The organism is Salipaludibacillus sp. CUR1 (assembly GCF_021028955.1).
GTDB lineage: Bacteria > Bacillota > Bacilli > Bacillales > Salisediminibacteriaceae > Salipaludibacillus.
Genome location: NZ_JAIWPE010000094.1, coordinates 55,933 through 171,275, shown reverse-complemented (window position 1 = coordinate 171,275; position 115,343 = coordinate 55,933). Strand labels below are relative to the sequence as shown.

The window sequence follows — 115,343 nt, the reverse complement described above, 5'->3', positions numbered from 1 at the left end:
TTTTTAAAAGACTGAGGAGGATGAATATGGGAATCTTAAGCGGAAATCAGCAGAACGAACCATTACATTACGGTGAAATATTCAGTACATGGACATATTCTCATGCCATGAAGGCGGCCATTGCCACTTATCAGGTTTACGAAAACCATTGCGGTGACGTCGACCTTAAAAAATTTATCCGTGATGTAATCAATACAGCACGTGATGAGGAAACACAAGTTGACCAGGTATTAAAAGCTAACGGCATCGGACTGCCTCCAAGCCCTCCTGAACGCCCGCAGGCGTCTGTAGAGGAAATTCCTCCGGGAGCGCGTTTTAACGATCCTGAAATTGCGATGCACATTTCAACAGACATGGCTGCCGGGCTTGTATCCTGCAGTCAAGCAATGGCTCAATGTACGCGTGAGGATATTGCCATTATGTTTGGCCAGTTTCACCAGCAGCGTTCTCAGCAAGCTCTTAGACTCCTCAAACTCAACAAGGAAAAAGGCTGGTTAGTACCTCCGCCATTAGAAGTGGAAAGACCACATCAAATGCAAACCACCTGATTTTCCTCCTCCCGTTTCATGCGGGAGGACTTTTTTATAAAAAGTGTACATATTGAGAAAATGCCATTATTTACTGGACAGACATTCTCTCCGCCTTCACAATGATCAGTAAAGACACTTTAAAGGAGGAAAATCAGATGACTGACCAGTTTAAAACATTTTTAGCAAATGGGAACGGCGAGGGAGAGATTGTAAACCGCACCTTTGATGATCTGCCTCAAGGAGAAGTGACAATCCGGGTACATTATTCCGGTGTAAATTATAAAGACGGCTTAGCCATGAATGCTAAAACAAAAGTAGCTAAAGGCTATCCGCTTGTCCCTGGTATTGACTTAGCCGGTGAAGTCACGGCGTCTGAAGATCCTGCTTTTACTGCGGGCGATCTAGTGATCGTTACAAGTTATGAGCTTGGCGTTGGTCATGATGGAGGGTACAGTGAATATGCCCGTGTGCCTGCTGAATGGGTCGTCCCTCTGCCTGAAGGGCTGACCACAAGGGAAGCTATGATTATCGGTACAGCCGGATTTACTGCTGCTCTGTCTGTCCACAGGCTTGAAGAAAGAGGGCTGACTCCTGAAGATGAACCTGTATTAGTGACAGGTTCAACAGGCGGAGTGGGCAGTATGGCCGTGGCCATGTTAAGCAAGCGCGGCTACTCGGTAACAGCCAGTACCGGAAAAGAAACAGAACATGACTATTTAAAAAAATTAGGCGCAACAGACATTATCAGCCGGGAAGAAGTAACGCCGGAGAAACAACGGCCACTACAGGTGCAAAGGTGGGCCGCAGCCGTAGACCCGACAGGCGGGAAACCTTTGGCTTCTATTTTAAGTTCCGTTAAACAAGGCGGGGCTGTGGCGGCAAGCGGCCTGACAGCAGGAACAGAACTTCCTCTAACAGTCATGCCGTTTATTTTAAGAGGGGTAGACTTGCTTGGAATTGACTCAGGATTCTGTCCAATGGATGTTCGAAGAAAAGTCTGGGAAAGAGCAGCCACAGACCTGAAGCCTGATCATCTGGATGAAATTGCCTCAGAAATCAGCCTGGAAGAATTATCAGGGGCTTTGAAAGATATCCTTGAGAATAAAGTAAGAGGACGGGTATTAGTTAAACTTTAACGGATGCGCGAAGAGGACGAGACAAAAGAATAGTAATCATAAAGAAAGCCGAACAAATCTTATGATTTTTGTTCGGTTTTTCGCTTTTGTACTTATTAAAAAATTAACTCTGATAAATAGTAATGGCAGTGATTTCAGTCCACCAGGCGGACGCTTGCCCAGGGGCTTGTATTTTTAATCTGTCGGTTCACTTCCGGCGAAGGCTTACCCAAGGGCTTGTCTTCGTTCACCGGAAAAATAATGTATTTAGCGGTGCATTTTTATACAGGATTAGCTAAATTCAACTCAGCCTGGAGCTGCGTTGAATTGGATCTTCAGACTGCGCTTAATCCTGTGGCGTCGCCGCCTTCTGTCCTTCAATCAAAAATCAGAGGCTATTTAATAATTCGTAAAACTAAAAGTAACCCGCCTGTCTGATAAAAATAATTGTTCGTCCTTTACAAACTTGTCTTTAGTTTTGTCTCAGCCTTTTTTTCTCCAAATAAAAGCCATAATACTGTAAAAAAGATCAACGCTGCTGCTTCCATTCCTAACAAGTACCAAGGGTGAGGGCCGAGAAAGTCCAGAAGACTTGCGCCTGATGGTTTTCTCATAATAAACCAGTAGTTCCCTCCTGTCGCCAGGTTAACTGCATAAATAACCGGCAGAAGCACATTTAAAAAAATTAAGGATTTCCATACACTTTTAAACGTTAATGAGTATTGTCTCATCCATAAAAAATAAAACGCTGCCCAGATCACCATCATGTGTGTGTAAAAAAAATGCCAGAAACGGAAATGGGGCCAGCCGTAATCCAACACAGGTGTCACAAGCGCCTGAAGCGCCCCACCGATCCCTGCCATAAACACCAGCTCAAATAAATGCCTGTTTCCCGTCAACAGCAAAATAATAACGAGGAGTACACTGATATTGCTCAGTTCAAGCGGAAGTGCGTGGCTGACATTCCAGTTGCCTGTACTTATAAGCCATCCATGATAGCCTAACTCAAACAGAACGAGAGAAAGACCGAGAATTATTTCTGTTTTCCTGTAAGATGCCGCACCTTTTAAACGGCCTGCTGCGTAAAATCCAGCTGTTATAACGAAAAGAATAACAATCATTATTCCATGCTGCAGTGAAAACATTGTAAACGGCGTCTCAGAAGCATCTCCGCTAAACCACATAGCTAATCCTCCCTGATGCTTAATCTGGCTGTTGGGCGAAAACTACAGCTCCCCGCGCTCCATCATTCCTATGAGCGGAGAATGTTGAGCTGTGAATTGGGAGGCTGCCCTTTCGCTTATACCCTCCGCTGCCTCATTTGCCTCTTTTATCTTCGCCCGTTCATTCAAAGTCAGGATTTGACGGTCTTTCATTATAAACTTTCCATCGACCATCACATGTGCCACTTCACTTCCATTAGCTGAATAGACAAGGTTAGGTACAATATTTCTAACCGGCTTGCTGATAACAGGAGACATGGAAGGTGATTCAAGGTCGATAAAAACTAAATCCGCTTTTTTCCCTTCTTCAAGAGATCCTGTTTCATAGCCAAGTCCAATCGCTTGGGCTGCCTCAATTGTTGCCATCCTGAGTGCTTTAGTGGCTGTAAAAACAGCCGGGTCTTTTCTTTTCACTTTATTTAAAATAGCTGCAAACTTCATTTCGTTAAACATATTGTTACAGTTATTTCCCGGCGCCTGGTCTGAGCCGAGAGCAGCAAGGCCTCCTGCTTCAGTAAATTCCAGCACGGGCGGGACGATCCCGTCGATAATTCCGATGCTTCCAGAACAATTAATCATAGAAGCACCTGAGGCTGCAACCATTTCAGTCTCCTTTTTTGTAGCTTCTGTTAAGTGAACAGCTAATAAGCGGTCATTTAAAAATCCTTCTTCATGCAGGAAAGGTATCGAACGTTTCCCGTACCTTTTTTCCATTTGTAAAATTTCCCGGTCACCCTGACAGACATGCATATGCAGCTTTGTATCGTATTTTTCTGCCAGGCTCTTCGTTTCTTTAAGCAAGTCAAGGCTCATCATATCCGGCCCATGGGGACCGAACAGGCATGTCACTTTTCCATTGGCTGCCCCGTGCCATTTATCCATTAACTTAATATTATTTTGAAGTTTTCTTTCCCCGATCGCAGGGTCAAACGGATAAAGCTCTCCTGCCGGAAGATCACCAATATCTTTGGGAATTTCATTGACCATCTCAGCGATACTCGCCCTGGCGCCAATTTCGGCATAGTTCTCTGCAATCTCATTCATATTTGCATCATAATCACAGAATGTAGTGGTACCTGCTTTTACTCCTTCAATGATATTTAGCATAGACCCTTTAAGATGATCTTCATCGGTTACATGCTTCATAAACGGCCAGAGGCCTTCCTCCATCCACCCGGTGATATCCTGGGCTACTCCCCGAAGTATGGCAAGGCCTGTATGAATGTGGGCGTCTATGAGCCCCGGCATAATGAGCTTCCCTTTAGCATTCACTTCTTCCTCAGCCTGGCAATTCCTCATCACTTCTTCGTATGTGCCTGTTTTTATAATACGGTTACCTTTAACAGCAACCGCCCCGTCTTCTATCATTCCAACTCCCCGGCCTTTCATCGTCATAACGTAAGCATGAGTAAATACGACATCTGCTTTCATTTTATCCTCCTTAAAACTAGTATTATTTTCCTTTAAATTTTCGTTCCACACTACTTTTATTCCTGTTTTTTTGTAAAAATAATGTTCTCACCACTTTAATCAAGTATAATAAAATTACTAAACAATGAAAAACATGTAACAAAGTATTACAGGGGGATAACAATGAGAAAAAGGAGTTTGTCTTTAGCCGGCTTACCGATTGTACTCTTATTGCCAGCGTGTGCCGTTGAAGACACAGACCACATTATTGAAAACGCTGTGGCCGCTCAGGAAAATCTGGAGAGTTATTATGCTGAAGTAGTCAGTACTTACTCATTTGAACAAGAGGAAAACACAATAAATTATCAGGAGTGGCATGTGAGGCCTGAAAAACATCGTATGGAAATGGATGACGGCTATATCTATGTATCTAATGGTGAACAGTCCTGGTCATATAATGAAGAGGAAAACACGGTCTCGGTATTTGAGAACTTAGGGGAAATGACAGAGGATCTGCCTGACGAGTCAGATATGATGCGTGAGATGCTTACAGAGATGATGAACTCCAACAAGGTGAAGGCTGAGGGAAAGGAGACGGTTGCTAACCGTCCCACTATCCACCTTTCTTTAAGCCCTAAAGGAAATGAAGCTGCTGAAAAGATGAACGGCCACTATGAGATCTGGATTGATGAAGAAACGTATATGCCTCTAAAAATGGTCTGGGAAGACGAGAATTTTCATTCTGAAACTGTTTATGAGCATATAGAATTCAATATTGATCTGGAAGAAGACTTATTTACTTTTGAAATTCCTGAAGGAGCCGAAATAGAATCTGTCGATCACACACCAGAATCCCTTACTCTGGAAGAGCTTCAGAACGAAACAGAGGCCGAGATTCCTGAGCTGACTGAAATTCCTGAAGGCTATGAATTTCAGGACGCCATGCACTTTAAAGATTTTGGTGAAAGCATGATAGAGTATATGAACGATTCAGGAGAATACTTAATTTTATCTGTATCTGAAGAAAAACGCGGGATAGAGGAAGAAAAGGAAGATGAACTGCTGGAAATAGGCCGGTACGTAGGGACCTACTCAGATGTGTATGATATGCAGTTTCTTTCCTGGGACACCGGCAGGTTCCATCTTGAACTCATCACATCAAGTGAAGAACTATCTAAAGAGGACCTGGTCGGGATCGCAGAAAAAATTGAGTAGCACAAAAAGGCTTTACCATAATTGCTAAGTGAATCATGTTATCTCCCCTCCTTATTTCCGTCCGGATATTGGAGGGCTTTTATTTTTGCCAAAGGAAAGAAGGGCTGCAGCAGCGCTTAAAAGTGTCTGCAGACCGCAGAAGGTTCGACGCAGCCATTAAAAATCCCCAGCCGTAATGGCTGGAGAGGAATATACTTTCCATTTATTTCAACTGGTTTAAAGACTCTCTGTTAAATGCTTTAAGGTCATCAGGGGTACGGCTCGTTACGAGGTTGCCGCATACGACAACTTCTTCATCAAATACATTAGCCCCTGCATGGCGTAAATCCATTAAAATAGACTTAAATCCTGTCACTTTTCTGCCGCGAAGCACGTCAGCTGTAATCAGCAGTTGAGGTCCATGACAAATAGCGAATACAGGCTTGTCCTTTAAAATAAAATGCTTTGAAAATTCTACGAAACGCTCGTCAGCTCTTAATAGATCAGGTGAAAAGCCCCCTGGAATAAACAGCGCATCGTAATCTGCAGGATCAGCGTCTCCAATTCCTACGTCAACTGTTTCTTTCGCTTCACCGTTTTTGCCTTCTACTTCTTTCCCCTGTTCAGATCCAATCACTGTAACTTCGTGACCTTCACCCTTCAAGGCATCTAATGGGGAAGTATATTCTGAATCCTCAAACATACTTGTCATTACACATGCTACTTTACTCATATCAGACAGTCACCCTTTCTGTAAAATTCATCAATTGATATATACCCTTAGGTTTTTAACATAAAACGTTCCTGAATGATCTTAAAAGTGAGTCAAGGGCGTGTCACTTTAAGTTTAAGCAGTTATTCATTTTTGTGATTGAAGGACAAAAGGTGGCGACGCCACAGGGATTAAGCGCAGTCTGAAGATCCAATTCAACGAAGCTTCAGGCTGAGTTGAATTTAGCTGAAGACAAGCCCCTGGGCAAGCGTCCACCTGGCGGACTGAAATTAATGCTTTTCTATAAAAGAACATCCGAGCAAAATTTTGTTCAGATCTCTTTATGATTACTATTCTTTTGTCGCCTTATAAAATATCTGATAAAATTATTACTTATCTTTAGTTTTATCCTCGCCACCTGTGAAAACCTTACATTCCACTTTCAATTAACTTTTTTTACATATAAAAAGAACTGCTTGCCAGCAGCTCTTTTATAACACAGTTATTGGCACATCATCATCTTAATTGAACAATCAGGATATTTTTGCTTCATATTTTCATAATAATAAATTCGGCTTTTTTCGGATTTAAAATTAATTTCCAATAATTGCTCATCACTTTTTTTCTCATCCAGAGGTTTCTCATTTCCGTCACGGTCTAACACGATCACTTTATATTTTTTCACGAATGACCCTCCCTTTTGTATTCTCTTTGTAATATTCTTTTACCCGCACATAGGAAAATTAATCTCACACTGTGAAGATTTTGTAAAAAATATAACAAAAACTAAGGCTTAATGCCGGTAAATCTGGCGAAAAGCCTTAGTTTCTCCCTGTACTTTAATCCTTTGAACAAGATAAATGTGTAAAGACCAGCCTTAATACCAGGCTGGTCTTCAAGAGTGATTATTGACGGGAGAGGTAACAAATACAAAGTAACCGATATCTTCAGCAAAATTCCAGTCTACAAATGTGTCAATAATCTTCCGGTTTAAAATTTTTTCAAGTTTTTCCTGGTCGATCATTCTTTTTTCCATCGGGCGTTTCGTTAATTTCAGTTCTTCGGTAAAATCATTTTTTATCAGTTCTTTTTCAACAGTCACTAATATTCCCGATCTTTTAGTAACGATTGTTCTGTCGTTTAACCAGTAGACTTCTGTTTTTTCAGGCATCTTCTGGCCTCTTTTACTTGCTTCATTTATCTCGTTATAAAATTTTTCCTCCAGAGAAGAAGGCAAGCCGGAAACATTCGGTTCTTTTTCCCCTTCAGGCAGCCAGCCGAATATCATGCCTGACCGGTTTTCAAGGTTCCAGTCGTAATGAAGATCCTTTACATTAATGTCAGCTATCTCTTTCAGTTTAAATATAATATCGTTTAACAGTTCCTCCAGCAACAAATCCCGCGTTTCTTCTACCCGCTTTCTCTCGCCTTTCTCCAGAAGGACCCTCTCCATTGACGCCAGAAAATCACGTAAATAAATCGTAATAAAGGGAGATTTGATTGTTACGAAAACAGACGTCGGACCTTTTCCAAACTTGTCCCTGATCAGCCTGCCTATGTAACTGGAAATTTCAGAGTATGTCTGAGAGTTGTGTGTTGGCATAATGTCACACCCTTTATTATTCTTATCAATTCCCTCTTATTATATCTTAATTCACAGTTATTAAACAGCCCATCTGTATCTTCAATTAATCCATAAACTCTGGTTTAACGGCCTTCAAATGACAATACCCGCATTCTTTATACCCGTCGTCTGAAATTAAATTTTTAAGGTATCCTGCATAATGAGTGAATTCTCTTTTTTCCAGCGGTGTTTCGTGAAAGCGGCATTTGTCATTGGCAAAAGTTGTTCTGTGAATAAGTTTCTGTTCGTGGTCAATTAAATAATTCATTCCTGCTCCCCTTTCCGAAAAATAAAAAAGCCGAAAAGGATACACGTCACGTGCACATCCTTTTCGGCTTATGTACGGCTCTTTTGTCCGCAGCATTTCCACCTGTCTATTTGTATTTATATATATTTTAACAATTTTTTTAAAATAGAATCTCAGAAACTCTATTGTTTCCCAAGCAAAGACAATTTTACTATAATGGAGAAACAAGTTCAAGCAAATATCAGGCTGATAAATTAAAAGATTTATTTATTATTACACTTTAAGGAGCTGGTATGATGATTAAAGGTCTCGCACACATCGCCTTAACTGTTGAAGACATGGAAAAATCGTTACACTTTTATACGGACATCCTCGGGTTGAAGCACGCATTTCAAGTAAAAGATGATAAGGGCCAGCCATGGATTGAATACGTTCAGACCGGCCCCCGCCAATTTATTGAACTTTTCCACGGTGGAAAAAACAAGCAAGAGTCGCTTGACCGGGAAATTGGCGTTCACCATCTATGCCTCCTGGTTGAGGAGGTTAACCGCGTCGCAGATCACCTGGAGGGGCAAGGTGTCTCTTTAGATATAAAACCTAAACGGGGAAAAGGCGGAAACTATCAATGCTGGGTGAGGGACCCGGACGGAAATAAAATAGAATTTCTTCAGCCTGATGCGGATTCCCCACACATGGCTGACTGATTTTTATAAGATGCTGAGACAAAACTAAAGACAAGTTTGTAAAAGACGAACAATAATTTTATCAGACATTTTATAATATGGGTCACTTTTAGTTTTGCCACATATTTTATAGCCTCTGCTTTTTGATTGAAGGACAGAAGGCGGCGACGCCACAGGGAGTAAGCGCAGGCTGAAGATCCAATTCAACGAAGCTCCAGGCTGAGTTGAATTTAGCTGAAGACAAGCCCCTGGGCAAGCGTCCGCCTGGCGGACTGAAATCAGTCCTTTTCTCAAAAAGAACAGCCGAACAAAAATTATAAGATTTATTCGGCTTTCTTTATGATTACTATTTTTTCTCTCAGCCTTTTGATTAATACGGTTCCCACTTTACCTGGCGTGCCTGCTTAAACCTTGCAGCCACATTATCCCAGTCAATGACTTTCCAGAAATTATCCACGTATTCTTCACGTTTATTTTTATATTGCAAATAATAAGCATGCTCCCAGACATCCAGGCCTAGCAGCGGGATCATATCCTGCTGGCTCAGCAAATGATGGAATTCCGCCTGCAGAATTTCCAGGCGACGTGCTCTCGGTGCCCAGACTAAAAGGGCCCAGCCGACTCCCTGTACTTTATTTGCTGCTTCGCTGAAATGCCTTTTAAAAGCATCAAAACTTCCAAAATCCTGTGTAATTTGCCTGAGGAGCTGACCAGACGGCTTCCCTCCTCCTGCAGGACTCATATTCTTCCAGAACATCGTATGAAGATAATGACCGGCTCCATGGAAGGCCGCCTCTCTTTCCCAATGTCTGATTAAATCAAAATCATCTGTCTCACGGGCTTTTTTCATTTCCATCTCTGCTTTATTTAACCCGTCCACATAACTCTGGTGGTGCTCCTGATGATGCAGTCTCATAATTTCTTCTGCAATTACCGGTTCTAACGCATCGTATCTATAGGGCAGGGGCGGGAGCCTATGTTCTCCAGGCGGAATTCTTCGATTATTTCCGCCAGTCAGTTCAGCCCGGCTGGCGCCGTAAAGTGACCGCCAATGTTCGTAAGATTGGGAGAGACGGCTGACTTGCTGTGTGAAAACTTGCTGGAGCTCCTCGTTTTGCTCATCCTCCAGGAGTTTCCCTCTTAAATTTTTTAAAGTTTCCAGCTCCTCAATAACCCTTTCTTTTTCCTCTGAAAAAGGATCCTCAGAGCGGATACTCACTCCTTTTTCCAGCCTGGTCATCCACTCATCCACTTCACTAACGTATAAATTCCAATCATTACTTACATCCACTTATTTCACTCCTTCATTTCCTGATAAATTGCCCATTCCCTTATTCAGAGATATCCTATGAAGGAGCAAAGTTTCGGGTGCCTGCCCTCACTTGCCTTTAAACGTCCACAAAAAAGACCGAAGCCTCAGCTCCGGTCTTTATCTGTAGATGAACGGTTTTTCGTCTTGTCTTTATTTTTGCCTCTCTGCTCTTCCTCTTCGTATTTTATATCTTCGAGAGGAAGTTCATCAATCGGCATCTGTTTCTGATCCCGTTCCATTTGCTTTTCTTTACTGCTCTTAAAAGCACTTTCTTTTTCATTTTTATCGTGTTTATCCGGCATGCTGACCCTCCTGTCCATTGTTTCTTCTTAAAGAACAAGAAACACACTCATAATCAACCGGTAACTTTCTTAGTTAGAGCAAGCTTAATAAAAGACTCACTACTACAATTGCACCTATAATCATTAGAATAGTCCGTAACATATTTTTCAGCTCCTTCTTAATTGATCATGTTAATTAACCGGTTCCCATTACAGAAAAAAATTAAACAAATCTAATAAATTTCTTTATAATTTAACCTTAATATAGCTTCCCGTGTTTATATAAAAGAAGAAATAATTGCTTTAAAGCCTTTAAATAACACGTATTTCTGATGTCAGGCAGTCTGTCGTTAAAATAATCAGGAAATACTTTGTCACAGGTTTTAGACAACTGGTCGTACATTTCAATCAGCACTTCATCTTCGGTATAAAACCTGGTAATGCGGTCCTGCTTCCATTCAAGGTAAGAGACCAATACACCTCCTGCATTAGCAAGAATATCAGGAATAACAACCTTGCCTGCTTCGTGTAAATAACTGTCGGCTTCAGAAGTAATAGGAGCATTGGCTCCTTCTACGAGAATATCTGCTTTTACTTCCTTCATATTTTTCTCTGTTATTTGATCTTCAATAGCAGCTAGTATAAACACGTCCATATCAAGTGTAAGGATGTCATCCCTGTGAAGAGGGACGGCCTCCACTTCCGCCTCCGATAGTTCCTCTTCTGTTGCAGGCAGCTGATGATGCTGCCGATGATAGGCGAGAAGCCTGTCTATATCCAGCCCGTTTTCATTATATAAAGTGACAAGATGATCGCTGACCGCCACTACATGGTGGGCGGAATGCCGGCAGTGATAAGCCATGTAAGCTGCCACTCCTCCAACATTTCCGAAGCCTTGCACTGCAAGCCGGACCGGCTGTCTGTTTTTATGCTGTTCGTAAATTCGTTTCAGAACATTAAATTGCTTCCTGTGGACTCCGTCTTCAAGATTCAATTCCTCTTCCTGCTGTTTTCCGGCCCATTCATTTACAAGCCATAAATAAGTATGGTAAACCCCTTTCCCAGTTGCTTCCCTTCTCCCAAATGCCCCGCCATTCTCAATACTTTTACCTGTGAACGCACCTAAGTAGTTCTGCCCGGGGTGAATTGTTTTATATTCTCCTATCATCCAGTCCATGACTCTCTCATCCGTCCCCATGTCTGGAGCGGGGATATCGCGTGTCGGTCCTATATCCGGGGCAAACCGCTGAACGTACTTTCTGGATACCATATTTAATTCTCTTGGTGAAAAATCCTTTGGGTTTATATCAACTCCACCTTTTGCTCCTCCATAAGGAAGGCCGTGGAGCGCATTTTTCAAGGTCATTAGAACAGCCAGGTTTTCTACTTCTTCTTCATTTACTCCTTGGCTGAACCGGATCCCGCCTTTATAAAATCCGGCAATGTTATTATGCTGGATTCTGTAGGCAGGAATTCTTACAATTTCCCGGTTATCCTTAGGGACCCTTATATAACTTTTAATTATTTTATCTGTCGTGGTGAGAACTTCTTTTCCTGAATCGAAGACCTTTTGGCGGCTTTCCCCTTTTTCCTCAGTGAGAAATTCTTCCTCTTTATACAGCTGATCCATTATGGCTTCAATTTTATTCTGGGTCTCCTTAATGGACATCGACTCATTCCTTTCTTTATTTTAGTAAGCGCTATCATTTGTTTTTCCGCGTTTCCAGGAAATTTAAACCAGACAATTAAGCATTTTGAACACCAACAAGAGGCTGGGTAAAACTAAATACAAAGACGAACAATAATTTTAAAAACCTTTTATAAAGTGTGTTACTAAAAGGACAAGCCCCTGGGTAATCGTCCGTCTGGCGGACTAAAATCACTTCTTTTCTCAAAAAGAACAGCCGCACAAAATTCGAAAATTTTGTGCGGCTGTCTTTATGAGTACTATTCTTTTGTCCCAGCATCAGGTATGCTTATATCCTTATCTATTTGGAGAAAACCCCTGGTCCCGGGCCATTGCTCCTGCAACTCTCGGTGCAAGCCAGAGCATTGGCAGCAGAATAAGCGAAACAGGAACAGCCGTAAAGACGATAAAGGACTGAAGGGCATCGATACTCCCCTCGCCGATAAATAACAATACAGCAGCCACAGCACCCATAATAACGGCCCAAAAGACACGCAGAACACTTGAAGGGTTTCCCCCTCCGGTTACCGCCATAGAGATAGTGTAAGACATTGAGTCACTCGTCGTGGCAACAAACACCACCGTTACCAGCAGGAAAGCAGCCGCAAGGGCTGTTCCAAACGGAATTTGCTCAACAATAGCAATCATTGCCGCCGGCATTCCGCCTTCATTCAATGGATCCGAAACAGAACCGGCATTTTTAAGTTCATAAAAGATACCGGAGCCTCCTACTACAGAAAACCAGAAGTTGGTTACAATCGGGGCGATGATAGCAACAGCTGTAACAAGCTCGCGGATCGTCCGTCCTCTGGAAATCCTGCTGATAAAGATAGCCATCATCGGCCCGTAGCCTATAAACCAGCCCCAGAAAAAGATTGTCCAGAAAGACAGCCATTCACCGTCTCCCCGGTATAAGCTGTTTACAAAGAAGTCGCGCATATAAACTCCGAATGAGCCAATAAATGAATCGAAAATAAATGCTCCAGGTCCTAATAAGAGTACGAGTACAATGAGTATAAAAGTAAAAATGATATTAAATCTGCTTAAGATTTGAATACCCCTGTGTACCCCGGTCACTGCTGAAATCGATGCAATAGCAATAAGTCCAAATATAATAATCAGCTGAGTCAGAAAAGTATTAGGCACTCCGAAAAGGACATCCATCCCGTATGCAGCCTGCAAACCTAAGAAGCCAATTGGCCCGATCGTTCCTGCAGCAACTGCAATTATTGAGAAAGCATCCACCATCGTACCGAAAACACTTTTCTTCATTATTTTCTCACCGAAGATCGGGTAAAGGAGCGTCCGCGGTTTAAGCGGCATGCCTTTATTAAAGTGTCCGTACATAAGCACAATAGCGCTCAGAGTACCTAAAATTGCCCATGCTAAAAATCCCCAGTCTAAAAACGATTGTGTAAGGGCTGGAACGACCGCCTCGGAAGTCCCCGCACTTACATCGTCATACATAGGAGGTGTGGTTAAAAAGTGGTACATAGGTTCAGCCGCGGCCCAAAACACACCACCTCCCGCAAGCAGCGTACACATAATAATTGAAATCCATTTAAATGTACTCATTTCCGGCTTGTCCAGGTCACCCAGTTTAACTTTTCCATTTTTAGAAAATGCAATAAATAAAGCAATTAGAAACGTAAGCAGCATTAACACTTGCCAAAAAGCCCCGAAATAATCTGTAGAGAACTGAAATGACGCGTTTACTACGTCTCCTACTAACGTGGCATTTATTACAGAGGTAATGACAAAGACTAGAAGCAGCCCTCCGCTAATGGCCATTACCGGCCAGTCAATTTTATGTTGTGTATCCAAAATTAGCCTCCTAAATAATATATTAATAGTTTGGTTTTAATAGTGTTTTAAGCACACAAGTCGCAATTATAACAGAGTGAATACAAAAAGCAATGGAAGTAACTTGAAGAAAGAGGAGGCTGTGACAGTGCACACTTTGAGGTTATTAGGCATAGTGTGGGATAAAAAGGGGGCGACGTGCGATGTATTGGCGTAACACTTACTGTGGACAGAACTGGCGCAGGCAGTACCCGCCGGTAGATCCGTCCTTATTCCAACAGTCCTTACAAACGTATGCTTCTCTTACTGCTCGAGGAAACCTGTTAATTGAACGATTACTTGCTTCACCGGAGACAATGCAGCAATTAATGGAAGCCGCACAGGCAGGCCAGAACGAGACAGTCAACCGGATCGTTCATGCCGCGGCAGGCACAACAGACATAACCACTTCATACACACCGATGTCTGTTACTTTCAATTTAACTGCGGATACTCCACAACTCTCTCCCTGCTGCCGCATGACCATGAACCTCAGGTGGGGATAAACAAAGGCCGCAAAAAGAAAGCCGCCCCTTTAAGGAACGGCTTTCCAGAATCAGGTTTATCCTTCCTGTTCTTCAATGCCCATAAAGACATCAGTCGAAAACTCGACCATCCATTCATCCGGTTCAGAGAGGGCGACCTCTGTCCCTTCATATTCTCCCAGAAGGTCCCAGGATCCAGTCACGAAAATTTCGGCCACAGTCCCTGCTCCAGCTGTGTCTACTTCTACGTTATCTGTATTCCATCGCATGATCCCCTCTTCTTCCATTGCCGGCTCTACATCAGAGACATCTCCGAAAGTCGGATATCTTTCTTCATCTTCCAGATCACCTTCTAATTCGTATTGAAAGCTGACCTGAACAGCACTAATCTCATCTGTTTCAACACCCGGTGCCTGATAGTTCCCCGTTGCCGAACCGGATTCTTCCATTTCTCCTTGTTCAGGCGATTCTATAAACTCCAATCGTTCTGTATCCTGAGCCGTGGAAATGACTTCAAATGCTTCTTCTAATTCATCAAGAGAGACATCTTCCGCTTCTTTGCCCTGCTCGTCTGACATCTCTTCAGCTTCATCAGTCGATACAGTGAGGCCATAGTCGCCAGCAAGTTCGTCAACTTCTTCCGAAGCGGTGCTCTCATCATTGTTTTCATTATTCAGCAGGTTATTATTCTCGCCGTTTTCTCCGCCTTCTCCGTTATTGTCTGTTTCGCACGCCATTAAAACGAGCGGAACAGTCAACGCTAATCCCGCAGTTTTCATATAAGTTTTCATGTGCAACACCCTTTGTAAGTAATAGTTCTTCATCTATGTCTTTAACCCAATAAGCAATCAATTAATCATGTTTTTAATTTCTTATGTTAAAAGATAAAAAGCCCAGCAATTATTAAATCATAACTAAAAACGGCGGTCAATCCGCCGTTTTTCTTCTGCCTTTAAAAGCTTCGCACTTAACCTTGGAATGTATATGACGGGGCACCTTTTACTCCAGGTTTTATTCTGAATATTCCGCCAGCATGAGGCTGCCTGTCCAATTCCTCTTCAGTTAATCCTTCCCTTGCTGTGGTAATATAAAGTTCATCAAGATTTTCTCCTCCAAATGCGCACGAGGTGACATTGCTGGCAGGCATTAGAACTTCAGAAAGACGATCTCCGTTATCCGGATTAAAGCGTACAACCTTTCCTCCATGGAAAAAGGCGATCCATAACATGCCTTCTTCATCGATTGTCATTCCGTCAGGACTGCCCATATCTTCCGGTATAGTAATAATCGTGCGTTCTTCATCAATGCTGCCTGTTTCCCCATCGAATTCATAAGATCTGATTTTTTTAGTTTTCGTATCAATATAGTACATTTTACTTTTTTCAGGATTCCAGGCTAAACCATTGGAAACAGTAACGTCCGAAATCATAAGATTGACTTTAAAATCATGATCCAGCCGGTAAAGGTTTGCTTCTCCATGTTCACCCTCCAATACCATTGTTCCTGCCCAGAACCTTCCTTGGGGATCGCACTTCCCGTCATTAAACCGGTTACCCTGAAGGTGGGCCTCGGGGTTCTCTACAGGTGTTAGTTCTTTAGTCTCCTTACTATACGTATAAAAACCGCTTTCCATAGCCAAAACCAGTCCGCCATTTTCTCTCGGCACCACTGCTCCGACCTTTTCTCCAACATCCAGACTCTCATTTTCCCCTGTTTCCGGGTCGAACGCATTAACCGTATGGCCGTTAATATCTACCCAGAGAAGCTTTTGGGATTTTGCATTCCAGCTTGGGCCTTCCGCCAAGGCAGCTTTAGCATCCAAGACTAATTCCGGTTCAAACAATTTAATTCACCTCACAATTAATAAATTTGCTTGTTGTCTTTTGTGCTTTCTTGTTTTACACAAAAAATAATAGGGTAGCAGAAAGCTGTAGAAAGGAATGGTAATATGTTTTCCACTCTGTTAATTGTTTTCACTCTCATATTTCTGACAGCAAATGTCTACTATTTTTTTACTAATAAATCCTATAAAAAGAGTTACATGGATTCTGCTCTATTATTTAAACTTTTTCTAATACTTACTGCTCTCACCTTCGGCTTTGCCTGCCTTTACTATTTACTGTCTTTAGAACAGCCGATTCTCCGGATAAATGACCCGACAGACGAACTGGTCGATATGACGTTTGGAGACGCCCTGTATTTCAGTGGAGTCACAATGCTTTCTGTCGGTTACGGGGATCTTGTACCAATAGGAAGTGCCCGCTTTTTCTCTCTCATTCAGGCCGCTCTTGGATTACTGCTTCCTGCTTCTTACTTTTTAAAAGCAATGAACAGTTCGAATTCGGAAGAGGAGGAAGGATAATTCCTCCTTATCTTACCCGGCCTCTTCAATATGAAACTCCTGCTTAATATACTCGATAAAATCAGTCACTTGACTGAAGTTTTTATCGGGACTGTCAGAAAATGTTTCTGACTGAAAGTAAGGCAGCCACTGAACCCCAATTGTGAACACTCCGGCTTCCATCCCTGCTTGTATATCTGCGTCGCTGTCTCCCGCAAAAAGTGCCTCCTCAGATTTTACGCCTAATTCTTTTAAAGCTGCGTACACCCCTTCAGGATCCGGTTTTACTGCTTCTACGTCCTCACCTGTGATGAAAACATCGAAAAAATCACTTATATGAAGAAGTTCCATAGAAAGATGCAGGCTTTTGGCGGCCTTTCCTGTCACAATTCCTAATTTTATATTATTTTGTTTTAACAATTTTAATAAACCATCAATGTCTGAGTTCCTCTCTACGTATTCGTCATGCTTTTCTTTATAGACCGAATAATACAGTTCAATGGCTTCCTCTTTATCCGGATGGCTAAGATTGTCTCTGATAATGTCTGTTTCTGGCGGTCCAAACATATCTTTAATTTCTTCTTCTGAAAGCTCTTTTCCATCAAACTCCTTAAACACGCTGTAGAAAGAGTGAATACATAATGGAAGAGTATTAGCTAAAGTTCCGTCAAAATCAAATATAAATGCTTTCATAACCATCACCTTCCGATAAATTAATCCGGAGTCAGAAAGCACCTCTTAGCCCTCTCTCACCCATGACCTGGCCATCTCTTCTTCGTCTTTCGCAAACTGGCGCACATTAATACTTGTCAGTTTATCAGCAAATTTTCCGATATATTCTGCGGCATCATAGTCGGTCACCAGTGCGTATTTTTCTATTTGCGACATATGCTCTTTCGCGAATTTAAGCCTGTCATCGATCGCCGACAATTCTGTATGCGGCATATCCTTAAGACGCACAAGGAATCTTACTTTTCCATACTTCCTGATATATTGCCTGACTTCGTCCAGTACCTGTTCATTCTCTTCCTCTGTCAATTTATCGATCACTTCGTATTCAAGAATATTTTCATGCGATGTCTCAAGTTTCCTAATCACCTTAACACCTCCATTTATAAGGTCTCTATAAAGACTCTATTACCAAAACAGTCCGTTGGAAAACTTTCGAATATAAACCGAGAAGGGAAGCCGCCTTTTTACAAGTATAAAGACCTGGGTGAATTGGCTTATTTTTTCTTATTTTCCTTTAACCGGTTTTAGGTAATCCCTGGCAGGGAAGCGCTTTTAGTGGGTGCACCGAATCTATTATAGGAGGTTTTCACTTTGTTTAAACGGATTGATAAACTGCAAATCAGCCTGCCCCAGCCAAGCAAGCCCGATCCTGAAGCAGCGGGTGTTGTTCAGGAGTTATTAGGGGGACGGTTCGGTGAAATGTCTACATTAAATAACTATATGTTCCAGTCTTTTAACTTCCGGAGCAAAAAGAAGCTGCGGCCTTTTTATGAATTAATCGCAAGTATTACCGCAGAAGAATTAGGACACGTAGAGCTAGTCTCTAATACGATTAACCTTAACTTAAACGGATCCATTGGAAACGGAAAAACAAATCCGGATGAGACTCCTCTTAGAGAGGCGTTAGGCATCCCAAATATGTTCCAGTTTATCCTCGGCGGCCAAAATTCAGTGCCTGCTGATTCGGCGGGGAAACCATGGACAGGCGATAATGTGTTTTCGAGCGGAAATTTAGTCAATGATTTACTCCATAACTTTTACCTAGAATGCGGAGCACGTACACATAAAATGCGCGTCTATCAAATGACAGATAATGAAACAGCCCGTGAGCTCTGCGGCTACCTGCTCGTGCGGGGAAGCGTCCATGCAGTGGCATATGCCAAAGCTCTTGAAAAAGTAACAGGAGTGGACGTACAAAAAATGCTTCCTGTGCCTGATTTGGATAACTCTAAATTTGACCACGCCAGAAAATTTGAAGAAGAAGGTTCCCACCTTAAACTGTACAGATTTAGTGACCAGGACTACGGATTGCTTAACAGAATCTGGACAGGCCCTACTCCGATCGGACCTCCAGGTGAACTCGAAGTTGTTGATGGCACACCTGAAGGCGGGGAGATTCCTGACTTGGAGCATATCCCTGAAGAATTTGCGCCAGGGTTTGATGAAGAACAGTTTAGAGAATTGTCCAAGCGTCTGCAATATGAAGCCGGCATGTAAAATGACCGGAAATTAATAAAGGGCTGCTTCTTTTACAGAAGCAGTCCTTCCTGGCTTTTAAAACAATTTTTTAAACAAGAAAGGGGTTTCTAATATGAAACGCTACACACTTAAAATGCTTACACCTCTTTTAGGCGCTGTCTTACTGGCAGGCTGCGGAGAAAATGGCGAAAACCAGGAAACTGCAAACGATGCTGCGAATAATAGTCCTGATAATAATAGCACCGGAACAATTCAATCACAGAATGATAATGAAGAAAATAACAACGATGAAAACGATAATGAAGTTAATGGCAACAATGAAGTTGATGAGGAAGCAGAGGTCGCGGCTCAAGCTGAAATGAATAATACTGATGGGGAATTTTTGGGAACCATTCTTTTTTACGAGGAAGGAGACCGCGTACGTGTTGAAGCAGACGTAGAAAACCTTGAAGCAGGCTACCATGGTTTTCATATTCACGAAGAAGCGGTTTGCGAACCTGACGAGGATGAACCTTTCTCTTCAGCAGGCGGGCATTATAACCCGGATGGTGAGGATCACGCCGAGCATGCTGGAGATATGCCGTCCCTTTATGTGAACGAAGACGGCACCGCAAAGATGTCTTTCGAAACAGATAAATTCACTGTGGATCAGATTATTGAAGATGAAACTGCCGTTATTATCCACGAAGACCCTGATAATTTTGGCCACATTCCTGAGCGTTACCAGTCAGAGGAAAGTGACGAACCAGGTCCGGATGAAGAAACTCTCAATACAGGCGATTCCGGTGACCGGTCTGCGTGCGGAGTAGTTGAAGAGGGATAAGAGTATCAACCAGCTTTTCACAGGGAAAGCTGGCTCTTTTATTATTCCCTGTATTAATTTCGAAAGGATTAGACATTTCCCGGGAAATTACTTCCCGCCTCAACATCTCCCGACTTTTCATAAAAGCTGCAAATGATTTTTTTGGATTGGGCATCTATTTGCTTACCGAGCATACAAGGCTCCTCATGAATATGTCTGGCGGCGAGCAGAATGTACTCAGAGTATGGGTATAAATTCCAAAAGCAGCGCGGGTGAAGAATTAACAGGAGGAAAATCCTGTGATATACCGCCGTCTCGTATGCTTTAAACAAACGTTCATTTAAATATGTTTTTCTAATTTATGTTATGATAATTTCATCTCTGGCTGTCTATTTCCCGGCTGGAAAGGACGGATATTAAATGAAAAATTACCACTGCTGCGCCACCTGTATTCATTTTGCAGTGTCGAAAACGTCACAAGGCACTAAATATTATTGTGCCAGATTAGGATTTGAAACAAAGTCTCATTACCAATTTAACTGCTGGGAACCAAAAGATCATATTAAAAAATTGATAGAAAAGGAGCGTCCTTCTAAGTAAAAAGTACGCTCCTTTTTCAACCTGTTTCCTTCTTTCAGTAAAGCATCCTTCCAAAATCCACCGCCTACGGTTTTATCCATGGATATCCCGTTTTAAATACCCTAAGAAACCGGCAGCGCCAATAGTAATGGCCACAACCGTCATGATAGCAGCAGACATAATATTGAAATCATCTACCGGCATCCCCGGAACATGGTCAAAAGGAGTTAACCCTGTGAGCCAGCCTGGCATCTGAAAAAGGTCTCCAAAATATACTGTCATAAAGGAAAAACCTAAATACAGCCAGATTAATCCGGTGTATTTCGGCAAAATACCAATCAATAAAACGGTGACTCCCAGCATCACCCACACTGCAGGCAGGTAGACCAGGCTGGAGGTTATGAACGGAGCTAATTCGCCCTCTTCAATGACTGCCACTCCAATACTTCCCATAGCCAAACCGGATACAAGGAGTAAAAACACACTGCTAAGCACCGCTAATAATAAATAGCTTCCCATCATTCTTATTCGGGAGACTGGCAAACTGAAAAGAGGCTCGAGCCGCTGATTTTTTTCTTCTCCTTTCAGTTTCAGCATCATCAGCAAGGCTGGAATAGTAATAATGATAGCCATTACAGCCATTAACACAGCCAGAAACTGGTCTGTCAAACTGACGCCTTCCATAACGGGAAGAAATTCTTCCATAAACTCAATATCTTCAAAGTAGATTTCAGTTTCACCTAATACCGATCCATAGGTGACAGCTAACACCACTATACCTAATGTCCAAAAAATGAGGGAACTGCGCTGAAGCCTCAAAGCCAGGCCAAACGGGCTGCGAAGAAATACAGAAGCCGTCATTCTGCCAGGCTTTGATGGAAAAAAGCCCGCCCCCACATCTCTAATTGTATTTAAGTAAAAGGCTAAAACAGCTGTACATATGGCGGCAGCGAGTGTTAACACGATCGGCCACCAGTAGTTATTTACGTAAGTTTCAGTTCCAAGCACCCAGCCGATTGGGGAGAACCAGGACAGAGTCTCATTACTTACATCGCCGGCTGCCCGAATGAGATAAGCACCGCCGAGTACAGCAATTGAGAGTCCTATCGTCCCCCGGGAGCTTTCTGTAAACTGTGCACACAAGCCAGTCACCGCTGCAAAAAACAGTCCTATCGCTCCGATTACAGCCCCGTATAAAAGTGATCCTTCCAAATCAAGGCTCTCTATTCCGGTAGAGAATAATCCTAATCCAACGGCGAAAGCCATTATACTATTCAAAACGGCCATAACTGTCATGGAAGCCCCCATAGTTGAAAGCCTGCCTGAAGGCAAAGAGAGAATCATCTCTGTCAGTCCTGCTTCTTCGTCGGCCCGTGTATGTTTTGCGACGAGAAGGATATTCATCAGACCAGCAATTATGGTCGTCATACCAAGCATTTGATGGGCCATCATAGCCCCATACGTATAATTATCCAACCCGTACCCTCGTCCGACGAGGGCTGTAACAGCGGGGTTAACCATCGTTGCCGCCAGCTGCTGACGCTCGGCAGCTGTGCGGTATAAATCCGGGAAAGCCACCGCTACAGCCAGTGTAAACCCACCTATTCCCACAATCCACAATGCCATTTTAAACTTGTCTTTTTTAAAAATAAATCTGGAAAGTGTCGCTGTGTTTTTAAAAAGCCGGCTTTTCATCAGGTTCAACCTCCCTCTCCAGAAGGACCGCTGTTCTCCCCTTTATAGTGGCGCATAAACAGGTCTTCAAGTTTTGGCGGCGCGCTCTCCAGCTTTAACACACCGTATGAACTGAGATAGCTGATGACATCCTCAAGTTTTTCTGAATCAACCTGGAAAGTAGCAGCCCGGCCGTTTTTCTGCAAGTTATGAACGCCTGGAATCTTAACCAAATCAGGCGAAGGTTCTCTCGTTTCAACGTGAAGCTGCGTTCTTGTTAAATGACGCAGTTCTTCCAGGGTACCTGATTCAATCATTTTTCCTTCGCGGATAATACCTACTTTGTCACAGAGCCTTTCTACTTCTGAAAGGATATGGCTGGATAGTAAAATACTTTTACCTTCATTTTTTGCTTCCTTGACACATTCCTGAAACACCCGCTCCATAAGAGGGTCCAGTCCTGAGGTAGGCTCATCCAGAATAAAAAGACCGGCTTCTGAAGAAAAGGCGGCTATAAGCGCTACCTTCTGCCTGTTTCCTTTAGAATACGTCCGGCATTTTTTAGAAGGATCCAGTTTAAACCGGTCAATAAGCTCTTCTCTCTTTGTCCTTTGGCTGCCCCCTCGTAATTTAACGAACAGGTCAATGACTTCCCCCCCTGTTAAATTCGGCCAGAGATTGACATCCCCGGGTACATAAGCGATCCGCTTATGGATTTCCACAGCCTCTGTCCAGGCATCCATTCCGAAAATTTCCGCATTCCCTTCAGTTGCTTTTAATACCCCCAGCAGAACGCGGATCGTCGTTGACTTGCCAGCCCCATTAGGCCCAATAAAGCCGTAGACTTCTCCTTTCTCCACCTCAAGGTTAACGCCATTTAATGCTTTGAATTTCCCGAAGTTTTTAGTAAGGCCTTGAGCGCGTATGACACTCATTTTTCCCCCTCCTTCTTATAAAAAGCACTTTTCAACATCTCCAGATACTTATAAAACTCCTTAAAATACGGTTCCATATTAAGTTCAGAGAAAGACTGCCCTTTCAGAGAAGATTTCAATTCTTTTTCATAGCCTTCAATCACCCAGTTGATCATTTTAAAAGCTTTTTCCACATCTATATTTTCCCTGAACAATGAATAATCGATGTTACTGTAAATCTTTTCGTAACCTTCTTTTTGAAGCTGGTCATATTTCGCCTGGATATCTCCGGGTAGTTCTTTAATATCCGCTAAAAAAAACGTACCAAGAAAGTTCAGTACATTCGGATGTTCAGCAAAGAGTTCCATCTTCAGTTCTCCTGCTTTTTTAAAGCGTTCAATAAAATCCCTTTCAGTGATGTCTATCTGCTTAAGGTAGTCATTGAGCGTTCTGTCTAAACAGTAATGAAGTAAATAATAATAAAGGTCTTTTTTAGTATTAAAATAATGGAACAGCATGCCTTTGCCTATTTTGGCATGTTTGACAATTCTGTTCGTTGAGGCCTGCTCAAAACCGTGGTCAGCAAACTCATTTAAAGCTGCATTTAATATCCGCTGCTTTTTCTCTTCCTCAAGGCTTTCAAAGAGGTGTGTCACTCTTAAATCAGCCCCTCTCTTTTAATGATTGGCATTTAGACCAATGTGGTCGATTTAAGTATACCTCTTGCCGACCAAGGTGGTCAATATCAATTTTTGTAAATAATTGTACATTTTTAAAAGCACCAGGGGGAAGGGGAGGCTCTGGTGCCTTTTAGTCTGTTACCTTTTTTCTATACCATGTTGAAACAGCTTAATTGTCTGCTCGACTATATGATCATACTCTTCATCTTTTAATTTACTCAAATCGTCATACTGATTTTGGAAATATTCGCCGAATGAAAGTGAAACTGATGTTAAGATGTGTGCCATAAACCGGACATCTAGGTCAGAGGATAATTCGTTTGCAGCCTTCCGTTCATGGAGAATCTTTTCCAAAAATACGTTACTGGCATTGATATCTTCTCCCATGACACCTTTTTTGACTGCCTCATCTGCGCTTGCCATGAACCGGTCGTAGATCACCGCCTGCTTAGGGTGGTCTCTCAGAAAAGCCAGTCCCCCTTTGAGTAATTTCCTGAGAAGAGTAAAAAAATTATTTTTATATTCTTCCGCACTTATTGTTTCCAAATAGGTCAGTTTTTCCTGTCTCATGACATCTATCATATATTTAAACATATCCTGCTTATCATTAAAGTACTGATAAAAGCTTCCTTTAGCAATTCCGGCACTCGCGACGATTCTGCTGATACTTGCATTCTCATACCCATGCTCGTAAAATTCATCAATCATCACGTTCAGGATCCTTTCTTTTTTGTCCTCAGAAAGGTTCATAAACGTTTTTTTAGGCATCTTTTTTCCTCCTATATATTTTGATCTAAACTTAGCTTATCTTAATAAACCCTTAACCCCAGCCATAGAAACAGGAAACCAATCACTGCTACAAACAGATCAACAAACCATAGTTTTTTGCCGGATTTGTCTATAAAGGCTGCAAACTTGCGCGATGTGTGCTTCCAATTAAATAAAAGAGTTACTGTTTTTAAAGAAGCCAGTGTGATAAAAACAGTTAAAATCCATCCGTATGCGATATATCCAGTTAAAGTGGCGTACCATACTAATAAAAACAGAGCTACAGCATAAATGAGAAGCCCTTTTACAGGTGTGGACCATTTTTCCTGTGAGTAATGTTTTTTGGCCCAATCATACAATTGCTCATGATAAAAAACGCCAAAGAATACTTTTATAAAGGCTGAAAAAGCTAATATGATGCTGACGAACGCAAACACATTTAAATCCATTATTCTCCCTCCTCCATAAGAAAACTATTAATAGACCCAAACACCTAACACGATTAAAAGCACTCCAAGAACGGTAGTAAAGATATTAATTTTAATAATGATGGTTCTGTCTTCTGTTAAAGCTTTTATGGCGAATGCCCTGAATTGATTGTAATTAAAAATGACTTGCCCAACTTTCACCAGTGTCAGACTAATGATAAGAGTAAAGACAATAGAAAAGCTGACATCTGTGGTGACCTGCTTGTACCAGGTAACACCTGTAATGATCATCGAAATAATTCCTGCCAGCCAGACCCACTGAGGCATTTTTTCGGTATAAACCCGGTTTAGTTCAAACTGATTCCATTTTTCAGGGATTACGTGCATAGTCAGCCTGACTGCAATTAAGAGCACCCCAAAAAAGATACTGCCTGCCTGGAAGTAATTCATATCTTCACCCGCCTTTCGAGTGTGACCACAGAGTCATGTGACTGTATAGTCATATTATAAGCCATTGCCCTCCACTGCTCAATAGATGGTAACCGAAGTTTGTTACAAACTTCAAAACTTTATTAAATAACTTGGCTGACTAAGTTTATTGATAAATATTCCATTATAAAAAAGCCACTCACCTGCCGGGCCGTCTGCCGAGTGGGTCTTATCCTTATCCGCTCGCTCACTTAATAAAAGGAAAAGGAGCTGTCCTCAAAAGTTTTCCTTTTGGGACAGCCCCTTCAATTTTTTATAAGGTTGATAGCATTTTTTCGAGATGTTTGACTGTTGGAGTAAGGTTTAGAAAGAAGTAGGTTTCACGGAGTCTGCGTGCGTCAGGACTGGTTTTTAAATAAGCGGCTCCACCAGTATGAAGCATCGCTGTATTTACAGCCTCGAGGGTCAAATAAGCTGTATCTTTTCTGATTTTCAGCATATCCTCCCACCGCAGCTCACCTTTTGAATGAGAAAAAATAACTTCCAGTTTGTCTTCCTGTGCTTTGAGCCTTTTTGACACATCTTCTGCCTGAACAGGTAAATAACTGTTGCAGCCGCTTTGTTTAGACTCGCATCTCTCAATTGATGATACGGCTGCCTGAGTGACGCCCAGGCCTAAAGGAATCTGGTAAGCTACGAAATAAGGGCGAATTTGCTTCACGAATGAATCTGCGTCCTCTGACAGGATTTGGGTTTCCGGAATAAACACCTCTTTGAAAGAGCATGAGTAAGTCGCACTGCCGTTTATGCCAAGATAAGATACTTTTTCTTTCAGCGTCAACCCCGCCTGGCTGCCGGACACAAATAACATGACGCGGCGGTCCTCATCTGTATCGACAATCACTCCAAACCAGTGATCGGGCCCAAGGTTGGAAACGGCAGGCAGCACACCGGAAAGAAGATAGCCCCCGTCTGTCGGTTCAGCTCTTAAATGAAGCTTTTCAAGTCCGGCATAATACTTCATAGGATTTGACAGTCCTGTACCGCCCAGTACCTCTCCATTTTCCAAATCCGGCAGCATCCTTTGTCTAAGCTCATGGTTCGGAGTATGGCGGAGGTAAGTGAGTGCGGCTAAATGGCACCATAAATTAAAGCCTGTCGTCATACAATACTCTGATATTCTCTTTACTACCTTCATTTCCTCGAAAGCCTGCTCTTTAAGCTTACCTTCTGAAGAGCGCAAAAATCCTTTTTTACCAATCGCCTGCAAGACGCCTTTCGGATAAAGGGCCTGCTCATCTATTTTTCTTACGAGCGGTTTTAACTCATTATTAAGCAGAGTATCCAGTTCGTTCTTGTTGCCGGTAATCACCACTTCTTTCCCTCCTCGCCAACAGCCTTCAATTTATTTTTTCTTGAGTTGTGTGATTTGGTCAATTGGTGCTTTAACCGCATCGCGGGCACGAACAACCGCCTCATCGTCCGGCGCATCATAAAAGCAAAGGCATTTTGACATATCTTCACACACATACGTGCGGGAGAAAGAGACTTCAGGAACTTCTGCATAATGAACGGAATTCTTTTTCTTTCTCTCCAGGTACTGGTCCATTGTTAAGTTCTCTGGGAGGTTCCATTCAACGAGATAATTAATCTTCTCTTTTTGCTGTTTTGCTTCCTCCAGATCCTGCCCTACAATTCTTACTTCTTTAGTTAAGGCTACAGGCAGGCCGAGCAATTCCAGCGACGCTTTTAAAGACGCTTCTTTTTCCGCTTCAAAAATAAAGAATGCCCTCGAAAAATCACTTGCTACTTGAACTTCAATCATTTCACTCGTTTGAAGCTGGCTCTGCAGCTGCTCCACTTTCTTTTCAAATGATGCCTCATCCTTAATTGATTCATTTAAAGTTGATTCCACTAAATACAGTCCCAACTGAATCCCTCCTGAAAAATTATATTTTCAAACTTTTAAGTCATTTTATTATACTAAGTTAAAAAAATCAACTTAGTTGTTTAAATTAGTCATGTTACGTTATAATATCCACAGACTTTCCTTAAGGAGCTATGATCGCTATGAAAGAACGTTACAAACTGCCATGTAATATTGCACAAACTCTCAATATTGTCGGGGACCGCTGGACGCTGCTGATCCTTCATGACATTCTTATCGGCCACCAGACGTTTAATGAACTGAAAAAAAATCTGGAAGGCATATCAGCCAACTTATTATCGGACAGACTGAAACACCTGGAAAAAGCCGGGTTGGTCGAGACCGAAGTTTATACAAAACACCCTCCCCGCTACCAATATAAATTGACGGAAAGCGGCAGAGACCTTGAACCTGTATTTGATGCTTTGCTCTTGTGGGGCCGTGACCATTTGGATCACTGCTACAAGAAAATGGTTCATTCAGACTGCCAGCATGAAGTCGAACTTAGCTATTACTGCCCTTCTTGTAAAAAAACAGTTGATAAATCGGAAATCGACACGGTCTCCGCAGTAACCTCTGATCTTTACACCCGGTGACAATGCCGGGTGTTTTATATATATTAGTTGCTTTGCACGCCCCACTGTTTACCGACCCATTTTTCAAACAGCCCTACGGCCTTATCAAGAAGAAGCCCAAGGACACCGATAAAGATAATACCGGCCAGTACAAGGTCAAGGTCCAGAGCATTTCTCGAATCAACAATCAAGTATCCGAGCCCTGACTGGGCCCCGATCATTTCCCCGGCCACAAGGAATATCCACGCCGTGCCTACCGCTATATGGAGACCATTTGCAATGAAAGGAAAGGCAGCCGGAAAAATAATTTTATAAAGCAGAGACATTTCTTTTATTTCGAGGTTTTGAGCAAGCTTCAGATATGTCTTATCAATTTTTTTAACCGCCGAAACGGTCGAAAGCAAAACAGGAAAAAAAGCAGCAATAAATATGATAACGATAGCCGGCATATTGCCGATCCCGAACCAAAGCACAATAAACGGTGACCAGGCTACAGGGGCCACAGGCCTGAGCACTTGTACAATCGGTTCAAAAACTCTCCAGAGTTTAGTCATCCTGCCCAGCACCAGCCCCAAAGCAATAGCTACCACAACGGCACTCAAGTAACCTGTGAAAAAACGAAACAGGCTGACCCTGACGTGTTCAAATAAGGTACCGTCCTGTATAAGCGTAATGATTCCGTAAAAAACCATTAAGGGGGACGGCAGCAGCGCCTCGGGATAATCCCCGATAAAAATAACGAGCTGCCAGACGGTAATAACTAAAACAAAAGCTGCTGTAACATAGAATGCTGTCGATAAATATTTCATCTGCATCACGTCTCTTCTTCAAAGTAAGATAAGTCCACAAAGTCCTCGTATGACGGCGGGTCATCAGCCAGCCCCATTTCTATGAGGCGTTCACGTAAGAATTCATATTCTGTTTCGTAAATTTTTAAGTTATCGTATGAAATCCAGTCTAATGAAAGTTCGAGGGCTTCATCTGTGACATTTAAATAATTTTTATGCGCAGCGAATGATTCTTCTGTCTGCTCTCCCGCTCTTTCCCCGGCATCAAGGTAACCTTTCACAAACTGCTCTGCCAGTTCAGGGGAATCTTCCATAAAATCATCACGGAGCACAAGCGCGCAACATAAGCAGTTATTCGGACAAAATTCGTGTGACTGGTGAAGGACATGCCCTGTATCCAGCGTGACGCCAAGCGCTCCGAAAGGCTCCGCTACAATATAACTGGAAATTCTTCCTTCCGACAGCGCCGAAGGCATTTCAGGAGGCGGCATTTCAACAACATTGACATCGTCGTAGTCCATCCCTTCGCGCTTTAGCATTTCATCAAGGAGCAGGTTATGGGCTGATAGGGTGTGGGGGATGGCGACAGTCTCTCCGGCCAGATCAGCAGGACTTTCTACATCATGCGCCGCCATAATGGCATTGCCTTCCCGGTGTCCCAAAGCCACTGCACTGATTCCGATTCCCCTTTCTTTCGCTTTCATTGCAAGTTCGAACAGGACTGAGGCCCCGTCAATTCTGCCTGCATTCAGCGCATCCATTAATTCAATCCAGCTTCCAAACCTTATAAGTTCAATTTCAGCTCCGTCTAAATACTCCTCTTCAAATTCCTTTGTAAAATAGAGAGGCGCTGCATGAGTAATCGGCAGATGCCCGAGTCTGATAACCTCGTTTTCATTGTCATCCGGCCCAGATACAGGCGTGGCGCAAGCTGATAAAAACAGAGAACTTATCAGCATATAACTGCTGAGTTTATGAGATTTTTTCATGCTTCCCCTCCTTTAGGAATTGTTTAAATATTAAAATCAAGCTGATCCTGGGTGTAACTGAAATTAAATTCATCCAGTATCCATTTCCGGTAATATTGAAAATCGCTATGTGCCCTGTCCCTTGGTTTAGGGAGTTTTACTGTGATTTTTTTCCTTACTGTGCCGGGGTTGGCGTCCATAATGAAAACCCGGTCTGAAAGATACACAGCTTCATCGATATCGTGAGTCACAAGAATAATATTAGTTCCTTCCTGCTGCTGGATCCGAAGCAGTTCATCCTGCAGATAATATCTGTTAAATGTATCTAATGCCGCAAAAGGCTCATCCATTAATATAAGTTCCGGACGAATTGACAGAGCACGCGCGATGGCGACTCTCTGCTGCATTCCACCTGACAGTTCAGAAGGAAACTGATCCATGCTTTTCTCAAGGCCGACGAGTTTAATATATCTGATGGCTCTTTCTCTGCTCTCTTCTTTAGAAAGGCCTTCCGGTTCAAGGGCAAGTTCTACATTTTTCAAAACCGTCCGCCAAGGGAGCAACGCATAATATTGAAACAGCATGATCGCTCGCCTGGACGGTTTCGTCACCTGCTTGCCATCAAAGAACAATTCGCCTCCAGTAGGACGGTCAAACCCTCCGATCAAGTTCAGCAGCGTGCTTTTACCGCATCCGCTTTGGCCTAATATAGACACGACCTCTCCCTGCCTGATGTCAAAATCAATGCCGCTCAGCACTTTCTTAGAATCTCCCTGTTTTGAAAATTCTTTTTCCACGCCTTTTAACTCAACTAAAGGTTTATTCTCAGCAGTTACACTCACTTTTTCGCCCACCTTCGTAAGAATATTAAATTCATAATTCTTACCTGTTTACTATGTTTTAATCATTTTATGATACTTAGTTAAAAAAAACAACCTGAAATGATAATTATTTTTTAGAAATTCTGTCTTTTTCGACGAATGGGATATATGAAAGTCCTATCACATGGGATTTCCTGCACACAAAAACCCCGTAAATTTAATTTACGAGGTTTTGACCAAACTAAAGATTCAGCTAAACAATTTTACTTTTTACTCCATAAGAGTAATTGTTTGGAACCGGAAGCGTCTTCCCTATTAAATAAGGGCTTAAGGCTGCGGAAGAGGTAAGCTTCACGACCAGCACCGACGCTGCAATACTAAAGACCACTGCCATAACAAAATACAAGGCAGGATGAACATTTGCCACTGGAGGCAAATAGTAAAGGAATACAGTATGGAGCAAATAAATATTGAATGAGTATTTACTTACCCTCAAAATTAATTGGGGTGTTTTCTGAAGTTTATAAGTCAGCAATAAAATAACCGCAATTAAAGCGGGTGTATACAGCAGATAGTCTATTCTTTTGGAAGAAACGACTGTAAGAACGTCATACCTCACCAGGAAAAAGATAAGACCTATACTTAAGAAAGGCAGCCCGTAAATCATTTTTTTGTACTGAAGGAGCTTCTCCATTACTGCATGATAATGCCTTCCGCAATAGTAGCCCAATGTAAAATAAAAGAGCCATCCAAATACCGGGAGCCAGTGGCCCCGCTCCCAAATATATTCTCCCAGAAACATCGCCGGTGGAGAAGTCATATGGAAAAAACCAAGATATATGACGTTAATGAGTAATGAAAAACCGATGATTTTAATCGGAGATGACCTTTCTAAAAAGCGTTGGGCAACCACATGTATCAGATAAAACTGGAAAATAATTAATACGAAATAGCCTGTATATCCGCCTAAAAAGAGGTTTAGCGACAGTTGTTGGATAAAAGCCTGCAAAGTATCTGCCGTTATAAAGGCAAATACAAAAGCCATAAAAGCAAACGGGGCTAACAGGAATTTCACCCGTTTGATCAAAAACCCTTTAGGCACCCCATTTGGATACGAGTGAGCTAATAGAAATTCCGAAATAAATATAAATACCGGCGTACCGAAAAAAGCGATAAACCTTAACGCAATCAGTAAATATTCTTCATATTGCCCAATCGTATATTCATAGTTGGAAAGCGTCGTATTCACAACATGGGTCACAACCACTGCCAGACAAGCGAGCGCCCTCAACCAGTATATTTCTTTTATAACATGAGATTCTTTCACATAAATACTTCCCTTCTTACATAAGCATGCCTATAATCATTCGTTCTATAAGTGGTATTTCAGGGGCAAACACAATAAAACTCTCCAGTCAGGCTGAAGAGTCTGTTCTGATTTGAATCTTTTTTCTTTGTGCACATGCGCTCATCCTGGATGCATAGTTCTTAAGATGCCCCTGCCAGATTTGAAGCGAGTCGATTTTCACCTCTAGTCCTGATTTGGGAAAGATACAGAAATGGTTGTCCCTAATCCCGGCTCACTTTTAACGTTTAATTTTCCCCGGTGAGCTTCAACTAACGCCTTAACAATGGAGAGGCCGATGCCAAGCCCGCCTCTTTCACGGTTTCTGGATTTTTCGCCGCGGTAGAAACGCTCAAATGCATTTTGCAGTTCTTCTTCCGACATCCCTTTTCCCTCATCCATAATACTAAAGGTAGTAAAGCTCTCATCCTGGTCAATTGTTATCTCTACTTTTTTTCCCGTATCAGTAAATTTCCATGCATTATTTAAAAGATTTGTCATTATCTGCGTAAACCGGTCAGGATCCGCAGCAAACACGAACGACTTCTCACTATCCACTTTTAGCTCAATCCCTTTTTCCTCAAAGGAAGGGTTAAATCTTTCATAAAATGAATTGAGAATTTGGGCGGAATTAAGCTTTTTAATATTTAGCTTTAACCTCGGGTTTTCGGCAGCATGCAATTCTTCCATTTCATTTACAAGCCTGACGAGACGCATTAATTCCAGATAACTTTGCTCAAGCCGTTCAGGCGTGGCTTCCAAAACCCCGTCACGAAACGCCTCAAGCTGGCTTCGCAGTGTAGACAGCGGGGTACGCAATTCATGAGCAAGGTCACTTGTGAACTGCTTCCGCAGCTTCTCGCTTTTCTCAAGAGACCTTGCCAGTTCATTCACTCCTTCAGACAAGTCTCTTATTTCCTGTATACTGTGGTCGGTTGAAAGGGTCATATCATGACGGTGATTTTTCAGCAGTGTCATGGCACCGCCAATTTGTTTAATTCCTTTGGATAACTGCTTTGAAAAAATAAAGCTGAACAGAACAGCTAAGCCGGTCATAACGGCTAGGGCAAGAAGTAAATAACGGCTGAAATCAGCAAGAAACTGATTATCAATACCCGCAAATGTCAGAGGGTAATAAACGATCATTGTGCCGATCGGCTCATCCTCAGCAAACAGCTCAAAGCTTTCTGAATCCATATGATGGTCACCCATCATCGCTCCATTACTCTCTAGTTGCATTTGCCCCCTCTGATGCTGATTCATGTGGCTGCTGTCTATTATCAGCTCCTCTTCAGGTGAATAGACCTGAAAGTGAATATCTTCATGCATCGTCAAACGATGAAGAGTCATTTGAGACTGCCTCGTAAATGCCCCATTTTGGATATAATCATTTTCCACTTGCTCCACTGCCTGGATAATTTGTTCTTCCCGGCGGGTTTCCACATAATCGCTGAATGTCTCCTGAAAGCCGAAAAACACAGCGATCCCGACTAATAAAATTCCTCCGAGCGACAATAATAATGAAAAAACCAGCAAGCGGCTATACAGGGTTTGAAACATCGCGTTTCCCTCCGAATTTATATCCCATGCCGAATACTGTGACTATATATTCTGGTTTTCTTGTGTCCTTTTCAATTTTTTTCCGTAAATTTTTTATATGGACGTCAATGCTCCGCTCATAACCTTCATAAAAACGATCCTCCTGAATTTTTTCCAGCAGGTCTGATCGGCTGAATACTCTTCCCGGTTCTTTAGCCATTGCTGTTATTACGTGAAATTCCAAAGGTGTCAATGTCACTTCTTTATCATTTATAGTAACTAGTTTTTTCTTATCATCAATGACTAACATGCCGCCATTATATGACTGGACACTTTTCTTACTCGACAACCCGGCGCGCCGAAGAATAGCTTCCATTCTCACTATTACTTCTTTCGGGCTGAATGGTTTAGTCACATAATCATCCGCTCCGAGTAACATCCCCTGAATCCTTTCATCTTCAGCAGACTTGGCACTGAGCATAAGGATTGGCGTATCAGTGTGCTGGCGGATACGGGTACATATTTCTTCACCTGATAAATCAGGAAGCATTAAATCCAGGATGAGAAAGTCAGGCTGAATTTTCCAAAACAAGTCCAGGCCTGCTTTTCCATTTGGTGATGAAACAACGTCATATCCCTCTTTTTCCAGATAAGCCGTTAATACATCGACCATCATTGGTTCATCTTCAATTATCATTACTTGAACAGCCATAGTGCCACTCCTCTTGTTATATTGAAAAAATTATAGCACAGGTTCTGGTTCCTTTTAATATTCCTTGGAAAAACTCATAACTTCTTCATAACTTCTTTATTAGCTCCTCATAAGTGCGGCTTATACTGTAATTAGAAAGACAAAAGGAGGAGATTCAAATGAAAAAATGGTTAATGGCTGCTTTGGCAGCACTTGTCCTTACCGCAGTAGGCGGAACGGTTATGGCCTCTGGGGATAATAATTGGAATTTCGAAGACCACCTTCCATTTATGCAGGAAAGACATCCTGATTTAACAGATGATGAGCTGGAAGAGAGGTTTAACCAATGCCAGCAACGGCATGAAGAAAGCGGCTTCGGCCATCGTATGATGCGTGGGATGATGCATGGCGGAATGATGGGTCAAGGAAATGGTCCCGGCCCGGGCAACGGTCCTGGTAACGGTCCTGGCAACGGAAACGGCCAAGGCCCGGGCAGTGGATTCAATAACGGAAATAATGAATAATACAGCGGCTTTTAAGAGTGCTTTCAATGAGAGAGCACTCTTTATTATGTCGGACCCTTCTATTTGCTGATGATTTTAAAAACTACCCCATTAAAGTCCTTAAAGATGAATATACGGAGGATATCCCCTGCTGTTAAGTCTGCAATCCTCTGAATTTCACTGGGAACACGAACCCCTCCGCTTTTATTTATAATCATCCTATTTTCCATTGTCTCTTTAGTAAATCGTGAAACGACAATCTCCCCCCGCGCTTCCCTAAATCCAACAGACACTTCCTCCCCCGGAAATAAAGCCGTCTGTTTACGAACAATCGAAGGAATTAACACCGTCTGATTCTTTTTAAAGGTACATATCAGATGGGAATCAATTAATTCAGTTTCATTTTTAGCAATCATTTAACACACTCCAATGACCACACTTTTCCATTATTTTAAAGGTAACAATTGAAGAAAGTTTGAAGTTCCATTAAATGGGGGGGTCAGACCCGCAAAATATTGGAAATTAAATTTGCCATGATAAAAGGGGATGGCTGGTCAGCCATCCCCCATAGCTTTTTCATTAAGACGCCAGTTTACGGCACTCGTCTGCACATTTGAAACAGGCTTCTGCACATTTTTGACAGTGGTCATGGTCATGTTTTTTACATTCATTTCCGCAAGCTTCACAAATCTTGGCACAAACCTCTGCAAGTTCAGAAGCAAACGGGGTTCCCCGGCTAAGGGCTTGTTCAAGAAAACTGCAGATATCAGCACATTCACGGTCAAGACGGATACATTCAGTCATCATCTTCACATCATCTTCTCTAAGACAGGCATCGTAACAACGGTTACATGCTTCCGCACATTCATGTAACGTTTTAATTAAATCAGTATGTTGTTCATGGGACATAAATGGAACCTCCTTTAAAATGTGTTCATTACCCCATTACCTATATACATGGCTATTAAACGGTTCAGGAGTAAATTAGGAGGTTCGTCGGTAAGAGCTTGTATAGGGGGAGACCGAAAGTCAGGGGAGCCTCCCGAGCGTGCAAATTTTGTCGAAAATTGTTATATGGTAGAGTTGGGGTTTTATACGGTAGAGTCCCAACTTTATACGGTAGAGTTCGCTCCTTATACGGTAGAGTCCCTCCTTTATACGGTAGAGTCCCAACTTTATACGGTAGAGTCCGCTCCTTATACGGTAGAGCTCCCCATTATTATGGTAGAGTTCGATCCTTCTACGGTAGAATCCCCCATCTAATCGGTCGCCCCCTCCTTTATATCCCCGCTCCCAGCTATTATGAAGTCGCACAATACCTATCTATCCCCTCAGTTTGCAAAAGGAATATACAGATAGAACGTGGTACCGCGGCCTTTCTTGCTTTCTACTTTAACCGAACCGTTATGAGCCTCCACAATTTCTTTTACAATGGCCAGACCGAGACCGGTGCCGCTGTCGTCCCGGGAACGAGAAGGATCTGCTTTATAAAACCTCTCCCAGATGCGGTCGAGTTCCTGTTCGTCCATTCCTTCTCCAGTATCAGCTATCTCAAAAACAACTTTCTCATTTTCTTTGTAACATGACAGCCTGATCGATCCATTCACGTCTGTAAACCTGATGGCATTTTCAAGGATATTAATAAGTGCCTGTTCCATTCTGAACGCGTCCAGAGAGAGTGCGCGTTTTTCCAATGAAGGGTCAATGTCGAGCGTTCCTTCGATTTGTTTCTGGTCAAACATTATGGCACGGCTTTTAAACAGGGAACTGAGCCACTCACTAACATTTACCTCTTCATAATGAATTTGTATCTTTCCTTCTTGAAGTTTAGTCAGTAAAAATAAGTCGCTCACAAGGCTTTCCATACGTATTGCTTCATCGTAAATGACACCAAGGTGCCTCTTCCACCCTTCCTTGTCCACGTTTTCTGCGTCCTTCATTAAGGCTGAGTATCCTTTTATATACGTAATCGGAGTTCTCAAATCATGAGAAACATGAGAAATAAATTCTCTTCTTGAATCCCTGTATTCTTTAAGCTGCTTTGTCATCTGCTGAATATTTTTGCCGAGTGTGCCAACTTCATCCTCACCTTTAACATTCAGTTTAATGTCAAAATCTCCATCTGCAATATCATGTGTTCTCTGGCTCATTTCATTTAAAGGGTTAGAGATTCTCCTCGTCAAATATCTGATAAACAAATAGCCTACTAAAAGAGTAAGTGCCCCCATTAACGCTAATAATTTAAGCAAGTTGATCCGGGCCACATTCAGCTCCCCGGTATCCTGGTCAATAAATACATACCCAGCTGTTTCCCCATTCTGATTATAAATAGCTGCTGTTCCCCATACATGCGGAATGTGAAAAGCCATTGTGTCAACTTCATCTGTATAGGTGATCTGGTGATGTGTCAAAAGCTCCGATCTGTTTTCCTCAATAAATTGGATATAGTCGTTAATCTTCTCACCGGAAATATTATCACTTGTAAAAACCGGTTCACCTTCTTCATTTACAATGAGCAGAACACTGTGTTTTCCTGTTTCGAGGATATTTATATAGTCCAAAATCTCACTGCTTTGCTCTGTCTCAAGTAAAGCCGCGTGAGCGGCAAGTCTTCCTTCTACCTCATGTGTCAGGTGCTCCTGATAAAAGTTTGCTGTAATCCAGTGGGCACCCGAAATAATAAATACAATTAATACTATTAATGAGATCATCACCCAGGTCGTAATCTTTTTGGCTAGACTTCTTTTAATTTGACTGGTCAGCTGCCGAAACATCTTCATCCACCTTATAACCAACGCCCCAAACCGTATCAATCGCCGTCCCCTTATAACCTTCTGATTTCAGTTTCTCCCTGATGTTTTTAATATGCGTATCCACCGTCCTTAAATCTCCTTCATAAGCCATTTCCCACTCTAAATTTAACAGCTGCTCCCGGCTGTAGACTCTTCCCGGGTTTGTCGCGAGCCTGTGAAAAATTGAAAACTCTTTTTTTGTTAACGGCAAGGCTTTGTTGTTGTAAAAAATTTGATATTTATTTGGATAAAATTGAAGGCCTTTCATCTCAAACGACAAGTCAGCATTTTTTTGAAAGAACGACCTTCTCAATACCGATTCTACCCTGGCAGTCAATTCTCTTGGCTCAAAAGGTTTAACAATATAATCATCCGCCCCAAGCTGCAGGCCTTTCACTACCCGTTCCGTATCTCCTAAAGCGGATAAAAGAATGACGGGTGTTTTCCTGTTTAATTCCTCACGCAGCATTTTCAATAATTCGAATCCGTCAATTTCCGGCATCATAATATCCAGCAGCACTAAATCAACCTCTTCACCCCTCACCACTTCCATCGCTTCCATTCCGTTTACTGCTTCAGACACTATGTAGTTTTTATCAGCCAAACAAAGCTTTAACAATGTTCTCATTTCCTGTTCATCGTCTACAATTAAAATTCGTTCTTCTGCCATTTTGTCCCCTCCTGCGGCTTAATTGTATAAAAAAAACTTGGCTTACCGGTCACATTCCATCGGAAGCCTTAAAATCTTCTTTTTTCACTTTTAACAAGTTGTATTTTCTTAAAGTATAATAAAAAAAGGGACTCAAAGCTTTGCTTGAGCCCCTTTCGATACAAATTAGTGACCTCCATGGCCCCCGTGATCACCGTGTTCTCCGGCGATTTCCAGTTTTTCATCTAAAATTCCCTGAATTTCAAATGTGACAGTATCTGTATCTGCCAGCAAATAGGTGTGATTGTAAGGACCGTCCATTGGGTCATCCTCAAATGTAGGGCGGGTGTCAGCCAAATAGTCATACAAACCGTCACTTATTTCCCCGTCTTCAAGCCAGACTAGCGGCGCGTGTTTTCCCAAGTGTCCTAAAGCAGAACCTGTTATTGCCATTTCCGGAGTTTCAGTTGAGATAAAGCTCAATCCGTGGCCTGGTTCTTCCTGCCCCCAGCCTACTGTAGTCTCTTCGTCTCTGTACTTGGCAAACTCAATGGACATTTCTTCAGGAGAATCTCCATCGATACGCTCTGCTTCTCCATACTCCTGCAAGGCGTCAATCGTATCTTCCCCAATGACTTCGTCAGAGCCAAGAAGAAACATTTTTGCATCGCCGTCACGCTTTTCCAAAGCTTCAGCCGTTTCTTCCGGAACCCCGTTATCATCTACGAACAATAACGATTCATTCATATGTGCGATCCAGTTGCTTGCAATCAGAGAGTAAAGCTTCGCCTCTTCTTCTGAGGAGGCAATCAATACTGCTTCCGGCACCTCATCTACTAATTCTGAAAAATACTCATCAACCTCTGCAGCAAAGGCAGCGGCATTATCAGCATCAAATTCTTCAATATTGTATTCATCCAGCTCAGACAAGGCGTCATCCTGCACTTCACCGATAACCATTACTTCAGTTCCGTTATCATTCCCTTTAGGATTTAGCCTTTCCAGTTCCGTTAAAACTTCTTCAGAAAAGTCGCCATCTTCCATAAACAATACCGGTCCGTCATTTGGATGGTGGATCAGCGTTGTACTTACTAAAGATTTCTGCCAGTCATCAACGGGAGCAAGAATGACTGTTCCCGGCTGATTCTCTTCATGTGTAGCAGGCCATACAAGCTGAGAAGTATAAATGGACATATCTACAGGCGAATCAGCATCAAGTCGCGTCACATTTTTTGTTTGAAAATGCATAAGGTTATCGGACGCATTCTCATTCATATTTTCCGGGGCAGAGGCAAACTCTTCGTGCTGCTCCTCGCTGTGCCCGTGATCATTCATCTCATCATTGTTTCCTTCTTCATTTTGATTATTCATATGATCATTGTTATTATGCTCTTCGTTGTCCTCGTTCATATTGTGATTGTCGTCAGCGTTGTTTTCTTCCATGTTATGGTTATTGTTATTATCGATTTCGTTACCTGCAGTGTTGTTATCTTCACCCTCTGCACAGGCTGTTATTAAAAAAGCGGCTGACAGAATAGTGATAAAATTATACTTTTTCTTCATAGTAGACCTCCTAATATGTAATAAACATTTTTTCTGTATGGCTTTGCGTAATAAGCAGATGTTTGTGATGTCCCGCTTTCCCCATACCCGTCCGCCTTTTCCCAGTAACAAAAAATTACCACTGTTTTTTGAAGAATGTATGAAGTTTTTTACAAACAAGAAATTCTCAAGTATAGACTTGTGAATTTTGGAAATTTATATAAAACAACAGGGGTTTGTTATTTGTCGAAATTTGTTATACGGTAGAGTTCAGCTTTTATACGGTAGAGTTGGGAGTTTATACGGTAGAGTGCCTGATTTATACGGTAGAGTTTGATCCTTATAAGGTAGAGTTCCACAGTTATACGGTAGAGTGGATACTTTCATATACCCTCATCCCCCTTTTCGCCGCAAACGAAAAAACTTACAAGCCATAGACTCGTAAGTTTTAAATAGTGAAAGCCCCTATTTTAGCTGCCTGGGACGATTTTATCCAGTGAAGCCACTACATCAGCCTCAGTTTTTCCGCCAATAGTTCTTTCTATTACCATACCGTCTTCATCAATCAGAAGCGTGTGAGGCAAGGAAGTTACACCGTAGGCATTTCCTACAAGCATATCTCTGTCAATCGGATTGGGGTAAGGCACGTTGTGCCGGTCAATAAACCGCTGGACCTGAACGGAAGACTCGTTCACATTGACCCCAATAATTTCGACGCCCTTTTCTTTATATTCGTCATAATGGTCCTTTAAATATTCCATTTTATTTCGGCAATACGTGCAATAAGTCGCCCAGAAAGTTAAATAGACGCCTTGTCCTTCATAATCTTCCAAATGGACTTCTTCGCCATTAACATCTTTCAGGACAAAGTCGGGTGCTTCGTCTCCGGCGTTCACCAGTCCTCTGTCTTCTGAAAAATGTGAGTAAAACGTATATCCGATCGCTGCCACCATCACTAGCAAAATAGTGGAACGGATAATTAATCTGCGCTGTTTCATTTACATCCTCTCCTAAGGAAAAATGGGTCCGATTTAATAATAGTCTATTTTGATGTAATTTTTCAATATGAAGACCTTGTAAACCACTTCATTCTGAACAAAGAATATGAAGATTGTATGAAGAACTGAAGGTTTAATAAATCAGTCGAGGCGCCTGAAGGATGAGCTGAAGTAAACGAGGGCACCGCTGAATAACAGTCCCGTACTTCCGGCGATCATAAGGATTGTCTGAATCGGAAGCTCAGCTGCTACAAGAAAAGAAATAAGCCCGAATGCCAGCGGCTCAAATCCGCTCGCCGCCAGCGTAATAATACTCATGACCCGTCCAAGTTTGTTTTTATCAGTCCGTTCCTGAACAAGTGTCACTGTCGGCAAGTAAACAAACATAGCCATAAAGCCTGTCAACCCTGCAAGCAAAACAAGGGGCGGCAAAGCAGTCACTTGGCTGAACACTATGAAAAAGGCGAAACTTAAAAGGAGGGAGCCAAAAACAAGCCGGCCTCTCTTCCTTTTAGAATTCCATACAACAAGTAAAACACTGGCAAGAAAGGTGCCTGCTGATAAGCCGGCTTCCAAAAGGCTCAATTCAAACGGCGAACCGCCAAGTGAATCGACCAGAATCGGAAAGCTTATTATCAACGGACCGATCATAAACAGGTTAATTATAACGATGGCGATAGTGCCCGTTCTGTGAACATGGGACTGCCTGACATATCCCAGACCTTCCTTTAAATCCTCCAGCGCTGACGGACTGCCCTCCCGTTTCTCCGGTTTAGGGTCCTGTATAAATGCCGGAAACACCAGGATGGTAGAAATAAATATTAAAATAGCCGCTGCAGAAAAAGTCAGTGTGAAATCGCCAATGGTTAAAAGTACGCCGGCTACTAAGGGGCCTATAATAAACATCATTTCCGTGGATCCCTGGAAAAGTGAGTTCGCCCGTTGCAGCTGTTCATCCCTGACTATAATCGGGATCATTGAAGACACAGCCGGAAAAAAGAAGGCATCAAGAAACCCGAAGACCAGCGCGATAACAATAAGCGAGCCGACATGGAGCCAGTCATTAAGAAATAATATAATCATCGTGACCATTACTAGGCCCTGGAGAAAATTCGTTACAAACATGATCAGGGACTTGCGGATTTTATCTGCTAGAATGCCTCCGTAGATCATCATGATTACTCTGGGGATGGAGACGGACATCAGCACGGCTCCGAGAACGGCAGGCCGGTTAAGAACATCTACAATAAACCATGAGACAGACAAAAAGAACATGGAGAAGCCAAGCATGATCGCGAGCCCTGACATCCATACGAGCATAAATGAACGGTTCCGCAGCAAAGAAGCCGGCGGAGTATTAGTTGGGCTGGTTTCAGTCTCAGTCATATTCCGGCCCTCCTTTCAGCACACGAAAAGCCAGACTTCAACTGTATGAAGCCTGACTTTAAAGAATCTACAGCCATTATCTTAGAAAAACACTGGAAAGGCAACTATAAGAGACTTACTGACATATCCGGACTACCGGCCTCCCTGTCATTTTCAAAAAAAGCCCGGCCACGCTGACCGCGGCCGGGATGAACTGTTATGCTTTTTTGAACCAGAATTTAAGAATCCCGTCTTCTTCAGCGTCCTGAAGCAGTTCATTTCCCGAAGATTTAGCCCATGCAGGAAGATCGGCTTTGGCCCCTTTATCCGTTACATGCACTTCGAGTATCTCTCCTTCGTTCAGCTGGTCCATTTCTTTTTTCACCTTAACCACAGGCATTGGACAAGCTAATCCTTTAGCGTCTAAAATTTTAGTACTTTCCATATTAGAAATTCTCCTCTCTCTTTTCAAATAATATATTCACCGGTACAGGCGGTTATCAGCCACTCACTGCACAGCGGTTAGGTCCGATTTCCATTTCTGTTTGTTCTTCCGCATCCGGGTTTATTTTACCCATATTTGTCTGGCGGATCTCCTGATAAGCGTTTGGCTGTGGCGGAAGGTCTTCTGTGACCGTTTTACGGAACTCTTCTTCATCATTGATATTTAACCCATGATTTTTTTCAAACAACACGCTCAGCTTTTCCATGACGCGGCCTTGGGCATCTAATTCTTCGTGTTTACCAAAGTGGGCCGGCAGGACGTATAACTCGCCGCTCAAGCCTGCATAAATGCTGTAAAGGCTGTTGCGAAGGTCACTCACCCAGTCTTCTGCTTTACCTGCCAGGTCAGGGCGTCCGATAGAGTCAACAAACAGAATGTCACCGGAGATCAGATACTGGTCATCAATCACCATAGAGGTGCTTCCGATCGTATGGCCCGGGGAATAAATCGGATGAATCGCCACTTTCGTTTGCCCGACTTTAATATCGTTCCCGTCTTCGAGAGGTTTAAAATCAAAGGTCACTTCTTCTGCATCTTTAGGCGGGAGCCAGTAGGAGGCCCCGTGTTTTTCACGAAGCTTGCGCCCTCCTGAAATGTGATCAGCATGCAGGTGCGTATCGATGACGTGCTTTAATGTCAGATTGTGCTCCGCAAGGAACTCATTATAAGGTTCAATTGTACGGGCGGAATCAATAATTGCCGCTTCACCGTCAGATGCCACAAGATATGAGAGGCACCCTTTACCAAGACGGACAAACTGATAAAGTTCCCCGCCGTCTTTTAAATCGCCTAGTTTAACTGGTTCAAGGTGCTCACTCCATGTTTTCATACCGCCAACAAGGTAGTGAGTGTCGCGGCCTGTCGCTTCTACAATCTGCTCGGCTACGAACTGGGAAGAGCCTTCTTTTGCACAAACCACGAGCAACGGCTTATCTTCCGGCAGCTGGCCGACAATGTCATCCACACCGTCAATCAGGTCGAAGTAAGGCTTGTTAATAATTTCTACGCCTTCGCCTTCCACTTTCCAGTCATCAAAAGCGTCTGTGTTCCGCACATCCAAAATAAAGATTTCCTCGCGGTTAATTACCATTTTACCTAATTCTTTGGCTGTCATTGGTTTTAAACTCATTTATTGATCCCTCCATCTGAATGTTTTGGCGTTGTTAAACTTTAATGTTAATATTCCCTGCATCACCTCGCTTTTCCTCGGGCGTTTCGCGAGCCTCCTCGGGAAAGTCACCCTCCGGGGTCTCGCCTGAACCGTATTTCCCGAAGGAGTCTCGGTGATTCCGGGAATATTATTTTAGCAACAACGGAGCCATGTTAATTAAAAGGTCAATGTGGTGTTCGCATCATTAGCAAAATCAAGGAATGATGCGGCGCCCCCTACTTCGACACCATCAACAAAGTCTTCTTTTTCTAATCCCATCACATCCATCGTCATTTGACAGCCGATAAATTTAACACCAAGTTCCTGAGCTGTCGTGACAAGTTCGTCAATTCCCGGCACATTCGCCTTTTGGAATCCTTCCTGCATTTGTTCTGCCCCCTCAGGCATTGGCAACTGTTTATGCCCATCTTTGTGAATCAGCTGCAGCCCTTCGAAAGTAAAGAATATGGCTACTTCTGATCCTCCGGCTGCCGCTGCTGTTGCAAGATTGTACACTTTGTAAGCGTCAAATAAACCGCCGTTTGCTGCAATAATCGCTACTTTGTTACTCATTTAGACACCCTCCTGGTTAATTTTTTCAATCTATTAAAGTAATATTTTTTATTCATCAGATTCTGTTTCATATTCCCATTCGGACATTCCGGGCTTTACATTCGTGACATTTTTATATCCTTTTTCGTCAAGAACTTGTGCTGCCATGTTGCTCCTGTTTCCAGTTCTGCAGACAACATAGATCTCGTCGTCTTTGTCTAACTCATTTAGCCGCTCTTCCAGCTCTCCCATTGGAATGGATTTAGCTCCTGGAATACGGGCGAAGGTATACTCAGCAGGCTCTCTTACATCGACCAGCTTTATTTTTTTTCCTTCACCCAGTTTTTCTTTCAATTCGTCGTTATTTACCACATGCGGATAGTCCGTTTCTTCTTGTGTTTCGTCGGGATGTGCTTTACGAATATAATGGTAAAAGACCTCTCCATCTTCTCTCGAGCCAAGATAATGATGACCTGTGTTTTTAGCCCATCCTTTCATATCTGCTAAGGAGCCTCTGTCAGTCGCTTGAACCTCTAATACGTAACCCGGTTCAAGGTCATCTATCTTTTTCTTCGTTTTAACCACCGGCATAGGGCACGCTAACCCTTTTGCATCTAAAATTTCATTAACTTTAATGCTCATTCTTCCATTCCTCCATTCGTTCAACTTAAATAATTTGAATTCAATATTCTCTGCTTAGTGTGTGTACAAGTAAACTCTTTATCCTCACATCAATATACCTTGAAGGGTATTATTTTGATTAAAAAAATAATTTGTTGCTTTTTAAATTACCCCTAAGGGTATATTACAAAACATTTTATCCTTTGTCAACACTTTGCCTTATATTTTTCAAATACCCCAATAGGTATATATTAAACATTATTCTTTATTTTCATCAAACTTTCATAAATGAAACGTATGGTGTTGGAGGAAAGGGTGATTGTTATGTATGACGTTTGGATGCTGGGGCCTCTTATGATCCCGGTTATAACAGTCGTTGTCCTGTTATCTGTTATTGGCGGCCTTTTATATTTGCGGTATCTCTCCCCTTATAAGTATAAGAGTGATTATCAGGTAAGAGATTTGACTGCAAATACACTCATTTTAACTGCTGTCATTTATTTTTTTGGTTCTGTGCCGTTAAACTTTTCTGCTTTTGTGAATGACCCTGTGTCAATTCTCAGTTATCCCAGCGGCCAGAATGAATTTTTTCTCGCAATAACAGCAGCAATAATCTATCTTGTTTTTAAGCTTAGCCGGCAAAAAGTGAAAGTGACTGACACCCTCGCCGGGGTTTTTTACGTCGTTCTCGTTGCTGATTTACTCTTCGCTTTCGCAGTAACGGAAACCGGAAAACCATTGGAGGGCGGCCTCTCAGGATTATTGCCTTTCACAGAGCACCCTGTATCCCTTTATACCATGGGGCTGTCGCTGATTTTCCTTATATGGCTCCACTATGCAGGGCGTTTATCAGATGTGTCGGTTAAACTGATGGCTATGGTTCCGTTATGGGCTGCGGGTAAATGGGTGATTAGTTTGACTAATCAGTCGGCTGCCTTTTTAACTATTTACTTAGAGGAACACACTTATTTGGTTTTTGCTGCCGGGACAGTGGCCGCAGCTTGTATTTATTATATTTTACGAAAGAAACAGGTGATCTTATGGAAGAATTAAGTCAAATTACAATTTGGGCGGCATTTGCTGCAGGGTTTATCTCTTTTATTTCGCCCTGTACTCTCCCGTTATTCCCTGCCTATTTATCATACATAACAGGCATGAGCGTTAAGGACCTTGAGTCCAACAAAGATCAGAAAGTCAGGCGGTCGTTAATGATCCATACTTTTTTCTTTTTGGCAGGTGTCTCTTCAATTTTCCTGGCGCTGGGGGTGGGAGCTACATATATGGGACAGTGGCTGCAGGAACTTCTGATTGGTTCTTCAGGAGATCTTGTCCAGCGGTTAGCCGGTATTTTTATCGTTTTTATGGGATTATTTGTAGCCGGCATTATTCAGCTGAATGGCTTAATGAAAAATAAACGGCTGACCTTCAGCAAAAAACCTGCAGGCTTTGCAGGCACCACTTTTGTCGGGATGGGGTTTGCTGCAGGATGGACCCCATGTATCGGACCGATATTTGCTTCTATTTTAGTGCTGGCAGCCAGTGATCCATCGCAAGGATTCTTTTATACGCTCCTGTATATTATTGGCTTCTCACTTCCATTTTTTATATTAACATTCTTTATCGGTTCTACCCGGTGGATTGTTAAATACAGTGGAAGGATTATGAAAATAGGCGGCGGTGTGATGGTATTTATGGGAGTATTGCTGTTCACTGGCCAGTTGAATGATATTTCTATTTATATTCTGCGTTTAATTGAAGGAACCTGGTTTGAAAATCTAGGGTAATGAAGGAAAGGTGATGTGAGATGAAAAAGTGGCTTCTTATTATAATTTTTGCAGGGATGGTCGCCTGGACGCTCTATGAAACACTAGAGTGGCAAAGCACTTCTGAGCCTGCAAGTGAGACAGAGGAAGAATCAGCCAGCGATGCGGAAGACGAAAACCAGGAACAGTCGTCAATTAGTGAAGATGATATCGGGCTAAATGAGGGAGATTATGCCCCTGATTTCACACTTGAAACATTAGCAGGGGAAGAAGTTTCTCTTTGGGATTTCCGCGGCCAAAAAGTGATGGTCAACTTTTGGGCAACCTGGTGTCCCCCTTGCCGTGCGGAAATGCCGGATATGCAGGAAATGTATGAAGAATATGATGATATTAAAATTTTAGCCGTCAACTTAACTGAAACCGAACCTGGTGTGGATCAGGTTGAGGAGTTTACCGAGGATTTCGGGCTGACTTTCCCTATCCTTCTTGATCATGAGGTTGAAGTCGCCGGTATCTACGATATCCAGCCTATCCCTACGTCGTACATGATTGATTCAGAGGGCAAGGTCCAAAGTATTGCTTTCGGCGCCTTAAATAAAGACATGATGGTTCAACGATTTGAAAATATGGACTAAAATAAAAATACCATGTCTTTAAAGGGTGATGTTAAATGAAACAATTAGTTCTCGTTGTAGAAGATGATGATATGATCAGAGAGTTAATTGAAATATATCTTAATAAAAATGGCTACGAAGTCATTACAGCGGCTGACGGAGAGGAAGCAATGGAGAAATTTACACTTTACTCTCCGTGTCTCGTCCTCCTTGACTTAATGCTGCCTAAAGTAAGCGGAGAAGACATTTGCCAGTGGATCAGGGAACAGGAACGAAATGAAGTATCACTTATTATGATTACCGCAAAAACAAGCAGTGACCAGAAAATTAAAGGATTAAAGATGGGTGCTGATGATTATGTAACTAAACCTTTCAGCCCTAATGAATTAATGGCCAGAATAGAAGCTGTCTTGAGACGGGGCGGCCAGTTTTGCCAGAAGATTAATCACCGGGGGCTCGTTATAAAACCTCGAAAAGGTGAGGTTCTTTTAAACGGCCGGAAAATTCAGCTGACTAAATATGAATTCAACCTGCTCTTTTATTTCATGGAGAATCCAAATTTAGTCTTAACGCGTGAACAGCTTGTTCAGCAGATTCATCCGTACGCTGAGAGTGACATTCTGGACAGAACCATTGATGCCCATATTAAAAAGCTCAGGGAAAAAATTGAAAGCGTCCCTTCGAAGCCCGAACGTATTGTCACTGTCAGAGGAATGGGGTATCAGTTTGTTCCTTAATTTAAGTACTAAGAAAACGTCACCTGGTATGCTGTTTCAGTTGATGGCTGTTAATATCGGAGTTGTCACATTGCTTGTAGCAGTGAGCAGCTATTTAATATACACAACAGCCTGCTTTCTTGTGGATCAGATGCCGACGGTTCAAGATGAAAGGCAAGTTGTATTTGAAAACCAGTTAGCCGTTTTTCTATGGTGGACGACTCCGGCAGTCATCCTTTTGGGGATATTTTTCCTTTATTTTTTCACGAAAAAGTTAATGAGGCCGCTGCATGAATTAGTTGACACCACGGCTTCTTTAAAAAGCGGTGAATATCCAGCACAGATTACTGCCACATCCTTCCGCGAAGTGGATCAGCTGACGCACCATATGAATGAACTGAATAGCAGGCTGAAAAAGAATGAGGAAGCCAGAACAAAAATGCTCACAGATATGGCTCACGAATTAAGGACTCCACTTTCAAATATTAACGGCTATATGGAAGCTATGAAAGACGGAGTAATTGAAGGAAATCAGCCTCTGTTTCACTCACTTCATAAAGAATCAGCACGCTTAATTAACATGATTGACCAGCTTCAGGAAATGAGTAAATGGAACGAACAAACATCACAGACTTTACTGGAGAAAAAGTGGACAGATGTTAAACCATTGCTGACTGAATGTCTAACCATGTTCCAATTAAAAATAACGCATGAAGACATCCCGTTAAATGTCAAGGTTGAGCCCGCAATTCTTTATATCAATGATGAGGGGATCCGGCAGGCTGTCTCCAACCTGTTTCAAAATGCTGTCCAGTATTATGAAGGATCGCAAGCCATTGAATTAAGGGGAAGGCTTCACGGGGATGTCTACGAAATTTGTGTCCAAAACCCGGGTCCACCCTTGCCTGAAGAAGAGCGGGAATGGCTTTTCGAGCGTTTTTACCGGGCAGACTCTTCCCGAAGCCGAAAAACCGGCGGAAGCGGATTAGGGCTTGCCATTGTTAAAGAAATAATTGTGAATCACCATGAGGGAAAAGTCACTGTCTCCTCAGAGGATAATATTCACTCATTTAAATTAATCATTCCTGTGAAACCTTAACATTTTTTAAATGAAAAAATGATTTAGCTTTTACACCGGATTAAATGAAAAAATTGTTACCTTATCTTACTCATAAAATTCCTTTAACCTCCTCATAATATGCTTTGTGGCCCCGCGCTGATCTCAAGCGTCAAGCTGCAAATTGGGGGTGTGAGCATGACCGCCACGCAATTTATCATTATGCTGTTGTTGGTTGCTGTATTGGTATGGGCAGCGTTCAGGTTAACGGTTAACTTAAGACGCTCTCCTGCACCTCAAACGATTGACAGCAGTCATAAGCAGGAAAACACACCTGAAAATTATAAGGAGGAATTTGCAATGGAACGAGAAAGAGAAGAAAAAATTGAACAAGCTGTAGACAAGGAAGTTGCACAGGAATTGAGCCCATTACGAGACCAGTTAAAAAACATCCAGCAAAAAATGGACCAGTTACACTCTGCTCAGCAGCAAGGAACCAATTCAAGCCAGACTCAACAGCAGGCTAATGATCTTGCACAGCAGCTTCAGCAATTCAGTAACCAGGCTCAGCAACAGCAGCAGCAGACTATCCAGCAGCTTCAGCAGTCCATTAAACAAGCCTCTCAAACATTACAAGGTGTCGACCAGTCTTTGCAATCGTTTAATGTGTTAAGCCAAATTACCAATCAAATGAACCAGTCTCAGGAACAGCTTAACCAGCAAATGAACCAGGTTCAAAACCAGCAGCAACAACAGCAACAGCAGCAGTAACAGGAAACTGGATATTACTGGGGGGTCTGACCCCCCAGTAATTCCCACTAAAAAAAACGGGAATGTCATTTCCCGTTTTTTTAGTGCCTGCTATTTTATTTACCGGCTTTTCACCAGCATTTTTACAGCTTCTTCGATCGTTTCTTCCGGGTCTTCTTCAGTGCCTTTTTGTTCTCTTAAACAGACCTCAAGATTTTTAGCTACCACATAGGCCGTGGCGCGGTCAACGGCTGAACGGACTGCTGACAGCTGAGTAATAATAGACTGGCATTCTTTCTCGTCTTCCATCATTTTAAGAACTCCGCGCACCTGTCCTTCAATTCTCTTCAGTCTGTTTTTCATATCTGATGAATAATCCATGTTTTCCACCACCTTATAAATTTTGTCTGGCTTATTTTAAGACCCTCGTTTAACTTGTCCACTCCAAGCTGACATACCGCCTCTGACATTAGTAACTTCCCCGAAACCGGCCTTCTTTAATTTATTTGATGCTGCCACACTGCGGTTTCCGCTTTGGCAGATCACGACGATTTCTTTATCCTTTGGAAGACCTGATGCCGCTGACTTAAACCGGCTGAGCGGCACATTCTCCATTCCTTTAATATGCCCTGCAGAAAATTCATTTGGTTCTCTCACATCTATAAAATGTGCGCGTTTATCTTTTTTCATTTTTCCCTGCAATTCATCAGCGGTAATATGTCCAACACCTTTCATTGGCATCATCCGTTTTACCATGGTTAAAATAATCAACACAATTACAGCAAATATTATCCAGTTCATTTATATCCATCCTTTATATTTTTATACCCTTTGGCGTATATAGTTTCTTTTATATTATACCCCTAAAGGTATTTTGTCAATACGTTTGCCAGCCTGTAGAATTATTTAATTTTTGTAAATAATCCGCGGAAGTGATTGTTTAATTCATTCCGGTTTGCTAGGCTCATACGTGACAACATCTTCAACTTACTTTCAAAAATATTTATTAAGAGGTGTAGTATGAACGGCAAACCCCAAACTGATTTTAAGACTTTATTTGAAATTCTAATTATATCCACACGCTTGGGCCTGACGTCTTTTGGCGGTCCCATCGCCCACTTGGGCTATTTCCATGAGGAATATGTCCGCAGAAGAAAATGGATGGATGAGAAGAGTTACGCTGATCTGGTGGCGCTGTGTCAGTTCCTTCCCGGACCTGCGAGCAGTCAGGTCGGAATAGGTATAGGAGTTACAAGAGGCGGTGTTTTAGGCGGGATTATCTCGTTTGTTGGTTTTACGCTCCCTTCTGTTGTACTGTTAATCGTTTTTGCGGTATTTTTACAGACGGCTGGTATGCTGGATGCCGGATGGATTAATGGTCTGAAGATCGTAGCAGTCGCAGTGGTGGCCCATGCTGTTCTTGGTATGGCTCAAAAACTGACGCCGGATGTAACCCGGAAAACGATCGCCTTAGCTGCTGTTATAGGCATTCTGCTTTGGCAGACTGCATGGACCCAGGTAGGAGTCATTCTTCTAGCCGGCGTCGCAGGCTACCTTCTCTACAAAAATCAAGCAGATGAAAATTTATCTTCCCAATTTACTTTTCCTTTATCAAGGCGTTTCGCGGCAGGCTGCTTAACACTGTTCTTCGGCTTGCTTATACTTCTCCCTATTGCCAGAGAAGTAACGACGTTGAACTGGGTGGCCATGTTTGACAGCTTTTACCGGTCAGGCTCACTTGTTTTCGGCGGCGGCCATGTCGTTCTGCCTTTACTTGAACGGGAATTTGTCCCAACAGGATGGCTGACAGAAGAAGAGTTTCTTGCAGGATACGGCGCCGCACAAGCTGTACCAGGCCCTTTATTTACCTTTGCGGCTTACATAGGGACAGTCATTAACGGCTGGCAAGGAGGACTTCTTGCTGCCGCTGCGATCTTTTTACCAGCATTTCTGCTGATTTTAGGAACCCTTCCTTTTTGGACCAGCCTTAGAAAAAACCAGTCTATGCGAGCCGCTCTCATGGGGGTGAACGCAGCAGTTGTTGGAATTCTTTTTGCAGCGTTATATCATCCAATTTTCACCAGTTCTGTGACAAGTCCTGTGGAATTTGCATTCGCTGCCTTGCTGTTCGTTATGCTGGCTCACTGGAAACTCCCGCCATGGGCAGTCGTACTCACCGGTGCCGCAGGAGGGCTAATTATTCTCTAACGAAAAACAGGACTGCCTGATAAAATGGACAGTCCTGTTTTTTATAAGTAACCACTATATCTAAGCTGCGGCTCACTCATGCTTTTTTCCAACAATAATCTCTACGTCCACCGTCATGTTAATCTCCTTATGTTTTAAAAAAGCCTCAATTCGGTCTTCACACGCTTCCCATGCCAAAGGGGTCATCTTCACAAGCCAGGATGCAGATCTATTTGCAAGGTTAACTGTATAAGAAACCGGCCAGCGCTCCACTACAGTAAAGTGTTCTGCAAAGCGGTTGACTGTGTCAGTGTTGGAATAAGAGTGCTTATGTTTTTCCTCAAATAAAGCATATCTTAATTCCTTCAAATAATTTCCCCCTGGCACTACTTTTATAACAAGACCATCGTTTTTCATCAGCCTCTTAAACTCCTCATAATTTGAGGGTGACAGAATATTTAACAGCACATCAAATTTACCGTCCTTAAAAGGCGTATTAACAAGATCCGCCACCGCCCAAAGCAGATCATCTTCTTGTTTAGCCGCTTCAAGAATCCCTTCTTTTGCAAGGTCAACTCCAGCTCCCATAATTTCAGCGCCGGACGCCTCTTTTACAGCCTTCCTTACAGCAGTCAGATGAGAGCCTTCCCCGCATCCCATATCAAGAAGATTTACTTTCTCACCAAAACCATATTTTCCAATTATACCTGCAATTTTATCGGTTACCGGTTTAAAAAAGCTTTCTTCTGTCATAAGACTTTTACGCGCTTCGAATAAATCTTTCGTGTATTTGGTTTTCACATGTTTAGGTAAAAGGTTTACATAGCCCTGTTTTGCAAAATCGAATGAATGATTCCGGTTGCAGACAAGCTGGCAGGAATCAGTGACTTTCATATCTTCGCCGCATACCGGGCACTTAAATACGTCCTCAAAGTATCTTGCGTAATCCGTCCGCCGCCGGCGTTTTGTAACTTTATTCATTTGAACCTCCCGTCTCAGCCTCTTTTAAAACTCAGGCATCCATTATTTTCTCTTTTAAAAATAAGATTACCACAGTTATTTCTTGTGTACTTTTTACTTTAAAATTTTCACACTAAAACTTACATTATTACGCCCGTTTTGTGCCAGCCTAAAGAATACCTTTAAAGCGTTTGTTTTTCAGTATTTAAAGTGAAAGGAGGAATTACCGTGGATTATGATGTGATTGTCATCGGCGGCGGGCTGGCCGGTTTGACAGCCGCTCTTGAATTGTCCGAAAAAGGAAAACGCACGTTAATCATTGAAAAAAACGCCCATCCAGGCGGCCGGTGTTCCTCTTGGGACGACAATGGCATGATAGTGGAATCAGGTTTACACAAGCATTTAAGTTTTTTTAAAAATATGAAAGAGATATTAAAGCGGGTCGGCGTTAATATAGAAGACCATTTTATCTGGCAAAAGGATATGGAGATCCTCCTCCCTGACATAAACGGCACAGCAGTATTAGGCACAGCTCCCTTTCAGGCTCCTAAGATTTTTATTAAAGGTGTCGCAGGCAATAAGAACCAGTTAACCAGGAAAGATAAATATTCGATTACTTCCTTTATTTTTTCCGGATTAAAAGATTACTTCTTTAACAGGCAGGTACTCGACCGGGTAAGCGTTCATGAGTACGCCCGAAAACTAAAGGTTACCGACCGGGCATATTCTTATTTGATTGTCCCATCAACCACCGGTATATTTTACATGCCCCCGGAAGAATACTCTGCGAAAGTGTACTTCGATATAATAATCCCTGCGATAACAAAAAGAGTTGGATTTTATACTGCTCCAATGGGGGATATTATTGCCAACCCGCTTGCACAAGGCGTTAAGTCAAGGGGAGGCGAAATCAGGCTTTCTACTAGTGTAGACAAATTAATTTATGAAGATGAGCAAGTAAAAGGCGTCAGGTTACAAGACGGGGAAACCCTTACGGCCTCCAACGTCATTCTTGCCACTTCCATTACACCGGCCCAGCATCTGTTGCAAGAATGTTTAGGGGAGCATGAATGGTTTTCTTCAATTTTAAAGATGCCCTCCTCCTCAGCAGTATCTATTCAATTGGAGCTGTCAAAGCCTGCTCTGTCAGACGATTTTATAAAATTTGGCCCTCATACGCTTCTTCCCGTTTTTGCTGAACAGTCACGCACTACTTTTAAGCACGTGCCGGGACGACTTTCCGTAGTGCTGGATCAAGCTGACAAAATGTTAAGTATGGAAGATGGGGAGATTTACAATCATGTCGCAGCTGACGCCAAGAAGCTTGGAATGGATTTGGACCAGCTTATGACTGATTACAGAGTTATAAGGCATGAAAACGAGCGCTTCCATATCGGACCAAATCACAATTGGATGAAGCCGGATCAGAAAACCCCTGTTAAAGGGCTGACCCTGGCTGGCGAGTACACTAAGCAGCCTTATCACACTACCACGGAAGGGGCGGTCATTTCCGGAAAAAAAGCGGCGCAGGTGATCATGAACGACAGAGAGAGATAAGGGCTACAGCTGATGACCCCAAAAAACTGACACCGCTGTTATGCGGTGTCAGTTCATTAGATATAATTTAATTAAGGCAATTCATTGCCTGCTGCCCGGTAAAGCCCGTACCATTCTTCTCTTGACAACTCTACGCCGGAAGCTTTGGAGATATCTTTAATCCGCTCAGGGTTCATTGATCCGATAATCGGCTGGATATTGGCAGGGTGGCGTAAAATCCACGCAATAGCCATGGCAGAATCAGTCACTCCTTTTTTATCGGCCAGTTCCTGCAGTTTGGCATTAACTTCAGGGTAATCACTGTTACCGACAAACACGCCTTCTATCATACCATGCTGGAACGGCGACCATGCCTGGACAGTCATCTCCTTGAGACGGGAATACTCCAGTATACTGCTGTCCCGCACGATGGCCGGGTTATTCTGCATATTTACATTTAAACCAGCATCAATCATAGGTGTATGTACAATGCTCAGCTGAAGCTGGTTAATAATCAGATCATCCTTTAAATATTTCTGAAGCAGCTCAACCTGCATTGGATTCTGGTTACTCACTCCAAAGTAGCGGACCTTGCCGCTCTCTTTCAGCTGTGTGAAAGCTTCAGCAGTCTCTTCAGGTTCCATTAAGGTATCGGGCCGATGAAGCAATAGTGTGTCGAGATAGTCCGTCTGCAGACGTTTTAGAATTCCATCTACTGAGGCTAAAATATGCTCTTTTGAAAAGTCAAAAAACCCTTTTCTGATCCCGCACTTTGACTGCAGAAACAGCTGATCGCGGCTTACAGACGACATTTCCAAAGCTTCTGCAAACACTTTCTCGGAGTTTCCTCCTCCGTAAATATCCGCATGATCGTAGAAATCAATCCCTGCCTCAAAAGACGTATCAATGACCTTGGCTGCTTCTTTTGCGCTCAGCTTGTCCATGCGCATGCAGCCTAAAGATATTTCTCCTGCTTGTAACTCACTCGTACCTAATCTGATTTTCTTCAAGAAGACACCTCATTTCGATTAATAGTCTTATTTTAACAGAACCTGCTTTCAAGAGAGACCCGGGAGATGACTATTTAAACAACTTTTCTGCTATTAACCGGTATGACTCTCTTCTGTCTTCCTGCGAAAAAGCTGTCGTCATCACCATTATTTCATCTGCTCGACTCGCAGACTGAATGGCTTGAAGTTTCTTCCCTGCCGTATCAGGCGAACCGATAATCATTTTCTGCTTTATTTTTTCCAATTTGTCTTTTTCGCTGTTGTTCAGAGGATACGCCAACGCTTCCCCGATCGATGGTACTCCTCGGCCGCCTTCGCCTTTCTCTTTTTGCAGCGACCATATCAGCGAGCTTAACGCTACTTCGTGAGCTCTCTCATCCGTTTCTGCACAGACAGCCGAGACAGCCACCAGAACTTCAGGCTTGCGATTTTGTTCTCCACTTACAAAATTGTCAACATATTGGCCGATGACCTCTTCTATATCCTGATCACTCATAAAGTGTGCAAACGCATAAGGAAGGCTTTTTTCGGCAGCTAAAAGGGCACTTTTTTTGCTTGTTCCGAGAAGCCATAGTTCGGGGGGTGTTTCGGGAAGCGGGGCCGCTGATATTTTCGCCTCTTCCCCACTTTCCCGGCTTCCACTGCTCATTAAATAACCCTCTAATTCTGTTATAAGCTCGGGCAGCTGCCACACTTTTTCTAAAAAATTGTCAGAAAGCGCATTGGTCACTTCAGCTGATCCGCCCGGGGCCCGGCCAATCCCGACGTCTATCCTCCCCGGAAATAACGTTGCCAGGGTGTTGTGAACTTCAGCAACTTTGAAAGGTTTGTAAAACGGGAGCAGCACAGCCCCTGTGCCTAGCCGGATCGTCTTCGTGTGTGCTCCTATGTAGCCCAGCATCACTTCCGGAGCTGAACAGGCAAGGCCCGGGAGGTCATGGTGTTCAGTCATCCAGTATCTCGTAAAGCCCAGCTTTTCTGCTTCCCTTGCCAAAGCGGCCGATTCCTCCAAAGCTTCCTGCGCTGTCTGGCCGGATGACATCGGGGAAGGGTCCAACACACTCAATTTCATTACTGACACCTTCTTTCACTCGTTAACATCTTCCACTGGGCGATTTCCATTTTTAAACAAACGTTTATTTACCGGCGGAGGCCCCTTGTCAGACTAGAAAGCCAAGTATAATTAAAAGAATAATTGCACCGGAATTGATAACCGGGTAAAGCGTGCTTTTGAATACATGAGGATACCTGAGTTTACTTACTGTAAAAAAGACAATAATATTGCCGGTAAAGATGACTGCGATTAATATGCCGGCGGTTTCAATTGTTTCGCTTACGTCCAGAAAAGACAGCAAAATTAAAAAAACTCCTGACACAGCCAATAAAGCCGTTATCTGGTGCCAGGCGATACTAAAGCCGGCTTTAGCCAGATCAGTCATATTTGATTGTTTCAAGTCTTTTATGATCCTTTTTTCTGCCCACATCGCATGCATGACAGCTGTAGAAGCCGCTGCCGCTCCTGCCAGTAAATAAAATATATTCATTTGCCGCGCCTCCAGCTTAAGATGTCTTTCTACTTCCTTACCCGTTTTTTTAAACTTTGCCACTTAGTATTAGAAAGTAACAGGAAAGACTCATCTCTCAGCCAGTTTTTTCCCCGGTAAAACGGCATTCCCATTTCTTTAAACTGCCCCTGCTTCTCCCTCACTTAAAACCGCTCATAAAAAAAACCTTGAAAGTCTGTACTTTTCAAGGCATTAATCAATTGGATCCGCTTCTTTTCCACCTATCACCCGCTCGGCAGCCCCAGCTTTCTCTGAACGGACCTTTTCCTCGATATATCGCCCTCTCACTCGTGCTCCCGCTTTCCGAGTGACCCTTAACGCTTATCCTTACCCGTTCATACAAAAAAGGAGCTGCTTCAAAAGTATCCCTTTTGATCGCAGCCCCTTTAAAACGTCATCCTTGTTTATTTCTTGTTCTCTGCAGCCCGGTCAGCTTTTTTGAATTCTCCACTATAATGAACTTCCTGGGCTGAGCTTAATCCATTATTTCTCTGATTGATCTGCTGGTGCGGTAAACTCTTGTGATCCATGATCGATAACCCCTTTCATCTAGTAGTTATCAATTGCCTTTCCCGGCACAGGCCATGTTTAAACCTCATGCCCTTTCTCTTCCGGAGAAAAGGCATGATGGCTCTCTGATCAATACTTGAATTGCGCTTCAACTTCAGCGTTAACGGTAATTTGGCCAGGTTCAATAGGCGTTGTTTCTCCCGGTGCCGCGGCAACAAAAGTCTGATAAGTCACCGGAGGCTCTCTCTGCTGTTCGGTAACTTTCACAGGGGTAGGATCAATAGCGACATTCATTGTACCAGCCAGTGCCGAGGCGTTTCCTATGGCGTTTTGCAGGGCTAGGCTGAGCGCCTGCCGGTAATAACCTTCCTGATCTTCAAGCATGAACTGGATATTTGATATCCTGTTCACTCCATTTTCAACGGCAGTTTCTATCACCTGGCCGACCTGGTCAATATCCCGGATAGTCACCGTGATCGCGTTTCTCACTTGAAATGTTCTGAACACCTGCTTCCCGTCGATGTAATCATACAAAGGGTTAATACTGTAAGCCGCAGTCTGGATATCTTCTCTAGGAATCCCCGCCTGCAAAAGACCCTCAATCACCTGATTCATAATGAGCGTATTTTCCTGCTGAGCTTCCATAAGCGAGTCATCTTCTGTCACCACTTCAAGCTGGATACTGACAGTGTCAGGTTTAACTGAAAGGCTTGCAGAGCCTTTTACCGTCATCAGACGTGAAAAATTTTGCCTTGCCGGTACCGGATAAGGGTAATACATCCTGATTCCGCCTTTCTCAGTAGGTTCTTTCAATGTATATGCTCAGGCAGGCGAAATCATTTTCACTCTTCTGTCTTTTACTGTTTAACCTTTATCCGATTGTTACTTTCTGCGTCCCACTCCTCATCAGTCGGTGGATATGTTTTTTTCAGCTGAAAAGAAAGAAGCAGAGCTATAACTGTTAAGAAGCCGATGACTCCGAATGCTACGATGGCTCCGAAGATATCAGGATTCGCAATTTCCGTCCTCTCACTGGCTGTCTGAGCACTGGTCGTCATCGTCGTAACAAGGACAGCAGTCCCGATAGAAGCTGCCATCTGACGCATCGTATTACTTACGGCTGCCCCGTGCGGAATCAGTTTCCGGGGCATCTGGTTCAGCCCTGCCGTATTAACCGGCATCATAACCATCGAAAAACCAAACATACGGATGGCATACATCACGGCCAAATAAACCAGGGAAGTCGTGGTATCTATGAACAGAAAGGCGAACGTGGATATCGTCATCAGAATTAATCCTGGTACTGCCAAGGCTTTTGCTCCGATTTTATCGAAAATCCTGCCAGTGATCGGGGCCATTAATCCGGCAATCAATGCACCCGGAAACAAAACAAGCCCTGCTTCTACCGCGGTAAACCCACGCATATTCTGCATATAAAGAGGAATAAGTGTTTCCAGCCCGATGAGCCCCATAAAGCCGATACTGGCAATAATCGTTGAAAGCGTGAAAACCCGCTTTCTAAACACCCTGAACTCAAGCATCGGGTGGGCCATGCGGAGCTGGCGCATAATAAACAAACTAACGGAAGCAACTGCCACGACCAGCACGATGAGTGTCACCGGGTCGCCCCACCCGTTATTCCCTGCGCTCGTAAATCCGTAAAGAAGCCCTCCGAAACCTAACGAGGACAGCATGATGGAAACCGGGTCAACTTTAGGGTTTTTCAGCTCAGTCACATTTCTCATATAAAAATAAGCCACTACCACCATAATAACCGCGAGTGGAAGGATACCCCAGAATAAATAGCGCCATTCGTAATTTGAGGTGACCCACCCGGAAAGAGTCGGACCAATCGCCGGCGCAAACGAAATGACCAGCCCAATATAGCCCATCGCCGTCCCCCGTCGTTCCACAGGGAAAATTAACAGGAAGACAGTTTGCATCAGAGGAAGCATGACACCTGCTCCAGCAGACTGAATAATTCTTCCTGTAATTAAAACCTGAAAGTTCGTGGCGAGACCGCCAATCAGGGTTCCAACCATAAAAATACCCATTGCTGTCATAAACAGCTGCCTGGTTGTATATTTTTCAATCAGAAAGGCTGATACAGGGATCATAATTCCGTTTACTAGCATAAATACAGTCGTCAGCCACTGGCCGGTATTGGCAGTGATATTCATTTCCTCCATAATAGGCGGAATCGCAGTAATCATCAGTGTCTGGTTCAAAACAGCAATAAAAGAGCCTGAAATAAGCAATGCCGCAATAAGCACTTTACTGTAATTTTCATTCGCATCCATTAGGAAGTCCCCTCTTTTTACATGTAAATCTATTATTTCGGCTCTGTTAAACGTTGAGGTTGTTCAATGTTTAACAGAGCCTGTTTATAAAAAACGAAAGCGCCGGCCATGCTCTCAAGGATACACGATGAGCTTGGAGGCGCTTAATATAATTGCTTAATACTTTTAATCTTTCGTGTGACTAAAAGAAAATTATACACCTTTCGCGGGAAGGTGACAAATAGAGGAGTGTCTGTCCACTTTTCAGAAGTTCCAGCTGCCCTTAAACGCCAACTTTATTTTCTATGGCAATCACTTGCCCCGAAGCATCTGATTCGAACGCCGCTTCCAATAAACGCATAACCTGAAGAACCTCTTCATTTCCGACGAGAATATCTGCTGTTCCTTCAATAGACTCTTTCACATTAAAATAAAATTCATTGATGTGTGAATCGACTCGGGGGAGCGGCAGGTGACGAACAGTCCCGTCATCACGGCGGGGCGCCATCGTCTTTGTTAGACCTGCCCCTGCTGTAATTGGAACGGCATCCTTTTGTTCGTCTGTCTCTAAATGAACCACTTCCCCTTTCATCGACCAGTCATGGATTACGGCTGAGCCCTGCGTACCATTGACGTACCAAAGCGGCAGATTAATATAATTGTATGTTCCGACTTCAAGAAACGCTGTCCTTCCGCTTTCAAAAGTAAGTGTCATTTTAAAGCCGTCGTCCACTTCATTGTTACGGACGTGGTTTAATTTACAATAAACATGACTAACCTTTTCATTAAACATTAATAGAACGCGGTCGACGAGGTGCACGCCCCAGTCAAGAAGCATTCCGCCGCCAAATTCCTTTTGCTGGCGCCAGTCACCAGGAATGCCTCGTGACCCATGAACCCGGCATTCTACATTAAAAATTTCACCAATCGCTTGTTCATCGTGAAGCTTTTTTACAACTAAGTAATCCTCATCCCAGCGCCGGTTCTGGTTTACAACAAACAGCCGGCCTGTTTCCTTTTCAACTTCAATCATCTCTTCCATCTCCCGGCTGTTCATTGTTGCAGGCTTTTCGCAGATGACATCCTTGCCTGCCCGCATTGCTTTGACGGCAATTTCTTTATGAATATGATTTGGTGTCGCAATAAGCACGACATCAACTGTTTCGTCGCCCAGTACATCTTCTAATGACGGATAAACATGAAGACCTTTATTACGGGCAAGGTCCTGCTGTGAGTCACGAATATCCCGGATACCTGCCACGTCAAAGGCCTCAAGCTCCAGTAAATGATCGGCGTGATGCCCGCCCATTCCACCATATCCGACGATGGCCACTTTGCATTGTTGGCTCATACTTTTCAATCCTTTCTCTTAAGCCCACCACATATCGGAAGGCTGCTCGCGAATGATAACATCATCAAGATTTTTTACGGCGCGTGAAAAACCTTCGTCAATAGACATAATAGGATCTTCATGCTCAATACTTACAACATAATCGTAACCGTACGTGCGCAGGGCGCTGATGATATCCGACCATTCCTGCATGCTGTGCCCGCATCCGACAGACCGGAACGACCACGCTCGGGACTGAACCTTTGAATATGGCTGCATGTCCGTTAACCCGTGCATGTTTACGTGATCCTGATCAATATACGTATCCTTCGCGTGGAAATGGTGAATCGCATCTTCTTTCCCTAAAATCTTTATCGCGGCAACTGGATCAATCCCTTGCCACCACAGGTGACTTGGATCCAGGTTGGCTCCTATCGCCTTAGATGTGCGCTTTCGAAGTTCTAAAATTGAATATGGGGTATGAACCAGAAATCCGCCGTGAAGCTCGAGCCCGATTTTTACATTATGTTCTTCAGCAAGCTGCCCAATTTCTTTCCAGTAAGGGACTAATTTTTCTTCCCATTGCCACTCCAAAATATCTGAATACTCACTTGGCCAAGGGGAAACCGGCCAGTTCGGATACTTTGCCCCTTCGTGATCCCCCGCAGTACCAGAGAATCCGTTCACGACAGGCACATTCATCAATGAAGCTAATTTAATCGTTTTCCGCAAGATTTCATCTGATTCGCTTGCAAATGCCTCGTCCGGCGTAATTGGATTTCCGTGACAGCTGAAGGCACTGATAACGATCCCGCGATCATTAAGCGCTTTCTGATATGCTTGACGAGCCTCTTCACTTTCAATCAGCTCATCCACGTTACAGTGAGCATCCCCCGGGTATCCTCCTGTACCGATTTCTACAGCGTCCAGGCCTGACGCCTTCACTTTGTCCAGCATTTCTTCAAACGACAGCTTCGAGAATAATACTGTAAACACACCTAACTTCATGTCATACACCCTTTCTGTCTGATACTGTAATATAGAATTCTTCCTAATAAAAAGCTATATTTAACCTGCTGGTTTTCTGCCACCAAGGCTAATTGATTTTTACAATCGTCTTCGTTTCATTTGATTTTAAAGCCCCCAGAACCACTGCCAATGATTTCATGCCTTCATCTCCGGATACCGGTGATGTGCTGCTTTTTTCAATTGAGGTCGTAAAGTGGTGAATCACATCACTGCTTGTCTGGCCGCCGCTGTCATTTGACTGGATGCCGCCAAGCTGGTACTTGATTACTTCCCCTGTCTGATACTGGACGATCAGAGAGTACTCCGGATCATCTTCAAGCCGTACAATCCCTTTCTCTGCGTAAATAACTGTAGAGTTATCTTCACCCGCTGTATAAGACCAGCTGGCTGCAAGGGTTCCAACTGTTCCGCTTTCTGTTTTCAAAACACAGACGGCATTATCGTCTACATCACTGTTTTCTTTCGCACTCGTTTCCACGAAAGCTCCTACTTCAACAAATTCTTCTCCCAGGATGTAACGCATTAAATCGGTTTTATGGACACCTAAATCTCCCATTGTTCCAATGAAGGCCTTTTCCTTATCAAAAAACCAGCTGTCTTTACCATCCACGCTCCATCCTTCCGGGCCGCCGTGGCCGAAAGTGGTGCGGAAACTGTAAACCTTGCCAAGTTCTCCAGAGGCGATTAATTGGCGGGCTTTTTCGTGTGAAGGAACAAACCTTTGATTATGGGCGATCATTAATTGCTTGCCTGCTGTCTCAGCTGCCTGTATCATCTCTTCTGCTTCTTTTATGGACGTGGCCATCGGTTTTTCACAAAGAACGTGTTTACCCGCTTCCAGACTTGCAATGGTCACTGGTGCATGCAGAGCATTTGGAGTACAGACACTTACGGCATCAATCGCACTGTCTTTTAGTAGCTCGCGGTAATCGGTATAAGCTTTCGCCTTATACTTCTCAGCAATTTCACTAGCTCTTGATTCAATTATGTCGCAAACAGCCGCAATTTCTACGTTGGGCTGAGCTTCATATTCCGGTAAATGACGAAACTGAGCGATGCTTCCGCATCCTATAACTGCTATTTTTAAAGTGGTCATATGATTGTTCATCCTTTCAGATTACATAATTTCTTTTAAGTAGTTGATACTAATTTCAATGCTTTCTAACGGGTCCCGGCGGGAGACATCCTGTTCAATGATCCACCAGTCTATTTTTTGAGTGGCAGACAGTTTTGTTATTTCCTCTATGTCTACTCCTCCTGTTCCAAGTTCAGCAAAAAACCCCTCTTCATCTGGTGTCATATCTTTCAAGTGAATGAGCGGTGTCCTCTCATGATAGCGTTTAATCCAGTCTGCCGGATCTTCATCAGCTTTTTTTAGCCAATAGACGTCTAACTCTGTCATGAGTTCCCCGGCAGTTGTTTCATTGAATATAGCTGACAAAGCCTGGCGGCCGTCATTTGGGAGTAAATCCAATTCAAAATCGTGGTTATGATAGCAGAGAGTGATCCCTTGTTCACGGCACGTCTTTCCTGCCTCTTGCAAAAAGGCAATTAGAGATAAGTAGCCTTCTTCCGTCTGTTCATTTTCTTCCAGGAAAGGCACAACGAGATAACGGCTGCCTAATACTTTCTGGTCTTCAATCACCCCGGATAAATTTTCTTTTAAATCTTCCAAAGGGACGTGGCTGGCTGCTGCCTTTAAACCAAGCTCATCAATTGTTTGTTTCGTTTCCTCCACCGTGAGTCCGCTATACCCGGCAAATTCCACACCATCGAAACCAAGTTCAGCTACGCGGCGAAGGGTTCCTTTAGGATCTTTGGCCATTTCTTCACGTAAGGTAAACAATTGCACTGCGATTTGTGGTTTTTCCATATCGTTACCACCCTTTTTAAATTATAGTAAGCGTTTAACATTTACCTGTATCTTACCTCGGCTTGTGGTACAAAAAAATAGATTATATAATGAAAACATATACTATTTTGCTATTTTATTTTCAGGAGGGGAATGGGATGTCGGTTGAAGTGGGTTTTTGCGGCTATTCTCATCATAAAAAAGGCTATCAGGACCAGAGGCAATCCGGTTTAACAAGTTACTTATTCCGCTTGCAAATAGAAGGAACGGCCACGATCACCCATCATCATAAAACGTATCCCATCAGCAAAGGAGACCTCTTCCTCGGTAAGCCTGGCGATCCATACAGAATATTTACACCGGGTAACCAGGACAGCATTGATTATCATATTTTCTGTCAAGGTTCCTGGATCGACCAGTGGTGGGAGTCATCCCGTCTCCCTGCGATAACCAACCTCCATCTCGATGAAAAGCTCCTCGGTCTCTGGCGTCATTTAACCATTGAAGAGCGCCGTCCTAAACAAGAGAAGAATCCTGACCTGGCCCGTTACCTTTTGCAGGCTCTTTGCCTGTCGATTGAACAGTCGATTAACGATGTATCCCACAAAGTCGACCGGCCATTTAATGTGACACAAATGATGCGCTATATTGAAGAACAGGCCACCACTTCTTTTAAAGTAGAGGATGTCGCTGCTCACGTTAATTTAAGTGTTTCCCGTGCGGTTCATTTATTCAAAGAGCATACGGGCCAAACGATCATTCAGTATGCCCTCGATATCCGGCTCGCGACCGCCCTGAACCAAATGCAGTACTCCTCGATGACTTTAGAACATATTGCAGAGAACTGCGGGTTTAACACCTATCCTTACTTCCACCGCGTTTTTAAAAAACATTTCGGCCAGTCCCCCGGACAATTCCGCCGCCAGCAGTCGTCATAGCAAAAAAGAACCTGCCTTGAGAAAGCCTTCAAGACAGGTTCTATAACCGTTATAATTGTAAATCTTTAATTTTCTCCCTTTTATAAGAAAGGTTTTTAAAACTCTACTTTATCCTGATTCGTTACCACAAGTAAAGTTTTCCCTTTATCCAATTCCTCTTCCAGATCTTCTGCTTTATCAGCGTCAATGCCAATTTCTTTCATTTTTGACCTGAGCTTATCACCTTTGTTCCGGAATACATTCTTCAATGCTGTACCTGCACCGACTTCGCTTACACCGACCTTGTTGGCATCCGTACTCTTTCTCGTTCTTCTCTCATGGTCATTGTCATGGGAAATAACGTAAATATCATCATCCCTGACACCGTCTTTTCTAAGTTTGCCAACCGATTCGCTTAATGTTTCATCGTTATGGAAAAGTTTAAATTTAGGACTGCTCATGTTTTTTTCCTCCTTTTAAAAGTGAAAATCTTCGTTTTTTGGATAGTAACCATTTGTTAATTAGAGTGCATGGTCAATAAACATGCTAGTTTACGCTTACCCTTATAAAAATAAAATCAATCTTAAAACCGGTTTTTTTCAAAAAGGGGGAATTTTTGCTTAGCTGACGTTTAACTATTCAAGAAAACGGGAATAAGTCACCAGGTCCTCTTCACTTTAAATTAACTCCACGAGAACTCCTTCTGCTAAACTTGCTTATTCACAGCCACTTATAATGTTTCGTAACCGTACTGTACATATATATAACCGTTTCCAGTCTGGCAGGGAGGGCTTTTCAGGCTGTATTTGCTGCTTACATTCATGTTTAAACATTCAACTTCTTAGCCCCATAACCAGAAAAGTAATCCACACCTAAATTTAGTTATTTGAAAAACTATTATTTTTTTCCAGGCATATCGCTTTCTATGAAAATAATTATTTAGTATAATTTTAATGTAAGATTAATTATTATCTATAAATCAAATCGGTAAGAGGCCCTTCGCCGCTTATCTAAAATTGAAAGGGGATTTACGCATGGATATGAAAGACAATGAGAGTGTTGGAAAGTGTCCGGTCACCCACCAAAGTATGCCTAGTCAATCCGACAGAGGAACGACTAACAAGGACTGGTGGCCCAACCTGCTGAACCTGGATATTCTTCATCAGCATGATACAAAAACGAACCCGCTGGGGGAAGATTTTGATTATGCAGAAGAATTTAAAAAGCTGGACTATCAAGCAATGAAGAAGGATCTTCACGAGGTCATGACAGACAGCCAGGATTGGTGGCCGGCAGATTATGGACATTACGGGCCATTCTTTATTCGTATGTCATGGCACGCAGCAGGCACATATCGTACGGGAGACGGCCGCGGAGGCGGCGGCAGCGGATCCCAGCGTTTTGCTCCTCTTAACAGCTGGCCGGATAACGGCAACCTCGACAAAGCCCGGCGTCTGCTTTGGCCTGTTAAACAAAAGTACGGCAACAAGATATCCTGGGCAGATCTCATTGTTCTTGCCGGAAACGTGGCAATTGAATCAATGGGCGGAAAGACTATTGGATTCGGTGCAGGACGCGAAGACATCTGGCATCCTGAAGAAGATGTCAACTGGGGTCCTGAAACAGAGTGGCTTGAAGATCAGCGTTACTCAGGTGACCGTGAGCTGGAGAACCCGCTTGCTGCCGTTCAAATGGGCTTGATTTATGTGAATCCCGAAGGTCCAAACGGCGAGCCTGACCCAGTCGGAAGCGGCCGGGATATCCGGGAAACTTTTGCACGTATGGGAATGAACGATGAAGAAACCGTTGCTCTCACAGCAGGCGGTCATACATTTGGTAAGGCCCACGGTGCAGGCGATGCCTCTCATGTCAGTGAGGAACCGGAAGGGTCTCCTATTGAAGCGCAGGGTTTCGGCTGGAAAAGCACTTATGAAACCGGCAATGGCCCTTATACGATTACGAGCGGCATTGAAGGTGCCTGGACTCCGACTCCGACAAAGTGGGATATGAGTTATTTTGATGTTCTGTTTGGATATGAATGGGAGCTCACAAAGAGCCCTGCCGGCGCCTATCAGTGGAAAGCCGTTGGTCTCGATGAAGAGCATCATGCTCCTGATGCAGCAGATCCAAACGACCGGGTGCCGATTATGATGACTACGGCTGACATGGCTATGCGCATGGATCCTGCATACGAAAAGATTTCACGACGTTTCCACGAAAATCCGGACGAGTTTGCCGATGCCTTTGCACATGCCTGGTTTAAACTGCTCCATCGTGACATGGGACCTCGTGACCGATACCTCGGCCCGGAAGTTCCGAAAGAAGAATTCATCTGGCAGGACCCGGTACCGAAAGTGGATTATGAATTGTCAGATGCGGAAATTGAAGACTTGAAAACTAAGATCCTCGACTCCGGACTGACAGTAAGCGAACTTGTCAAAGCGGCTTGGGCTTCAGCCAGCACATTCCGCGGCTCGGATATGCGCGGCGGCGCGAATGGCGCTCGTGTCCGGCTTTCTCCACAGAAGGACTGGGAAGCGAATGAGCCGGAACAGCTTTCAAAAGTTCTGACAGTTCTTGAAGGTATTCAAAACGATTTTGATAAAAACATCAGCCTGGCTGACTTGATCGTACTGGGCGGAAGTGCAGCTGTCGAAAAAGCGGCAAAAGATGCAGGTTTTGATGTGAAAGTTCCATTTACTCCTGGACGCGGGGATGCTACTGAGGAGCAGACAGACGAAGAAAGCTTTGAAGTGCTGGAGCCGGCAGCGGATGGTTTCAGGAATTACCAGAAGAAAGAGTATGCTGTCAGTTCAGAAGAGCTGCTTGTAGATAAGGCACAGCTTCTCGGACTAACGGCTCCTGAAATGACAGTCCTTGTGGGCGGTATGCGTGTTCTTGGTGCCAACCATGGCGACACAAAGCACGGCGTCTTCACAAATCGTGTCGGCAAACTCACGAACGACTTCTTTGTGAACCTGCTGGATATGGGAGTAGAGTGGCGTCTTGCAGACAAAGGCCTCTATGAAGGACGAGACCGGCAGACCGGAGAAGTGATACGTACCGGTACGAGAGTCGACCTGGTCTTCGGATCCCATTCCGTTCTCCGAGCACTTGCTGAAGTGTATGCACAGGACGACAACAAAGAAAAGTTTGTTAAGGACTTTATCTCTGCATGGGTCAAGATCATGAACGCCGATCGTTTCGACCTTAAAAACAAAGAAGAGCAATTAAGCTTATAATATTCGGAGATTTTGCAGGTATAGATTGCACTGCAAAAATCATCCGGCAACAAAGCACCTTCCAAGTCAGCCTGGCCTTCCCGTTTCAGGCCAGGCTCACGGTCAAGGTGCTTTTTCTTATGCAATCAGTCGCCACTACTCCCTTAAATATAAAAAACTGAGCAAAAGAAGTAACATACCTTCTTATTGCTCAGTTTTTACGTTTGTTTAGTACTTAGTTTAAAGCTGTATATAATACTTTAAAAACTATACATAAAGCCTCTCCGTGTTCCTTGAACTACTCAACCGTCACACTTTTAGCCAGATTCCTTGGCTTATCTACGTCGCATCCTCTATGGAGGGCAGCATAGTATGAGATAAGCTGCATTGGAATCACGCTCACTAATGGTGTGAGGTAATCGTGGACTTTAGGGATGACAATTTTATCGTCTTCTTCTGCGAAACCTTCCATGCTGATCATACAAGGATACGCTCCGCGGGCAACAACTTCTTTCATATTACCTCGAAGATTTAGGTGAACTGCTTCCTGAGTGGCAAGGCCGACGACAGGGGTGCCTTCTTCAATTAAAGCAATTGTGCCGTGCTTTAATTCTCCGCCGGCGAAGCCTTCCGCCTGAATATAAGAGATTTCTTTCAGCTTAAGCGCACCTTCAAGGCACACATGGTAGTCCATAGAACGTCCGATAAAGAAGCAGCTGCGCGCCACGCTTAAATAGTCGCGGGCAATCTCTTCAAGCACATCCTTCTGCTCTGTGAAGATTTCCATGGCGTTTGCTACAATGCCAAGTTCCTGAAGCGGATCGAAATCCATTTCAACTCCTGCAGCCCGGGCTGCGTCCACCGCCATAATAGCAAGAACAGCCATTTGGGCAGTGTAAGCTTTCGTGGAAGCTACAGCAATTTCAGGGCCGGCATACGTGTGCAGTGTGTGATCTGCTTCGCGGGACAAGGTTGAACCCGGCACGTTCGTAATAGTTAATGTTTTATGGCCTAACTTTTTCACATTGACGAGTACTCCGCGGGAATCTGCTGTTTCCCCGCTCTGTGAAATAAATATAAAGAGTGGTTTTTTACTTAACAGCGGCATGTTGTAGAGAAATTCGCTGGCGATGTGCGTTTCTACAGGGATATTGGCAATCTTTTCGATCAGCTCTTTCCCGACAAGGCCTGCGTGGTAACTCGTTCCTGCCGCAATAATATAAATCCGGTCAGCATCAATGACAGCCTGACGAACTTGTTCATCAAGCTTAATGCTGTCGTCTGCATCCTTGTATTTCGTGATGATATTACGGATGACAAAAGGCTGCTCGTCAATTTCTTTGAGCATATAATGAGGATAAGTGCCTTTTTCAATATCCGTACTGTCAATTTCAGCCACATACGGGTCCCGTGTAACCTCTTCACCATCAAGCGTCTTTATGACCGCTTTATCTCTTGTGACCGTTACGATTTCTTCGTCCATAATTTCAACGAACTCATTGGTAACCTGCAGCATAGCCATCGCATCACTCGCTACGACATTTACACCATCACTTAGTCCAACAAGGAGCGGACTTTTATTTTTTCCTACATAAATAGTATCTGGATCTTCAAGGTCTAACAGAGCTGTCGCATAAGACCCTTTCAACACGCTTAAAGCTTTGCGGAACGCTTCTTCTGTTTCAAAACCTTCAGAAGCGAATTTTTCCACAAGCTGAACGATGATCTCCGTATCCGTTTCACTGACCATCTCTACGTGAGGAAGGTGCTCTCTGCGAATGTATTCATAGTTTTCAATAACTCCGTTATGAACAATCGTATACCTGGCTGTTGTACTCTGATGCGGGTGGGCATTCAGCTGGCTTGGCGCACCGTGCGTCGCCCAGCGGGTATGTCCTATCCCAATCATCCCGGCTTCTGATTCATCTACAGATTCACGAAGCGTAGCGATCCGGCCTTTTTCCTTGTATACATGAATTCCGTCATCATTGGCAATCGCAATGCCGGCAGAGTCATAGCCCCGGTATTCGAGTTTCTCTAAACCTCTTAAAAGGATTTCCTTTGCATTTTCCGTTCCTACATATCCTACAATTCCACACATAATGTCATTTCCTCCCTCGGCGGGGCAAGAAATGCTCCTAAGGGGCATACTTGCCCCACTCTTTATCTATTGTTAGTTTTTTTTAAATTCATTAATAAATGCGTTATCGATGCTAAAGCCTTTGTTCGGAAAGTCACCTTTCCGTTTTGGGCTTAAGCTTACGGCCGCGATAAACCGGCCGGGAGGCATCCGCCGAATGCTTCGATGAACCTCCTCCTCGTCAACTGCGAAATAAACCTGTCAGTCCGCAGTCCAGGCGCTTTTATGTTGCTTAAAAAATCAGGTCTCCGGTCCTCCTTCCTTCTCTTGAATAGCCTAATCATACTACATCCGTAAAAATCTGGTCAATTGTTTTTTTATGAACAAAAATGACTTTTTTTAGCATAATCAGGCTGGCCAGTTTAATGGGGAGACTGTTCCCCATAACATCGTATGACCATTCGTAAAAAATGGTTCGTTTATGGGGACAGTGGAGTCCTCCTTCCCGAATAAGGAAGCAATTAAACAATATTTAATAGGTAATTGGGCACGCTAATATTCACCATTATAATTTTGCCACTCTCTGAATTATTAAAAATGTCAACAATGCCTTTGACGAAATTAGCTTTAGATTGCTTTGTAATCAGCATTGGCAGCGCTTTATTATTAAAGTAGACAGACAAAGTTTTTGTCACTAAAAAAGGAGGAGACAACAATGACTGACAACAAAGGTTCGATCCGCACAAAGATTCAAAGGTTCGGCAACTTTTTAAGCAGCATGATTATGCCGAACATTGGCGCTTTCATTGCATGGGGTCTTATTACTGCACTTTTTATTCCTGATGGCTGGCTCCCTAATGAAAGTTTCGCCGAGTTAGTAGGACCGATGATCACATTCTTACTGCCTCTGTTAATTGGTTTTACGGGAGGTAAGCTCGTCCATGGCGTACGGGGCGGGGTCGTCGGGGCCACTGCGACAATGGGTGTCATTGTCGGCGCAGAAGTTCCAATGTTTATCGGAGCAATGATTATGGGGCCTTTAGGCGGCTTTATCATTAAGAAATTCGATGGTCTGCTGGAGGGCAAGATTAAACCCGGTTTCGAAATGCTTATCAATAACTTCTCAGCCGGGATTCTGGGCGGTGCACTCGCTCTTATCGGTTTAGGGGGAGTCGGACCAGTGGTTTCTGCATTCAGCCAGGCGATGGGCGTGGGTGTAGGAGCAATTGTGGATGCCGGTTTACTTCCATTAACAAGTATCCTGATTGAACCGGCGAAAGTCCTGTTCTTAAACAATGCCATTAACCACGGGGTTTTAACTCCACTAGGTTTAGAGCAGGCTTCTGAAGTTGGAAGATCAATTCTCTTCCTTCTTGAAACAAACCCTGGGCCGGGGCTTGGTATTCTTCTTGCGTTTATGTTCTTTGGCGGAGGGATGGCTAAACGTTCAGCTCCCGGAGCTGCAATTATTCATTTCTTCGGGGGGATCCATGAAATCTATTTCCCTTATGTCCTAATGAAACCATCTCTTATTCTGGCAGCTATTGCTGGAGGGATGAGCGGGATCTTTACTTTTAATTTACTTGGAGCAGGGCTTCCTGCAAGTCCGTCACCAGGAAGTATTATTGCTTATACTTTGTTAACCCAGCCAGGATATTATTTCCCTGTCTTTTCCGGTATCGTCATCGCAACAGCCATTTCATTTGCTGTTGCGTCCGTAATATTAAAAGCCAGCAAAAACAAAGGAGAGGCAGACCTTACAGAAGCAGCATCAAAAATGGAAACGATGAAAGGAAAAGAGAGTTCCGTATCTTCAGCTTTGACGGCTGATTCTGATAAACCATCAGAACAACTGAATGCTTCATCTGTAAATAAAATTATTTTTGCATGTGACGCAGGTATGGGGTCCAGTGCCATGGGTGCTTCCATTCTCCGTGACAAAGTTAAGAAAGCGGGATTGGATATTGAAGTTGCCAATACGTCTATCAGCAACCTTCCTGAAGATGCGGATGTAGTTATTACTCACAAGGATTTAACGCCGCGTGCTAAAGAAAAATTGGCATCTGCTCACCATATTTCTGTTGATAATTTCCTGAGCAGCCCGGAATACGACAAGCTTATTGATGAATTAAAGTGATGCAGCTGAACCAGCTGTAACGGAGTGATCCCTATGTATGTTTCAGCAAGAGACAAGTTCATCTTAGAGATGCTCATCAAACATTCTGAGGGAGTGACGATCCGCGATATCGCTCACTCCCTGCAGGTGAGCGAACGCACTATCCACCGTGATGTTGCCACCTTTGACTCGCTGCTGCTTCCATATGAGCTCACTCTTGAGAAAATTGCCGGAAAAGGCATCTTTCTCAAAGGGGCTAAGGAGCAGATTAAGCAATTCAGCCAGGACTTGCAGGAAGCTAAACATTTTGATTTTTTGCCTGAACAAAGGCAAGTCATTATAATTTGTAAGCTTCTTGAGTCTTTCGAGCCGGTTAAACTTCAATCTTTCGCTGTAGATTTAAATGTTACTGTCGCTACCATTACTAACGATTTGGAAAAAGTAGATGAATGGCTGGTGAAATACGACCTTGAGCTTGAGAGAAGAAGAGGGCTCGGTATTCAGATTACAGGCAGCGAAACAGATAAAAGAAAAGCGATCAGCGGTCTGCTTTCAGAAAACTTTGAGGAAGGCGAAATCTTAAAATATATACGCAGAAAGCTTCCGAACCAGGATTCAGACCTCAGTGAATCTATCGCTGGACAATTGCTCGGATTTATTAATATAGACAAATTGAAGAAGGTTGAAGAATCCGTAAAAAAAATTATTCGCACGCTCGATTACCAGATCGCAGATTCGGCATATATCGCTCTTGTTGTCCATCTTACCTTGGCTCTTGAGCGGATTTCCAAAGGAGAAAACATCAGTATCAACACGTCTTTAGCTGAGCATTTAAAAAACAAAAAAGAATATAAACTGGCCGAAAAACTTGCCATGGAGCTGAAAAAGTCATTTTCACTGGACATTCCCGAGGCTGAAATAGGCTATATTACGATGCATTTAAGAGGGGCTAAACTTCATCAGGACCATCAGGTGCTGTTTACCGAGGATAACCTCGATACGGTCATGGTTGCCAAAAAATTAATTAATGAAGTGAGCAATCGTACGGAAGTTGATTTTAATAACGATCACTCACTCTATCAAGGGCTTATGGCTCATTTAGAACCGGCTTTATACCGCTTAAAACAAGGGATGCATATTCACAACCCGCTGCAGGAGAAAATTCAGGCCACCTATCCTGACCTGTTTTCAACTGTCAAACAGGCTTTCAAAAGCGTTTTAACCAAGGGCATGACTATTCCCGACGAAGAAATAGGCTTTCTTGTACTCCATTTCGGTTCAGCGATGGAACGGGAAAACAACAGGCGCACCCACAAAGCAGTTGTTATCTGTTCCAGCGGTATCGGTTCTTCTAAAATGATTGCCAGCAGGCTTCAGAGTGAGTTCCCTAATATAACAGAAGTTAAAAACAGTTCCCTCTTCGAGTTGGATAAGTTTCAGCCGGAGGAGCTTGATTTAGTAATCTCAACGATTCCACTTGTCGATCATTCTGTTGATTATGTTCAAGTCAACCCTTTCTTGACGAAAGATGACGTAGCTAAAATACAAGATTATATCGATCGCAGAGAGCATTTTTATGCGGTGAAACAGGAGAAACCTGCACTGAAAAACTCAGAAAAGCAGGACACTTCAAAGCCCCGCTCTCCAGTTAAAGATATATTCAGTAACTTGCAAAAAAGTTTATCCGCTTCTGCCCATTTACTGAGGAACTTTCATTTATATGAGGCTGAGCAGGGAAGCGGTTTGTGGGATTCTTTGCTTCAAGTTGTTTGTAAGCTGAAAGATGACCGCCTTGTGGCAGATGAACATGAAGTAATAAAAAGTCTGAAAAAAAGGGCTGAACTCTCCGGTTTAGGCATACCGGAGACTCACATAGCCTTATTCCACACCAGAAACAGCTCAGTCATCAGGCCGCTTTTCGTTATTCTTAACTTGTCTGAAGCAGTTGAAGTTAAAGCTATGGACGAAAATGATATTGAGATGAAAAGAGTTCTGATTATGCTAGGTCCTACTGACATGACAGACGAAGAGACAGAAATATTAAGCACTATCAGCAGTGCCATCATTGAAAATGAGAGAAGTATCTCCTTATTTGAGGGCGGAAAGGAACAAGAGATCTCCGAGTTCCTGAGTGTCAAACTGCTGAATTTTTACCAAGATTATTTAAAAAAGGAGAATCCTTATTATGAGTAAACCAATTATTTCTATAGAAAATGTGAGATTAAATAAGAAAGTTAATTCTAAAGAAGAAGCGATCCGCCAAGCCGGTCAAATCCTCGTAGATGGAGGTTATGTTAACGAGGATTACATTGAAAAAATGTTTGAGAGAGAAGAAATTACTTCTACATTTATGGGCAACTCTATTGCCATCCCCCATGGGACGGAAGACGCTAAAAGCAGTGTCCACGCATCAGGGATTTCTATTCTTCAACTGGCTGAACCTGTTGATTACGGCGACGGGAATCAGGTGAAAATGATTTTTGGCATTGCCGGCAAAGACAATGAACACCTGGAAATCCTCTCTAAAATCGCTATTGTCTGCTCGGACGAAGAAAACATTGAAAAAATGGTGAATGCAAAGTCCGAAGAAGACCTTCTTTCCTTGTTCAGCGAGGTGGGGTAAATGATTGCTGTTCATTTTGGAGCTGGGAATATTGGACGCGGCTTTATTGGAAAACTTCTGGCCGAATCAGGGTATGAGACGGTGTTTGTTGATATTAACGATGCCCTGATAGACGCCATAAATGAAAAACAAGCTTATAATGTTTATTACGCAGAGCAGGGAAAAAGGTCTTTTACTGTATCTGCTGTCCGGGGCCTTCATTCTATAAAAGATGAACAGAAAATTACTGAGGCGATTACCCGGGCGGATCTTGTGACTACAGCTGTAGGAGCTCATATTCTTCCTCATATTGCCCCTCTAATCGCAAAAGGATTAACGAAGAGAGTATCTCAATCAGAACAGCCCTTAAACGTTATCGCCTGTGAAAATGCTATTGGGGGAAGCGACCAGTTAAAAAGCGCTGTTGTGGAGCACTTGGACAATCAGACAACCGACACTGTTGAGCGTCTGATCGGATTTCCGAATGCGGCTGTAGACCGGATTGTTCCTGACCAGAACCAGGAAAATTTGCTTGATGTCCTGGTCGAGCCGTTCTTTGAGTGGGCAGTCGATAAAAAATCGATAAAGGGACCCATACCTCCTGTACAGGATGTTCATTTTGTTGGAAATTTAGAGGCTTACATTGAAAGAAAATTATTTACGGTGAACACTGGGCATGCTTTAGCTGCTTATAACGGCTATCAGGCCGGAAAACAAACGATTCAGGACACCCTGCTGGACCAGAAGGTAAAAGAGAAAGTGCTTCACGGGCTTAAAGAGACTGGCCGGCTAATCTGCGAAAAGCATGGGTTTGACCCTGACGAACACCAGCTATATATAGAAAAGATTATTGAGAGGTTTACTAACCCTTATTTGACAGATGAAGTGACCCGGGTTGCCAGACAGCCGGTAAAGAAACTCGGTTATAATGAACGCCTCGTTAGCCCTGTCAGACAGCTAATGGCAAGAAACGTTGTTCCGGAAGGTTTATTAAACGGGATTGTGGCCGCTTTACGTTACGACTTCCCTGAGGATTCAGAAGCAGTAGAACTTCAGGAAAAAATTCAGTCATATGGGGTCAGAAAAGCATTCAGCCAAATTTCAGGATTAGAAGAAAACGGGCAAATCGTTGAAGAAGTAACTGCTAAATACACATCCTTCTCACTATCATAACAGGAACTGTTTAACCCGCATAAAAAAGCCGTTAGTAAGTCTCAATTTAAAGACCTGCTAAACGGCTTTTCTTTATTGCTTATATCCTATTGAATTCCTGATGGCCTTCTCTGCGAGCTCCCTCAAGCTTCCTTTGCCTTAGCTTTTAATAATGCAGGTTGTGATAGATCTTTTTGGTACAGTAATGTCTGTTTGGCAGTTTTCAAAGTTTAGAACAGTATGATGTTCCTCATCATTTTCATTAAGAATGACAATAACGACCTCACGATTCGGATTTTTAAAAGCGGTGACAGACACTCTCTCCAGAGTTGAGTTCACAGCGATTCTCTTTGCTCCTGGTTCAATATATTTACTGAAATGTCCAATATAGTAATAAGAGCTGTTAAAATGGATCTCGTCTTTTTTTGTATCGGCAATGACAGGGGCATCACAATAGTTTCCTACGTGATTAGGACCGCCCTGCTCATTAAGTACAAGATTCCAATCAATAAAGCCTTCCAGCCAATTATTCATGTCTCCAATTATATTGCGTGCATAACGCTCACCAGTGTCCCACGCTCCTAACTTAACGCCGCCCTCAATGCATCCTTCAGTAAATATTAAATGTTTATCAGGGAAAGCTTCATGCACCTTGGATAAATTCTCAAATTCTTCAGATACGTACCAATGGTTGCCGGTCCCCCAAATGTATTTTGAAGCTTCAGGATCTGATAATACTGTTGTTGCTCTTTCGACCATAATATCCCGGTTATGATCTAATATAATGATTTTTTTATCTGTCAATCCGTTTTGAGAGAACGTTGGGCCTAAATAATCTTTAATAAAATCTCTTTCTTCTTCGGCTGTATAAAGGCAAGAATCCCACACTTGCGTCGCTTCAGGCTCATTTTGAACTGTTACGCCCCATATTGGAATTCCAGCGCTCTCCATCTCTTCAATATACTTCACAAAATAATTAGCCCACGTTTGCCGATACTCTTCTTTTAACTTCCCGCCATGGTTCATTTCATTATTCGTTTTCATCCAAGCAGGCGGACTCCATGGAGAAGCTAACAGTGTAAGCTCTTTATTTGCTTTATTAGCAGCTTCTTTTATTAATGGAATAACGTATTTATGTTCCCTCTCAATGGAGAACGATTTTAGGGCTGTGTCATTTTCGTCCACATAAGTATAGTTTTCCAAAGCAAAATCACAACTGTGAATGTGGGTTCTGCCCAGGTTATAGCCCAGGCCTCCCTGCTTGTCAAAATAGGCATGAATGACGTCTTGCCGTTTATCTGATGATATTTGAGACAACGTGTAAGCAGCCGCTTCAGTAAATGCTCCTCCAAAGCCTAACCACCCCTGATATTCTAAAGTGGGGTCAACAGTTATTTCAGTATTTCCTTTATTAAAGGACGAATTTCCATCTAATGTTAAAAATTGTTTCTGATCCCATTTTTTGTCTGAATACTTACTGGTTTGTATAACTTGTACGTGTTTCAAAGATTATTCCTCCCATGGCATCCAGCGATTCCCAGCTGTTTACTTACCTGGCTGGCGGTGTGGCTTTCGCCATCTTCCCTCGCCAGTTCTGTCATTTTTATCTGAGTATTCTCCGCTCCACCATCCCGATAATTTCTTCCCATTCCTCTTCTGAATCACTGCCGTAGTAAACATTATTCAGACCAATAAGGATTTCTTCATTTACATCCTCGTAATGAGGCCCTTTGTGAACATATGGAACTTCCAGCGCCGCTTCTGCAATTAAATCTGCTGCATATTTGCCGCCATAGTAATCATCAGCTGCTTGAGTGAACTCCTCATCCTCATACACAGCTGGGGTTGTCGGGAACGTTTCTCTTTCTTTAAATAATTGCATTTGCTGCTCTGGAGCTAACAGCCACGTTAAGAACTCATAAGCTTCTTCTGCATGTTCTGTTTCTTCAGGAATGGTAATCCACGTACCTCCCCAATTGCCCGCTCCTTCAGGTATCGGAGCAATTCGCCAATGTGATTCATCCGGTGCATATTCTTTAATAATATCCCCCATCCATGCTGGGCCTAATAACGTCGCGTAACTTCCTTCCTGTATACCATTTCGCCACTCTCTGGACCACATCCCGAGATTGTCGGTGTAGCCTTCTTCAATCCATTGAGCAGTCTGATCGTATGCTTCTTTCATATAAGGAGATGAGTCAATAATGAGCTCGTTTTCTTCATTAAAAAAGTGTTCAGGAGCCTGGTCCCGCTTCGCTTTAAATATTGTTTCAAAGTTATCGGCCATCTTTTTCCCTGTCTCGTTCAAAATAGTCTCTGCCGCATGCCGGTAATCTTCCCACGTTTGAATGAGCTCTTTCACTTCCTCTGGTTCAGATGGCAAGCCAGCCTCCTGAAAGACGTCTGCCCGATAATACATCACCGTCGGGCCGATATCAGCAGGGAGGCCAAGCAAGAAGTCACCCTCTATGTTTGAACCTGTCTCCCAAGCCCAATCAAGATAGTCCTCCTCTAAATCAGCCGCCCCTAAATCTAATAAATTTACAAATTTATCTTCGGCCCTTATATAAGAATCGATCTCAGAGGCTTCAATTGCAGCCAGGTCAGGAGCGCCGCCTCCTGCAGATAATGAAGTAAACAGATTTGTCTGGTGATCTTCCACCTCCATCTGCCGAACGTTAATAGAAATTTCAGGATTTTTTTCTGTGTATTCCTCAATTAAAGAACCATAGTCAGCTCCAAAATTCCAAAAGGACAATTCCACTTCACTGTCGTCAGATCCTATACTGGATTCATCATTTTCTGAAGCTCCATTACCCGATCCTGAATTATTTTGGCTGTTGCTGTTGCTGCTACCGCCAGTATTGCAGCCAACTGCAATTATTGCCGTTATTAACAGGGTGAATAGTAAACTCTTTTCTTTCATTTATTATTTCTCCTTTACCATTGCCGTATTAATTTTGATATGTTTAAGTATTAACTTTTTCAAAAAGATCCGGTAAAGTAATTAGCACCGGCCTTTTCAAAACATTTTACGACTAGAATGGTTTAACGGCAAATAATTATATATAGTGGCGCTTAACACTGTTAATCAACGAGACGGGCCTTTTACCACCCCGCCCCTTACCTGGAAATTCTTTGTTCCACACGGGTGGTTAATTTATCACTCTGTTATTTCTCATAATCTCTCATCTCAAAAGCTTTCACTCATCCCACTTCGCCCACACAAAAGTTATGTATTCCGGCTCTCATGTCCTGGTCCCAACTGCTAAGTTGAGAATAACGCTCCCCGGTAAACCTTCCGGGGAGCGCTTTCTTCATAAATCAGATTATCAGGAGATTACCCTAAACGGACAGCTATTTTTTCCACTTTGCCGTCCCGTACAGCTTTTGCATACTCTCCTGTTACGTCGTCAGCGCCAAGCTCAATCCGCTCACCTGTGGTATAGGTTAGAACATAACTTTGGGGGCTGGCGCCCTCAGCTCCGAACGTGTTTTTACGCTCAGGGTTTGTGTAAGTGACTTTACATTGCCCAAGAAGTGTAAACGTGACCTCATTTGACTCAGTAAACATCCAGTCAGCTAATACAGGAGACAATTTAAACGCCAGTTGCCCGCCTGCCATCGTAAATGGTTTCTGGCCTGCCATCATGACCATCCACATATTCATAAATTCAATAGTTGACCCGCTTAGCCGCGCTACAAAACCACGGCCGTGCAACGACGGATTCGGGTTGGCTGAACTGGCAATAAAAGAAGAGTTTTCAAGTGTACTCCGGCCATACATAGCTGGATCAAGGAAAGGTATGAGCGCACTTTGGATATCCTCATAGAATTCTTCCTCCAGACCAGATCTCAGTACTTCCAGTAAATACTTATATTCCATGTGCAAAAATACGGACTCATTCTCCAGCCAGCCCGGCGTAAACATTTTTGCCCGACCCAGCTCAATTGGTTCATCTTTAATTGGCATGGAAGTCTTGTACATTTTCAGCTTACGATCATAAATAGCCGAATCCTTCACCCTGTCGTATATTTTCTTTGCTTCCTGTTTATCCGGTGATACCTTTAGTGATTTCACTACCCCTTCCAGAAAAGGAGTGACAGGAACCGGTTTCCATAAGACGTCATCAAACCGTCCTTCTTTAGCACCTTCTCCTTCTGGATTAAAGTAAAAATAAGTAGGCGGCAGTTCCCCGTAGTTTTTCAATCTTTCAATCCCTATAGCCACTCTTTCTTTTATCACCTTTAAGGCCTGCTTTACTTCCTCCACCGTTAAAGTGACTTCTTTACCTGAAATGCCGTTTTGAACTTTTTCCCTGTAAGCTTCTCTTAAGGCTGTCACTTCATGCCAATAGCGGCATTCATCACCTTCAGAACCAGGTTTAGACTGGCTTAAACGGTTCACTAACCCTTTAAGAAATTCACTTGCTTCTTCAGGTAAATAGACGTTTTGTTCTGATTGAACACGTTCAAGCTGTTCAATTAATCTGTAAAGTTCCATCAGTTCAGATGTACTTGAACCAAACATACCAGGCAATCCGTTCAGTGAATCATTCCATCCTGGTTTACCTGCTTCCATTTCAATGCCTAAGCCATAAGGTGCCAGGGTCGAAGCTTTCACTAATCCGAGCAGAAACAATTTTGAATACAAGTTTGTTTTATAAATCTCTCCACTGCCATAACTGCTTTTTACCCAATTGGAGTCTGAATCACCAAAGTTTCCTTCAGCCACAGCGCTGTACTGCCTTAACTGGTCACCTTGCTTCTTATACTTATGATGGCGCGGCTGAACCATGGCAGGACTCTGGAAGAAGGCATACGAACGTGTAAAGAAAAAGTCTTCTTCATAGTCCGGGTACACAGCCAAAAAGCTGTCTACTAGATCCAGATTGTACGTCCAGTGGTCAACCCAAAAGCCTTCGCCAAACTCTGCTTCATAACGTTCATCAGATTTCAGAAGCACAGTAGTCAGAAACTCGTCAAATGACACTTTGAGCTCAATGTTTTCATCTGTAATAAAGTGCTTTAATTCTCCAGGTGTAAATGTTTTTTCAAAAAAAGAGGTTAATTTATGTGACTTTCCATTTTGGACATAGCCTGAAAAATCGAATTCTTCCAGCTTAAAACGCACGCCTTTTACTGCTAACGGGTTATAGCCATCCAGCTGGATGAGGCTCATAAACTGTCTCACATTCTGATCAAACACGTGAGGTTCGAAAAACACATCACACCGACGGTTCTGATTAATATCCCGGTAATTTCCATTGCCTTGTGAATAGAAAGTAGGGCTGATAGAAAAGAAATTATAATCCCTTTCTAAATCACCATGTTTCCTTGAATACAGGTAATAGACTTTACTCTCTTCTTTATTTTTGAAAACAAAAGGAAATCCGCCGCGAAGGCCGTTATCAAGATAGCTCTGTCGGCTGTAAGCATCGAAAAGCGGCTGGCCTGTCTCAGATTCAATTGGCTTCGTTAGCTCTTTCGTAATTAAAAGAGCATCCTTCTTCTGATTTTCAAAATAATCAACTGATATTTTTGAGTTAACAAAAGACTGGACTGTTTCAAGACTTCGCCCATGCCCAATCACTGTAAATAACGCCGCTTCTTCCCCATCTTTAAGCTCAAACCGAACTGGCGTAAAACCGCAGGACACTTTGTTTGTCGTGTGCGGCTCTGTTTCAGTAAGCTTTGTTAAAGGAGTATCTATAAAATTAACTGGTGTCAGCATTGACGTATCCGTTCCAAAAATAACGTCCCGGTCTACGATTGGTTTTATAACCCGCTCGTCTTCTTTAGTTGAGAATAAGCTGACGTAAAAGTTTCCTTCATTCACTTCGCTCACTTCAGCCGTATCCTCCATACTGCCCCTCAGCTTGTAGAATGGCACTTTCTGGTCCAGATTCACTACATCAAACCAGCTTTTCAGCGTATTACCCAGTTCCTTATAAGGTGCGTTAGCCACTCCGCTTGGTAATAATGCAGGCATACCGTCAAGAATCTCAAACGTTTTAGGACGGTCAGAAATATTTTTAAATGTCACATGCCGGATCAGCCCGCTCACTGGCGAATGGGCCAGCGTATAGTAACTGACGTTCATTGAAAAACCTTCAGAGTGATTCACATACTCGAGTTCCAGCATATTCTCTGAAATAGTCATCGTTTCTTTAACACTTGTTTTTTTAGATTCGGCAGGCTGAAAAGGCTCTATGACCCGCTCTCCTTCTGAATCCGATATCTTAACAAACGTTCTGAACCCTTGCAGATGAACCATCTGATAAGATTTATCTGCCGGCATAAATTCCATCATGGCATGGTTTTTGTCCTGAATGCCGAAACTTGCAATCCCTTGGCCTCTATTTACATAAAACACCCACATCGGTATCCCTGTTTCACCAGCAATTCCAGGAAGAAAGCTGGAAAATGGGGGCTGCTTCTGATAATGGTTAATTTCAAATGAGTGATCTTCTTTTAACTGATACATAACTGCCTCCGTAAATAATTTTTGTCATGTTAATGCTGATTCTAGGATCCGTTAAAGGTGCTCGTTGTTTTTCAAAATAACTCGCTTGCTCCTGCGCCGCTCAGCTTGCTCGTCGCATGAAAAAGATGTGCCGCGGGCAAGGCTTCAGCTAACCGGGGGAATTCACCCCGGTGGATCTTCTGCTTCTGCGCCACTCCGTGTGCTCGTCGCAAATGAATTAGCTCTTGCTTTTCCCGCAGGCGTCTCGTATTTTTGAAATTACAATATTAACAGAACCTTTTTCTAAAACAAAAACAGGCAGCTGAGTAAACTACCTGTTTTATAAAAAAGGGGGTATATCACAAACACAAACTTAGCTTTTAACCGCTCCGTCAGTAATACTCTTAATAAACAGCTTGTTAAACAGTAAGAATATAACAACTAATGGAACAGTCGCCCAGAAGGTACCTGATAAAATCATGCCGTAGTCACGGACTCTGTCATCCATTAATGAGCGTAACGCTACTTGAATTGTATGCATGGACTGATCCTGGAGCACAACCAACGGCCATAAGTAGTCACCCCATATAGCCATAAAGACGATGATGCCCAGTGTAGCAAAAGCCGGCAGAACTGTCGGGATAATGATGTTCCAGTAAATCCGGAAATTGCTGCAGCCATCAATTCTGGCCGCTTCGATAATTTCATCCGGGACAGCACTGGCTATATACTGCCTCATCCAGAATATCCCGAAAGCGTTCATTAAACCCGGTACAATTACCGCTCTTAAATCACTCAGCCAGCCCAACTCTGTAATGATGAAATAAGTTGGAATCAAACCTAATTGAGGCGGAATCATCATTGTTCCAAGAATAAAGACGAACAATATTGTCCTGCCTGGAAAATCCAATTTTGCAAAAGCAAAACCTGCAAGGGAACATAATATCAATACACCTAACGTGATCGTCGATGACACGATTAAGGAATTTAACATAGCTCCCCAGAAAGGAATACTGTCTAATACAAGCTGAAAGTTAGAAACCATATTAGAACCCGGTATCATAGCCGGCGGTGTTTGGTTAATGGCGCTATTCGGATTTGTTGCCATAACAAACATCCAGTAAAAAGGGAACAATGATGCCAAGGAAACTAAAATGAGACCTGCATATACAAAATATTTAGCGATTGATACGTTTTTTTTGTTAGTTTCCATTATTTAACACCAACCTTTTTCGAACGGCCGATCCGGTTCGCAAAGTATAAATTTAAAGAAGAGAAGATTATGATAATAAAGAACAGAACAATGGCGGTTGCCGATGCCGTGCCGAAGAAGTTACTTCCAAAGGCATCTCTGTAAAGGTATAATACAACACTCATTCCTTCCGGCCTTCCTGCCCGTCCCTGGAATATGTGCGGTTCAGCAAAAATCTGAAGCGCACCGATTGTTGCAGTGAAAACAGTGAAAATGATAAATGGTTTTAACATCGGTATAGTAATATGCCAAATTTGCTGTCTGAGAGTGGCACCGTCTATTTTGGCAGCTTCATATAAATCATTAGGAATACTCTGCATGCCCGCTAAATAGATGATAGTGTTATATCCTACCCATCTCCAGAAGATCATGGTGGCGATAGCTGCCTTGGTCCCCCATTCAGACCTTGTCCAAGTAATAGGGTCAATTCCAAACACACCTAAAACAGTATTGACTAAACCTGAGTCCTGGTTGCTGAAAATAACACTGAACACAATAGCTACAGCTACAATAGATGTTACATACGGTAAAAATATAGCGAGCCTGAACACACTTTTAAATCTTATTAAAACTGAATTTAAGGCAAAAGCAAGCAATATAGCTGCTAACAATTGAGGTGCCGTTCCCATCAGGCCAATCATAATGGTGTTGTACAATGATTTCCAAAACAGAGGGTCATTGAAAATAATGTTAAAGTTATTAAACCCTACAAATTCCATGTCTCCAAGGCCATCCCATCTGAAAAATGCTAAATAAAAGCTGAACAGGATTGGAAACACACCAAATACTGCAAAAAGCAAATAGAAAGGAGAAATAAACATATAACCTGAAGCCATATTTCTCTGGCGTTGTGAAAACGATCTTTTCTTTGGTTTTTTTGGTTCCTGATTTGAATTCGTTTGGATACTATCGCGCTTATCATTTGAGTTTCTGGTATCCCGCTGTAATTCGGCCATAATGATCCTCCTATTATAAAAGTTTGAATCTTCTAAGGGGAAATATATTTGTAACGCCTGACAAACTATTTACTAAACAGTGCTAAATCTTACAAAAATGTATCCCCTGAGATACCATCCCCCAACGATTCGATCTAGTTCCCGTTTACGTCTGCCTATTAAAAAATCACATAATTGAATATTAAATCAACTAATTAATTTAATATTCAATTATGCAGTGATTTTGAAAAAAAGGGGGTATAGTGAGTTCACCATACCCACCCGCTCATAACTTAACGTGAAGTACGTTGTTCTACTCGGTTTAACACATCTTCCCACTCTTCTTCAGGATCAAATCCGTCAAAGACATTATCCAAACCTGCTAGAATTTCAGAGTTTACATCCCCATATTGTGGGCCTTTGTGAACATGCTCGCCTTCAAGAGCTGATTGTGCGAAAACTTCAGCTGTATTTTGACCGCCGAAATACTCATCAGAATAGTCCTGGAACTCAGGCATGTCATAGACTTCCGGAGTTGACGGGAATAATCCCATGTTTTCGAAAGCTTTAAGCTGTTGTTCAGGAGCTAACAACCATGTCATAAAGTCATAGGCTTCCTGCTGGAATTCAGACTGTTCAGGAATAGTTACGTAAGAACCTCCCCAGTTTCCGCCGCCTTCAGGCATTGCAGCAACTCTCCATTCAGTAGCATCAGGCGCATTTCCTTTAATAACACCTTGCATCCAAGCTGGAGCTAATAAAGTTGCAAAGTCCCCGTCTGCCATTCCTCCGCCCCATTCAGGCGTCCACATACCGAAGTTGTCGACATATCCATCTTCAATCATTTCAGATGTTTCAAAGAAAGCCTCTCTCACATATGGTTCGTCATCAAGAATCAACTCATCGTTTTCATTGAAATAGGCTTGCGGTGCCTGGTCTCTCTTAGCATTAAAAACTGTTTCAGGGTTATCAGCCATTGGTTTGCCAGTTTCATCTAAGATAGTTTGAGCAACTTCTCTGTACTCATCCCAAGTACTGATCAGTTCTTCCACTTCTTCAGGTTCAGAAGGAAGACCCGCTTCTTCAAATACATCGGTACGGTAGAACATGACTGTAGGGCCAATGTCTGTCGGAAGTCCGAATAAGAAATCGCCTTCTACGCTTTCGCCATTTTCCCATACCCAATCTAAGTAGTCGTCTTTAATGTCTTCTGCTCCAAAATCATATAAGTTAACGAAACGATCTTCTGCACTCTTATATGAATCAAGTTCAGAAACTTCAATTGCTGCTAAATCCGGTGCCCCGCTTCCTGCTGATAAGGCAGTGAAAAGGTTGTTATGATGGTCTCCCATCTCAATTTCCTGGAAAGTAATGCTGACATTTGGATTCTCTTCAATATATTCTTCAGCCAGTTCCGGGTAGCCTGTTGCGCCAAATAACCAGAAAGATAACTCAACATCAGCATCCTCATCTCCCAGGCTGGTGATATCTTCTTCGTTAACATCTTCATTGTCTGCCAGAGCTGCGTCATTATCATTAGCATTAGCATTATCATTAGTATTACCAGCAGTATCGTTAGTATTGTTATCTCCACAACCTGCAGCCGCAACTGTTAAAGCTAGAAGTGCCGCCATTAATCCATACTTTTTCATTAAAAATCCCCCTAAAATTTTAGTTTTTAAGAACAAAATGGTACGTGTCTCTCTTCCATGTCCACCTCCCAAGCTTACTTAAAGATGCTTAATTAATTACTGTATCACTAAAGCGGTTTCGTAGAACACCTAATAAAAAAGTTAAATTCCAATGACTTAAAGTAGCAGATATGTCTAATCTTAGGAGTACTCATTGAATTTAACTAAATCGGTTTCGTAATGCTATTGTATCTTCAAATTAATTTTATGTCAACGCTTTCTTTTCTCTTTTTTAAAAATTAATCTGATAATTTTAATTTAATAGATACCGTATTAACCACATTCATCGTAATATAACTGAAAATACTTATCGAAAAAAATAAATATAAAACAGGGAATTGAAACAGCAGATATTGGATAACAAAAAAACTGCCGATCCCCGAGACGGTTAGAACAGGAGAAGAAAAACCAAAAATAAATGCATATTTTATTGATTCCCACACGCGCATTTTTAAATGAATTAACAGCGGGATGCTGTAGAAAAAAATTATCAGATACAGGACTAATAAAAAAATTCCAAGCCCTAACAGCATAGGAGCAAAACTGCTGTCTAACCTGAATATAAAATAAAAATCAGCATAAAGAATACTTCCCGTTATTAAGAGAAAACCCCAAACCATATTTGATTTTACAAAGTATTTTTTATAATCCATCCAGAAATATTTTACTATTTTTCCTTCTATCTCCTCATTTTTAACCCAACGCTGCGTAGCTGCGTGAGCTGCTGCAGTCGCCGGAGCAATCCCTGCAATTACCAGACCGGCCAGACTGAAAATAATCCACAAAAAATTGATTAAGGTGAGCCGATAAAGCGCTGCTGAAAAGGTTTCTATCGCTCCATATACTTTTCCTTTTTCCAAAAAAAACACTCCTTTACTCGCAGGAAAAGACGGCTTTAAACTTTTTTCGCCGTCCCGCATGATTCACGAACGATCAGTTCCGGTTCAATCTTTACAGCTGTATGCTGAAGGTTTTTATTTATCAAATCATTTAAAATATAAGCAGCCATTTTTCCGATTTTTTCTTTGTCCTGCTTTACCGTAGTAAGTGGAGGATCTATATGCCTGGAAGCTGTAATATCATCACAGCCGATTATTGAAAAATCATGTACGCTTTTCCCGCTGTCTTTAATTGCTTTTATAGCCCCCATGGCCATTAAATCGGAAGCAGCAAATAGAGCTTTAGGAATTTCATTCTCCATAAGCATTTCTCTCATTACCTGGTAACCGCTGTCTTCAAAGAAGTCTCCGAACTTTATCCAGTTTTCGTTTATTGAAAGCCCATATGTTTTCATAATTTTTTTAAAGCCATCAAGCCTTTGTTCAGAAACCAGAGAGTCCGCCTTCCCGCCTATGAATCCAATTTCTCTTTGATCCATCAAATAAAAATGTTCCACTGCTAAAGAAGAAACTTTTTCGTTATCTGTCATAATGTAGCCGGAGGTTTTCCCTTCAAGCTGAATATCGACACCTATACAAGGAATATCACTTTGATCAAGATCATATACGGAAGGCTCCACTTGATCCCCTCCGATGATAATGCATCCATCCACATTATAATGCTGGCATCGGGCTAAATAATTTTCGTCGGCTTTATGAAACTTTTCGTTAGAGAAAAACAATAAGTCATAGCCTTCAGCCCCCATTGTTTTCTTAAATGAGCTAACCACGTCTACGAAAAACGGATGATTAAAATTAGCATTTATTTTCCCTGCATAAATAACCCCAATAACTTTCGTTACCTTTTTCGCTAATGATTGTGCTGAATAAGAAGGCCGGTATCCGTGCTCCTCCATAATTTCCAATACTCTTTTTTTAGTTTTTGCCCCTACATCTTCGTAGTTATTTATAATTTTAGAAACTGTCGCCTGGGAAACCCCTGCCAGCTTAGCAATTTCCTTTATGGTCATTTTCATATTAAGCGCTCTCCTCAAACGTACAAAGTTATATTTTAGTAATTAATTCCGTTCTGCTGCAGTACCTTTATCATACCAATGCAACGCGGTTCAAACAACAAAGTCGGTAAAAAGAACAACAGTGGCAAGGATGACGAAACCGATTTATATTAAAGCGCTTTATTTTAAAATGTTGCTCTTTTCAGTTTCGATAAATCGAAATTTATACTTTGACAAAACAGGAACATTGAATTATACTTTTTACGAAACCGTTTTCGTTAATTATATATTACATGTTTACTGGTTACTTGTAAACGGCTTTTTTAACTGATCATGTTAAGAACTATTATTCTTTCAGGGGAGGATTATAATGTTTCACAAACACATTCAGCCATTTCCTAAAAACTTTCTTTGGGGATCGGCCTCAGCTGCGTATCAAATTGAAGGAGCATGGAATAAAGATGGCAAGGGGCCTTCTGTGTGGGATATTTACACTAAAAAAGAAGGAACCACTTACAAAAACACCAATGGGGATATTGCTGTAGACCATTACCATCGCTATGAAGAAGATGTAAACCTGATGGCTGAGATGGGCCTCAAAGCTTACCGCTTTTCAATTGCGTGGTCCCGTATTTACCCTCAAGGCAAAGGCGATATTAACGAGGAAGGCCTGAAGTTCTATGACCGGCTTATCGATCTTCTGCTTGAAAAAAATATTGAACCGGTCATTACTGTTTACCATTGGGACCTTCCACAGGCTTTAATGGATGAATACGGAGGATGGGAGTCCAGACAGATCATCGATGACTTTAATAACTATTGTATTACTCTGTTTAAACGGTACGGAGACAGAGTGAAGTATTGGGTGACCTTAAATGAACAAAACATCTTTATCGGGTTGGGTTACAAATCAGGCATGCACCCACCAGGAGTGAAAGATACAAAAAGGATGCACCAGGCTAACCATAACGCATTTTTGGCCAATGCTAAAGCTGTCCAGTCATTTAGAAAGTTAGTACCTGATGGGCATGCAGGACCAAGTTTTGCTTATGGCCCTGTTTATCCAATTGACAGTGACCCTGAAAATATTCTAGCGGCAGAGAACGCTGAAGAAATGAATAATCACTGGTACATGGACGTTTATGCGTGGGGAACGTACCCTGAAACCACATTGGATTATCTTCAAAAAGAAGGCATCGCCCCAGTTATTGAAGACGGCGATATGGAATTATTGAAAGAAGGAAAGCCGGACTTCATGGGAATCAATTACTACCAGACTACAACAGTGGAAAAGAATCCACTCGATGGTGTTGGTGAAGGAAAAATGAACACATCCGGCAAAAAAGGCACTTCCTCTGAATCCGGGGTGCCGGGTATGTTTAAAACAATACGCAACCCTAACCTTGAAACAACTAACTGGGACTGGGAAATTGATCCTGTCGGTTTAAGAATCGGGATGCGGCGAATCAAAAACCGTTATAACCTGCCAATCCTCATATCTGAAAATGGCTTAGGTGAATTTGACAAACTGGAAGAAAACGATGAAATTCATGATGACTACAGAATCGATTATATCAACCACCATTTAGTTGAAATCCAGAAAGCTATGACCGACGGCGTTGATATCATTGGTTACTGCACGTGGTCATTTACCGATTTATTAAGCTGGCTGAATGGTTATCAGAAACGCTATGGTTTTGTATATATAGACCGCGATGAAGAAGATGCCAAAGAGTTACGCAGGCTAAAGAAGAAAAGCTTTTACTGGTATAAAAACATTATTGAATCCAACGGTGCGGACCTTCGTCCAAGGGAAGGTGAATAACCATTGAAAAAAAGATATTATTTATCATTTGATATCGGTGGCACTCATGTTAAGTGGGGTCTTCTCGACCATAACGGCAGTATTTTGGAAAAAGACCACTTCTCATCGGACAGTTCAGATGGCGCTACAATACTGCATAAAATCAGAGGGAAAATAGAAGAGTTCCAATTAAAGATTGAAGGTATCGCAATCTCTGCTCCCGGATTCATCAATCCTTCTACAGGTTTTATTGAAAAAGGAGGAGCGATTAAAGAATTTGATAACTTAAACCTTCAAACTCTTCTTCAAAGCGAGTTCAATATACCAGTGTCCATAGAAAACGATGTGAACTGCGTAGCCTTTGCAGAAAATTGGCTGGGTAACGGGAAGAACCTCGCGGATTTCATTTGTTTAACAGTTGGAACGGGAATCGGCGGTGCTTTGTTTCTAAATAATCAGATTTACCGCGGCCACTCCTTTCGCGGAGGGGAATTTGGTTTTATGATTACACAGGGGCTTCACGGGGTTTCTCCTGAAGAAGACAGCTTAAGCACACTTGCTTCTATGAGAGGAGTAAGAAAAAAGTATGCTGAATACTATTCCCTTCCATTTAATGAGGTAACCGGCGAACAGGTATTCCAGGCGTACGATGAAAAAGACCCCGTCGCTGTAACAATAGTTGAAAAGTTTTATGAATCATTGGCCCTTGGCATTTATAACATTACGTCTGTTTTAAATCCCGAGAAAGTGCTTATAGGCGGAGGAATTACGAGCCGGCCTACTTTTATTAAAGAGTTGGAAAAACACTTAACTTATATTGACCGTGTTTTTCATATAGAAATAGACGCCTGCCATTTCAGAAATGATGCCGGGCTTGTAGGCGCATTGGCTTTTCATAAAACGAAATACAATAATACAGAAACTGTTACTTCCTAAATATAAACAAGCAGCACCGGTTTTTTTACCAGGTGCTGCTTTCTTCTTTCTTTGTTCTACTCCAGGGAGCCAAGTTCCCGTTTAATTACACCAACCATTCTGTCGACATATTTATCGCACAGCTCTTTTGTCGGGGCTTCCGCCATAACTCTTACAAGCGGCTCCGTACCTGATGGGCGCACGAGAATACGTCCCTCTCCCCGCATTTCACTTTCTACCACATTAATTTCGTCCGCTATCACACTGCTTTTATGAAGAGCATTTTTATCAGCTACTTTAACGTTCACCAGCTTTTGGGGATATTTTGTCAGTTCTCCAGCCAACTCAGATAACGGCCGGCCGGTCGCTTTAACGATCTGGACAAGCTGAAGGGCAGTGAGAAGGCCGTCGCCTGTGGTCGTGTAATCCAGGAAAATAATATGTCCGGATTGTTCCCCTCCCAAGTTAAAGCCGCCATTTCGCATTTCTTCCATCACATAGCGATCACCAACAGCTGTCTGCTTTGTTTCAATGCCTTCTTTCTCCAATGCTTTATAAAAACCAAGGTTGCTCATAACGGTAGTGACTGCTGTGTTATGTTTTAAGAGACCTTTTTCTTTCATATACTTTGAGCATATGTACATAATCTGATCGCCATCTACAATTTCTCCGTTTTCATCAACAGCAATGAGACGGTCAGCATCTCCATCAAAGGCAAGCCCTATGTCTGCCCCTTTTTCCTTCACAAGAGAGACAAGTGTTTCAGGATGAGTCGAACCTACACCGTCATTAATATTTGTTCCGTTCGGTGATGAGCCGATGCAGGATATATGGTCAGCTTCAAGGTCTGCAAATAAATGATTTGCTAACGGGGAAGCCGCTCCGTGAGCACAGTCAAGGGCAATATGCAACCCGGAGAAATCTTCAGTAATGGTCTGTTTTAAATATTGAAGATACTTTTGCCCGCCTTCAAAATAATCATTAACCACACCGACGTCTCCACCTACAGGGCGCGGCAGGTCATCCTCCATATCATTTTCCTGTTCGAGCAGTTTCTCAATTTCTTCTTCCTGCCTGTCAAGCAGCTTAAACCCGTCAGACCCGAAAAACTTAATCCCATTGTCCTCCACCGGGTTGTGGGATGCGGAAATCATAACTCCGGCATCAGCGCTTAACGCTTTAGTTAAGTACGCCACCCCGGGAGTGGATATTACTCCTAAACGCATGACCTCAGCGCCAATAGACAGTAATCCGGCCACAAGAGCGCCTTCAAGCATATGACCAGAAAGGCGAGTGTCGCGGCCAATCAGAATCTTCGGCTTTTCTGTTTCTTTAGTTAAAACGTAGCCTCCGAACCTCCCCAGCTTAAATGCCAGCTCTGGAGTTAATTCCTTGTTAGCTACTCCTCTCACACCATCTGTTCCAAAAAATTTACCCATTCATATCGCTCCTTAAAATGTTCTTATTTCAAAATTATCGGACATTACTGTTCGCACACGTCAGGATGTATTTTGATTATCGCCTTCTTCTTCCTCTTCTTCTATATTAAACAGTTCTGTTTCCTCAGTGTCATTGTTCCCATCCGTTTCATTTTCCTCATCAGTTTCAGTCTCTTCAATCTGTTCATTGTCGTTAATTTCATTGGTTTCGCCGTCTTCTTCAGTTTCTATATTGGTATTAGGCGTAACATTATCACTATTTTCGTTATCATCTAAGTTCCCATTGTTTTCTTCAGGTCCTGCGTTCTCACCGGTTTCAGTCTCTTGAACTGATGAACCGCCTGAACTGCTATTATTCTCTGAAATTATGAAATTAACTGTCATACCTTGCTGTGGAAAACGAAGGTTCTGCGGGCCGGTGATTTCAAGTTCTGCTTCGTGTTCTCCTGCCGCCAGCCCATTAACATTAATTTCAGCTCTTAAATCCTGCCTTTCCAACCGTCCAAGAACCCCTTGGCTCCCGTTTACAACTAAATCGAATTGACCGTCCTCCGGCTCTAGAAATTGAATTGTCTGGCCGCCGCCCAATCCTTCAACCTGTATTCCAAAGTCCGAAAATTCTCTGGACTCCTCATCAGCCGTTTCTACTTCAATTGTTACTGTCTCCGGATCCACTCTTTCAACTCCATCAGGGACAGGGACATCGAGTTCATAAGAAGAGCCACCAGACAGGTCTCCTACTTCCAAGTTAGGAAGGTCAATAAAGGAAATATTATTTATAACATCTACAGGCCCGTAAATCGTCACTCTTTCCGGATTCATTGAAATAGAATCAATAGCCATACCATCAGGCAAGTCGCCATTTCTGCCTATTCTGAGAGGAACTGATTTATTAGGGCTGGTGACAGGCACACTGACTTCCACAGCTGCCGGATCACCAGTTAACTCCATTTCATTACCGTTCTGGTCATAAAAAGTAACAGGAACTGCCTCTTCAAAAGAAGTATCTCTGCCGCTCATGTCAACTATGGCTCTTGCTGAAGCAACCTGATCAATTATCCCTTGAGCTGCTGTCACTTCTACAGTCGAAGGGGCGGCTTCCGGAGTGCCTGCTACGTATCCTTCTTCCATCTCCCCTTCATTTACGAGTTCTACATCCACAGGAAATGACGCCGTTTGCTTCTCCTGAATAGTTACCCTTACTGTCATAGGCACAATTGATAAGTTCAAATCAGTTGGAAATCCACGGTGCTGGACCCTTTCATAGTGTACTCCTGCCTCTTTGCCTTCAAGGTCTACAAATACTTCCTGCTGCGGCTGAGTGACTTGGGCAAGTGTTAATATATTTTGAGGCCCCCTTAAAGTAACCTGTACGGTTTCAGGGGCTTCCGTCAGCACATATCTGTCTTCATCATAATAGACATTTAAGTCGACTTCTTCCAATATGCGGGAGCCGTCTGTAATACCTGGAATGCCCCCTGGCTGGTTAGCCGTATTATCCATGTTTACCATCAGAAAAAGCATAACCGCAATGACCAGTGACGTCAGTTTAATAAACCAGCTTTTATTAAACAGTTTATCCATTCTTTTTCCCTCCCCACTGCCAACGGGAAGACGAACCGTTAGTATCTTGTTTTAACAGTTCGTTTTCTAATAATTTTCTTAGAGCCTCCTCATCTAAGCTTCGATGAAGTTCCCCGTTTTTTGTCACTGAAATGCCCCCTGTTTCTTCAGACACAGCAATTGTAATAGCATCTGTGACTTCACTGACCCCTAATGCTGCTCTGTGGCGAGTTCCAAGTTCCTTTGAAATAAAAGGATTCTCAGATAGAGGTAAATAGCAGCCCGCGGCCATTATCTGATTGTGTTTAAGGATAACCGCCCCGTCATGAAGCGGTGTATTAGGTATAAAGACATTTATTAAAAGCTCTGATGTTAATTTTGCATTCATAGTAATACCAGTTTCAATATAATCGTTCATTCCTGTTTCTCTCTCAAGTGAAATAAGTGCTCCAATCCGCCTTTTTCCCATATAGTTAGCTGCTTTAATAATATGGTCAATCGATTGTCTTACTTCCTCTTCATCTGCAATTGTACTGGATTGGAAGAGACGTCCCCGCCCCAGTTGTTCCAATGCCCGTCTTAATTCAGGCTGGAAAATAATAATAATTGCCAGTAAACCGTAAGTAACCGCCTGCTGCATAATCCACTGCAAGGTATGAAGGCCGAGATAGCCGCTTAAAAACCATACAGTCAGAATAACGGTAATTCCTTTAACGAGCTGAACAGCCCTCGTTCCCCGGATCACCATAATTAACTTATATATAACAAATGCCACAAGGAAAACGTCGACAATTATGGCCAATACTCTCAGTATCGATATATCTGCAAACATGTTCGTTCCTCCAAAAAGTTCCTATTCTTATCAAACATGTAACTAACTCGTTTATTATAACATATTTTAAAGTCTTTCCATTCTTTACGGGGCTTGTTTTTTCCATAAAGAGTCTCACGAACCATAAAAATGGGGTCACCCCCAATTCCTCTAAGGATATACCTCTCATTTTTAACTTAAAGCGGGTTTGTCTCCCGGGTCAAGCGCCCACGTGGCGGACTGAAATCCCTTCCCAACAAAAAAACATCCAAACAATATTTACAATATATTGTTCGGATGTCTTCCAGGTTACTATTCTTTTGTTCAAGCCTCTTTAGTTATTATCGCTCTCTGAATCATCTGCAAAGTTGACGACCTCTGAGAAGAAAGATTTCGTTTGGAACCAGAGCCAGTCCATAAACTGGTTTATTTCCTCAATCTCTCCTGAAACCTGCTCTGCCGAAGCGAGCAGATACTCCCCATTAATCACTGTTATATTCCCGGTTACCTCGCCGGCAATTTCTATATCGCCATTTCGTACAATCAAGTCCCCGGAAATACTTTCGCCTTCCGGAATAATTACCACTCCGCGCGCTTCATCAACAATAAACTGCCCATCTCCCTTGACTACAATTTCTTTATCATCATCGGAAAATGCAGCAGACAGACTGACAGCAAAGATAAGAAAGAACGTGGCAGCTGCTAAAATGAAAGGATGTTTTCTCATAAAATTTTTCCACGTCTGTGATTTAGACTGCTTTGGGAGCTGCTTCATAACGTTCTCAGTGAAGCCTTTCGGGGCTTCAAAGTGGGAAGCACTCTGAATAATCGCCACAGTTTTTCTCAGTTCCCGCAGCTGGGCATGGCATTCGTCGCATGTCATTATATGAGCTTCAAATTGCTTTTTTTCCAGCAAAGTCATCTCTTCATCTAAATATTTATGAATAAGCTTTTGGTTTTCTTGTGAACAAGCCATCATTCTGTCTCCTTTCCACGACTATTAATCCCTCAGTCGCTTACGCAACGCCTCTCTTCCACGGTGAATCCGTGTTTTTACCGTTGCTACTGGAAGATTTAATATTTCACTTATCTCTTTTAATGAAAGATCCTCTAAATATTTTAAAATGATTGCAGATCTGTATTTGGGAGGAAGTTCCATAATTTCCTGTTGAATCCATTCCTGCATTTCCAGTTGTACGACCTGGTCATCAGGGAGGTCAACATCTGCTGAGATTTGCGAATAATATGTAAGATCTTCTGTTCCTGCTACTTGATCTTCCAGATGAAAGTCCGGCTTCTTTTTCCTTATCCGGTCAATGGCCAGATTAGTGGCAATTCTAAAAAGCCACGTGGAAAATTTACGGTTAATATCGTAAGAGTCAATGTTAGTGTAGGCCCTAAGAAAGGCTTCTTGAGCGACATCTTGTGCCTCATGTACATTTCCGAGCATACGATAAGCTATATGGTAAACTTTATCCTTGTACAAATCCATCAGTTCGGCAAACGCCTGCTGATTGCCTTTTTTGACTTCTGCTATAATTTTTTTTACAACTATATCCATACCGCATAACCTCCGCTTCACTGCGGTTAATTACTATACGTTACACTTAAAAAAAGGTTTCACTTTGACAACATTCATTGTAGCACTTAAAAACGGAAAAAAAATAGCCTATTTCAATAAAAACCATGTTTACTAAAAAATGACAGAGGGTAGTTTAAAGATAAGTTAGAGAAGATAGGTTTTTGAAAATTAAGAAAAACGGGTACGTTATTAATATTAATGGAGGTTGGTGCTCATGTGTATGGCTGTACACACCCTTTCCAGGAAAGAACTTCTTCATGAAATTGAAGTTGTGCGCACGAAAATGCATTTTTTATCTGAAAAAATGATGCGCACATCTGATGAAGTAGTAAAAACAAGCGCTTATTTAGACCAGCTGCTTAATCAGTACCAGTCATTGCAAATCCACGAAAGATAAATAAATAATTATACTTTCAGCCATCTTAAAGTATGGCTGTTTTTTGTTTGAAAAGACCATAAAAAGATGCGACCGGTTATAAAGCGCAGGTGTTCCCAAGGAGACGGTCATTTGGAGCATATGGGATTTATCCCCTTTTTTCTTGTCCTCAAAAACACAACTCTTGTCCTGAACTTTTTTTCCCAGTTAAACTTTATAAAAAAACACCTTGAATATGATCAAGGTGATTAGTTTCATATCTGGTGGAGCCTAGCGGGATCGAACCGCTGACCTCCTGCGTGCAAAGCAGGCGCTCTCCCAGCTGAGCTAAGGCCCCTTTGTTGTCATTTCAAAGGTGTATTTCTGATATTATTAAATGATGCTCATTCAGTCCAAAAAAAAATGGTGAGCCATGAAGGACTCGAACCTTCGACCCTCTGATTAAAAGTCAGATGCTCTACCAACTGAGCTAATGGCTCGCAGTCTTTCTTCAGAGGTCGTGGTTATTTTCCCATAGATGTACAAAATAAAAAAAACTGCCTAAAAAAGAAAAATGGCAGGGCTAGCAGGATTCGAACCTGCGAATCACGGAATCAAAATCCGATGCCTTACCGCTTGGCTATAGCCCTGTATTATTTAATGTTTTTCATTCTAAGTGTTGAATACGTATGCTGAAAAGACTGTACTAATTACGATACCCCTTCTTAATAGAAAATATACAAACTTTTTTGGTGGCTGACAAGCTGCCGCTCCTGTTTTTAAGACCTGCTGACTGCTGCCAAAAAAGGAAGCTGAGGCGGTGTATCATAAGACCTTTACAAAGAAAAACAAATTGCTTTGCCTGCAATTCGTAAAAAAAATGGTGACCCGTACGGGATTCGAACCCGTGTTACCGCCGTGAAAGGGCGGTGTCTTAACCACTTGACCAACGGGCCTGGATATTGTGGAGCTTCCTAGCGGGCTTGAACCGCTGACCTCATCCTTACCATGGATGCGCTCTACCAACTGAGCTAAGGAAGCATGGCTCCACAGGTAGGATTCGAACCTACGACCGATCGGTTAACAGCCGATTGCTCTACCACTGAGCTACTGTGGAATAATGTTTTATTGGTAATAAGCGGCGAATCTCTTCGTCTGCTGCTCTCTCTCGAATCCTCATGTACGTCCTGGTACACTCCGGTTCTCTTTCGCTTGCATCCTTGACCTTCTTGCTTCTTCCCAATAAAAAGGTTTAATGCAATAAGCGGCGAATCTCTTCGTCTGCTGCTCTCTAACCCACTGAAATGGGTGAGCTTAGCGACGTCCTACTTTCACAGGGGGAGAGCCCCCAACTATCATCGGCGCTGGAGAGCTTAACTTCCGTGTTCGGCATGGGAACGGGTGTGACCTCTCCGCGATCGTCACTAAACTCGAATCACAAAACTATCCTCTTTGTGAGACATTTGCTATCTTACTACTTTTACTTAAAAAAATCAAGAGGTTTGTCTAATTTTTAAATTTTATTTTTAGAAAATCTTGTTGAAGGTTTTCGAACGTATTTTATAATATCTTTAGGCGAAGCAAAACGCTTGTACAATTTATAAATAATTTTATAACGCTCTTCCATAGAATGGCGAATAAGTCCATCCAAACGGTCGTCTGTCAGATCCAGCAGCAGTTCTTCAAGTTCTCTTTTGAGAAGATACTCCATCTCTTCAGCCTCTTTACCGTTACACATAAATCCGAGCATACGAGCGCCCCCTTTTTTTATCGTCTTAAAAATTATTTTCCAATCTCCGCAATTTTATTCATAATTGCCTGTCCTTCGAATACATATGTGGTAAACGAGGGACAAGGGGGCTAATATGCAATGAATTTTATTTGGGTCTGGCATGCTAAAATGCTAAAAAGATATATGATTATCGGGATTGCGGCTTTTTTTACCGCAGGGATTTTATATGTCGAATCACCACTCCTTCCGGTTTTTTCACCTGAGGGTGAGCCGGCGGCCATTCACAGAGTTAACGCTGAAAGGCCTGAGCTCGCATTAACGTTTGATATCAGCTGGGGCGAAGAGCAGTTAAATCCGATTCTCGATATTCTGGCAGAAGAAAATGTTGATGAGGCCACTTTTTTTGTTTCGGCAGCATGGGCTGAAAGACATCCGGAATTATTGAATAAAATTACTGAAGCAGGTTATGAGATCGGAAGCCATGGTTACCGCCACGAACATTACACCCGCTGGGAGGAAGAGGCAATTAAAAAAGATATCCAAAAAGCTCATCAAATTTTATCAGAATTAACAGAGGAAGCGCCTCAGCTGTTAAGACCTCCTAATGGGAGTTTTGATGAACGGGTACTTAATGTAGCTGAATCATTAAATTACGATGTTATTCACTGGAGCATCCATTCGCATGACTGGGAGAATCCTGGAGTGGAAGCAATTGTAGAAAATACAACAACTAATGTAGAAAACGGAGACATTCTTCTTTTTCATGCTTCAGATTCAGCCAAACAGACAGCTGAAGCTTTGCCAATTGCACTGGATAAGCTGAAAAAAGAAGGATTTTCCTTTGTCACGGTTTCCCAGCTTTTAACCGGAGCTGAAGTGAAAGCAGAAGAAATTAATTAATGAGGCTTTACCTCCCTTACTAAGCCTTATATAAAAAAAGCTCAGCCCTGTTACTTTTTGGACTGAGCTCCTTTTTTTGCAGCACTTTTATTCTTAACCTGTCCTGAACCAGCCGCACTTGGCTGTTTGCCGTTAGGCTGCCGATGCAGGTGATGAAGAACGAGGATCTGCCATGTGTTAGCCACGAGCAGAGGAACGATGGCACTTATAAGAAAGTTATAATCGTTTTCTCTTAACGCTGGAATCCATTCAATCATGGTGACTACCACCATAAAAAACAATGCAGGGATAAAAGCTGTCCGGTCTGTTTCTTTACTTTTAATTGCTGCCACAATCAGGCCGTAGGCAAGAAGCATAAGCGGCATAATTGTGTACCCCAGCATAGACTCTCCTTCTTCAGCAAAGAAGAAATGCCTGAAAAACATTAAATCAAATAAAGCAAACAGGATGATGACTACCTGTACTTTATTCCATAAGCGAACAGATTTAAATATTCCTAATCCAAACCGGTGGACCGTTAAATAGGCGAAGAATCCCATCTGGGCAATGACCGTCCAGATAGCTGACGTTATAATAACCATCGCCAGCCCGCCAAAATTAAGATTACTTAAGTCGTTCATATGTGTCTGCCAGTCCAGAATCATCCCGATAATGAAACCGGCTGTTGTCCCAATTAAAAAGGTTGAATTAAATAAGAAAACCACTTTTCTTGAATTCACTTGTTTTTCCCCCAATCCATTCCTTATTGTATCAAAATTTAAATTTATCGCGCTACTTTTTTGTTGAGCGATGTCATATTATGTTTTTTACTTTCACCTTTCCGCCCGGTCATTTTTTGCATAAAAACTCTACCCTAATCCCATATTAAAAATAGCGATAATAGAGGGAGCTGGGATTATGTTAAAAAAAACAGCAATTATACTCCTATTGGGAATGATCTTTAATTCAACCGGCTGCGCTGTGTTGGACGATGGAAACAATTCTTCCCAGTCAGATTACGAAGAAACAAAACAGATGGTAGTCGACGTTCTTCAAACCGAGGAAGGAAAAAGAGCGATCCAGGAAGTACTTAAGGGAGAAGAAATGAGAGAACAGCTCGTCATGGAACAGGAGTTTATTAAAGACACCATCCAGACGACACTTGCTTCCGAGAAAGGCCGGAAATATTGGGAAAGAGTAATGAAAGATCCTGAATTTGCCGAAACTTTTGCAGTAAGCATGCAGGAACAAAATGAACAACTGTTAAAAGGGCTTATGAGAGATCCTGAGTATCAGGGAATGATGCAGGATATCCTTCGCGATCCGGAAATGGAAGAAGACTACCTGGAATTAATGCAAACCAAAACTTACAGAAACCAGTTACAGGCTCTAGTTGCTGAAGCAATGGAAAGCCCGCTTTTTGTAGCCAGAGTAAGTGAGCTCCTGCAGCAGATAGCAAGAGAAGAGCTGAAAAGCGGTGAAGCCGCCCAGAGACAAGAGGATACGGATGAACGCGACGAAGATGAGCGGGGTGCTAATGGTGACGAGCCGGAAGGTGAACAGGCAGAGTCTGCGGGATAATATAAGCAGGGCGCAATGAGAGGTCCTGTATAAATCAGAGCGTTTTATGGGGGACTGGGTTGAGCTGCAGAAAGCGCAGGTTATTTGTCAGACTGGTTTTAAGGCGTGAATTCGGTGCCGAACCGAGTTCACGCTTTTTATCTTGCATAGAACTTTTACAGATACCGGAGTTGAGATAATTAACCGATTAATTATCCAGTGTGCATCACTCACTCGCGCTGCGGCTCTGAAATAAAAAAACTGCCCCTCACAATTGGGGCAGTTTTCCTTATTTAATCTTCTATTTTGCCAATAACTTTATCAGCCATTTCCATATAAATTTTTCCAATTGGATGTTCTGTCTCATATACTGACGGAGCAAAATTTTCTTCATCGATTTCCGGCTGTCCTAACGGGATATGGGCCAGAACTTCAGTCTGAAGTTCTTCAGCCAGTTTCGGTCCGCCGCCTTGCCCGAAGACATACTCTTTCTCTCCTGTCAATTTGCTTTCGAAATAAGCCATGTTTTCGACCACACCGAGAATTTCATGCTCTGTCTTAAGAGCCATGGCACCTGCACGGGCAGCAACGAAAGCTGCGGTTGCGTGAGGGGTTGTCACCACGATTTCCTTGGACTGCGGAAGCATAGAATGAATATCAAGTGCTACATCTCCTGTTCCAGGAGGAAGATCAAGGATTAAGTAGTCCAGATCATCCCACTCCACTTCGTTGAAAAAGTTGTTCAGCATTTTACCAAGCATCGGGCCGCGCCAAATAATCGGCGAGTTATCTTCCACAAAGAAGCCCATGGAAATAACCTGCACATCAAAACGCGTAACCGGATAAATACGCTGACCGACAACTTTTGGCCGTTCTTCAATCCCCATCATATCCGGCACACTGAAACCGTAAATATCCGCATCAATAATACCGACTTTTTTACCTTTCCTTGCAAGCGACGTCGCCAGGTTGACAGAAACTGTTGATTTCCCTACACCGCCTTTACCGCTCGTTACAGCGATAAACGTCGTGCGTTTATTGTCTAAAAGGGATTTTCCTTCCTCTTCTTCTGCTGCTGCTCCGCCATGTTTCGCAACTTCTTCGTCAGCAAGCTTTTCAAAGCGCAGGCCTACTGATTCGGCCCCTGCATTCTTAACTGCGTTTACAACTTCCTGCTGAAGCTGCATTTGCTCAGCTGTACCAGGCTGAGCGATCGCCAATTTCAAACTGACGAGGTTTTTTTTAATTTTAATTTCTTTAACAGCACCTATTTCAATTAAAGACTTTTGTAAATGAGGGTCTTTAACAGGCTCCAGAGCTTGTAACACTTGTTCTTCTGTTAACATGAAGACACCTTCCTTTATCTTATCGTATATGTATCCGATTTCCTCTACGGGGATATTATAACATATAAAAACCGTGGTCATGTTGATATAGATCACATCTAAAAGAGAAATGAGCCTTATTCAGGTAAAGGCTCATTATTTGTATACCTTAAAATACCTGTATAGATTGAAGCTGCGACTTTTTGCTGGTACTTTATGTCTCCAAGAAGCTCGGCCTCTACAGGATTTGAAAGGAAACCAACTTCAACAAGTGCACCGGGAATGGCTGCCTGCTGGATAAGGTAAACATTCTGTATAGGCTTTGCAAGCCGGGTGGTGTTTTCTAAATTTCTGACCAACTCATTCTGAACGTGCTTTGCAAGATTTTCGTTTCCTTCGATAGCTCTGTTATAAAACGTCTGTGCCCCGCTCCATCTTGCCTCTCCTATAGCATTCAAATGGATGCTGATAAATAAATCCGCCTCAGAACTGTTTATCCTGCGAACACGCTCTTTCAAATCTTCCACTTTCCGTGAACGGATTTTTTTTGTATCCGCAGAAGCAAGGTCTTTATCTTCCTCTCGGGTCATAATAACAAGAGCACCCGCTTCCTGCAGATAATCCCGAAGAATGAGGCTGATCTCCAGGCTTACATCCTTTTCAAGCAGCCCGCTTTTCGAAGTTGCTCCTCCGTCGACGCCTCCGTGACCAGGGTCAATTACAATCATCTTACCAGAAAGAGGCACGCCATAACCTGTAGAATCTTCCGTGGAAAAAAGTACAGGTATGATGACCAGTACAGCCGCCAAGGCCAGTGCCGCACCTAATAATAACCCCCACCATTTTTTCATATTTTCCCCCTCCCTGCCTGTAATATATATATGGGACAAGGGAAAAATTATGTTTAAAACCCGACTGCAGACTAATGCAATTTTAACTGGTACTTTTTCTTGCCTTCATCAAATCCTTTACGCCACCATTCATAGATATATCCAGTCGCTACTTCTTTATACACTTCGGCTTGTGCTTCATCCAGGTTCATCCACGCCGTAAATTGGGCTGCTGTATGCTCAATCTGCGCTGATATTTCTTCTGCACAGCGCTGCATCACTGTAAACTCCGATTCGCCAAAATATCCGAATCGGGCATACTCAGCACCTAACAAGTACGCATCGATACCAATATCAAGGCAAAAATCCTGTAAATACAGCTGTGAGACAGTTTCTTCTATTGAATGAGCAAAAAACCGGCGCTGAATATCTTTTTTCATCTCATTCACAGATAATGACCGGAGCATGCTCCGTTGATATTTCCACTGTTTCTGTTTGCGCTTTTCTCCTAGTGTGAAAATGACATTCATCGTTAATGCGGCTCCTTTACTAACTGATTCGTACCCTTAGTGTCCTTTTAATGGACTTTTTAATAAGGGCAAATATATGGTATAGGTGGGAGCAGAAAATTAAAATGATCAGGAATGGCTGCCTGGACCGCATTTTGTGTTAACAGCAGGATGTTTTTTACTGGATGCCCTCTTTATTTTTGTTATTTTAATGCTTGCACCGGGTGATTGTGTTTTCGTCTTCATTTATTTGTAAAAACTAATTGTCACATAATAGCCTGCATTTTTTTCGTAATTCACGTAAAATAGTTGGTGAATACCTTTTTTATAAGTTAAAGATTATTTTTGTATAGATGGGAGTCCTTCATTATGTACCGTAACCTGGAAGAATGCGTTAATGATTTGGAAAAGCACGGCCATTTAATCCGAATTACAGAGGAAGTGGATCCTCACCTTGAAATGGCTGCCATTCACTTAAAAGTATATGAAGCAGGCGGACCTGCGCTTTTGTTTGAAAATGTAAAAGGCTCTGAGTATCGGGCCGTATCAAACCTTTTCGGCACGGTTGAAAGAAGTAAGTTTATTTTCCGGAAAACCTGGGAGGGCGTCCAAAATGTGATGGCTGTCCGTAACGATCCGGTGAAAGCATTAAAACAGCCTATTAAAAATGTCTCTTCCGGCTTTTCGGCATTAAAAGCTCTTCCACAGCAAAAAAAGGGCGGCGGTCCCGTCTGTGCCCGTGAGATTAACATTTCCGATCTTCCGTTAATTAAACACTGGCCTGAGGACGGAGGTGCTTTCATCACATTGCCCCAAGTGTACTCAGAAGATCCGGACAAGCCCGGCATTATGAATTCCAATTTAGGAATGTACCGTGTGCAGCTCGACGGCAATGACTATAACCTGAATGAAGAGGCAGGGCTGCACTATCAGATTCACCGCGGCATTGGGGTGCATCAGCATAAAGCCACCAAAAAAGGAGAACCTTTAAAAGTAAGTATTTTTGTCGGCGGCCCTCCTGCCCATACTCTTTCAGCAGTTATGCCTCTTCCGGAAGGCCTGAGTGAAATGACGTTTGCAGGTTTACTTGCAGGGCGGCGCTTTCAATACAGCTACATTGACGGCTACTGCATCAGCCATGATGCGGACTTTGTGATTACGGGTGAGATTTATCCGGAAGACACAAAACCGGAAGGCCCTTTTGGTGACCATTTAGGGTATTACAGTTTAATTCATGACTTTCCAGTAATGAAAATCCATAAAGTATACGCAAAAGAAAAAGCCATATTGCCTTTTACTGTAGTCGGCCGGCCACCGCAGGAAGATACCTCGTTTGGAGCCATCATTCATGAACTCACTGGCGATGCTGTAAAACAGGAGATTCCGGGCGTACAGGAAGTTCATGCGGTGGATGCCGCTGGTGTGCATCCATTGCTGTTTGCAATTGGGAGCGAACGATATACACCGTTTGAGAAGGTGAAGCGGCCGCAGGAACTTTTGACTATCGCTAACCGTATTCTTGGGACAGGCCAGCTGAGCCTTGCCAAATATCTCTTTATTACCGCCGAACAGGAAGAACCGCTTGATACGCACTATGAACAGGACTTCCTGGCTTATATCCTTGAACGCCTGGACTTTCGCCGCGACCTTCACTTCCAGACGAATACAACAATTGATACGCTTGATTATTCCGGGGAAGGCCTGAATACCGGAAGTAAAGTAGTCATCGCAGCTTACGGGGATAAGAAGCGGGAATTATGTACCGCAGTCCCTGAGGAGTTAAACGGCCTCGAGACTTTTAAAAATCCAAAATTAGTCATGCCGGGGGTCGTTGCTGTTGAAGGACCGGAATTTAAAGATTACGGCACAGCTCAGAAAGAATTTAATATGTTCACGAACGAAATGGAAAAACGCGGGGACCTGGCTTCGTGCCCGATGATTATCGCCTGTGATGACAGCAGCTTTTTAAGTAAAACAATGAGCAATTTTCTATGGGCTGCTTTTACACGCAGTAACCCTTCCCATGATATATACGGGATCAGGAGCTATTATGAGAACAAGCACTGGGGATGCGACAATATGATTATTGACGCCCGCATTAAACCGCACCATGCGCCTCCATTAACGGCTGACGCCAAAGTGGAAAGAAACATTGAAAGGTTCTTCCGCTACGGAGCGAGCTTGGGCGAATTGGATATTTAAGCTTATATAAAAAGCTGGGCCAGACAATTTCCCTTGTCAGCCCAGCTTTTACTTATTTAATCTTAGATTTTTTATTTTTATTTTCCCAGCTCTCTATATTTTTCAACCCTTTAATACTGTCTTTGTAAAATACCGGATCAAGCCCGTTTTTGCTTTGCTGCTGGAAGTCTTTCAGTGCCTTGATCGCTATATGGGCAAGCAGAGCAACTGCAATGAGGTTTACGACTGCCATCGATCCCATAAACAGATCAGCCATTTCCCAGATGTTCTCTAAATCACTTGTCGCTCCAACCATAATCATTCCAAGGAAAGCGATGCGGAATAAAAGCAAATAAATTGGTTTTTCAGAGATAAACTCAATATTTGTTTCGCCGTAATAGTAGTTCCCTAATAACGAGCTGAAAGCAAAGAAGAAGATCGCTATTGTAATAAACCCGGTCGCCCAGTCACCCATATGGGCAGATAAAGCCGTCTGGGTTAACTGTATTCCTTCCATGTCCCCTACAGTGTAAACATCGGTAAGCAAAATAATAAAAGCGGTGGCACTGCATATAATTAATGTATCGATTAATACACTTAATGACTGTATAAGCCCCTGTTTAACCGGGTGGTTCACATAAACGGTTGCAGCTGCATTCGGCGCACTCCCCATCCCGGCTTCATTGGAGAATAATCCGCGCTGCACACCATTCATAATAGCGGCCCCGATCCCGCCTCCAACTACTTCCTGAATACCAAAAGCATTATTAATAATTAACGCAAATACAGCAGGGACTTCGGTAATATTTATTATTACGATAATAAGCGAGACAATAATATATGTAACAGCAAAAATAGGAACAATCACTTCTGCCACTACCGCAATGCGCCGGATACCGCCAAAAACGATAATTCCCATAATGGCTGCCATAACGGCTCCGACTACGATCGGATTGATGTTGTAGGCACCTACAAATGCATCTGATATCGTGTGCGTCTGCACGCTGTTAAAAATCAGCCCGAAACATAAGACGATAAGAACAGCAAACAACAGACCCATCCACCTGGACCCAAGGCCCTTCTCCATATAGTAGGCAGGCCCGCCCCTGAAACCGTCTTTGTCTTTCACCTTATAAATTTGAGCGAGCGTACTTTCAATAAACCCTGTCGCTGCACCTATTAACGCTACGATCCACATCCAGAAAATTGCCCCCGGTCCACCGACTGAAATAGCCAGCGCAACCCCGGCAAGGTTACCTGTCCCTACCCGTGCAGCCGTACTAATAGCAAAAGCCTGGAAAGGGGTTGTGCCCTTTCTTTCTTTAAAAGCGGTGCGGTCTGTCCCGCTCACCAGTTCTTTCACCATCGTAGGCAGCATGCGGAACTGGACAAAATTAGTTCTTATTGTTAAATACAGGCCTAATATAAGCAGGAAACCAATTAAAATATAAGTCCACAGCAAATCATTACCTGCAGCTACCATTTCTCCTATCCACGTGTCTTGCGAAAACCATTGATCCAAGCTACCACTCACCTTTCTAAAAATACGTTCAGCGTTTATTTCCCTCTCTGCAGGATTACAAACCTTTTATTTTACATATTTTCAAATCATACCCTGTCCCCGTTTCACAGAAATAATGAAAACAGGACGTCCTGCAGGACGCCCCGTATTTTCTGTTACCAGACTTATCAGTTTTTCATACGCTGGTTGTTTGAACTATTCGGTTGACTATTGTTTTTTAGAAGCACCTTCAGCCCTTGCCCCATATCGGAAGCTAACACATAATTCCTGTCAACAAACACGCCCCAGACGTTCCCCTGGTCAGGAGTATAACGCCCTATTTCCTGTGGGTTTGACGGATCTGTAATATCGACAGAGATCACTCCGCCTGAGTAGTAGGACAAGTAGAGAGTATTCCCGCGCACTTTAGGGTCATGGACAGTTTTAGCGAATGAGATAACAGGATCTGAGAAATCATATGTTAAATCTGTCTTAAATTCACTTAACAGTACCGGATTTGATTTATCTTTAATATCAAATATGCGGGTGTAACCGTAAGCACTCTCATATCCCTCACCGTGCGGGTTTGCGACTTCACGGGTTTCAATCAGGATGTTTCCACCTCTTGCAAGCGCTGCAGAGTGTGCTGCGCCTTTTTGATCATCAGCAAATTCTGTTCGGCCTAAGTATTCTGCGTTCTCAGGATCCCTAATATCAAAGATGACAGTCCCAAGATCCCACATCGACACATAGGCGTAGTGGCCATTGTTATCAGTAATGACACTGTGGTTAAACACCGGACGGGTATGGCCGTCAGGAGCATCCCAGTGATAGCCGTTAAAACTCTCATCTACTTCGGCCAACGTACGAGGGTCAAACTCCCACAGCTTCTCAGGGTTTGCAGGATCACTGACATCAATGATCTGAAAATCGCGTTCTTCTCCTGATGTATAGAAATCAGCATACGGGTTTGAAACAAGCATAAGGGCTTTGTTTCCTTGAGTCGTTAAGTATAATTCATGTGTTCCGGTTATGCGGCGGTCTAATTCATAAAAACCAAGCCTTTCCGGATTATACGGATCTGACACATCGTAAAGAAGCGCGCCTCCGATGCTGTCCGGTCGGCTTGAGTTATTTCTTGACGTCTGCTGAAGACTTACAACTGCCAGGTCGCCATTAAACTCCGGTGTATTTACTCTTTTGACAATGACTTTTTCCTGCCATGTATGAGGCACGTCATGAGCAATTTGCCCAATTTCCTTTGGATTTTCAGGGTCTTTTAAGTCAAAGATACGTACTCCGCCATTCGCTCCATTGGCGGTATGAGTGCCAAGATAAGCAAATCCTTTATGTGCATACACATCTGCTGTGTTATTCTGAACGCCATCGATTTCCTTAATTTGTTCTGCTGCTGCTTCATGCAGAAACTTCAGGTTTTTATCACCATTTTCTTCAGGGTCCCCCAGCATTTCCAGAGCATCATGGTCAAATGGGGCCCGGTCTTCTTTGTTAATCCCCTCAAAAGCATCATGAGCGAACCCGGCCGGTGCAACGGACGTTAACATAAGAGCTCCTGCAAGTACCGATGTCAGCAAAACTTTATTCCTTTTTTTCAAATTAAAACGCCTCCTTTTAAATGATGGGACAGTTACAGGAAAAAGTATATAGAACAAGCGGTTAATTCGCCACACGAAACATTCGGTAAATTCTGCAGTAATTCGAACATTCCACATACTATCTCCTTAATTTAAAACGCAATTTCATCGAAAAATGTCGAATACATATCGTTTGCTCTTTTGTATTATATAAATTTCAATAGATCACACTAATTTCCGCGCGCATCAACACTATATTCACATTAAAAATAGTAAAAATAGTTAAATTTGATATAAATTTTCAGGGCTACAGACTTATTATTTTCCCCCTCTCTTATTAACAGAAAAAACCGGCAGGATATATATCCTCGCCGGTCCTTTTAGTTAGAAACAAGCACAGCTTCAAGCACATACCGCTTAGGTGCAGCACCGATGAAATTAAACGGATAGCAGGTCGTGACAGTGAGTGTGGCTCTTGGACGGGGCACAATCACCGTCCGGTCGTCCGCATCTACAATTCTGACTCGCTTCACTTTGTATGTGAATTCCCCTGCAGACGTTGTGACGATAAGGAGATCCTTCTCTCCAACTTTTCCTAACTCTCTGAATACAGTGTCACGGTGGCCTGATAAGACGGAATTATCATTCTCACCCGGCAAGACACTTCCTGGATAATGCCCTACACCTTTTTCCAGTGTTTTATCGTCAGTCCCGTGGTAAACAGGAAAGGTGGCATTAAGCTTTGGGATAGTTAGATAAGCGAATTCTTCACCGGCGCCCGGCCGTTTTGTATACATTACATGTTCGGAATCCTTAACCTTCACGTCCTTTTTCTCCTTCGGCGCCGAAGAAGACAAGGCTGTTTTCATGCTGCCCTGAGAATTTGCCGTATCTATCTTTTCTTCTAAAATTGCTTCTTTCTTAGAAGGCATCCCGGAAACAGGCACCGGTTGTTCTTTTACACTTTCTGCTGCAGCAAGATATGAAGCCGGCTCACTGTATTTATATAAAAGATAACCCTTCAGAAACGTGTAAGCATTTGTAGTAGTAAACAATAGCCCCGCCACGATCAGCCCTGTAGAAAAAAGTAAGAGAAAGCAGTTCTTTATCTTCATACCGGATCCCCTTTTTTAGTTTTTATCCTGTCAGGCTGCTTTCCGCTTACGGATAATGGCACCACCGGTTCCCACCGCAAGAAGTCCCAATAACATATTTAAAGGCAGATTTGTGGCCGTATCCGGCAGTTTACCGCCTTTTTCAGTTTTATTAACCACAGGCTTAGCATCGCTGACTGGCTCTTTTTCTTTCAGTTCTTCCGTCACTGTCTGAAGTTCATCAGCAGTCTCTAAAAACACATCCGAATCGAACATGTCAGAGGTAAATAGAATGTCAGCAAGAAATTCTCCTTGTAAATTATATATTTCTATTAACAGATCGAAACCATTCAGCTGGGTTACCTTTATCAGTTCAGCTAAAGTCACCGGCTTCTTTTCCTCACCCTTTACAAAGAAAAATACCGCTTCAAGTTCCATAAGATTTAACAGTTCCTCATTGATTGCCAGAAGCTCAGCTATTTGTTCTGCCGAAAGTTCACTGGCAGTATCGAAATCCCCTAAAGCAATCAGTCTGTAAAACAGTTTGTCCAGCTTGTCTTCGAAATCCGGGTTATTGTCTATCACATATTCCAGATGCTCAAACAGCCTGATCAGCTCGTCTTCATCCAGCCCGATTTGTGCAAACAAATCCATTAAATCGCTGTAGTCTTCATCAAACTCCCACTCCTCATAATCCCAACTGTCCCATTCTTCATCATAGTAATAATCCCAGACATAAAAATCGAGGTCGTCATAAAACTTAATTTCTTCCAAAGTCACGCCGTATTCAGCCAAGAGGGTATGTAATTCTGCACGCGTGATCTCATAGTCAGCAAGAAGCTGTTCAATAAGTTCGTCTGTCAGTACGTCTCCCAGAAAATCCTTCAACTCTTCCACTGACTCGAAGTCTTTTACTTCCAGTCCCCATTCAAAATCAAGATACTCATCCAGTTCATCCTGCGACCAGCCAATCTCTTTTAAATAAACGGTTAATTCCTGGCTGTTCACAGAGGCTGAGGCCACGTGGGGTAAAAAAGAAAATAGCATAGCAGAAACAAATAGCATTAACAGCAAATAACATCTCATAACATCACCCTCCAATTTTTGGAACTTTTAACGCATGAAATGATTATATGCCCATTCCTAACCGTCAGCCACGTAAATATCTCCTATTTATTTATTAAGATATTTTATCTCCATATTCCTATATCTTTCTTCAATATCCTTTAATATAATTGATAGCCCATTTTATATTATTTGAATGAAAAAACTATATAAAAAACCTTCCTTGCCCTTGTCAGGCAAGAAAGGCTCCTTTGCTTTTTTATAAACTTACACTTTTTCTTCCCATTTTTCCTCTTCAAAGCTCTTCATCTGTTCTTCCACTTCCTTAGGATAAGCCGTCCGGAAATGATGATGGTCAGCTTCAATCACTTCAACCATTTTATCTATCATATCTTTCGGATCATACTGGTCGTCCAATATTTTTTCGGTTTCAGCAATTGATTCTTTGTGAGTGAAGTTCTCATCATCATTGAACCACTTCCATTTTTCCTCAAACATACGGTCATTAAAGCCAGTCTCAAACGGTCCTGGATTAATAGTGGCTACTTGGACTCCGAATTCTTCAAGTTCTGCCTTCATCGTCTTAGCGATTGATTCAATGGCATGCTTTGAAGAACCGTAAGCACCTAAGTAAGGCATTGCTACGACGCCGACAATTGAACTTAGAAAGATAATCTTGCCGCTTTTTTTATTCACAAATTTTCTGGCTGCAATCTGTGCATTCTCCAGCGTACTGAAGACATTTGTTTCATAAATAGCCCGCATTCTGTCTACTGGGATCTCAGAAATAGGTCCTCCCTCACCAATTGCCGCGTTGGCAACAAACACATCGTAATCATACTCTTCTATGAGCTCCTGATCTCTTTTATCAGTAATATCCAGTTTGATTACTTTCATTTCTACTCCTTCTCTCTCAGCTTCCTCACGCAGGCTTGTTACCTGGGAAATAATTTCTACGCCTGCAATCACTTTGTGCCCTTTTTTAGCCAGGCCCAGTGCTGTCCCTTTGCCTAAACCGCTTCCTGCTCCAGTTATAAAAATTGTTTTTGCCATCTTAAACCCTCCTTATAGTTACTAGTTGGCAGTTCCCATGGAGAATTTATCCAAAACCTCTTCTATGGCCTGTTTAAAGGCGTTGAGGGCCAGAGCTCCTTTCCTTGCACGCAAAAAGCCCCTTCTGCTATATAAAAGCAGAAAGAGCTTACTGTAGAAAAAGTTAAAATAATGTTTTATCAGTATGTAAATATGACAGGGTCCCGGCTCTCATTTACGGAAGAGAGCAAAAAGCTTATCCCAGTAGTGTCCTTTACGCTTTTTTATCGTTGTCTCTAAACGTTTATTAAAGTCATTTTGCAGGCGCCATTCTTTCTTTTGTTCTTCCCGGATTTGCTGCAATTCTTTTTGTAAAAATTCATTTTTTTCTTTTTCCTGCTCAAGCATGGTTTCATAATAACCGTGTTGCTGCTCAGTTAATTTTTCAATCTTTGAATTTGTTTTCTGCGCCGAATTACCAATTGTAGAGCTAATAACATGGTGGTCCTGCTGAAGTCTCGCCACCGTCGTTTTAAGCTGGTCCATATCGTTTCTGAGCTGCATATTGGTTTCACGTGCAGCTGCAAATTCACCCGCTAAAACGGTTAAGATCTCTTTTAACTGATTAGGGTCCTGAGGGAGCTCATCATATTGGGCGGATACAGTTACCTGTGTGTCATTCGACTGTTCCAATTTCTTTTTCTGCTGCTCGACAAGATCTTTAGCTGTATCGTCCAAAGGCCTATTCGTATCGCGCAGCGCTATAAGCGATTCGATATCAGATTGGACAAAAACCCGCCGGTCCCGTTCTTTAAAAAATTCATACCCATTCCGCTCAAGCACCTGACCGTATTTACGGACAGTCGGCGTTGCAATTCCTAACTCTTCCGCCACTTCCTTTGTCGTATAAGACCGCTCGTTTGGTTGTATATCGTGCCGCATATCGGACCTCCTCAAAAACTGTTCTGTATAGTATATCGCCGGGCGATACGGTGCGTTGCCGGAAACCAGGGTTAATTGTTCAGTGACCGCTTAAACAGCCGCTTTTTTATTTAGTCTTATGTCCCATTTTATCACGCATGCTTATACTTGTGTATGTCACTTGAGATGTAAATCGCTTTTGTAAATGAATTGTGATAATTATACGGAGGAAAAGAAATTTTTATTAAATTTATTTTTCTGCATCTGCAGCGCCGTGAGTGCCACCGTATCGCCATGCGATACGGTGGAGAAGTTTTTATTACGTGCAACATGTGCTTCGTATTCCCTCACTCCCTTCAGTCACGGGGGGCTTTAACTTTTTATCGATGTACCGCCTGAATTCATTTTGTATCGCCTTATAAGTCTGTATCGCTTAAAGCCTTAACACAACTATACCCGTTTTCACTTGCTTAATTCTGAGAACCAGGACGTATGAAGCGTTTTATTAGGCTAGTAAGGAAATTGCCGGCAGGATTAGTAGTATTAGATATAACTTTATTTTCAGGAAGTAAGTCATTTTTCTCTGGGCTTTCTGTTTCTTTATATCTTTCAGGGGAGGCGCGAAAATCTACAATATTTTGATAAAATGACTGGTCCTGCATGATTTCAAACATATTTATAGAAGGACGGTAATTCGCTTCAATAATCCAAAAATTTCCTCTTTTATCGATTCCTACATCCAAACCTATTTCTGTTCTTTTAGGAAAATACTTTTGTAGATACCGGGCAGTTTCAAAACCTAAGTTATCCAGTTTTTTTTGCAATTCGATCATTTTCACTTTATTCCTTAAATTGGACTTATTAATTGCCTCTTCAACAGTCAGTACTTGAACGCTGGCGTTAGTAACGAAGTACCCGGGAAAACTCACTTTGGCTGCTTTGCCTGTTACAAACCAGTCATTGGACCCTTTCTTCCGCTGGAGCATCACTCTGAAATCAAAGGGAGCCTCGTCAATTGTGGCTAAAGGGATGTACTGCTGAATGACCCGTTTCTTATTAGTTATCTGGTTAATGTAGTTTCGAGTGGGTACTTGTCCGTAAAAATGATTTACTTTTCTCCCGTAGTGAATATTATAATGATCGTCTCCAAGACTGTTTACTTTTAGAATCTTATACCCCAGCCTTCCGAAATTAGGTTTTATTACAACCGTTTCATGCCTCTTTAACATAGACCACAATGTGCCTTTTTTAAAGATTTGTGTTTCTGGAAGATAGTCAGCAAGCACTTTATTTTGTTTCATAAGTTTATATTTAGACCATTTGGATACTGAGACTTTCATAAGTAACCTCCTTTCTTATTAAGGCTCGTAAAACAAAGCTCTCCGACTCTTTAATCATTTGTTTTTTTTATTCCACTACTTTAAACGGAACGGGCAGTTCCCTGTCCGGTTTCCCTTTATAATTGATAGTCACCTCTTCACCGTGCGCAATATCACGCAGCGCAACAAAAGTAATACAGCTCTTTTCCCTGTTTAATATAAAAACCGCATTTGGTTTATATGAATGGTTGTATAGCGAACCGTATCCTAAAGCGACAGCTCCTTCTCTTCCCCATTGAAAGAAGTAATCGACAAGCACAGTATTTAAGATGGTACGCAATTCATTTTTAGGGATAATAATAACTGGAGTCTTTTCAATAAGCTCTCCTTTTTTAAACGTTTTTAAAGTAAAAACTCCGCGTCCTTTACCAGGACTTTGTTTAACCTCTACCATGCTTACCCCCTCCCTTTACTTCAACATATTCAAAAATATAACAGATGAAACGTCAATTACCTATTTATGCTGAGAGTCCAAACAATTAATAAACTTGGCTAATATAAATAAATTAACTTTAAAGAAAGGGAGGTAAAAATATGGGAACGAGAGCAAACGGCTGTGACTGCGCTGCATGGGATGAAATCCTTGTAGAGGGTAATCAATATAATGTGACAACTGAAGCAGGCGTTGCAGATGCTGAAAATAATGCGACGTATATTGGCACCAATGGAAACTTTCTAATCTTTGATCCGCCTGGGAAAGGCGAGGGTTTAATTTATTATTGCTGCACTCAAGTAACGTCAGTTCAGGAAGCACCTGGAGCGCCCACTGAATAAAAAACGCACTCTTATTTCCGACTTAAAAGGCTCTCAACCAAATACTGGTTGGGAGCCTTTTTAAAATTATTTAGAAAGTTGATGAGTGCGGATAATCTGAAGGAATTCCTGCATTTATAAAAACAGATTTAAAGTTTAAATACGGAACGATGCTGCTATTCACTGCGGTATCGAGGGATTACCTCGCTTTTCTCCAAATCCCCCAGAGAGGAATCACGTGCATAATCCAGCTCTTCGTCTCTGTGATATTGGGAGCGAGGCTGTTTACCCGATGATTTGTATCTTATTTGCACTTCTTCCATGTATTCCGGTGTTTCTTCTACCGGAGACGGGAGTTTCATGCTGGCAATCCATGTATCGAGCTTGTAGGTCCCTCTATCTACTATTTCACACAGGTGTTCAAGAGATTTGATAAGCTCATTTAAACAATCCAGTCCGTTCCTTAACATGACAAGACCTTTTTCTTTTGCTCTTTGCAGCGAGTGTTCCATTCTGTACTTATTTTCCTGGT

General features: G+C 42.6%; 112 protein-coding genes, 6 tRNA genes and 1 rRNA gene (1 of these 119 running past the window's edge). 31 read left to right on the top strand and 88 right to left on the bottom strand.

What is annotated here, in order from left to right; translation table 11 throughout:
• Nucleotides 1-26 precede the first annotated feature (26 nt).
• Complete coding sequence (locus tag K8O68_RS16600; RefSeq protein ID WP_093052248.1) at nucleotides 27-548, top strand: DUF3231 family protein; 522 nt, start codon at nucleotides 27-29, stop codon at nucleotides 546-548.
• Between the two features lie 137 nt (nucleotides 549-685).
• Nucleotides 686-1,666: an acrylyl-CoA reductase family protein gene (locus K8O68_RS16595; RefSeq protein WP_230897913.1), complete on the top strand. Its 981-nt coding sequence runs from the start codon at nucleotides 686-688 to the stop codon at nucleotides 1,664-1,666.
• Between the two features lie 437 nt (nucleotides 1,667-2,103).
• On the opposite strand, the gene K8O68_RS16590 is transcribed toward K8O68_RS16595, so the two are convergent.
• Complete coding sequence (locus tag K8O68_RS16590; protein ID WP_230897912.1) at nucleotides 2,104-2,829, bottom strand: YwaF family protein; 726 nt, start codon at nucleotides 2,827-2,829, stop codon at nucleotides 2,104-2,106.
• Nucleotides 2,830-2,871: 42 nt separating this feature from the next.
• Nucleotides 2,872-4,299, bottom strand: coding sequence for an amidohydrolase family protein (locus tag K8O68_RS16585; RefSeq protein ID WP_230897911.1), 1,428 nt, complete (start codon nucleotides 4,297-4,299; stop codon nucleotides 2,872-2,874).
• 162 nt (nucleotides 4,300-4,461) lie between these two features.
• Between K8O68_RS16585 and K8O68_RS16580 the strand changes: the two genes are divergently transcribed.
• The gene (locus K8O68_RS16580) at nucleotides 4,462-5,493 is read left to right on the top strand and encodes a LolA family protein (protein WP_230897910.1); all 1,032 of its coding nucleotides are present in this window, start codon (nucleotides 4,462-4,464) and stop codon (nucleotides 5,491-5,493) included.
• 202 nt (nucleotides 5,494-5,695) lie between these two features.
• Here K8O68_RS16580 and K8O68_RS16575 read toward each other — a convergent pair whose 3' ends face one another.
• From K8O68_RS16575 to K8O68_RS16560, 4 genes are all read right to left on the bottom strand, one after another.
• Complete coding sequence (locus K8O68_RS16575) at nucleotides 5,696-6,205, bottom strand: type 1 glutamine amidotransferase domain-containing protein (RefSeq protein ID WP_230897909.1); 510 nt, start codon at nucleotides 6,203-6,205, stop codon at nucleotides 5,696-5,698.
• 481 nt (nucleotides 6,206-6,686) lie between these two features.
• A complete protein-coding gene (locus K8O68_RS16570; protein WP_230897908.1) occupies nucleotides 6,687-6,869 on the bottom strand; it encodes a hypothetical protein in 183 nt (60 codons plus the stop codon).
• Nucleotides 6,870-7,079: 210 nt separating this feature from the next.
• Nucleotides 7,080-7,787, bottom strand: coding sequence for a Na-translocating system protein MpsC family protein (locus tag K8O68_RS16565; RefSeq protein WP_230897907.1), 708 nt, complete (start codon nucleotides 7,785-7,787; stop codon nucleotides 7,080-7,082).
• A gap of 85 nt (nucleotides 7,788-7,872) precedes the next feature.
• Entirely contained in the window at nucleotides 7,873-8,076 is a 204-nt protein-coding gene (locus K8O68_RS16560) for a hypothetical protein (RefSeq protein ID WP_230897906.1), read from the bottom strand.
• A gap of 272 nt (nucleotides 8,077-8,348) precedes the next feature.
• Between K8O68_RS16560 and K8O68_RS16555 the strand changes: the two genes are divergently transcribed.
• On the top strand, nucleotides 8,349-8,759 hold the full coding sequence (locus tag K8O68_RS16555; RefSeq protein ID WP_370640539.1) for a VOC family protein: 411 nt from the start codon (nucleotides 8,349-8,351) through the stop codon (nucleotides 8,757-8,759).
• A 349-nt stretch (nucleotides 8,760-9,108) separates the two neighbouring features.
• Here the strand turns inward: K8O68_RS16555 and K8O68_RS16550 are convergent, their stop codons facing one another.
• The 4 genes from K8O68_RS16550 to K8O68_RS16535 all read right to left on the bottom strand — a co-directional run bounded on the left by K8O68_RS16550 (nucleotide 9,109) and on the right by K8O68_RS16535 (nucleotide 13,809).
• Nucleotides 9,109-10,029, bottom strand: a complete 921-nt coding sequence (locus tag K8O68_RS16550) for a superoxide dismutase (RefSeq protein ID WP_230897905.1) — start codon at nucleotides 10,027-10,029, stop codon at nucleotides 9,109-9,111.
• Nucleotides 10,030-10,154: 125 nt separating this feature from the next.
• Nucleotides 10,155-10,352: a hypothetical protein gene (locus K8O68_RS16545; protein ID WP_230897904.1), complete on the bottom strand. Its 198-nt coding sequence runs from the start codon at nucleotides 10,350-10,352 to the stop codon at nucleotides 10,155-10,157.
• Nucleotides 10,353-10,590: 238 nt separating this feature from the next.
• The gene (locus tag K8O68_RS16540) at nucleotides 10,591-12,000 is read right to left on the bottom strand and encodes a Glu/Leu/Phe/Val family dehydrogenase (protein WP_230897903.1); all 1,410 of its coding nucleotides are present in this window, start codon (nucleotides 11,998-12,000) and stop codon (nucleotides 10,591-10,593) included.
• Between the two features lie 315 nt (nucleotides 12,001-12,315).
• Nucleotides 12,316-13,809 (bottom strand): BCCT family transporter, encoded by a 1,494-nt coding sequence (locus K8O68_RS16535; RefSeq protein ID WP_370640541.1) that lies wholly within the window; start codon nucleotides 13,807-13,809, stop codon nucleotides 12,316-12,318.
• Between the two features lie 215 nt (nucleotides 13,810-14,024).
• Here K8O68_RS16535 and K8O68_RS16530 point away from each other — a divergent pair, with 215 nt between their 5' ends.
• Nucleotides 14,025-14,366: a YuzC family spore coat inner layer protein gene (locus K8O68_RS16530; RefSeq protein WP_230897902.1), complete on the top strand. Its 342-nt coding sequence runs from the start codon at nucleotides 14,025-14,027 to the stop codon at nucleotides 14,364-14,366.
• Between the two features lie 56 nt (nucleotides 14,367-14,422).
• Here K8O68_RS16530 and K8O68_RS16525 read toward each other — a convergent pair whose 3' ends face one another.
• On the bottom strand, nucleotides 14,423-15,136 hold the full coding sequence (locus K8O68_RS16525; protein WP_230897901.1) for a hypothetical protein: 714 nt from the start codon (nucleotides 15,134-15,136) through the stop codon (nucleotides 14,423-14,425).
• A gap of 176 nt (nucleotides 15,137-15,312) precedes the next feature.
• Nucleotides 15,313-16,188, bottom strand: coding sequence for an SMP-30/gluconolactonase/LRE family protein (locus tag K8O68_RS16520; protein ID WP_230897900.1), 876 nt, complete (start codon nucleotides 16,186-16,188; stop codon nucleotides 15,313-15,315).
• A gap of 105 nt (nucleotides 16,189-16,293) precedes the next feature.
• Between K8O68_RS16520 and K8O68_RS16515 the strand changes: the two genes are divergently transcribed.
• On the top strand, nucleotides 16,294-16,707 hold the full coding sequence (locus tag K8O68_RS16515) for a potassium channel family protein (protein WP_230897899.1): 414 nt from the start codon (nucleotides 16,294-16,296) through the stop codon (nucleotides 16,705-16,707).
• 12 nt (nucleotides 16,708-16,719) lie between these two features.
• Here K8O68_RS16515 and K8O68_RS16510 read toward each other — a convergent pair whose 3' ends face one another.
• On the bottom strand, nucleotides 16,720-17,379 hold the full coding sequence (locus K8O68_RS16510; protein ID WP_230897898.1) for an HAD family hydrolase: 660 nt from the start codon (nucleotides 17,377-17,379) through the stop codon (nucleotides 16,720-16,722).
• Nucleotides 17,380-17,424: 45 nt separating this feature from the next.
• Nucleotides 17,425-17,784, bottom strand: a complete 360-nt coding sequence (locus tag K8O68_RS16505) for a SpoIIAA family protein (protein ID WP_230897897.1) — start codon at nucleotides 17,782-17,784, stop codon at nucleotides 17,425-17,427.
• A gap of 225 nt (nucleotides 17,785-18,009) precedes the next feature.
• Here K8O68_RS16505 and K8O68_RS16500 point away from each other — a divergent pair, with 225 nt between their 5' ends.
• Nucleotides 18,010-18,915 carry a manganese catalase family protein gene (locus tag K8O68_RS16500; protein ID WP_230897896.1) on the top strand — a complete coding sequence of 302 codons (906 nt, stop codon included), beginning with the start codon at nucleotides 18,010-18,012 and terminating at the stop codon, nucleotides 18,913-18,915.
• 94 nt (nucleotides 18,916-19,009) lie between these two features.
• On the top strand, nucleotides 19,010-19,720 hold the full coding sequence (locus K8O68_RS16495; RefSeq protein WP_230897895.1) for a superoxide dismutase family protein: 711 nt from the start codon (nucleotides 19,010-19,012) through the stop codon (nucleotides 19,718-19,720).
• A gap of 651 nt (nucleotides 19,721-20,371) precedes the next feature.
• On the opposite strand, the gene K8O68_RS16485 is transcribed toward K8O68_RS16495, so the two are convergent.
• The 8 genes from K8O68_RS16485 to K8O68_RS16450 form a co-directional block, all read right to left on the bottom strand.
• Nucleotides 20,372-21,973, bottom strand: coding sequence for an ABC transporter permease (locus K8O68_RS16485; RefSeq protein ID WP_230897893.1), 1,602 nt, complete (start codon nucleotides 21,971-21,973; stop codon nucleotides 20,372-20,374).
• A gap of 5 nt (nucleotides 21,974-21,978) precedes the next feature.
• Nucleotides 21,979-22,887 (bottom strand): ABC transporter ATP-binding protein, encoded by a 909-nt coding sequence (locus K8O68_RS16480; RefSeq protein WP_230897892.1) that lies wholly within the window; start codon nucleotides 22,885-22,887, stop codon nucleotides 21,979-21,981.
• Nucleotides 22,884-23,522: a TetR/AcrR family transcriptional regulator gene (locus tag K8O68_RS16475; RefSeq protein ID WP_230897891.1), complete on the bottom strand. Its 639-nt coding sequence runs from the start codon at nucleotides 23,520-23,522 to the stop codon at nucleotides 22,884-22,886. The genes K8O68_RS16480 and K8O68_RS16475 overlap by 4 nt, the downstream gene beginning before the upstream one ends.
• Before the next feature lie 162 nt (nucleotides 23,523-23,684).
• On the bottom strand, nucleotides 23,685-24,314 hold the full coding sequence (locus K8O68_RS16470) for a TetR/AcrR family transcriptional regulator (protein WP_230897890.1): 630 nt from the start codon (nucleotides 24,312-24,314) through the stop codon (nucleotides 23,685-23,687).
• A gap of 41 nt (nucleotides 24,315-24,355) precedes the next feature.
• A complete protein-coding gene (locus K8O68_RS16465) occupies nucleotides 24,356-24,763 on the bottom strand; it encodes a hypothetical protein (protein ID WP_230897889.1) in 408 nt (135 codons plus the stop codon).
• 27 nt (nucleotides 24,764-24,790) lie between these two features.
• Nucleotides 24,791-25,192, bottom strand: a complete 402-nt coding sequence (locus tag K8O68_RS16460; RefSeq protein ID WP_230897888.1) for a hypothetical protein — start codon at nucleotides 25,190-25,192, stop codon at nucleotides 24,791-24,793.
• Nucleotides 25,193-25,484: 292 nt separating this feature from the next.
• On the bottom strand, nucleotides 25,485-26,546 hold the full coding sequence (locus K8O68_RS16455; protein WP_230897887.1) for an acyl-CoA dehydrogenase family protein: 1,062 nt from the start codon (nucleotides 26,544-26,546) through the stop codon (nucleotides 25,485-25,487).
• Between the two features lie 30 nt (nucleotides 26,547-26,576).
• Nucleotides 26,577-27,101, bottom strand: coding sequence for a DUF4242 domain-containing protein (locus K8O68_RS16450; protein ID WP_230897886.1), 525 nt, complete (start codon nucleotides 27,099-27,101; stop codon nucleotides 26,577-26,579).
• Between the two features lie 140 nt (nucleotides 27,102-27,241).
• On the opposite strand from K8O68_RS16450, the gene K8O68_RS16445 reads away from it, so the two are divergent.
• Complete coding sequence (locus tag K8O68_RS16445; RefSeq protein ID WP_230897885.1) at nucleotides 27,242-27,694, top strand: winged helix-turn-helix transcriptional regulator; 453 nt, start codon at nucleotides 27,242-27,244, stop codon at nucleotides 27,692-27,694.
• A gap of 23 nt (nucleotides 27,695-27,717) precedes the next feature.
• Here the strand turns inward: K8O68_RS16445 and K8O68_RS16440 are convergent, their stop codons facing one another.
• The 6 genes from K8O68_RS16440 to K8O68_RS16415 all read right to left on the bottom strand — a co-directional run bounded on the left by K8O68_RS16440 (nucleotide 27,718) and on the right by K8O68_RS16415 (nucleotide 33,846).
• Nucleotides 27,718-28,482 (bottom strand): ABC transporter permease, encoded by a 765-nt coding sequence (locus tag K8O68_RS16440; protein ID WP_093052768.1) that lies wholly within the window; start codon nucleotides 28,480-28,482, stop codon nucleotides 27,718-27,720.
• A gap of 5 nt (nucleotides 28,483-28,487) precedes the next feature.
• Nucleotides 28,488-29,450, bottom strand: coding sequence for an ABC transporter substrate-binding protein (locus K8O68_RS16435; RefSeq protein ID WP_230897884.1), 963 nt, complete (start codon nucleotides 29,448-29,450; stop codon nucleotides 28,488-28,490).
• Between the two features lie 23 nt (nucleotides 29,451-29,473).
• A complete protein-coding gene (locus tag K8O68_RS16430; RefSeq protein WP_230897883.1) occupies nucleotides 29,474-30,271 on the bottom strand; it encodes an ABC transporter ATP-binding protein in 798 nt (265 codons plus the stop codon).
• 232 nt (nucleotides 30,272-30,503) lie between these two features.
• Nucleotides 30,504-31,577 carry an acyltransferase family protein gene (locus K8O68_RS16425; protein ID WP_230897882.1) on the bottom strand — a complete coding sequence of 358 codons (1,074 nt, stop codon included), beginning with the start codon at nucleotides 31,575-31,577 and terminating at the stop codon, nucleotides 30,504-30,506.
• A gap of 204 nt (nucleotides 31,578-31,781) precedes the next feature.
• Nucleotides 31,782-33,155, bottom strand: a complete 1,374-nt coding sequence (locus K8O68_RS16420; RefSeq protein ID WP_230897881.1) for a sensor histidine kinase — start codon at nucleotides 33,153-33,155, stop codon at nucleotides 31,782-31,784.
• Entirely contained in the window at nucleotides 33,136-33,846 is a 711-nt protein-coding gene (locus tag K8O68_RS16415; protein ID WP_230897880.1) for a response regulator transcription factor, read from the bottom strand. Before K8O68_RS16415 ends, K8O68_RS16420 begins: the two co-directional genes overlap by 20 nt.
• 158 nt (nucleotides 33,847-34,004) lie before the next feature.
• Here K8O68_RS16415 and K8O68_RS16410 point away from each other — a divergent pair, with 158 nt between their 5' ends.
• Entirely contained in the window at nucleotides 34,005-34,349 is a 345-nt protein-coding gene (locus K8O68_RS16410; RefSeq protein ID WP_230897879.1) for a hypothetical protein, read from the top strand.
• A 59-nt stretch (nucleotides 34,350-34,408) separates the two neighbouring features.
• On the opposite strand, the gene K8O68_RS16405 is transcribed toward K8O68_RS16410, so the two are convergent.
• From K8O68_RS16405 to K8O68_RS16355, 11 genes are all read right to left on the bottom strand, one after another.
• Nucleotides 34,409-34,744: a hypothetical protein gene (locus K8O68_RS16405; protein ID WP_230897878.1), complete on the bottom strand. Its 336-nt coding sequence runs from the start codon at nucleotides 34,742-34,744 to the stop codon at nucleotides 34,409-34,411.
• Between the two features lie 163 nt (nucleotides 34,745-34,907).
• The gene (locus K8O68_RS16400) at nucleotides 34,908-35,237 is read right to left on the bottom strand and encodes a four-helix bundle copper-binding protein (RefSeq protein WP_230897877.1); all 330 of its coding nucleotides are present in this window, start codon (nucleotides 35,235-35,237) and stop codon (nucleotides 34,908-34,910) included.
• Between the two features lie 422 nt (nucleotides 35,238-35,659).
• The gene (locus K8O68_RS16395; RefSeq protein WP_230897876.1) at nucleotides 35,660-37,102 is read right to left on the bottom strand and encodes a sensor histidine kinase; all 1,443 of its coding nucleotides are present in this window, start codon (nucleotides 37,100-37,102) and stop codon (nucleotides 35,660-35,662) included.
• Complete coding sequence (locus K8O68_RS16390; protein ID WP_230897875.1) at nucleotides 37,074-37,790, bottom strand: response regulator transcription factor; 717 nt, start codon at nucleotides 37,788-37,790, stop codon at nucleotides 37,074-37,076. The genes K8O68_RS16395 and K8O68_RS16390 overlap by 29 nt, the downstream gene beginning before the upstream one ends.
• 165 nt (nucleotides 37,791-37,955) lie before the next feature.
• Nucleotides 37,956-39,332 carry a cell wall-binding repeat-containing protein gene (locus K8O68_RS16385; protein ID WP_230897874.1) on the bottom strand — a complete coding sequence of 459 codons (1,377 nt, stop codon included), beginning with the start codon at nucleotides 39,330-39,332 and terminating at the stop codon, nucleotides 37,956-37,958.
• Nucleotides 39,333-39,781: 449 nt separating this feature from the next.
• On the bottom strand, nucleotides 39,782-40,309 hold the full coding sequence (gene resA, locus K8O68_RS16380; protein ID WP_230897873.1) for a thiol-disulfide oxidoreductase ResA: 528 nt from the start codon (nucleotides 40,307-40,309) through the stop codon (nucleotides 39,782-39,784).
• Between the two features lie 141 nt (nucleotides 40,310-40,450).
• Entirely contained in the window at nucleotides 40,451-41,695 is a 1,245-nt protein-coding gene (locus tag K8O68_RS16375) for an MFS transporter (protein ID WP_230897872.1), read from the bottom strand.
• A gap of 196 nt (nucleotides 41,696-41,891) precedes the next feature.
• Nucleotides 41,892-42,119 (bottom strand): sulfurtransferase TusA family protein, encoded by a 228-nt coding sequence (locus K8O68_RS16370; protein ID WP_093052367.1) that lies wholly within the window; start codon nucleotides 42,117-42,119, stop codon nucleotides 41,892-41,894.
• A gap of 55 nt (nucleotides 42,120-42,174) precedes the next feature.
• A complete protein-coding gene (locus K8O68_RS16365; protein ID WP_230897871.1) occupies nucleotides 42,175-43,308 on the bottom strand; it encodes an MBL fold metallo-hydrolase in 1,134 nt (377 codons plus the stop codon).
• Nucleotides 43,309-43,506: 198 nt separating this feature from the next.
• Nucleotides 43,507-43,902: a DsrE/DsrF/DrsH-like family protein gene (locus K8O68_RS16360; protein WP_093052373.1), complete on the bottom strand. Its 396-nt coding sequence runs from the start codon at nucleotides 43,900-43,902 to the stop codon at nucleotides 43,507-43,509.
• A gap of 48 nt (nucleotides 43,903-43,950) precedes the next feature.
• A complete protein-coding gene (locus tag K8O68_RS16355) occupies nucleotides 43,951-44,523 on the bottom strand; it encodes a sulfurtransferase TusA family protein (RefSeq protein ID WP_230897870.1) in 573 nt (190 codons plus the stop codon).
• A 294-nt stretch (nucleotides 44,524-44,817) separates the two neighbouring features.
• Between K8O68_RS16355 and K8O68_RS16350 the strand changes: the two genes are divergently transcribed.
• From K8O68_RS16350 to K8O68_RS16325, 6 genes are all read left to right on the top strand, one after another.
• Nucleotides 44,818-45,555: a hypothetical protein gene (locus K8O68_RS16350; RefSeq protein WP_230897869.1), complete on the top strand. Its 738-nt coding sequence runs from the start codon at nucleotides 44,818-44,820 to the stop codon at nucleotides 45,553-45,555.
• On the top strand, nucleotides 45,543-46,286 hold the full coding sequence (locus K8O68_RS16345; RefSeq protein ID WP_230897868.1) for a cytochrome c biogenesis CcdA family protein: 744 nt from the start codon (nucleotides 45,543-45,545) through the stop codon (nucleotides 46,284-46,286). Before K8O68_RS16350 ends, K8O68_RS16345 begins: the two co-directional genes overlap by 13 nt.
• Nucleotides 46,287-46,306: 20 nt before the next feature.
• Nucleotides 46,307-46,900: a redoxin domain-containing protein gene (locus K8O68_RS16340; RefSeq protein WP_230897867.1), complete on the top strand. Its 594-nt coding sequence runs from the start codon at nucleotides 46,307-46,309 to the stop codon at nucleotides 46,898-46,900.
• A 35-nt stretch (nucleotides 46,901-46,935) separates the two neighbouring features.
• Nucleotides 46,936-47,616: a response regulator transcription factor gene (locus K8O68_RS16335; protein ID WP_230897866.1), complete on the top strand. Its 681-nt coding sequence runs from the start codon at nucleotides 46,936-46,938 to the stop codon at nucleotides 47,614-47,616.
• On the top strand, nucleotides 47,606-48,694 hold the full coding sequence (locus K8O68_RS16330) for a sensor histidine kinase (protein ID WP_230897865.1): 1,089 nt from the start codon (nucleotides 47,606-47,608) through the stop codon (nucleotides 48,692-48,694). The genes K8O68_RS16335 and K8O68_RS16330 overlap by 11 nt, the downstream gene beginning before the upstream one ends.
• Nucleotides 48,695-48,850: 156 nt before the next feature.
• Nucleotides 48,851-49,423 (top strand): hypothetical protein, encoded by a 573-nt coding sequence (locus K8O68_RS16325; RefSeq protein WP_230897864.1) that lies wholly within the window; start codon nucleotides 48,851-48,853, stop codon nucleotides 49,421-49,423.
• A 99-nt stretch (nucleotides 49,424-49,522) separates the two neighbouring features.
• Here the strand turns inward: K8O68_RS16325 and K8O68_RS16320 are convergent, their stop codons facing one another.
• On the bottom strand, nucleotides 49,523-49,783 hold the full coding sequence (locus K8O68_RS16320; RefSeq protein ID WP_230897863.1) for a metal-sensitive transcriptional regulator: 261 nt from the start codon (nucleotides 49,781-49,783) through the stop codon (nucleotides 49,523-49,525).
• A gap of 36 nt (nucleotides 49,784-49,819) precedes the next feature.
• A complete protein-coding gene (locus K8O68_RS16315; protein WP_230897862.1) occupies nucleotides 49,820-50,203 on the bottom strand; it encodes a rhodanese-like domain-containing protein in 384 nt (127 codons plus the stop codon).
• Between the two features lie 219 nt (nucleotides 50,204-50,422).
• Between K8O68_RS16315 and K8O68_RS16310 the strand changes: the two genes are divergently transcribed.
• A complete protein-coding gene (locus K8O68_RS16310; protein WP_230897861.1) occupies nucleotides 50,423-51,610 on the top strand; it encodes a chromate transporter in 1,188 nt (395 codons plus the stop codon).
• 72 nt (nucleotides 51,611-51,682) lie between these two features.
• Here K8O68_RS16310 and K8O68_RS16305 read toward each other — a convergent pair whose 3' ends face one another.
• Nucleotides 51,683-52,570: a putative RNA methyltransferase gene (locus K8O68_RS16305; protein WP_230897860.1), complete on the bottom strand. Its 888-nt coding sequence runs from the start codon at nucleotides 52,568-52,570 to the stop codon at nucleotides 51,683-51,685.
• A 207-nt stretch (nucleotides 52,571-52,777) separates the two neighbouring features.
• On the opposite strand from K8O68_RS16305, the gene K8O68_RS16300 reads away from it, so the two are divergent.
• Nucleotides 52,778-54,106, top strand: coding sequence for a hydroxysqualene dehydroxylase (locus K8O68_RS16300; RefSeq protein WP_230897859.1), 1,329 nt, complete (start codon nucleotides 52,778-52,780; stop codon nucleotides 54,104-54,106).
• A gap of 71 nt (nucleotides 54,107-54,177) precedes the next feature.
• Here the strand turns inward: K8O68_RS16300 and K8O68_RS16295 are convergent, their stop codons facing one another.
• From K8O68_RS16295 to K8O68_RS16250, 10 genes are all read right to left on the bottom strand, one after another.
• Nucleotides 54,178-55,095 (bottom strand): aldo/keto reductase, encoded by a 918-nt coding sequence (locus K8O68_RS16295; protein WP_230897858.1) that lies wholly within the window; start codon nucleotides 55,093-55,095, stop codon nucleotides 54,178-54,180.
• Nucleotides 55,096-55,165: 70 nt separating this feature from the next.
• Nucleotides 55,166-56,167: an LLM class flavin-dependent oxidoreductase gene (locus K8O68_RS16290; protein ID WP_230897857.1), complete on the bottom strand. Its 1,002-nt coding sequence runs from the start codon at nucleotides 56,165-56,167 to the stop codon at nucleotides 55,166-55,168.
• Between the two features lie 88 nt (nucleotides 56,168-56,255).
• Entirely contained in the window at nucleotides 56,256-56,639 is a 384-nt protein-coding gene (locus K8O68_RS16285; RefSeq protein ID WP_230897856.1) for a hypothetical protein, read from the bottom strand.
• A 425-nt stretch (nucleotides 56,640-57,064) separates the two neighbouring features.
• The gene (locus tag K8O68_RS16280) at nucleotides 57,065-57,190 is read right to left on the bottom strand and encodes a YfhE family protein (protein WP_230897855.1); all 126 of its coding nucleotides are present in this window, start codon (nucleotides 57,188-57,190) and stop codon (nucleotides 57,065-57,067) included.
• Between the two features lie 109 nt (nucleotides 57,191-57,299).
• Nucleotides 57,300-57,983, bottom strand: a complete 684-nt coding sequence (locus K8O68_RS16275) for an SIMPL domain-containing protein (RefSeq protein WP_230897854.1) — start codon at nucleotides 57,981-57,983, stop codon at nucleotides 57,300-57,302.
• A gap of 44 nt (nucleotides 57,984-58,027) precedes the next feature.
• Nucleotides 58,028-59,470: an MDR family MFS transporter gene (locus K8O68_RS16270; protein WP_230897853.1), complete on the bottom strand. Its 1,443-nt coding sequence runs from the start codon at nucleotides 59,468-59,470 to the stop codon at nucleotides 58,028-58,030.
• A gap of 262 nt (nucleotides 59,471-59,732) precedes the next feature.
• Nucleotides 59,733-60,800 (bottom strand): Gfo/Idh/MocA family protein, encoded by a 1,068-nt coding sequence (locus K8O68_RS16265; RefSeq protein ID WP_230897852.1) that lies wholly within the window; start codon nucleotides 60,798-60,800, stop codon nucleotides 59,733-59,735.
• Nucleotides 60,801-60,818: 18 nt separating this feature from the next.
• Nucleotides 60,819-61,787 (bottom strand): sugar phosphate isomerase/epimerase family protein, encoded by a 969-nt coding sequence (locus K8O68_RS16260; RefSeq protein ID WP_230897851.1) that lies wholly within the window; start codon nucleotides 61,785-61,787, stop codon nucleotides 60,819-60,821.
• An 88-nt stretch (nucleotides 61,788-61,875) separates the two neighbouring features.
• Nucleotides 61,876-62,904 (bottom strand): Gfo/Idh/MocA family protein, encoded by a 1,029-nt coding sequence (locus K8O68_RS16255; protein ID WP_230897850.1) that lies wholly within the window; start codon nucleotides 62,902-62,904, stop codon nucleotides 61,876-61,878.
• A gap of 21 nt (nucleotides 62,905-62,925) precedes the next feature.
• Entirely contained in the window at nucleotides 62,926-63,681 is a 756-nt protein-coding gene (locus tag K8O68_RS16250) for a sugar phosphate isomerase/epimerase family protein (protein ID WP_230897849.1), read from the bottom strand.
• 137 nt (nucleotides 63,682-63,818) lie between these two features.
• Between K8O68_RS16250 and K8O68_RS16245 the strand changes: the two genes are divergently transcribed.
• Nucleotides 63,819-64,598 carry a helix-turn-helix domain-containing protein gene (locus tag K8O68_RS16245; protein ID WP_230897848.1) on the top strand — a complete coding sequence of 260 codons (780 nt, stop codon included), beginning with the start codon at nucleotides 63,819-63,821 and terminating at the stop codon, nucleotides 64,596-64,598.
• Between the two features lie 95 nt (nucleotides 64,599-64,693).
• Here K8O68_RS16245 and K8O68_RS16240 read toward each other — a convergent pair whose 3' ends face one another.
• Nucleotides 64,694-65,038, bottom strand: a complete 345-nt coding sequence (locus tag K8O68_RS16240) for a YflT domain-containing protein (RefSeq protein ID WP_093052449.1) — start codon at nucleotides 65,036-65,038, stop codon at nucleotides 64,694-64,696.
• 573 nt (nucleotides 65,039-65,611) lie between these two features.
• Between K8O68_RS16240 and katG the strand changes: the two genes are divergently transcribed.
• Nucleotides 65,612-67,819, top strand: a complete 2,208-nt coding sequence (gene katG / locus K8O68_RS16235) for a catalase/peroxidase HPI (protein ID WP_230897847.1) — start codon at nucleotides 65,612-65,614, stop codon at nucleotides 67,817-67,819.
• Nucleotides 67,820-68,096: 277 nt separating this feature from the next.
• On the opposite strand, the gene glmS is transcribed toward katG, so the two are convergent.
• Nucleotides 68,097-69,899, bottom strand: coding sequence for a glutamine--fructose-6-phosphate transaminase (isomerizing) (gene glmS / locus K8O68_RS16230; protein WP_230897846.1), 1,803 nt, complete (start codon nucleotides 69,897-69,899; stop codon nucleotides 68,097-68,099).
• Nucleotides 69,900-70,593: 694 nt separating this feature from the next.
• Between glmS and K8O68_RS16225 the strand changes: the two genes are divergently transcribed.
• From K8O68_RS16225 to K8O68_RS16210, 4 genes are read left to right on the top strand one after another with little or no spacing between them, the layout of a single operon-like run.
• A complete protein-coding gene (locus tag K8O68_RS16225) occupies nucleotides 70,594-72,015 on the top strand; it encodes a PTS mannitol transporter subunit IIBC (protein WP_230897845.1) in 1,422 nt (473 codons plus the stop codon).
• A 24-nt stretch (nucleotides 72,016-72,039) separates the two neighbouring features.
• The gene (locus K8O68_RS21665; RefSeq protein WP_370640538.1) at nucleotides 72,040-74,187 is read left to right on the top strand and encodes a BglG family transcription antiterminator; all 2,148 of its coding nucleotides are present in this window, start codon (nucleotides 72,040-72,042) and stop codon (nucleotides 74,185-74,187) included.
• Complete coding sequence (locus tag K8O68_RS16215; RefSeq protein WP_230897843.1) at nucleotides 74,180-74,617, top strand: PTS mannitol transporter subunit IIA; 438 nt, start codon at nucleotides 74,180-74,182, stop codon at nucleotides 74,615-74,617. The genes K8O68_RS21665 and K8O68_RS16215 overlap by 8 nt, the downstream gene beginning before the upstream one ends.
• Complete coding sequence (locus tag K8O68_RS16210) at nucleotides 74,618-75,769, top strand: mannitol-1-phosphate 5-dehydrogenase (RefSeq protein WP_230897842.1); 1,152 nt, start codon at nucleotides 74,618-74,620, stop codon at nucleotides 75,767-75,769.
• A gap of 138 nt (nucleotides 75,770-75,907) precedes the next feature.
• Here the strand turns inward: K8O68_RS16210 and K8O68_RS16205 are convergent, their stop codons facing one another.
• The 8 genes from K8O68_RS16205 to K8O68_RS16170 all read right to left on the bottom strand — a co-directional run bounded on the left by K8O68_RS16205 (nucleotide 75,908) and on the right by K8O68_RS16170 (nucleotide 88,025).
• Complete coding sequence (locus K8O68_RS16205) at nucleotides 75,908-77,254, bottom strand: glycoside hydrolase family 30 protein (RefSeq protein WP_230897841.1); 1,347 nt, start codon at nucleotides 77,252-77,254, stop codon at nucleotides 75,908-75,910.
• Nucleotides 77,255-77,351: 97 nt separating this feature from the next.
• Nucleotides 77,352-78,674 carry an ABC transporter substrate-binding protein gene (locus tag K8O68_RS16200; protein ID WP_230897840.1) on the bottom strand — a complete coding sequence of 441 codons (1,323 nt, stop codon included), beginning with the start codon at nucleotides 78,672-78,674 and terminating at the stop codon, nucleotides 77,352-77,354.
• A 414-nt stretch (nucleotides 78,675-79,088) separates the two neighbouring features.
• Nucleotides 79,089-82,235: a hypothetical protein gene (locus tag K8O68_RS16195; RefSeq protein WP_230897839.1), complete on the bottom strand. Its 3,147-nt coding sequence runs from the start codon at nucleotides 82,233-82,235 to the stop codon at nucleotides 79,089-79,091.
• Between the two features lie 352 nt (nucleotides 82,236-82,587).
• The gene (locus tag K8O68_RS16190; RefSeq protein WP_093052482.1) at nucleotides 82,588-83,427 is read right to left on the bottom strand and encodes a carbohydrate ABC transporter permease; all 840 of its coding nucleotides are present in this window, start codon (nucleotides 83,425-83,427) and stop codon (nucleotides 82,588-82,590) included.
• Nucleotides 83,427-84,302 (bottom strand): carbohydrate ABC transporter permease, encoded by an 876-nt coding sequence (locus K8O68_RS16185; protein ID WP_230898049.1) that lies wholly within the window; start codon nucleotides 84,300-84,302, stop codon nucleotides 83,427-83,429. The genes K8O68_RS16190 and K8O68_RS16185 overlap by 1 nt, the downstream gene beginning before the upstream one ends.
• Before the next feature lie 392 nt (nucleotides 84,303-84,694).
• The gene (locus tag K8O68_RS16180) at nucleotides 84,695-86,053 is read right to left on the bottom strand and encodes an ABC transporter substrate-binding protein (RefSeq protein WP_230897838.1); all 1,359 of its coding nucleotides are present in this window, start codon (nucleotides 86,051-86,053) and stop codon (nucleotides 84,695-84,697) included.
• A gap of 278 nt (nucleotides 86,054-86,331) precedes the next feature.
• A complete protein-coding gene (locus tag K8O68_RS16175; protein ID WP_230897837.1) occupies nucleotides 86,332-86,952 on the bottom strand; it encodes a YesL family protein in 621 nt (206 codons plus the stop codon).
• 35 nt (nucleotides 86,953-86,987) lie between these two features.
• Nucleotides 86,988-88,025: a LacI family DNA-binding transcriptional regulator gene (locus tag K8O68_RS16170; protein ID WP_483314043.1), complete on the bottom strand. Its 1,038-nt coding sequence runs from the start codon at nucleotides 88,023-88,025 to the stop codon at nucleotides 86,988-86,990.
• Nucleotides 88,026-88,356: 331 nt separating this feature from the next.
• On the opposite strand from K8O68_RS16170, the gene K8O68_RS16165 reads away from it, so the two are divergent.
• Both K8O68_RS16165 and K8O68_RS16160 read left to right on the top strand, forming a co-directional pair.
• Complete coding sequence (locus K8O68_RS16165; RefSeq protein ID WP_230897835.1) at nucleotides 88,357-89,811, top strand: glycoside hydrolase family 1 protein; 1,455 nt, start codon at nucleotides 88,357-88,359, stop codon at nucleotides 89,809-89,811.
• A gap of 3 nt (nucleotides 89,812-89,814) precedes the next feature.
• Complete coding sequence (locus K8O68_RS16160) at nucleotides 89,815-90,726, top strand: ROK family protein (RefSeq protein WP_230897834.1); 912 nt, start codon at nucleotides 89,815-89,817, stop codon at nucleotides 90,724-90,726.
• A gap of 56 nt (nucleotides 90,727-90,782) precedes the next feature.
• Here the strand turns inward: K8O68_RS16160 and glmM are convergent, their stop codons facing one another.
• The 5 genes from glmM to sigW form a co-directional block, all read right to left on the bottom strand.
• Complete coding sequence (gene glmM / locus K8O68_RS16155) at nucleotides 90,783-92,144, bottom strand: phosphoglucosamine mutase (protein ID WP_230897833.1); 1,362 nt, start codon at nucleotides 92,142-92,144, stop codon at nucleotides 90,783-90,785.
• A 60-nt stretch (nucleotides 92,145-92,204) separates the two neighbouring features.
• Complete coding sequence (locus K8O68_RS16150) at nucleotides 92,205-93,728, bottom strand: CdaR family protein (RefSeq protein ID WP_230897832.1); 1,524 nt, start codon at nucleotides 93,726-93,728, stop codon at nucleotides 92,205-92,207.
• Entirely contained in the window at nucleotides 93,721-94,539 is an 819-nt protein-coding gene (cdaA, locus tag K8O68_RS16145) for a diadenylate cyclase CdaA (RefSeq protein WP_230897831.1), read from the bottom strand. Before cdaA ends, K8O68_RS16150 begins: the two co-directional genes overlap by 8 nt.
• A 313-nt stretch (nucleotides 94,540-94,852) precedes the next feature.
• Nucleotides 94,853-95,494 (bottom strand): anti-sigma factor family protein, encoded by a 642-nt coding sequence (locus K8O68_RS16140; RefSeq protein ID WP_230897830.1) that lies wholly within the window; start codon nucleotides 95,492-95,494, stop codon nucleotides 94,853-94,855.
• Between the two features lie 24 nt (nucleotides 95,495-95,518).
• On the bottom strand, nucleotides 95,519-96,079 hold the full coding sequence (gene sigW, locus K8O68_RS16135) for an RNA polymerase sigma factor SigW (RefSeq protein ID WP_230897829.1): 561 nt from the start codon (nucleotides 96,077-96,079) through the stop codon (nucleotides 95,519-95,521).
• Between the two features lie 235 nt (nucleotides 96,080-96,314).
• On the opposite strand from sigW, the gene K8O68_RS16130 reads away from it, so the two are divergent.
• Nucleotides 96,315-96,497 (top strand): aspartyl-phosphate phosphatase Spo0E family protein, encoded by a 183-nt coding sequence (locus K8O68_RS16130; RefSeq protein ID WP_230897828.1) that lies wholly within the window; start codon nucleotides 96,315-96,317, stop codon nucleotides 96,495-96,497.
• Between the two features lie 240 nt (nucleotides 96,498-96,737).
• Here K8O68_RS16130 and K8O68_RS16125 read toward each other — a convergent pair.
• From K8O68_RS16125 to K8O68_RS16090, 8 genes are all read right to left on the bottom strand, one after another.
• Nucleotides 96,738-96,813, bottom strand: a tRNA-Ala gene (locus tag K8O68_RS16125).
• A gap of 66 nt (nucleotides 96,814-96,879) precedes the next feature.
• Nucleotides 96,880-96,955 (bottom strand) — tRNA-Lys (locus K8O68_RS16120).
• A gap of 75 nt (nucleotides 96,956-97,030) precedes the next feature.
• Nucleotides 97,031-97,105: transfer RNA gene (locus tag K8O68_RS16115), tRNA-Gln, on the bottom strand.
• Nucleotides 97,106-97,336: 231 nt separating this feature from the next.
• Nucleotides 97,337-97,411 (bottom strand) — tRNA-Glu (locus tag K8O68_RS16110).
• A gap of 9 nt (nucleotides 97,412-97,420) precedes the next feature.
• Nucleotides 97,421-97,496, bottom strand: a tRNA-Thr gene (locus K8O68_RS16105).
• A gap of 1 nt (nucleotide 97,497) precedes the next feature.
• Nucleotides 97,498-97,572, bottom strand: a tRNA-Asn gene (locus K8O68_RS16100).
• Between the two features lie 195 nt (nucleotides 97,573-97,767).
• Nucleotides 97,768-97,884: ribosomal RNA gene (gene rrf, locus K8O68_RS16095) — 5S ribosomal RNA — on the bottom strand.
• An 84-nt stretch (nucleotides 97,885-97,968) separates the two neighbouring features.
• Nucleotides 97,969-98,205: a hypothetical protein gene (locus K8O68_RS16090; RefSeq protein ID WP_230897827.1), complete on the bottom strand. Its 237-nt coding sequence runs from the start codon at nucleotides 98,203-98,205 to the stop codon at nucleotides 97,969-97,971.
• A gap of 120 nt (nucleotides 98,206-98,325) precedes the next feature.
• On the opposite strand from K8O68_RS16090, the gene pdaB reads away from it, so the two are divergent.
• Nucleotides 98,326-99,087 carry a polysaccharide deacetylase family sporulation protein PdaB gene (pdaB, locus tag K8O68_RS16085; RefSeq protein ID WP_230897826.1) on the top strand — a complete coding sequence of 254 codons (762 nt, stop codon included), beginning with the start codon at nucleotides 98,326-98,328 and terminating at the stop codon, nucleotides 99,085-99,087.
• A gap of 50 nt (nucleotides 99,088-99,137) precedes the next feature.
• On the opposite strand, the gene K8O68_RS16080 is transcribed toward pdaB, so the two are convergent.
• A complete protein-coding gene (locus tag K8O68_RS16080) occupies nucleotides 99,138-99,806 on the bottom strand; it encodes a KinB-signaling pathway activation protein (RefSeq protein ID WP_230897825.1) in 669 nt (222 codons plus the stop codon).
• A gap of 178 nt (nucleotides 99,807-99,984) precedes the next feature.
• Here K8O68_RS16080 and gerD point away from each other — a divergent pair, with 178 nt between their 5' ends.
• Nucleotides 99,985-100,647 carry a spore germination lipoprotein GerD gene (gene gerD, locus K8O68_RS16075; RefSeq protein WP_230897824.1) on the top strand — a complete coding sequence of 221 codons (663 nt, stop codon included), beginning with the start codon at nucleotides 99,985-99,987 and terminating at the stop codon, nucleotides 100,645-100,647.
• A 272-nt stretch (nucleotides 100,648-100,919) separates the two neighbouring features.
• Here gerD and K8O68_RS16070 read toward each other — a convergent pair whose 3' ends face one another.
• The 3 genes from K8O68_RS16070 to K8O68_RS16060 all read right to left on the bottom strand — a co-directional run bounded on the left by K8O68_RS16070 (nucleotide 100,920) and on the right by K8O68_RS16060 (nucleotide 103,311).
• Nucleotides 100,920-101,972 (bottom strand): P-loop NTPase, encoded by a 1,053-nt coding sequence (locus K8O68_RS16070; protein WP_230897823.1) that lies wholly within the window; start codon nucleotides 101,970-101,972, stop codon nucleotides 100,920-100,922.
• A gap of 116 nt (nucleotides 101,973-102,088) precedes the next feature.
• Entirely contained in the window at nucleotides 102,089-102,802 is a 714-nt protein-coding gene (gene cwlD, locus K8O68_RS16065) for an N-acetylmuramoyl-L-alanine amidase CwlD (RefSeq protein WP_230897822.1), read from the bottom strand.
• Between the two features lie 71 nt (nucleotides 102,803-102,873).
• A complete protein-coding gene (locus K8O68_RS16060; RefSeq protein WP_230897821.1) occupies nucleotides 102,874-103,311 on the bottom strand; it encodes a DUF2521 family protein in 438 nt (145 codons plus the stop codon).
• 348 nt (nucleotides 103,312-103,659) lie between these two features.
• Here K8O68_RS16060 and K8O68_RS16055 point away from each other — a divergent pair, with 348 nt between their 5' ends.
• Nucleotides 103,660-105,492: a UbiD family decarboxylase gene (locus K8O68_RS16055; RefSeq protein WP_230897820.1), complete on the top strand. Its 1,833-nt coding sequence runs from the start codon at nucleotides 103,660-103,662 to the stop codon at nucleotides 105,490-105,492.
• A gap of 52 nt (nucleotides 105,493-105,544) precedes the next feature.
• On the opposite strand, the gene K8O68_RS16050 is transcribed toward K8O68_RS16055, so the two are convergent.
• The 8 genes from K8O68_RS16050 to K8O68_RS16015 all read right to left on the bottom strand — a co-directional run bounded on the left by K8O68_RS16050 (nucleotide 105,545) and on the right by K8O68_RS16015 (nucleotide 114,452).
• Nucleotides 105,545-106,954 carry an alanine/glycine:cation symporter family protein gene (locus tag K8O68_RS16050; RefSeq protein ID WP_230898048.1) on the bottom strand — a complete coding sequence of 470 codons (1,410 nt, stop codon included), beginning with the start codon at nucleotides 106,952-106,954 and terminating at the stop codon, nucleotides 105,545-105,547.
• 206 nt (nucleotides 106,955-107,160) lie between these two features.
• Complete coding sequence (locus tag K8O68_RS16045) at nucleotides 107,161-108,588, bottom strand: LVIVD repeat-containing protein (protein WP_230897819.1); 1,428 nt, start codon at nucleotides 108,586-108,588, stop codon at nucleotides 107,161-107,163.
• A gap of 359 nt (nucleotides 108,589-108,947) precedes the next feature.
• Nucleotides 108,948-109,682, bottom strand: coding sequence for a class D sortase (locus K8O68_RS16040; protein WP_230897818.1), 735 nt, complete (start codon nucleotides 109,680-109,682; stop codon nucleotides 108,948-108,950).
• Nucleotides 109,683-109,712: 30 nt separating this feature from the next.
• A complete protein-coding gene (locus tag K8O68_RS16035) occupies nucleotides 109,713-110,747 on the bottom strand; it encodes a processed acidic surface protein (protein WP_230897817.1) in 1,035 nt (344 codons plus the stop codon).
• A 246-nt stretch (nucleotides 110,748-110,993) separates the two neighbouring features.
• The gene (locus K8O68_RS16030; RefSeq protein WP_230897816.1) at nucleotides 110,994-111,779 is read right to left on the bottom strand and encodes an SDR family oxidoreductase; all 786 of its coding nucleotides are present in this window, start codon (nucleotides 111,777-111,779) and stop codon (nucleotides 110,994-110,996) included.
• 210 nt (nucleotides 111,780-111,989) lie between these two features.
• Nucleotides 111,990-112,700 carry a MerR family transcriptional regulator gene (locus tag K8O68_RS16025; RefSeq protein ID WP_230897815.1) on the bottom strand — a complete coding sequence of 237 codons (711 nt, stop codon included), beginning with the start codon at nucleotides 112,698-112,700 and terminating at the stop codon, nucleotides 111,990-111,992.
• Between the two features lie 449 nt (nucleotides 112,701-113,149).
• Nucleotides 113,150-114,019 carry a YheC/YheD family protein gene (locus K8O68_RS16020; protein WP_230897814.1) on the bottom strand — a complete coding sequence of 290 codons (870 nt, stop codon included), beginning with the start codon at nucleotides 114,017-114,019 and terminating at the stop codon, nucleotides 113,150-113,152.
• Between the two features lie 67 nt (nucleotides 114,020-114,086).
• Nucleotides 114,087-114,452: an SET domain-containing protein gene (locus K8O68_RS16015; protein WP_230897813.1), complete on the bottom strand. Its 366-nt coding sequence runs from the start codon at nucleotides 114,450-114,452 to the stop codon at nucleotides 114,087-114,089.
• A gap of 140 nt (nucleotides 114,453-114,592) precedes the next feature.
• Between K8O68_RS16015 and K8O68_RS16010 the strand changes: the two genes are divergently transcribed.
• Nucleotides 114,593-114,832, top strand: a complete 240-nt coding sequence (locus tag K8O68_RS16010) for a hypothetical protein (protein WP_230897812.1) — start codon at nucleotides 114,593-114,595, stop codon at nucleotides 114,830-114,832.
• 155 nt (nucleotides 114,833-114,987) lie between these two features.
• Here the strand turns inward: K8O68_RS16010 and K8O68_RS16005 are convergent, their stop codons facing one another.
• Nucleotides 114,988-115,343, bottom strand: partial view of a hypothetical protein gene (locus tag K8O68_RS16005; protein WP_230897811.1) — the 3' portion only. 130 nt of this gene lie beyond the right edge of the window; 356 of the gene's 486 nt are visible here — the last part of the coding sequence; the start codon falls outside the window, past its right edge — the gene reads right to left on this strand; it ends in the stop codon at nucleotides 114,988-114,990.

Excerpts from the sequence above, each read along its gene's own strand:
- K8O68_RS16320 (WP_230897863.1), bottom strand. The coding sequence starts at position 49,783 with ATGGATTATTCATCAGATATGAAAAACAGACTGAAGAGAATTGAAGGA.
- K8O68_RS16270 (WP_230897853.1), bottom strand. The coding sequence starts at position 59,470 with ATGGATGCGAATGAAAATTACAGTAAAGTGCTTATTGCGGCATTGCTT.
- K8O68_RS16395 (WP_230897876.1), bottom strand. The coding sequence starts at position 37,102 with ATGTTTCGGCAGCTGACCAGTCAAATTAAAAGAAGTCTAGCCAAAAAG.
- K8O68_RS16285 (WP_230897856.1), bottom strand. The coding sequence starts at position 56,639 with ATGAATATATTTTATTTACTGGCAGGAGCGGCAGCGGCTTCTACAGCT.
- K8O68_RS16030 (WP_230897816.1), bottom strand. The coding sequence starts at position 111,779 with ATGGCAAAAACAATTTTTATAACTGGAGCAGGAAGCGGTTTAGGCAAA.
- K8O68_RS16525 (WP_230897901.1), bottom strand. The coding sequence starts at position 15,136 with ATGAAAACTTATATGAAAACTGCGGGATTAGCGTTGACTGTTCCGCTC.
- K8O68_RS16530 (WP_230897902.1), top strand. The coding sequence starts at position 14,025 with ATGTATTGGCGTAACACTTACTGTGGACAGAACTGGCGCAGGCAGTAC.
- K8O68_RS16585 (WP_230897911.1), bottom strand. The coding sequence starts at position 4,299 with ATGAAAGCAGATGTCGTATTTACTCATGCTTACGTTATGACGATGAAA.
- K8O68_RS16315 (WP_230897862.1), bottom strand. The coding sequence starts at position 50,203 with ATGAACTGGATAATATTTGCTGTAATTGTGTTGATTATTTTAACCATG.
- K8O68_RS16060 (WP_230897821.1), bottom strand. The coding sequence starts at position 103,311 with ATGAATGTCATTTTCACACTAGGAGAAAAGCGCAAACAGAAACAGTGG.
- K8O68_RS16040 (WP_230897818.1), bottom strand. The coding sequence starts at position 109,682 with ATGAAGATAAAGAACTGCTTTCTCTTACTTTTTTCTACAGGGCTGATC.
- K8O68_RS16265 (WP_230897852.1), bottom strand. The coding sequence starts at position 60,800 with ATGAGCCAACAATGCAAAGTGGCCATCGTCGGATATGGTGGAATGGGC.
- K8O68_RS16590 (WP_230897912.1), bottom strand. The coding sequence starts at position 2,829 with ATGTGGTTTAGCGGAGATGCTTCTGAGACGCCGTTTACAATGTTTTCA.
- K8O68_RS16355 (WP_230897870.1), bottom strand. The coding sequence starts at position 44,523 with ATGAGCATTAAAGTTAATGAAATTTTAGATGCAAAAGGGTTAGCGTGC.
- K8O68_RS16575 (WP_230897909.1), bottom strand. The coding sequence starts at position 6,205 with ATGAGTAAAGTAGCATGTGTAATGACAAGTATGTTTGAGGATTCAGAA.
- K8O68_RS16465 (WP_230897889.1), bottom strand. The coding sequence starts at position 24,763 with ATGGATTTAAATGTGTTTGCGTTCGTCAGCATCATATTAGCTTTTTCA.
- K8O68_RS16410 (WP_230897879.1), top strand. The coding sequence starts at position 34,005 with ATGAAAAAATGGTTAATGGCTGCTTTGGCAGCACTTGTCCTTACCGCA.
- K8O68_RS16070 (WP_230897823.1), bottom strand. The coding sequence starts at position 101,972 with ATGTTAACAGAAGAACAAGTGTTACAAGCTCTGGAGCCTGTTAAAGAC.
- K8O68_RS16420 (WP_230897881.1), bottom strand. The coding sequence starts at position 33,155 with ATGTTTCAAACCCTGTATAGCCGCTTGCTGGTTTTTTCATTATTATTG.
- K8O68_RS16305 (WP_230897860.1), bottom strand. The coding sequence starts at position 52,570 with ATGAATAAAGTTACAAAACGCCGGCGGCGGACGGATTACGCAAGATAC.
- K8O68_RS16025 (WP_230897815.1), bottom strand. The coding sequence starts at position 112,700 with ATGCGGCACGATATACAACCAAACGAGCGGTCTTATACGACAAAGGAA.
- K8O68_RS16335 (WP_230897866.1), top strand. The coding sequence starts at position 46,936 with ATGAAACAATTAGTTCTCGTTGTAGAAGATGATGATATGATCAGAGAG.
- K8O68_RS16260 (WP_230897851.1), bottom strand. The coding sequence starts at position 61,787 with ATGAAGTTAGGTGTGTTTACAGTATTATTCTCGAAGCTGTCGTTTGAA.
- K8O68_RS16545 (WP_230897904.1), bottom strand. The coding sequence starts at position 10,352 with ATGCCGGATAAACACGATAAAAATGAAAAAGAAAGTGCTTTTAAGAGC.
- glmS (WP_230897846.1), bottom strand. The coding sequence starts at position 69,899 with ATGTGTGGAATTGTAGGATATGTAGGAACGGAAAATGCAAAGGAAATC.
- K8O68_RS16565 (WP_230897907.1), bottom strand. The coding sequence starts at position 7,787 with ATGCCAACACACAACTCTCAGACATACTCTGAAATTTCCAGTTACATA.
- K8O68_RS16535 (WP_370640541.1), bottom strand. The coding sequence starts at position 13,809 with ATGGCCATTAGCGGAGGGCTGCTTCTAGTCTTTGTCATTACCTCTGTA.
- K8O68_RS16460 (WP_230897888.1), bottom strand. The coding sequence starts at position 25,192 with ATGAATTACTTCCAGGCAGGCAGTATCTTTTTTGGGGTGCTCTTAATT.
- K8O68_RS16310 (WP_230897861.1), top strand. The coding sequence starts at position 50,423 with ATGAACGGCAAACCCCAAACTGATTTTAAGACTTTATTTGAAATTCTA.
- K8O68_RS16240 (WP_093052449.1), bottom strand. The coding sequence starts at position 65,038 with ATGAGCAGTCCTAAATTTAAACTTTTCCATAACGATGAAACATTAAGC.
- K8O68_RS16580 (WP_230897910.1), top strand. The coding sequence starts at position 4,462 with ATGAGAAAAAGGAGTTTGTCTTTAGCCGGCTTACCGATTGTACTCTTA.
- gerD (WP_230897824.1), top strand. The coding sequence starts at position 99,985 with ATGTTAAAAAAAACAGCAATTATACTCCTATTGGGAATGATCTTTAAT.
- K8O68_RS16190 (WP_093052482.1), bottom strand. The coding sequence starts at position 83,427 with ATGGAAACTAACAAAAAAAACGTATCAATCGCTAAATATTTTGTATAT.
- K8O68_RS16360 (WP_093052373.1), bottom strand. The coding sequence starts at position 43,902 with ATGAGTAACAAAGTAGCGATTATTGCAGCAAACGGCGGTTTATTTGAC.
- K8O68_RS16215 (WP_230897843.1), top strand. The coding sequence starts at position 74,180 with ATGAGTAAACCAATTATTTCTATAGAAAATGTGAGATTAAATAAGAAA.
- glmM (WP_230897833.1), bottom strand. The coding sequence starts at position 92,144 with ATGGGTAAATTTTTTGGAACAGATGGTGTGAGAGGAGTAGCTAACAAG.
- K8O68_RS16555 (WP_370640539.1), top strand. The coding sequence starts at position 8,349 with ATGATGATTAAAGGTCTCGCACACATCGCCTTAACTGTTGAAGACATG.
- K8O68_RS16370 (WP_093052367.1), bottom strand. The coding sequence starts at position 42,119 with ATGGAAAGTACTAAAATTTTAGACGCTAAAGGATTAGCTTGTCCAATG.
- K8O68_RS16470 (WP_230897890.1), bottom strand. The coding sequence starts at position 24,314 with ATGCCTAAAAAAACGTTTATGAACCTTTCTGAGGACAAAAAAGAAAGG.
- K8O68_RS16165 (WP_230897835.1), top strand. The coding sequence starts at position 88,357 with ATGTTTCACAAACACATTCAGCCATTTCCTAAAAACTTTCTTTGGGGA.
- K8O68_RS16485 (WP_230897893.1), bottom strand. The coding sequence starts at position 21,973 with ATGAAAAGCCGGCTTTTTAAAAACACAGCGACACTTTCCAGATTTATT.
- cwlD (WP_230897822.1), bottom strand. The coding sequence starts at position 102,802 with ATGAAAAAATGGTGGGGGTTATTATTAGGTGCGGCACTGGCCTTGGCG.
- K8O68_RS16250 (WP_230897849.1), bottom strand. The coding sequence starts at position 63,681 with ATGGAAAAACCACAAATCGCAGTGCAATTGTTTACCTTACGTGAAGAA.
- K8O68_RS16595 (WP_230897913.1), top strand. The coding sequence starts at position 686 with ATGACTGACCAGTTTAAAACATTTTTAGCAAATGGGAACGGCGAGGGA.
- K8O68_RS16210 (WP_230897842.1), top strand. The coding sequence starts at position 74,618 with ATGATTGCTGTTCATTTTGGAGCTGGGAATATTGGACGCGGCTTTATT.
- K8O68_RS16225 (WP_230897845.1), top strand. The coding sequence starts at position 70,594 with ATGACTGACAACAAAGGTTCGATCCGCACAAAGATTCAAAGGTTCGGC.
- K8O68_RS16020 (WP_230897814.1), bottom strand. The coding sequence starts at position 114,019 with ATGAAAGTCTCAGTATCCAAATGGTCTAAATATAAACTTATGAAACAA.
- sigW (WP_230897829.1), bottom strand. The coding sequence starts at position 96,079 with ATGGATATAGTTGTAAAAAAAATTATAGCAGAAGTCAAAAAAGGCAAT.
- katG (WP_230897847.1), top strand. The coding sequence starts at position 65,612 with ATGGATATGAAAGACAATGAGAGTGTTGGAAAGTGTCCGGTCACCCAC.
- K8O68_RS16255 (WP_230897850.1), bottom strand. The coding sequence starts at position 62,904 with ATGACCACTTTAAAAATAGCAGTTATAGGATGCGGAAGCATCGCTCAG.
- K8O68_RS16195 (WP_230897839.1), bottom strand. The coding sequence starts at position 82,235 with ATGTATCAGTTAAAAGAAGATCACTCATTTGAAATTAACCATTATCAG.
- K8O68_RS16415 (WP_230897880.1), bottom strand. The coding sequence starts at position 33,846 with ATGGCTGTTCAAGTAATGATAATTGAAGATGAACCAATGATGGTCGAT.
- K8O68_RS16325 (WP_230897864.1), top strand. The coding sequence starts at position 48,851 with ATGACCGCCACGCAATTTATCATTATGCTGTTGTTGGTTGCTGTATTG.
- K8O68_RS16015 (WP_230897813.1), bottom strand. The coding sequence starts at position 114,452 with ATGGTAGAGGTTAAACAAAGTCCTGGTAAAGGACGCGGAGTTTTTACT.
- K8O68_RS16035 (WP_230897817.1), bottom strand. The coding sequence starts at position 110,747 with ATGAGATGTTATTTGCTGTTAATGCTATTTGTTTCTGCTATGCTATTT.
- K8O68_RS16440 (WP_093052768.1), bottom strand. The coding sequence starts at position 28,482 with ATGAAATATTTATCGACAGCATTCTATGTTACAGCAGCTTTTGTTTTA.
- K8O68_RS16245 (WP_230897848.1), top strand. The coding sequence starts at position 63,819 with ATGTCGGTTGAAGTGGGTTTTTGCGGCTATTCTCATCATAAAAAAGGC.
- K8O68_RS16400 (WP_230897877.1), bottom strand. The coding sequence starts at position 35,237 with ATGTCCCATGAACAACATACTGATTTAATTAAAACGTTACATGAATGT.
- K8O68_RS16515 (WP_230897899.1), top strand. The coding sequence starts at position 16,294 with ATGTTTTCCACTCTGTTAATTGTTTTCACTCTCATATTTCTGACAGCA.
- K8O68_RS16055 (WP_230897820.1), top strand. The coding sequence starts at position 103,660 with ATGTACCGTAACCTGGAAGAATGCGTTAATGATTTGGAAAAGCACGGC.
- K8O68_RS16130 (WP_230897828.1), top strand. The coding sequence starts at position 96,315 with ATGTGTATGGCTGTACACACCCTTTCCAGGAAAGAACTTCTTCATGAA.
- K8O68_RS16495 (WP_230897895.1), top strand. The coding sequence starts at position 19,010 with ATGAAACGCTACACACTTAAAATGCTTACACCTCTTTTAGGCGCTGTC.
- K8O68_RS16540 (WP_230897903.1), bottom strand. The coding sequence starts at position 12,000 with ATGTCCATTAAGGAGACCCAGAATAAAATTGAAGCCATAATGGATCAG.
- K8O68_RS16140 (WP_230897830.1), bottom strand. The coding sequence starts at position 95,494 with ATGGCTTGTTCACAAGAAAACCAAAAGCTTATTCATAAATATTTAGAT.
- K8O68_RS16090 (WP_230897827.1), bottom strand. The coding sequence starts at position 98,205 with ATGCTCGGATTTATGTGTAACGGTAAAGAGGCTGAAGAGATGGAGTAT.
- K8O68_RS16480 (WP_230897892.1), bottom strand. The coding sequence starts at position 22,887 with ATGAGTGTCATACGCGCTCAAGGCCTTACTAAAAACTTCGGGAAATTC.
- K8O68_RS16435 (WP_230897884.1), bottom strand. The coding sequence starts at position 29,450 with ATGAAAAAATCTCATAAACTCAGCAGTTATATGCTGATAAGTTCTCTG.
- K8O68_RS16510 (WP_230897898.1), bottom strand. The coding sequence starts at position 17,379 with ATGAAAGCATTTATATTTGATTTTGACGGAACTTTAGCTAATACTCTT.
- K8O68_RS16385 (WP_230897874.1), bottom strand. The coding sequence starts at position 39,332 with ATGAAGAAAAAGTATAATTTTATCACTATTCTGTCAGCCGCTTTTTTA.
- K8O68_RS16365 (WP_230897871.1), bottom strand. The coding sequence starts at position 43,308 with ATGAGTTTAAAACCAATGACAGCCAAAGAATTAGGTAAAATGGTAATT.
- pdaB (WP_230897826.1), top strand. The coding sequence starts at position 98,326 with ATGAATTTTATTTGGGTCTGGCATGCTAAAATGCTAAAAAGATATATG.
- K8O68_RS16340 (WP_230897867.1), top strand. The coding sequence starts at position 46,307 with ATGAAAAAGTGGCTTCTTATTATAATTTTTGCAGGGATGGTCGCCTGG.
- K8O68_RS16010 (WP_230897812.1), top strand. The coding sequence starts at position 114,593 with ATGGGAACGAGAGCAAACGGCTGTGACTGCGCTGCATGGGATGAAATC.
- K8O68_RS16290 (WP_230897857.1), bottom strand. The coding sequence starts at position 56,167 with ATGAAATTGAGTGTGTTGGACCCTTCCCCGATGTCATCCGGCCAGACA.
- K8O68_RS16600 (WP_093052248.1), top strand. The coding sequence starts at position 27 with ATGGGAATCTTAAGCGGAAATCAGCAGAACGAACCATTACATTACGGT.
- cdaA (WP_230897831.1), bottom strand. The coding sequence starts at position 94,539 with ATGTTTGCAGATATATCGATACTGAGAGTATTGGCCATAATTGTCGAC.
- K8O68_RS16185 (WP_230898049.1), bottom strand. The coding sequence starts at position 84,302 with ATGGCTTCAGGTTATATGTTTATTTCTCCTTTCTATTTGCTTTTTGCA.
- resA (WP_230897873.1), bottom strand. The coding sequence starts at position 40,309 with ATGAAACAGCGCAGATTAATTATCCGTTCCACTATTTTGCTAGTGATG.
- K8O68_RS16405 (WP_230897878.1), bottom strand. The coding sequence starts at position 34,744 with ATGATTGCTAAAAATGAAACTGAATTAATTGATTCCCATCTGATATGT.
- K8O68_RS16390 (WP_230897875.1), bottom strand. The coding sequence starts at position 37,790 with ATGGCAGAAGAACGAATTTTAATTGTAGACGATGAACAGGAAATGAGA.
- K8O68_RS16445 (WP_230897885.1), top strand. The coding sequence starts at position 27,242 with ATGAAAGAACGTTACAAACTGCCATGTAATATTGCACAAACTCTCAAT.
- K8O68_RS16180 (WP_230897838.1), bottom strand. The coding sequence starts at position 86,053 with ATGAAAAAGTATGGATTAATGGCGGCACTTCTAGCTTTAACAGTTGCG.
- K8O68_RS16345 (WP_230897868.1), top strand. The coding sequence starts at position 45,543 with ATGGAAGAATTAAGTCAAATTACAATTTGGGCGGCATTTGCTGCAGGG.
- K8O68_RS16375 (WP_230897872.1), bottom strand. The coding sequence starts at position 41,695 with ATGACTGAGACTGAAACCAGCCCAACTAATACTCCGCCGGCTTCTTTG.
- K8O68_RS16560 (WP_230897906.1), bottom strand. The coding sequence starts at position 8,076 with ATGAATTATTTAATTGACCACGAACAGAAACTTATTCACAGAACAACT.
- K8O68_RS16150 (WP_230897832.1), bottom strand. The coding sequence starts at position 93,728 with ATGGATAAACTGTTTAATAAAAGCTGGTTTATTAAACTGACGTCACTG.
- K8O68_RS16050 (WP_230898048.1), bottom strand. The coding sequence starts at position 106,954 with ATGGTAGCTGCAGGTAATGATTTGCTGTGGACTTATATTTTAATTGGT.
- K8O68_RS16280 (WP_230897855.1), bottom strand. The coding sequence starts at position 57,190 with ATGGATCACAAGAGTTTACCGCACCAGCAGATCAATCAGAGAAATAAT.
- K8O68_RS16200 (WP_230897840.1), bottom strand. The coding sequence starts at position 78,674 with ATGAAAGAAAAGAGTTTACTATTCACCCTGTTAATAACGGCAATAATT.